The organism is Achromobacter spanius (assembly GCF_002812705.1).
In the GTDB taxonomy this organism is placed as follows: Bacteria; Pseudomonadota; Gammaproteobacteria; order Burkholderiales; family Burkholderiaceae_B; genus Achromobacter; species Achromobacter spanius.
In genome coordinates, this window is the sequence record NZ_CP025030.1 from 4,672,146 (window position 1) to 4,787,488 (window position 115,343).

Below are 115,343 nucleotides of genomic sequence, written 5' to 3' on the forward strand. Positions count from 1 at the left end.
GCCAACATCAATATCATCGACTACTTCACAGCGCACGAAGCGCATATGCTTGTCCATTAACATCTCTGTTGTAAGTAAGGCGGCTACATAATCCTGATAGACAAACCCGTATTTGGCCGCCACTCCTCCCGCATTGCTAGAGTCCATTCTTCTATTCCGAGCCACATTTATCGCAGTCTATTTCACTTGAAGCGAAGTGTCCATTCGTGAGAATTGTTTGAACATTTTTCCCAAGGTTTTCTGTGTATATATACAGTTATAGGAGGTTGCGCAGTCAGTTGGAAAGTGAGAACTTCAATAGACATGCTCAGCACTGGCAGCTGCGCGCGTTGTATGTCCATTGCTGTTCGGCTCTTGAACTTTCAGGGAGCTATAGGCCTGCACAAAAAAATCCGGGCCTGTCCGTATTTTTGTGGGCGAGGCGTTTTAAAAGTTGTTATCCCCGCACCGCAGTAAACCGTTCACCGAACAGGATAGCAAACTGGTTCATGGCGGCTTTCCAGTCGAAGGTCGCCCTGACGGACTTGGCCAGCACATTGCGTAGCGCCAGCCATAGGAGCTTGATGGCGGCCTCATCGTTGGGGAAGTGCCCCCGCGCCTTGATGATCTTGCGCAACTGCATGTTCAAACTTTCAATGGCGTTTGTGGTGTAAATCACGCGTCTGATGTCTGGCGGAAAGACGAAGAACGGCGTGACGTTCTCCCAGGCCCGCTGCCAGGCCTGGACGATCGTTGGGTACTTGATCCCCCAGGGTCCATCGGCGAACGTTTGCAGCGCCTGCTCGGCCGCTTGTTCGCTGGCGGCAGCGTAGATCGGACGCAGGGCAGCGGCCACTGCCTTGCGGTCTTTCCATCCCGCGTAATCCAGGCTGTTGCGGATCAGATGCACGATGCAGGTCTGTACCGTCGTGCGCGGGAAGGCTGCGCCAATAGCATCGGCCAGGCCCTTCAGGCCGTCGACGACCGCGATCAGGATGTCCTGGCAGCCACGGGTCTTCAGGTCATTGAAGACCTTGAGCCAGAACTTGGCCCCTTCGGTCTGCTCAACCCATAGGCCCAGCACGTCGCGCTGGCCGTCGGCCTGCACGCCCAGCGCCAGATACACCGCCTTGTTGCTGACCCCGCCGTCGTCACGGATCTTGACCCGCAACGCATCGAAGAACACCACCGGGTACATCGCCTCCAGTGGCCGGTTCTGCCAGGCGATGGTTTCGGTCATGACCTCGTCGGTGACCGAGCTGATGAAGTCAGGCGAGACCTCGGTGCCGTAGCTCTCGGCCAGGAACGCCTGGATCTCGCGCACGCTCATGCCCCGGGCGTACATGGCAATGATCCGGTCATCGAACCCGGTGAAGCGCCGCTCGTGCTTGGGGATCAGGATCGGCGCGAAGGAGCCGTCCCGGTCGCGCGGCAGTTCCACGCGCACCGGGCCATGCTCGGTCAGCACCGTCTTGCCACTGGCGCCGTTGCGCTCGTTGGCCTGGCCTTCGGGCTTGTCCTCGCCTGGCCGATATCCCAGATGCAAATTCATCTCTGCGGCCATCGTCCGCTCGATCACGGCCTTCTGGAACGACAGGAACAGGTCTTGAACCTCGCTGGGCGTCATCGGTCCCTTGACCAGATGATCCAGCAACTCGGCCGGCACTTCAGGCAGCGGCCCACGGGCCGCCGCCTGAGCAGCTGCTGTGCGTCTCTTCTTCATCGGCATATCCATGGTCTTTGGTCCTCATGATATGCCTCGCACACAAAATCACGGATAGGTCCAAAAATCCTGACAGTCCCAGCCGTGCTGTCAGGCGGAATTTCTTCATCTCCCCTCCACCCGCCCCCACCTCCCCGCAATCCCCCCCGCCGCCGCCTTCATCCTCTCCACCACCATCCCAAATCTCTCCACGCCCAACCTCTCCGCCATCGCCGTCACCGTAATCGCTCCCAAGGCCACCCCTCCCTCCGTCAACACCGGCACCGCCACCGCACTAGTCCCCGGCATCAGCCCGGCCGGCGCATGCGCAATCCCCTCCCTTCGCGCCACCTCAACCCGCGCAATCACATCCTCCACTCGCTCCCCCATCACCTCCAGCCTGGCCGCATTCCCTCGCACCAACTCCACACTCTCCTCCCTTCCCAAACTCGCCAACAACGCGACCCCCGACACGCCGACTCCCAGCGGCCGTCTAACCCCCACCTCAATCGACAGCACCTGTATCGGATGCCTGCCCGTCCGCCGTCCAATACATATCGAATCGTGCCCATGTCGAATACTCAAGAACACCGTATCCCCCACCTGATCCGCCAGCTCGCTCATATACGGGTCCGCCAGCGTCAACAGCGGAAACCGCCGCGTCCGAGCCAGTCCCAGCAAACTGATCTCCTGCCCGATCAAATACCTTCTCGTTTCTAAATCCTGTTCAACCGCGCCCTCTTGCACCAAGGTCTTCAGCAAGCGATGCACGGTCGGCCGGTTCAAACCAGACATCCGTTCCAAATCCACCAGCCTCACCCCCCGCTCTTGTCCGCACGCAATCAGCCGCAGCAGCGCTAAGGCCCTGCGTACCGTCTGCGCGCCGGATGCGCTTTTATCTTCTGATTCGCTCACGTGGCCGCCGGTTTGATAATGGATTTGGGCGTTTGCTGAATACCGCGCTTGGTGACGATGGGGCCTAGCGATGCGTAGTTGGGGCCGCCGATCCGGCAGATGGGGCGTAGTAATGCCGTATCGATCTTGCCGTCTTGCAGCAGGCCATCGCGTATATGGAACATCACGACTTCGCCCACGAAGAACTCGGCGCCGGTGTCGCCAAACGGGGTCACGCTATGAAAGCGGCATTCCAGGCTGATGGGCGCGGCGGCAAGTCTGGGGGTGTCGATAACGGCGCCGGGAAGCACGCTTAAGCCCAGCACGTCGACTTCGCTGACTTCGGGCGGGTGTTCTTGGGCGCTGTCGTGCAGGGGATCAAGCAGGGTTTCGTCGCCGACGTTGACGACGAAGTGGCGGTTGGCCAGGATGTTTTCGGCGGTGTCTTTGCGTTTGCCGGCTTTGCGGCCGATGTTCACGCCGATCATGGGGGGTTTGTTTGAGACGAAGGTGTAGCAGCTGAACGGCGCCAGGTTGACGCCGCCGTGGGCGTTGACGCTGCTGATCCAGGCGATGGGCCGTGGCACGACGATGCCGCTCATCAGGCGGTAGGTTTGTTCGGGGTTCAGGTCGCTGGCGGGAAAGTGCATGATGGGTGTGGCTCCGTAGTCCGGATATTGAACATTCAACAATGAATAAAACCGCGTGCGCAATAGGCGCCCAGGGTAATTCTCCGGTGAAACAAGGTCCCACCAGAAGTCGCCCGCAAAGCAACCTGCGAAAAGAGTCCAATATCCGGAACTTTTCTTGAAATTCGGATTGTTCAGCGGCGCGGGAATTTCTAGAGTGTCGTCAAACACAACAAACAAAACGTGATGACACGACCAGGAGACAAACCATGACTCGCAATACCCTTCGCGCCTGCGCCACGGTGGCGCTGACCGTACTGACTTCCATGGCGCATGCCGCGTGGCCCGAGAAACCCGTGAAGATCGTGGTGCCCTATCCGCCGGGCGGCAATGTGGATGTGGCGGCGCGGATGATTGCGCCCGGCTTGCAGGCGGCGTTTGGGCAGCCGTTTATTGTCGAGAACAAGCCGGGTGCGGGCGGCATGATTGCCGGCGAGCAGGTGGCGCGGTCCGAGCCCGATGGCTACACCTTGTTCATGGCGGCGAACGGGCCGCTGTTGTTCTCGCCGCTGATTTTCAAGCGGGATGCGTACAAGTGGGACCGGGACTTTGCGCCGATCAGTTCGGTGTCGTACACGCCGCTGGTGTTGCAGGTGAAGCCGAGCGTGCCGGCGAAGACGCTGGCGGAATTGCTGGCGTTGGCGAAGAAAGAGCCGGGCAAGCTGAACATGGCGTCTCCGGGTGCGGGGACCACGAATCATCTGGTCAGCGAGCTGTTGCAGTCGTTGACGGGCGCGCGCTGGACGACGGCGCAGTACAAGGGCAACGCGCCGGCCACGACCGATCTGTTGGGAGGGCAGGTGGACTTCAATTTCGATCAGATTTCGGTGGCGCTGCCGTATGTGAAGGAAGGCCGCTTGCGCGCGTTGGCGGTGACGACGGCTAAGCGCGTGCCGTCGATGCCGGACGTGCCGACGTTTGCGGAAGCGGGTGTGCAGGGCATGGAGGCGGCCACGTTTACCGGGCTGCTTGCGCCGAAGGGCACGCCGCCGGATGTGCTGAAACAGTTGAGCGAGGCGCTGACCAAGATTCTGGCGCAGCCGACGATTATCAAGCGATTTGATGACCTGGGTGCCGAGGCGCGTGGCAGTTCGCCCGAGGAATTTACGCGCTATCTGGCGGCGGAAGACGCGCGCTGGACGCCGATCATCAAGCGTGCGGGCATCACGGCGAACTAAGGCCGGAGCACAGCCGCCAGACCACAGCCTGACCTGACCCGCCAGCAGCCACGCCCTGACAACCGAACGCATCGCGGCCTTGCCTGGTCATGGCTGCGATGCCGCCCCAACCCCCTTCTTTCCACACGGAACCGCCATGAGCAGACGCAGCATTTACGCCGAAGGCTTCAGCCACAAGAACCCCATTCCGGCCGCGTGCCGGATTGGGCCGATGCTGTATTCGGGCAGCATCCAGGGCACCGACCCCGCCACGGGCGCGTATGGCGCGACGTTGGAACGCCAGTGCGAACTGATGTTCGACCACGTGCGGCGCATTGTGGAAGCGGGCGGCGGCACGCTGGATCACATCGCGAAGATGACGGTGTGGATGCGCGACCGCAGCCAGCGCGCGGCGCTGAATGCGGTGTGGTTGCAAGCGTTTCCGGATGCGGAGAACCGCCCGGCGCGGCACACGATGCAGGCCGATCTGGATGGCGACAAGCTGATCGAATGCGATTTTGTAGCCGTGATTGGGTGAGGGAGACAGATGATGACTCAAAGCCAAATGACTCAAAGCCAACCTTCGCAGAATCAGTCCGTGCAGAATCCAGCGGCGCAGACGCAAGCGCCGCAACATTCCCCTTCGCAGTACCAACCCTTCAATCCCCGCCCCACTGCGCCCGCTACCCGGCTGCCGGCTAAGGCCTGCGATAGCCAGTTTCACGTATTCGGCTCCGCAGACCGTTACCCCGTGCGCCCCGGCGCGGCGTACGAGATGCCCAGCGCCACCATCGAGACCGCGCTGGGCCTGCACCGCCTGCTGGGCATCGAGCGCGGCGTGATCGTGCAGGCTACGACCTATGGCGCGGACCATCAGGTGGTGCTGGACGGCCTGACCGCCGCCGGCCCGTCGTATCGCGGTTGCGCGAATGCGGTGGTGCTGGCCGAGCGTGACGACGCCTACATTCAGAAGCTGCACGATGCGGGCGTGCGCGGGGCGCGGTTCACGCGACAGGGATTGGGTATCAGCATGGCGCCGGCTGTGTTTGACCGCGCCATCGCTCGCATTCGTGAACTGGGTTGGTACGCCAAGTTTCAGCCAGAGCCCGACGGCATGATGGCGCAGGCGGCGCAGTTTGAACGGCTGGATATTCCGGTGCTGCTGGATCACATGGGGCGTGCCGATCCCACTACGGGCGCGGCAGATCCGACTCGGCAGTTGTTGGAGTCGTTGCTACGTCGCGGCAACTTCTGGGTGATGTTGTCGTTGACGGAAAAAATCTCACGCAGCGGCCCCCCTTGGGACGACGTGACGCCGCTTGCGCAAGCGCTGATCGCCGCTAACCCCGACCGCGTGGTGTGGGGCAGCGACTGGCCACACCCCGTCTCCACCAAACCCACGCCTGACGAGGGCCAGTTGGTGGACCAGTTGGCGCGCTATGCGGGCGACGCCGCGACGCTTAAGAAAATTCTGGTGGACAACCCCGCCCGCTTGTTTGGATTCGACGAATGAAACTGCTGACTTATAGGCATGAAGGCCGCACGCACTTTGGCGCGCTGCGTGGCCAGGACCAGATCGTGGCCTTGGATGGACATGGCCATGGTTATGACAGCCTGCGCGCTGCGCTGGAAGCCGATGCCCTGCCCGCGCTGGCCAAATTGGCCGACAAGCTTCCCGCCACGCACAAGCTAAATGAGGTGCGGCTGTTGCCGCCGATTCCTTCGCCAGAAAAAATCATCTGCGTGGGCGTGAACTACGGCAAGCGCAACGAGGAATATAAAGACGGCAGCGCGCCGCCCGCCTACCCCAGCGTGTTTCCGCGCTTTCCGGGTTCGTTCGTGGGTCATGGCGAACCCTTGCTGCGCCCCCCGGAATCCGAGCAACTGGATTACGAAGGCGAGATCGCCATCATCATCGGCAAGGCCGGCCGCCGCATCGCCACCGAGGACGCCTGGAGCCACGTCGCGGGCCTGACCTGCCTGAACGAAGGCACGGTGCGCGACTGGATCAAGCACGGCAAGTTCAACGTAACGCAGGGCAAGAACTTTGACGCCAGCGGGTCGATGGGGCCGTGGATGGTGACAGCCGATGAATTCGACCCCGCCGCGCCGTTGACGGTGACGACGCGCGTCAACGGCGAACTGCGGCAGCAAGACGCCACCGACAACCTGATGTTCCCGTTCGCGGAACTGATCCGCTACATCTCCATCTGGACCACGCTGCAACCCGGCGATGTGATCTCTACCGGCACGCCCATCGGCGCGGGCGTGCGCTTCACGCCGCCGCGCTTCTTGAAGCCGGGCGATGTGGTCGAGGTGGAAGTGGCCGGCATCGGCGTGTTGTCCAACCCCGTGGCCGACGAAGCCGCCGCGCATTGATCAGGAGCCTTCCATGCTTAACGACGAAGACCGCGCCCGCGCGGCCAGCCTGCTGCTTGAAGCCGAGCGCAGCGGCGTGCCCACCACGCAGCTGGACCAGGCGTTTCCCGGCATCGAGATTGCGGATGCGTACGCCATCCAGCAACGCAATATCGACCAGAAGATTGCCGACGGCGCCAAGCTGCGCGGCCACAAGATCGGCCTGACGTCCAAGGCCATGCAAAGCACCGTGGGTATCGATGAGCCGGACTACGGCCATTTGCTGGACACGATGTTCTATCAGGATGGGCAGACCATTCCCACCGACAAGCTGATCGTGCCGCGCGTGGAGGTGGAGCTGGCTTTCGTGCTGGGCAAGCCGCTGCAAGGCCCCGACGTGAGCCTGTTCGATGTGTTGGATGCCACGGATTACGTGGTGCCGGCGCTGGAACTGATTGACGGTCGCAGCAAGTACCCACGGCGCATCGTGGACAACATTGCCGACAACGCTGCGTGCGCCGGCATCGTGCTGGGCGGTCGCCCGGTGCGGCCGATGGATATTGATCTACGCTGGGTCGGCGCCCTGCTTCTTAAAAATGGTGTGATCGAAGAATCGGGCGTGTCGGCGGCGGTGCTGGGGCATCCGGCGTTGGGTATTGCGTGGCTGGCGAACAAGCTTGCCCAGCACGGCGCCGGGCTGGAAGCCGGGCACATCGTGCTGGCGGGATCTTTCACGCGCACCGTTGCGGTGAAGCGCGGCGATACGCTGCATGCCGATTACGGCAAGCTGGGCAGCATCTCGGTGCATTTCTCATAAGGCGGCGCGCATGGAACTCCCCATCAATACGTTTAAACGCGCGCTGCGCGAACAGCGCCATCAAACTGGGCTGTGGGTTACGCTTGGGGCTGCGAACAGCACGGAAATGGTGGCGGCCAGCGGCTTTGATTGGCTGCTGCTGGATACCGAGCACACGCCCGTGGTGCTGCCGACGGTAATGGCGCAGTTGCAGGCGGCAGGCGCGTACAGCAGCCATCCGGTGGTGCGGCCATCGTGGAATGACAAGGTGCAGATCAAGCAGTATCTGGATATTGGCGCGCAGACGTTGCTGCTGCCTTATGTGCAGAACGCGGATGAGGCGCAAAGCGCGGTGGCAGGCATGCGTTATGCGCCGCGTGGGACAAGGGGCGTCAGCGGAACGATGCGCGCAACGCGGTATGGACGCGTGGCGGACTATATGCGTCGGTGCGAAGAGGAACTGTGTTTGCTGGTGCAGGCAGAGACTGGCGAGGCGCTGGAGAATCTGGACGCCATGATTGCGGTGGATGGGGTCGATGGCGTGTTTATTGGGCCTGCGGATCTGGCTGCCAGTTTGGGGTATCCGGGCGAGCCTCAGCATCCGAAGGTGGTGGCCGAGGTGGAAAGCGCCATCAAGCGCATCCGCGCGGCGGGCAAGGCACCGGGGGTATTGACGGGGGATGAGACGTTGGCGCGGCGGTATATCGAGGCCGGGAGCTTGTTTACGGCGGTGGGCGTGGACGCGGCGATCTTGGTGCGGCATTGCGATCAGTTGGCGGCGCGGTTCGCACAGGTTTGACGGCTTTCGCTAGACGCTAGACGCGTGGCCGTCGCGGCTTATGCCACGGAAATAACGCCACGTTTGTTACTCCCGGACCTCGGCATGTGGTGCAACACTATCCGTAAGCACCCTTACACGGCGGGCTGTCATGCATCCCGCCGTTCATCCTGGCCAAGAAGGAATCACCACCGGAGGTAACACCGCCATGACCGCTGCCACTGAACCCACGGGCCGAATGCAGACGCCCCCCGTTGTCACCGCCGACGAATGGGAAGCCGCCCGCCAGCAGCTCCTGCTGAAAGAAAAAGCCCAAACCCGCGCCCGCGACGCCCTGGCCGCCGAGCGCCGACGCATGCCCTGGACGCCTGTCGACAAGGCATACACGTTCGACGGCCCGAACGGCAAGCTGACGCTGCGCGACCTGTTCGACAAGCGCCGCCAGCTCATCATCTATCGCGCCTTCTTCGAACCCGGCGTGTACGGCTGGCCCGAACACGCGTGCCGAGGCTGTTCCATGGTGGCCGATCAGGTCGCGCACCTGGCCCACTTGAATGCCCGCGACACCACGCTGGTCTTTGTTTCGCGCGCCCCGCAAGCCGACATCGCCCGCCTGAAGGCCAGCATGGGCTGGACGATGCCGTGGTTCACGATCACTGACAGCTTCGACGCGGATTTTAGTGTCGACGAATGGCATGGAACGAACGTGTTCTTTCGCGATGGCGACCGCATCTTCCGCACGTACTTTTTGAATAATCGTGGCGACGAGCAGATGGGCAGCACGTGGAACTACCTGGACATCACGCCGTTGGGCCGGCAGGAAGCGTGGGAGGATTCGCCTGAAGGGTATCCGCAGACGCCAGCGTACACCTGGTGGAACTGGCACGACAGTTATGTGCCAGGTGCGCCGCCAGATCAGGAGTGGGTCGAGGTGTCCGAGGCGGCAGACAAGGCGCTCATGGAGCAATGCTGCAACAAGGGTAAGCCAGCGCCGTAGCCGTACCGCGTTACTTGGGAAGGGCGTTCAGCGTCAAGCAGGGGACGCCCTTCACTTTTTATGCAGTCGGACAGCAACATTCCGATCGGCTTGTGCTAAAAAATGCAGTCTGGTTCCGAACCAGAATGTCGATGACGACAGTATCGAAACGATGTGGCGCGGTTAGGCTGACTCACGTAGGGATCTGGAGAAAATGAGCACCATGAACACCCTCGTGCCCGCCCGCAGCGCGTTGCTGGTCATGCATTATCAGACCGACATCATCAACCTGTTCCCCTCGGTCGCGCCCACCTTGCTAGCGAACACGCGCACGCTTTGCGACGCGGCACGGCGCCAAGGGATCAGGGTTTACTTCGCGCAGATTCGGTTCAGCCTCGGCTATCCCGAGGTCAGTCCGTTAAACAAAAACGGGCAAGGCATCAAACAACTTGGTCTGTTCACCGACGATCAGATTTCGCCGGAATTGGACCGGCAGCCTGATGAGCCGATCATCATCGCCCATCGCGCCAGCGTGTTTTTTGGTACCGACCTTGAATTGCGGCTTTCGGCCCAAGGCATCGATACGCTGCTGATGGTGGGCATTGCGTCCACCGGCGTCATGCTGTCGTCGATCGCGCATGCAAGCGATGCGGACTATCGATTATTTACCGTCAAAGACTGCTGCTACGACCCGGATGTGATCGTGCACGAGCACCTGTTTTCGACGGCGTTCGCGTCGCGCACCACCGTGCTGTCGCTTGCCGACGCGCTGGCATTGCTGGCGTAGCCGTAGCGCGCGGCGTCACTCGGGAAGGGCGTTCAGCGTGAACCGAGGGCGCCCTTTGCCCACTTGCACAACCGCTAACGTTATTTGTACGCTGCGCTTGAGCCAGTCTCTGAGAATCACGTCGGGATCTGCAATTGAAGCGCCTATCCTGCCTTTGATCAGCCCATCCTCGGTCTGAAATTCGAACGTTCTCGAGTTGGGAAGAATGCCCACAAACTCACCCGCAAAGGATTCGGACGCCTCCTGTATGTTCTCTTCGCCCAGCCGACTGGCGGAGTGTGTCAACTGGTCGAAGCCCTCATACCTGAATATCCTGCCTTTAAATTCCAGCCCACACCACGCGTGGTACTGAAACAAGACCGAGAGAAACTCAGAGATTTTCTTTACTGCACGAGGATGAATCGCATCAACAAACTCCGCCACATCATCATCACTGCCGGTCGCCGAGGCCTCTAGCAACGACTGCATCTTCTGCAGTGCATCCTCTGTTTTCTCGTGCTCGGGAAACAGACCCCCGGCAGGAAGTTCGAATTCGAATCCGAACGAACCTACCGCGGTGCCAGTGATCAAAAGTTGATTTTTATCGCGGTCAGGAATGGGCCCCATCAATTGAAGATTTTCGTTGAGCCCGGCCACCACAGCTGCAAAGGCATCGGCAAACGCGGTGGTTGCCTTTCCCCCAAAGTCCGCCGCAATTCCATGGCTCCCGATCGTGGGGCGTCCTCGAAAAGTAAGCTTCACGCGTGAAGGTTGTGGGGAGGCTAGCTCGCTCTTGAGCGCAGCACGAACCGTCTTCAAACGATTTTGAATCGAGATACGTTGGATTGCCGCTGACGCAGGAATATCCTCCAACATTCGTTCCAACTCTCGGATTTCGGAGGTGAGGAATTCATCACGATTAGTCATGGCTCGACTCCAAGCTCGCTCTTGGCTTGAGCTAGCACCTGAACAGCAACGACATCTTCGGACGGGTCCAATTCCACTTGAACAAAGCCCTTCCACATGCCGTCTCTTCTATGGGACCACATGCTGTACCAATAGGATACTGATTGAACCGATTCGGCTTGCAGCGGGCGGCCCAGAACTTCCCAATAGGCATCCACGTGATAGGTGTCTTTCACATACGCTTGATCGAAAAGACGTGGATTCCTAGCCACTAGTGCCTCTTGGTCCAGCCCATTCGGAAGATCCAAAAACGTCACAACATCAACGTCACGCGGGTCTCTTGCTTCAACAACCTCGACGTGTTCAGAAAAGCTGCCGTTCAGCCATTGAAATCCCGTGTCGATTCCAATTCTGTGAATCTCGGCGCGGAACTTCAGAAGCCCATCAAGAATGTTCAATCGAGCGCACGATATCCCCATCGCGTCGATCAGCGAATGAAGGGACGATTTATATGGCGAACGATCAGGATCGTGCCCATGAGCACCCGGGCGCACCGGCGGAAGAACGCCTTGAAGGTTCCATGCAGGAATCATAGATTTTGCCTCTGGGCCACATCAAAAGGTCAAATTGCTGTTCGATACGACCATCCATCATAGACCGTCGACACCCAAAATCACCCGCAATAACCGCCCATAAACACCGTGAAAGAGTCCTACTTTTAGCCTCACGCCCGACTTCGCCGACATCGCAACTGCCGTCTCGTCACCTCCCCGTTCAGCACATTACACGTACAAACTTCTTGCCAGTTATCTCGGCAATTGAACGCCAAGATGACCGCAGCGCTTCTCCCCATCGACCATCACAAATGCCGATGGCTACACACCATCGCCTGGCCGGTCAATTCGCCAATCAGCCTGGCGATGCCGCGCGCGCTTTCTTCATCCAGCCATTCCATGCGCACCATCCGAAATCCCATTGCCAGGCTATAGCGCCAGTCCAGTTCCAGGATGCGGTAGGCACAACCATTTGCCTCGCTATGCCATTGCGCAGCCGGGTCCTCATAGGCCGCGCCGATGAAATCCACGTGCGAATCAAACGGCGGTAGCGATTCCAAGGGCTCGTCGGAACCGGGCAGGCACGGTATGGACAGGTTTTCACCAACCGCGACGCTAGGGTTCGGGCCGTTGAACGCCAGCAGCATCAACGGAAAATTCCTGGGGTCCGCGTCATAGGCCTCCCGGGTCTCGGCGCTTAGGTAGGGGCGCGCGGCGGGGCCAAGGCAGTATTGCGGGCTATGCCAGTCGCTGCTTTCGTTATCGTTGTAAAGCGGGTCAGGGGTGATGCCATGCTGCGCCAGCAGGCGCAGCGTTTCTTCGATGGTTGCGTCGTGCCGAATCGGCAGGTCGGCGGGCAGATGGCCGGCCTGCACATAGCGCGCCAGCAAGTCGCCCGGTGTCCCCACGGGTTCCGGGTTTTGATAAGAGCCGTCGTTCAGGCCGGCCACGCCAAACCCCAGGTTGAAGATGGCGCGATACGGAACTTGCCGGCCGCGCGGCTCAAGCAGGTACCCGCCTTTCAGCAGTTGCGCTTCCAGGGTCTTCCAATCGGGCGGCGGCAGGTGAAAATCGCGTGGGCAAATGAATTGGTGGTGTTCAGACATGGGGGATGCGCTTAGCGAATTCCAGGGTTAACGGTTTGCAATTCGTGGGCAAACCGCGAAAGTCTAAATGAAAAATTCCAGGTGAACGAGAGCGTCCTGTCCGCCTAAACTTGCCGACATGAGTAAATCGTCATCCCCCTCGTCCGACCTCTTCGCCGCGCCTCGCAAGCGCTCCCCTGCCCGCGTGAATTCGCTGTCATGGATTTTGGAGCCGATGGAACGTGACGACGCCTACCAACGCCGCAAGATGTTCGGCTGCGATGCGGCGTATCTGGATGGCTTGCTGTACCTGGTTGTGGCCGACCGGGAAGCGCCCTGGGACGGGGTCATGGTGTGCACATCGCGCGAGCAGCATGCGGCGCTGATGGCGGACGTGCCGGGTCTGTTGGTGCATCCGGAGTTGGGTAAATGGCTGTACCTGCCGCAAACCGATGAAGCGTTTGAGTCCGGCGCCGCTACGTTGGTAAGACTGGCATTGGATCGGGACCCGCGCATGGGGGTGGCGCCCAAGCCGAAAGCATCGCGGCGCAAGTCGTGGCGTGCAGTTGATTGAGGCTGTGAGCGGGTTCTCTAATCGGGACTCTCTAATCGGGGTTTTCAGGCGGACCTAGGGGGTTTCAGGCGTTGACCGCTGCGCCGCAATGCCGGCAAACCCGCGCGTCGCGCAGAATACGCCCGGCGCAGTGCGAGCATTCGATATGGGTCGGCAATACCGGTTCACGTGCATGGGCTGACCGGTCGGCAATGGCATATAGAAACGCGCCGGCCAAGGGCGGGCTGATCAGGCAGGCCAGTATCGTCCAGCCGATGCGCTTGCGGCCCCGGCCGGCGGCCAAGCCGCCCACCACCAGGGCCAGGACGATCCAAAGAAGAATAAGCAGAAACATATCGCGATGGTAAACCGCGACTGCCTGCCGCGACGCGCTATTCGGGGTTTCAATCTCAATGATCCGGCTTGATCTCGCGCCCAGTTTTTTCCCAAAACCCCTTCAAAACGCCGCACCAACGCCATCAACAAGAGTAATCTGCAAATTCGCCTGCAACCAAAAAGGAAGCGCATATGAATAAGATCTCTTCTACATGGCGTAGGACCACGGTGGCGGTGACGCTGGGCGTGGCGAGTGTGATGTTCGCGGGTTGCACAACAACCACCCCCGCCGACAAGGCCACGTCGGCCGAGAAGCGGCAAGAGCTGAACGCCGCCGCCAACGCCACGCTGACCAAGCTGTACGAGGGCTCGCCGCAATCCAGGCAGTTGGTGGAACGCGCGCGCGGCGTACTGGTATTTCCAGACGTGCTTAGCGCCAGCTTCATCGTCGGCGCGCAACACGGCACCGGCGTGCTGCGGGTGAAAGGGCAAGACACGGGCTACTACAGCATCAGTGGCGGGTCGATCGGCTTTCAAGCCGGCGCCCAATCCAAGGCCATGGTGCTGTTGTTCATGACGGATGACGCCCTTGCCAAGTTCCGCGCCAGCAGCGGTTGGACCATCGGCGCCGACGCCTCCGTGGCCGTGGCCAATGTGGGCGCCAATGGCACCATTGATTCCAACACCGCCCAGCAGCCTATCGTGGGCTTCGTGCTGAACAACGGCGGCTTGATGGCCGGCGTGTCGGTGGACGGCAACAAGATCTCGCCGACAACGCTGTAACTCTCTGCCCCTCGGGGCCGGCCGCTGCTTCGCAGCACTGGCCGGTCCCCACATCCTGACTGCGGTGCGGCGCTGCCGCCCGCGGTCAGGACAACATAGGCGCCATATCAGGGTCGCCTTTTTTCATGGCGTGGCGATACGCATCGCGCGTGCCGATGCGCTGTAGATACCCCAGGATGTTCGGATACGGCGACAAGTCGTAGGGATAGAACAGGCGCATCGTCGTCAACGAGAACACAGCGATGATGTCGGCGGCGGTCAAGACATTGCCGGCCAGGTAATCGGTCTTGCCCAACTGTTTGTCGACCAACGCCAAGGCCTGCTGGCGCCGCGCGTCGGCGAACTGCACGGCGGGCTTGTCGGCGGGAACCTCGGCGCGGGCCAGCACCATGCAGCGCATCAGGCTGGGTTGCAGCGAGCCGTTGGCGAAGTGGAACCAATACAGGTAGTTGGCATAGTCCGGGCTGGTGGGCGGCACCGTCAGGCGGCCGTCGCCGTGGCGGGTCAACAGGTATTCCACGATGGCGGTGGATTCGGCCAGCACCACGTCGCCGTCGGTGATGATGGGCGCGGTGCCCAGCGGGTGCAGCGCCTTGTATTCAGGCGGGGCCAGCCGCGTGACGGGGTCGCGGTCATAAACCTTCAGGTTGTACGGGATGGCGAGTTCCTCGCACAGCCACACGATGCGTTCGGATTGCGATTTTCCCAGATGATGCACGGTCAGCATGAGCTTCCTTTATAGGTGCGCAGGCGTGGGTACGCCTGCGCGTCGACCCTGCCACTCTACGCCGCTTTGCCGCGTCGAACAGCCCAGCGTATTCAGTCAGACACCGCCCTTTACGGATAGATACATAACGCCGGTAATCAGCAATTACCAAATGCAATCCGCGTGCTAATTTAAGCGCCCGTGGCCGCCCATGCCCGTGGCGGACGTTCTTAGCCAACCATTCATGACCATGCAAAACACGCCTGATCGCGACTTGAACACCGCACTGCACAGTACCCAAAGCACACGCACGCGGCTTTCCCGGATTCTTCCCCTGGCGTTCGGGCTGGCGTTGGCCGCGGCTTCGCCAATGCAGGCGGCGCACGCTGAAACCATCCGCGCCCACGGGCCCGCGCAGCAAGCGGCTCCGCAAGCCGCCCCGCAGCAAGCAACCCCGCAAGCGGGCTCGACGGGCCTGGCGCCGGTCACCAAGACCGAAATCAAAAGCCAGACCGCCTACGAACGCCTGTTGAACAACAGCGGCGTCAGCGTGCAGTGGCTGTGGTCGGCCGAACGTGGCCACCTGAATGCGAAGGACGTGAACGACGTCGTACGCATCGATGGCACGCAGGCCAATTTTGAAGGCACGCTGAAAATCAACGGTGAAATCGTGTCGATCGACAAAGACCGCTTCACCTTTCGCGGCACGATCCTGATTCTTGACGCCCCCGACAAAGGCCGCCGCTGCGAACGCACGGGCGACTACGAATTTCGGGCCACCGGCAAGCGCAAGTACTGGCGCCTGCAGCAAATGGAAAGCTGCGACCGCCTGACGGATTACGTGGACATTTTTTATTGATTGGGGATGCGGCTTATCCCTTCAGGGCCCTGCATTGCGGGGCTTTAAGCCAGCACCTCGATTCCATGCTTCTTCACGACCTGCAATAGCCTTGCGGCAGCTCCGCTCGGCTTCTTAGCCCCGGTTTCCCATTTTTGTACCGTCGATGGGCTCGTATTCAAGTACTTCGCAAACAAGCTCTGGCTAACGTTTGCGTCCTTACGAATCTTCGCGATCATGGCTTTTGTAAAGTCTGGCACGGGGGGTATGCATAAATCGTCGTACTCGCGCATCGTTTTCTGATCGATACCGCCGACTTCGTACAGCTTTTCAGCAAGGTCGTGAATTGCTGCAAGGGCATTCGAATCGTCGACCGCCGGTACGCGCCTTCGCTCCTTGGCCTTCCGTTTCCGCTCTTTTTCCTCAGAGGCAGACACATGCGTCAAAGCGCCACGCGCAGGACGGGTAGCAGCGTCTTTAGTCATTTTCTGACATCTCCACTAAAGTGCCATTGGCAATCAAGGCCTCGAATGCCTGCTGGGGCATGCGTTTGAAATCGGCCGCAAGCTTCTTGAACCCCTTGAGTACTTTTTCGCTAATGTTCTTGTCATCTTGCTTGTTATACAAGTACACGAAGATCAACCAAACGCCCCTGCTCTTCAACAGTATGGCTCTGTAGTTGCCGTTGCCGAGCCTTGCCTTTCGAACACCGCCTCCCAGATTCGTATTTCCGACGCCCCTGAACAACTCGGCGGCCACGCGGCGCAGTTCATCGTCGGTTATGCCCGCCCGCCTTGACTCTGTAGAAAAGCTTGCCGTCTTAAAAATTCGAGCGCGTTTAGGCATCGCACCCACTGCGCCTGATGTAGTCACGACCAAGTTCGCCTCTGGCAACACAAACGCTTATAACATAGCACCCAGTGCTATATATAAAACACATGATGGATCGGAATCGGACGAAGTCCCGACCAAACACCCACCTGAAGGCGAACCACGTCACAATCCTGAACAGATCTCGTCACTACGTCCCTCACACCACTCGTAGCTTCCACCCTTGGCCTGTCGTACTGACTCACCGACTGGCCGCCGCGCAGGCACCGCAACCCCACAAGGAGACCCCCACATGATCAACGACCTAGACAAAAAACACCTGGCCCGCTGCATTGAGCTGGCCAAGCGCGCGTTGGAGCTGGGCGATCAGCCCTTTGGTTCCGTGCTGGTGTCCGCCAACGGCGAGGTGCTGTTTGAAGACCATAACCACGTCTCGGGCGGCGATCACACCCAGCATCCGGAATTTGAAATTGCCCGTTGGGCGGCCAACCACGTGCCGGCAGCGGAGCGCGCGTCTTGCACCGTCTATACCTCGGGTGAGCACTGCGCGATGTGTTCGGCGGCGCATGGCTGGGTGGGTCTAGGGCGCATTGTGTATGCGGCGTCTTCGAAGCAGTATGCGCAGTGGATGAAGGAATGGGGCGTGGCGCCGTCGCGCGTAAAAACGTTGGCGATTCAAGACGTTATTGAGGGGGTGACGGTTGATGGCCCCGTGCCGGAGTTCGCGGAGCAGATCAAGCTGGTGCATCAAGAAAACGTGCGGCGCCGGGCGTAGACGCTGCCGTGGTGTTTCTTCCGGCACAGCATCCCCATCCGAACCCCGACAGGACCTCCCGGCATGCCCTCGAACAGCGTTAAATGGATTGTCAGCATCGTCTTCGGACTGATCATCGGCAGAGTCAGCTACGGCGTGCTGCTGCCGGTTTTCATGGCCTTGAGCCCGGGCGAGCAAAGCACCGCCTTGGCCGATTCCAACACGATGATCGTGGTCGGTCTGGTCGTCTGGCTTGTCGTCACCGTCATCGCCAGCGTCATGCTGGCGCGCATTCCCAACCTGCGCCGCTTGATCGGCTGGGGTTGCATCGTGCTGGGCGTGGCCCTGGTGCTGACCATTCCCGCCACCTTGCTGACCATGGACGCCGGTACGCAGAACGCCTCCGCCGCGGATACGCGCGATGCCAACACCGCCCTCTTCTTCTGGGCGCTTATTTTTGGCCTGCCCTATGTCGGCGGCGGGCTGGCGCTGACAATTCTGGGCACGGTGCTGGTGCGCAAGAATCCGGCCACCAAAGACCCGGTCCTTAACTAATCCCCGAATCTGCCGTTGTTAGAACATTGCGGCCCCCGCATGCGCCATGCGCAGCCGGCATGGGTTCGCCTTTCCTTGAACCCACCTGCGTAGCGCATGACTGCATCCCCCAACCCCATCGACACCCATCTCGCGCGTCGCGCGGAAATTCGGCAACTGCTGCAAAGCGGCCAGTTTGATGAACTGGACGCCATCCTGGAACCCGCCGCCTTGCGGTGGCTGGACAGCAAGGGAGAGTCCTTCGGGTACCGGTGGTTGTTGGACGAAATCCGCGATCCGCAACTGTCTGCCGCCGACAACCTTGCCCGCCTGCGCGCGTGGCGCGACGCGCGGCCTGCGTCGTATCACGCGCATCTTGCCTACGGCAACCAGTGGGAGACCATAGCCGGCAACATCCGCAGCAGCACCACCGCCGACTACGTGGACGATGAGCAATGGGTAGGCGCGATGATGGCTCGCGACCATGCCGTGGCCGCGTTCCTGCAAGCCATGGCCTTGCACGAGCGGCCGGCGGTGGCCGTGCAGCGGACCATGCGGGTCTGCGCGTACCTGGGCGAACCTGAATGGCTGGCGGGCTTGGCCACCGCCGCACCGACCACGCCTCAGACCTCGCTTCAACTTGCCCCCCCGGCGTCGCACGACGCGCTACAGGCGCACTGGCCCGCCGAGGTTTGGGAGCAAGGCCTGAGCCTGCTGGCCGAACACAGCGGCATGGGCCTGGCCGAGCTTCCGGCTTCTTTACCTGCCGGCCTGCCCGCGCGCCAGCCTGGCGACGACGAAGATCCCAAAACCTATTGGCTGCGCACGGCGCTTGCCCTGCGCCCGAATGATGTGGGCGCGCTGAGCGCGTACCTGTACTTCCTGTATCCGCGTTGGGGCGGCAGCCACGCCGCGATGGACGCGTTTATCAACGGCCCCGTGTGCGCCGGCCTGACCGAGGCCGAGCGCGATGAACTGCGGTTCCATAAGGAATTCGATTACCTCGGCTACACCGCCTTTCATCCGGAGCCGGACGACGAGGAGCAGATCGAGGTCTTCCTCAAGGCGTTCGAGCAATGGCTGACCTTGCAACTTCCCGCCGAGCAACGCGCCGTGGCCCTGTGCCACTACGCCAACTTCGAAACCATGCGCGCGCGCCGAGTCGACGACGACGGTGAGGTGCATTGGGATACCGCGCTGCTGCAACACGCCTACGATCTGCTGACGCAAGCCTGCGCGACGGCTCCCGCCGATGTCGACCTGACGGACGAGGCCTACCCCGGCACGCTGTTCACCTTGCAGGCCTGCCTGTGGTTCAAGGGCATGCCCGACACGCAGGGCCTGTTCCGCCAGATCCTGCTGCGTGGCGCGCACTGGGGAGATGATGTGGAAGCCGTGCTGCTGGCGGCAGTGGGCAGCCAGTTCGGCCTGTTTGGCTTGCAGGTCGGCGAGCTTGATACCCAGGCGCTGCTGGAACGCGGCTTTGCGTTGGACCGCGAAGCCCGCGAGTTCAACCTGCCGCAGTTGGGCCGCAACCTGTGGGGCGACGTATCGCCCGACGCCGCGTTGTTCCTGTGGCAGGAAGGCGCCGCGCGTGGGCGCTCGGATGCGCTGATGTCGCTAAGCGAACTGTATGCGGGCAAGATCGACGCCCAATACGACGGTATCGACAAGACCGCCGCGCGCGATTGGCTGACGCGCGCCGCCGAAGCCGGCCATCTGGTGGCCCGCAACAATCTGGCGTATGCCGCCATCGACGAAGGCCGCGACATTTCAACGGGCGAATACCAGACGTACCGGCTCTGGCTGGAAAACAACTGGCATGTAGCCGATCGCGGTTCTCGCATGGAAGCGATGGCCGCGCGCAATCTGAGCTGGCTGATGCTGATGCACAGCGGTTCGGACGAAGACCAGCGCACCGCACTGGACCGCGTGCTGCCCTGGCTGTGGGACCTAAGCAATGAGGGCGACCGCGAAACCGCCGCCCGCAGCTACGCCATCGCGTTCATGGAAGGACGCGGCTGCGAGCCCAATGCGTATCTGGCCAAGGTGTGGATTGCGCGCGCCTGCGCGCTGTCGCCCGACGATGAATACTTGCAGCGCTTAAGCGGCGAAATCAATGACGACAGTGGCTGGTTTGGTGGCTGGCGCTTGCGGCGGCGCATGGAACAGGCCCGCGCGCGTGTGGATGCGCGGGGCCGCGAGCTGACGTTTGGCCGGGGCGAAGCGGACGCCTGACAAGATCGCGCCGCCACCCTGAACGCCTGAGCTTCAGGGAGCGGCGCCATTGTTACAGGGCCGGCCCTGCCCGGCGATGGCGTCACTTGCAGTTTGAAACGTTTCATCACCGGGCTGCCCGTCCCCGTCAGGCGACACAAGTACAATTCCGGCCACTTCCCGCTATCCGTACGCAACCCGTCCGCCTTCCCCATGTCCAGCCTCATCGTCCACGGTGGCACGCCCCTGCGCGGCCGCATCATTCCTTCGGCCAACAAGAATGCCGTGCTGCCCATTCTGTGCGCCACGCTCTTGACCGATCAGCCCTTGACGCTGCATGGCGTGCCGGACATTACCGATGTGCGCAAGATTCTCGACATCTTCCGCACGCTGGGCAGCGAGGTGAAGCTGGATGAGTCCACGCGCACGCTGAACCTGCATCACCGCAACACCACGTTCGACGCCACGCAGCACCGGCTGCCGGAAGAGATGCGCTCGTCGATCATGCTGGTGCCGCCGCTGTTGGCCCGCTTTGGGATCGCGCGGCTTGAGGACAACGTCAAGGGTTGCACACTGGGCGTGCGCGAGATTGATCCGCACGTGGACATCTTCCGCTCGTTCGGCGGTGAAGTGGAACGCGCCAGCGGATCTTTGCTGGTGCGCAGCAGCGGCACGTTGAAAGCCACGCATCACTGGCTGGATTACGCCTCGGTCACCACCACTGAAAACTTCGTGCTGTGCGCGGCGGCGGCTGTGGGGGAATCGTCATTGACCAATGCGGCGTCCGAGCCGCACGTGCAGGAATTCTGCCGCTTCATGGCGATGATGGGCGCCGATATTGATGGCATCGGCACGTCGCGCCTGACCGTGCGCGGCGGTGCGCGGCTGGGCGGCGGCGAATTCACCTTTGAAGAAGACTTCCACGAGATCACGACGTTCCTCGCGCTGGGCGCGATCACGGGTGGCGATGTCGTGGTGCGCAACCGCACGCCGGGCAATTTCCCGCTGATCGACCGCACGTTCGCCAAGTTCGGCGTGCAAATCGAACACAAGGATGGCTGGTCGCGGGCGCTGCGTTCAGGTCCGCTGAAGGTGCAGACGCCCTTCACCAGCAATGTGCTGACCAAGGTGGAAGCCGCGCCCTGGCCGTACTTTCCGGTGGACCTGCTGCCGATCTTCATTGCGCTGGGCGTGTGCGCCGAGGGCAATGCGATGTTCTGGAACAAGGTCTATGACGGCGCGCTGGGCTGGACGGGCGAGCTGACGAAGTTCGGCGCGCACGTGTTCTCGTCGGACCCGCACCGCGTGGTGACGTTCGGCGGCATGCCGCTGACGCCGGCCGTGGTGGAAAGCCCCTACATCATCCGCGTGGCGATCGCGCTGTTCATGGTGGCCAGCAGCATCAAGGGCCGCTCGGAAATCCGCAACGCGACGCCGATCCGCCGCGCGCATCCGCAGTTTGTGGAAAACCTGCGCAGCCTGGGCGTGCAGGTCGAATGGACTAGCGAGGAGTAAGGGCCGCCGCGCGGTTCAGGAATTCCAGCACCGCCAGATACGACCCCTCGTTGCCCGCCGCATTCGCGGCCGGCGTGCCGCCCGCGTCCAGCAGCAAGCCCGACATCGCATGCGGCTTGCTGATCAGCGTGGCGGGCAGATAGGGGTAATGCACGTGGTGCCCCGCCCCCATGCACACGTGATGAAACGTGGGCAGGCCGTGCGCCTGGCGCTGGCGCATCACCATTTCGGAATACGCGGTGCTGGGCCAGAAGCCGTCGTCGGACGCGCTGATCAGCATGATCGGGCCAGGATAGTTTTCCACCGGAATGCGCGCGCGCTCAACGGCCGCGGCATCGCGCGTGGCACTCAGGAAAGCGTGGGTTTGCCGATACGGCGGTTCAGACGCATAGGCCGCTTCCCAGTCGGCGCTGGCGTTGTCTTGCCACAGATGCGGCAAGGGTTCGCCATTCTTGGTCCATACCTGGGCGTCGCGGCCGGTGCCGGGTGACCCCGCGCTGACCACGCCATGCATGACGGGCGACGGCACGTAGGCGGCCACCGCGCTGACCAGTTCGGGATACTGCGAGGCCACCAGCAAGGAGGTCTCGCCGCCCCGGCTGATGCCCGACAAGGCCACGAAGCCATCGCGTGGCGCCAGCTCGGCGTGCGCCCAACGCAGCGCGTGTTCGAAGTATTCCAGCCGCATGTCGTTCAGGTACTTGGGCCGGCCGTCGTAGTTGAAGATGGCCAAGGCCAGGCACTGGAAGCCGCGCGCGGCGAACAGCGCTGCGCGTGGCGCGTTGACGCCACCCGAAGAGCCGTTCATATAGATCACCAAGGGATGCGGGCCGGGTCCAGCGGGCGTATAGAGCTCGCCCGACACGGTCATGCCGCCGACCTGCTCGCGCACCGCGCGGTGCGTGACGCCCTCTTCCAAAAATTCCTGCACCAGCTGCGCCGACGCGCTGTGCACGCCGTCCGTGGCCTCGATTTGAATTACCAAGGGCTCGGTGCGATCGGGCGGAAACACCACGCGGCTCATGTCTTCGCACACCATGGACCAAACGATGCCCATGGCCGCGGGTTCGGCGTAGCTGCCTGAAACGGGGCCGTCGCGGCCCAGGTCCAGGCTGCCGTCGTGGCCGGCCACGAATACGGCTTGCGAGCGCCACGGCGCGCCGCACATCTGCATGCTGGCGGTGACAGTGATGAAGGCGTACGCCGGAAAGCCGTCGATGCGAATGTCGCGGGCGACATCGATCAGGGCGAATTCCGGGGTGACGCTAATGCGGGGTTGGTCGGTCACGGGGTGTCCTCAGGCTTTCAGGTCGGTCTTGGGCACGCCGTTGGCCTTGATGACCTGGGCCCACATGGCGGATTCGTCGGCGATGACTTTGTCCAGGTCGGCCGATGAGGTGAATTCCACGGCCACGCCCTGCTCGGCGAATTGCTGAATCAGGCTGGGGTCGCGCGTGCCTTCGCGCACGGCGTTCTCCAGCACCGACACCACGTTCGCCGGCATGGCGGCCGGGCCGGAAATCATCATGCGCGTGTACAGCTCAAAGTCATCGACACCGGCCTCTTTCATGGTGGGCACGTCCGGCAGGCTGGTCAGGCGCTTGTCGGCGGTAACGGCCAGCGCCAGCAGCTTGCCCGACTTGATGTTGGGCAAGGCCGACGTGGGAAAGTCGAAGCTGCTTTGCACGGTGCCAGCCATCAGGTCCAGCAGCGCGGGGCCGCTGCCCTTGTAGGGCACGTCCTGGAATTGCGTGCCGGTCTTGGACTGGAAATGCAGCAGCGCCAGGTGGTTGATGACGCCGCGCCCTGCATGGGCGCAGGTGATGTCGCCGGGCTTTTTCTTGGCCAGCGCAATGAATTCCTGCACGTTCTTCACGCCCAGGTCGGGGTGCACGATCAGCAGCATGGGCGACTTGCCCATGGAACCCAGTTGCTTGAAATCAGACGGTTGGTAAGGCAGGTTGTTGTACAGCAAGGGATTCAAAATCATGCCGTTGGTGCCGGCAAAGCCCAGCGTATAGCCGTCCGGTTCGGCCCGCGCCACGGCCACGGTGGCGATGATGGCCTGCCCGCCCGGCCGGTTTTCCACCACGACGTTGTGCTTGAGCGTCTTGCCCATGCGTTCGGCCAGGGCGCGGGCGGCGATGTCGGTCAAGCCGCCCGGGGCAAAGCCCACCAGCAGGCGCACCGGCCGCGTTGGAAACGTGTTCTGCGCCCAGGCGGTGCGCGAGGTCAGCGCGGTCAGCGCAGTCACCGCACTAAGGGAAGTCAGGGACGCGGGCAGCGCGGCGAGCGCGCCCAGGGCATGGCGGCGGGACAATCTCATGGGGTTCTCCGGCAAGGCGCACAGGCCGCGCGCCGAACGGCGGCGGTCACCGTGCCGGTATTCTGTATTCGATCGCTTGTCGCCACCATTTAGGGAAATCCCCAAAGCACGCAAAAAAAAATGCCGGCATCGCTGCCGGCATTGCTTTCCTGCGTTTCCTGCGGTCCCTACAGGGCGTACTACTTGAAATCCGCCCCCGGGTCGTCACCGCCATAAGTGCTGGTGCCGTAGGACGTATCCACCTCGATCTTCACCTTGGTGGCGTCGACCTGGGCTTCGTCGCTCTTGTAGTGCATGACCAGGCCGGGGAACGCCAGCACCGCCGCCACCATGGCCAACTGGATGACGATGAACGGGATGGAGCCGCGGTAGATCTGGCCCGTGGTGACGGGTTCGATCATCTTGCCCGTGACCTTGTCCTTGTACCTGTCCTTGGGCGCGACCGATCTTAAGTAGAACAGCGCAAAGCCGAATGGCGGATGCATGAACGAGGTTTGCATGTTCACCGCCAGCAGCACGCCGAACCAGATCAGGTCGATGCCCAGCTTGTCGGCCACCGGGCCCAGCAGCGGCACGATGATGAACGCCAGTTCAAAGAAGTCCAGGAAGAAGGCCAGCACGAAGGTCAGCACGCTGACGGCGATCAGGAAGCCCATTTCGCCGCCGGGCAGGCTGACCAGCAGGTGTTCCACCCACAGGTCGCCGTTGACGCCACGGAAGGTCAGGCCGAACACCGTCGAGCCCACCAGGATGAACACCACGAAGGTGGACAGCTTGGTGGTGGTGTCCATGGCCTGCTTCATCAGCTTCAACGTCAGCCGGCCCCGGATCATGGCCATGAGGATGGCGCCCACGGCACCCATGGCGCCGCCTTCGGTGGGCGTAGCCACGCCGATGAAGATCGTGCCCAGCACCAGGAAGATCAGGAACAGCGGCGGGATCATCACGAAGGTGACGCGCTCGGCCAGGGCCGACAGCATGCCCATCTTGAAGATCTTGTTGGTGCCGGCAATGATGAAGGCGGTGAGGCCCCAGATCAGCAGCGACAGCACGATCTGCTCGTCCACCGGCGCCGTATCGGCTTCGATGTACTGGCCGACGAAGTACGCGGACAGCGCCGAGATCACCATCAGCACCAGCAGCGAACGCCCGCCGCGCGTGCCGTTGGCTTCGCGGAACGAACGCGCCTCTTCGGGCAGCGCGGGCGCCGAATCAGGCTTCAGGTACGACTTGATGATGACGAACGCCACATACGTGCCCGCCAGCAGGAAGCCGGGCACGATGGCGCCACGGTACATGTCGCCGATGGAACGGCCCAACTGGTCGGCCAGGATGATCAGCACGAGCGACGGCGGGATGATCTGCGACAGCGTGCCGGACGCGGCGATGATGCCGCTGGCCAGCCTGCGGTCGTAGCCGTAGCGCAGCATGATGGGCAAGGAAATCAGGCCCATCGAGATCACCGATGCCGACACCACGCCGGTGGTGGCCGCCAGCATGGCGCCCACGAACACCACGGCAATCGCCAGGCCGCCGCGCACGGTGCCGAACAATTGGCCGATGGTTTCCAGCAGGTCTTCGGCCATGCCGGACCTTTCCAGCACCAGCCCCATGAGGGTAAAGAATGGCACGGCTAGCAAGGTGTCGTTGGCGATGATGCCGAAGATGCGTTGCGGCAGCGCCTGGAACAGCGCCGCGTTCAAGAGGCCCAGTTCAATGCCGACCAGCGCGAAGAGGATGCCGTTGGCCGCCAGGGCGAAGGCCACGGGAAAGCCCATCAACAGGAACACCACCAGCGTGGCGAACATGATGGGGGCCATGTTTGCAGTCAAGAATTCCATGGTCAGCGTCCGTCCTGTCCGTTCTGGTCGCGAGCGCCGTTTGGCTTGCTCCCGCCTTGCGCCGCCAGGGCGCGTTCTTCGCGCAGGCGCGCCTCTTCGGCGATTTCCAGCGCCAGGGCTTCTTCAGCGGAAATTTCGGAGGGTCGCGCGCCGGGATCGGGGCACTTGCCCATCAGGAAACCCACGCACTTGATCAGGTGCGACAGGCCGGCCAGCACCAGCAAGGCGAAGCCGACCGGGATCAGCAGCTTCACGGGCCAGCGCACCAGGCCGCCGGTATTGGAGGACTGCTCGTTGGTCAGGTACGAATCCATGAACACCGGCCACGACAGGTAGGTGATGAGCAGGCAAGCGGGCATCAGGAAGAAGATGACGCCGAAGATGTCGATGTAGATCTGCTTGCGGCGCGACAGGCGCGACGACAGCACGTCCACGCGCACGTGTTCGTTGCGCAGCAGCGTGTAGCCGGCGGCCAAAAGGAAGATGGCGCCGAACAGGTACCACTGCAATTCCAGCCAGCCGTTGGAGCTGACCTGGAAGACCTTGCGCACAATGGCGTTGCCGGCGCTGACCACGACGACGACCAGCGTCAGCCACGTCACGCACCGGCCGACCACCGTGTTGATCGCATCGATCAAACGGGATAGGGCTAATAGGGCATTCATGTTGGATATCCGGACTGGCGCGGGGCTTGGCGCGCAGTCAATGTGCAACGAGAAGAGAGGAGAAAACCAGCAGGCGCGCGCGGATGCGGCACATCCACGCGCGCCGGCACAATCGGGGCGGCTTACTTGCCGCGGTTGATCGTGCCCATGTAGCTGTCATAGCTGCCTTCAGCCACGCGGAACCAGGGCAGTTCGTTGTCGCGGAAGTTCTTCATGCTTTCGTAGACCTTCTTGAACACCGGGTTCTTGGCGCCCATTTCGTCGTACAGCTTGACCGATTCCGCGAAGCACGCGTCCATGACGGGCTTGGGGAACGATTGCAGCTTGGCGCCCTGGGCGATCAGGCGGCGCAGCGCGGCGGGGTTCTCGGCGTCGTACTTGGCGATCATGTCGTTGGTCGCCGCGGCCGATGCCTGCGCCAGGATGGCCTGGTAGTGCTTGGGCAGCTTGTTGTAGGCGTCCTGGTTGACGTAGAGCGACACTTGCAGCGTGCCTTCCCACCAGCCCGGGTAGTAGTAGTGCGGGGCCACCTTGTTGAAGCCCAGCTTTTCATCATCGTAGGGGCCGATCCATTCGGCCGCGTCGATGGTGCCCTTTTCCAGCGCCGGGTAGATGTCGCCACCGGCAATCTGCTGCGGCACCACGCCCAGGCGCGACAACACGGCGCCCGCGAAGGCGCTGACGCGGAACTTCAGGCCCTTCAGGTCGTCCACCGTCTTGATTTCCTTGCGGAACCAGCCGCCCATCTGCGTGCCGGTATAGCCGCAGGGGAAGTTGACGATGTTGTAGGTCTTGAAGACGTCGCGCAGCAGCGACAGGCCGTCGCCGTGGCGCATCCAGGAATTCATCTGGCGGGTGTTCAGGCCGAACGGCACGGCGGCGTCAAAGCTCAGGACCGGGTCCTTGCCGTAGTAGTAGTACGACGCGCTGTGGCCGCATTCGATCGTGCCGTTTTGCACGCCATCCAGCACTTGCAGCGCCGGGACGATTTCGCCGGCCGGGAACACGCGGATGGAGAACTTGCCGCCGGTGGCTTCGGACACGTACTTGGCGACGCTTTCGCCGCCGGAATAGATGGCGTCGGCGCTACGGGGGAAGCTGGACGCCAGGCGCCAGTTCAGGGTGGGGGCCTCCTGGGCGATGACGGGCGCCGCCAGGGTGGCGCCGCCTGCTGCGGCCCCCAAGGTGGCTTTCTTCAAAAAGGAACGGCGTTGCATGCAAGTCTCCCAACTTGGATAAAGTTTTTTTTCCGGGTCCCGGGGCGAATTGGTGGAGCCCCCAGGCGCGATCCTGTGGGTAACAAATGGTCGCGCTCATGAATTTGGCTGCGATCTTATCGGCAAATGCCGCCCGGGGCGTAGCGGGAAAACCCTTGCCGTAAGCTTCGTGAAATCTTTCGTCTTCGTATAGCTGGTATGACCAGCGGCGGGCTTGATGGCGCGCACGGTCTTTCTGCACTGGTATGCGGGCCGGATCAGACGCGATACCGGCGCGCAGCGCTGAAATAAGCCGCCGCCGCTATATAACCAAAAAATATTTAGCGTGTTGCGCCGGCAGCATCTGGATACGTGCGCGGTTCGGGCCCCTGCTCGGGCCATTGCTGCGGCACGGGGCGCAATTCCGCGGTGTCATAGCCCAGTTCGCGCACCTTCTCCACCAGGCGAGCGTAGTCGGCCGGGGGCAAGCTGGGCGTGCGCGCCATGATCCAGACGTAGTCGCGCTTGCTGCGGCCGATGATGGTCTGTTGATAGTCGTCGTCCAGGTACGCAATGACGTATTCCGCCTGGATGGGCCAGATGAACTGCATGCCCCAGATGGCGTTGCCCGTGTCCGGCTCCACCGTGCCCACTGGCCGCATGGTTTTCACCTTGGCGTCGAAGCCGCCGTGGCGGTAGCGGAAGGTGGTCTGGATGCGGCCATCGGGCAGCAAGGCGTAGGACTCCACGGCGTTGTACGACTGGCGTTCGGGCCAGGTGGGAATGCCGGCGATCACATACCAATCGCCCATGAAGCGCTTGATGTCGACGTTGCTGACGGGAGGCATCGGCGGCGGGCTGCTGCACCCGGCCAGCGCGGCAAGCGCGGCCAACACGGTCAGCCCGGCAAAGCGTTTGGATTTCGGCATGGCGCCCTCCTCTCGGTCTGGTTGCATGGTTGGGTCCGGCCTTGGTCAGACCCTATTCCGGCCGCACGAAGCGGTAATGCGCCACCATCCACGCCTGCCCGTCCTGGTAGCCGAACAGTTCGGCGCAGGCCATCCAGAACATGCGCCAGCGCTGGAACCACAGGCCAGCAAGCGGCGCGCCATAGGCGTGTTCCAGCACCTGCATGATGTCTGCCCGCTTTTCGTCCTGGTTGGCCAGCCAGTGGTTGGCGGTGCGCTCGTAATGGCGGCCGTCGACCAGCCAGCGCGCCTGGATGCGCAAGTCCTGCTGGAACCACAGCAAGGTGTCCACCGACGGCATGATGCCGCCCGTGAAGAAATGCCGGCCCAGCCAATTGTCGGCGCCCTCGGTTTCAAAGGGGTACATCAGGCTGCGGTGCGCGAACAGGTGCACGAACAGCTTGCAGCCCGGGCGCAGCCACGAGCCGATACGCGCCAGCAGATCTTGGTAATTGCGCATGTGCTCGAACATTTCCACCGACACGCAGCGGTCGAACGCGGACGGCGGCAGTTCCAGCGTGTTGACGTCGCAAGTGATGACCTCGACGTTCAGCAGCCCCCGCGCGCGGCATTGCGCCTGGATGTGCTGCCGCTGCGAGGCGGAATTCGAGACCGCCGTAATGCGCGCCGAGGGATAGCGTTCGGCCATCCACAGCGTCAGGGATCCCCAGCCGCAGCCCAGTTCCAGAATGCGCTGGCCGTCCATCAGTTCGGCGCGCAGGCCGGTCAGTTCCAGCATGGCGGCTTCGGCCTGGTCCAGCGTTTCGCGGCCCGTGGGGTAGTAGCAGCCGGAATACTTCAACTGCCGGCCCAGGCACAGCTTGAAGAAGTCGGCCGGCAGCTCGTAGTGCTGGGTGTTGGCGGCGTCGGTGTGGATGGCGACGGGGCTGGTACGCAGCTCATCGATCAACTGCTGGTAGCGCCGCGCCTGGCCCGCGGGGCCGTCCGCCTGCTCCTCCCGTAGGCGCTGGGCGCACAAACGGCGGATGCCGTGGCGCATCAACGCGTCGGGCACCAGGCCGCGTTCGGCCAAGCCCAAGAGTCCAGGCGCCGGCCGGTCGGAAGCCAGGCGGGTATCACTGAGTGTTGCGGTCGTCATCATTCGCCCTTTGCATTGGCATGCGTTGAGCCCGCCGATTCCCGCTTGGGAAACCAGGGGAACAGCATCGGCGTGGTGCGCTGGTACTGGCGATAGTCGTCACCCCGGGTACGCAGCGCCTGCGCTTCGGTGTAGGGGATGCCGCTGATCCAGCGCAGGAAAATGAACATGGCAATGGGGCCCAGCCATGCCAGCCAGGCCAGACCGGCGCCCACGGCCAGCGCCACATAGCTGAACCAGTGCAGCCATTCAAAAAAGTAATTGGGATGCCGGGAATAACGCCACAGGCCCTGGCGGCAGGTGCGGCCACGGTTGGCCGGGTTGTCGCGGAAAGCGTCCAACTGCCGGTCGGCAATCGTTTCACCCGCCACGGCCACGAGCCACACCAGCAGGCCCAGCCATACCCACGGCGTCATGCGCGGCACGGGGTTGGAAGCGACCGCGATGAAGGGCAGCGACATGAAGACGACCAGCCCGGCTTGCGCCAGGAAGAACAGCGCAAACTTCCCCTGGTGCCCGTTCCAGTGCGCGCGCAAGGCGCGGTAGCGGCCGTCTTCCTCGCCATGGCGCACGCGCCGCCAGATATGCCACGCCAGCCGCCCGGCCCACACGCCGCCCAGCACGGCCAGCAACACGCGCGGGATGGCGGCGCCGGGGCCGGTCAGCGCCAGCAGCACGGCGGCCAGCGCCATGCCAGACGCCCACATCGCGTCCACAATGCCCGCGTTGTGATGGCGCCGCTGCCAGCGCCAGCCCACGGTCATCAGCACCACGGCCACCGCCGCCACCATCAGCGCCTGCATGCCGGGCGTCATGACGTAGCCCAGCGCGCCGTCGCGGGCATGGCGGCCGGCCGCGCCAGCAGCAGATGCGACACGCCGATGGCGCGTTCCCGAAAGCCGCCTTCGCAATACGCCAGATAGAACTCCCACAGGCGAATGAAGCGTTCGTCAAAACCCTGCGCGCGGACGGCGTCCAGGCGGGCCAAGAAGCGATGTCGCCATGCTTCCAAGGTGCGCGCATAAGACAGGCCGAAGTCTTCCAGGTGCACCAGGCTTAAATCGCTGGCGCGCGTCTTGGCTTGCAGCATGGCCTGGATGGACGGCATGAAGCTGCCGGGGAAGATATGCCGCTTGATGAAGTCCACCGCCTTCAGCGCCTGCGCGTAGCGATGGTCTTCAATGGTGATGGCCTGAATCAGCGCCATGCCGTCCGGCTTGAGCAGTTCGCCCACCTTGGCGAAGTACGCCGGCAGGTAGGCGGCGCCGATGGCCTCGATCATTTCAATGGACACCAGCTTGTCGAACTGGCCGTTCAGGTCGCGATAGTCTTGCAGCAGCGCGTCCACGCGGTATTGCAGGCCGGCGCGGCGGATGCGTTCGGTGGCCAGCGCGTGCTGTTCGCGCGAGATCGTGGTGGTGGTGACGTGGCAGCCATAGTGGCGCGCCGCGTGCAGCGCAAAGCCGCCCCAGCCGGTGCCGATCTCGACCACGCGCTGGCCGGGTCGCAGATCAAGCTTGCGGCAGATCACGTCCAGCTTGCGGGTTGAGGCCTGCTCCAGCGTGTCGTCCTCGCCCGCCCAGATGGCCGACGAATACATCATGTCGTCGGACAGGAACAGGCGGAAGAATTCATTGCCCAGGTCGTAGTGCGCGGCGATATTGCGCCGGCTGCCCGCGCGCGTGTTGCGGCGGCAGGCATGCAGCGCCCGCATCGCCATGCCGCCCAGCCGCGCCATGCCGCGTTCCATGCCGTCGAGCAGGTCGCGGTTGCGCACCAGCAGGCGGATCAGGCCGACAAGATCATTGCAGTGCCAGTGGCCGTCGCCATAGGATTCACCGCCGCCCACGCTGCCATGGCTGGCGATGGCGCGGTAGAACGCCGGGTCTTGCACCCGCAGCCGCAGGGGTCGGACGGCTGTTGCGCCCTGCTCGCCCGGTTCGACGTCGCCCAATTCGACGTTGCCCACTTCGACGCTGCCCATTGCGTCGTCGATCAGCAGCCGCCCGCCTTGCAATTGCCCCAGTTGGTCCAGCAGGCGCCGACGCAGCAGGCGTTCGGTCAGCGACAGGGCCTGCGCGGCCTCGGGCACGCAGGCATCGTTGAGCGCCAGGCGTTCGGAGTCGGAGGGGGATCTCATCAGTCTTCTCCCGGTTAGGCGAATTAAGCGCGCGGGATCCTATGGGCGTGGGAATTCCCGCTTGCGCGTGTGGATGACCTATATACGTAGACCCCGGCGAGTTGGATTCACCAGGGAAAACCCGTAGGTTCTTGCCGTGCCCGCGTGATCGATTCGCGTGCCCTACTTGCATGTCGTGCTCGCACGCCCTGCCTGCCCTACCTGCGTGCCCTACTCGCATGCGCGAATCGGATGCGCGACGCGATTGCGCTACTTCAACGCGCTACTTGTCCGATCGACGCTGCGCATCCGACGGATCCAAGACAAAACCCGCCAGATCGTCCAGCACCGGCGCACGCCATCGCAGCGGACGCGCCAGCGCCCCAGCCGGCAGCGCGTGCCCCAGGCCGTCGTAACGCACCAGCGTCACGGGCACGCGAGCGGCCTGCAAGGCGGCGGCCAGCCCTTCGGTATTGCGATGGGGGTCGACGGTGGTGTCGGCCATGCCCGCCATTAGCAAGGCGGGCGGCGCGTTGGGCGTGACGTGGGCAATGGGCTGGGAGTCGGGCGGCGTGCCCGGGAAATGGAACACGGGCTTCAGGCTGCTGGCCACGATGGGCAGGAAGTCGTAGGGGCCGGCCATGCCGATCCAGCCGCGCAGCATCGACGGCGACGCGCCATGGCGTTCCAGCCAGCGCGGGTCCAGCGCAACCATGGCGGCGTTGTAGCCACCCGCGCTATGACCGGCCACGAACACCCGGCCGGGGTCGCCGCCGTATTCGGCCACGTGTTGCAGCGTCCAGGCGACGGCGCGGGCGCAATCGTCCAGGAAGTCCGGGTAGGCCACGTCGGGGTATAGCCGGTAGTCAGCGATTACGGCCAGGATGCCGCGAGACGCCAGCGCGTCGCCCACAAACTTGTAGTCGGCGCGCGAGCCATTGCGCCAACTGCCGCCGTAGAAGAACACGACCACGGGCGGCTGCTGCACACCGGGTGGCGCGTAGATGTCCAGGCGCTGGCGAGGGTCGGCGCCATAGGCCACGTCCGCCACTACGCGGTTGGCGTTGTCGGGCACCGCACCGTTAAGCACGGCCAGCGGCGAACAGGCCGTCAGGGTCAGCAGCAGCAATGCCGCCAGCACGGCCACCGTGGCCGCGCTACGCATGGCGCGCCTGGGCAGAGAGGGAAACGAAGGGGAAAACGCAGAGTAAAAAACCGGGCACCGCCGTCTCCTGTCGCATCAAGGGTGGTTAACCCTCTATACGAAGCAGACGGCGAAATGGATGCCCTTGGATGGATGCCCCTGGATGGATGCCCTGGATGGACACCCTGAAGCGGACGCCCTGACGTGGACGCCCCTGGATCGGAACCCCTAAGCCTTGGTCATCAGCTTCTTCCAGCCTTCCAGGCCCAGCTTCTTCATCGTGTCGATGTTCTTTTCATAGATTTCCGAGGCGTCTGGAAACGACTCCACCGCGCGGTCGATGCTGTCTTCCCGCAGCAAATGCAAGATGGGGTACGGTGCGCGGTTCGTGTAGTTCTCGATATCGTCGGCCTGCGTGTCGGCAAACTGGAACTGCGGGTGGAACGTGGCCACCTGCAATTCGCCCACCAGCCGCATGCGCTTGAGCAGGCGGTCGGACAGTTCTTCGAAATCGTTGAAATCCAGGAAATCGTCCAGCGCGTCGGGAATGATCAACAAGGTGGTGTCGATCTTCTCGGGGTCGGCCTCGGCCAGCAGGGCAAGCTCGTCCTGCAAGTCGGTCAACACCCCTTCGGCGTCGGTGGCGTCGCTGACGGCAAAGCGGATCTGGTCCTTGACCTGAACCGCTTTGGCGAACGGGCAAAGATTCAGGCCGATCACGGCCTGAGTCAGCCAGTGGCGGGTTTCAGCCACCACATTGGCATAAGCATCGGAAGTCGAAATCATGCCGGCATGGCCGCCATGGTTTGCGCAACGGCCGCCGTCAGCTTTTTGCCGTAGGGCACGTGCAGGAATTCATTGGGGCCGTGCGCGTTGGACTTCGGGCCCAACACGCCGCACACCATGAATTGCGCCTTCGGGAAGCCCTTTTGCAGGATGCTCATCAGCGGAATCGTGCCGCCCTGGCCGATGTAGCCGCAAGGCTGGCCGTAGTACTGCTGCGACGCCGCGTCCAGCGCCTGGGTCAGCCACGGCACGGATGCCGGCGCGTTCCAGCCGGTGGCGGCGCCTTCGTTGGCCTTGAAGATGACCTTGGCGTTATAGGGCGCGTCGGCCTCCAGCAGTTCCTTGATTTCCTGCGAGGCGGCCACGGCGTCAATCAGCGGCGGCAGGCGCAGCGACAGCTTGAATGCCGTACGCGGGCGCAGCACGTTGCCGGCGCTGGACAACGGCGGCAGGCCTTCGGCGCCGGTCACCGACAAGGTCGGGCGCCACGTGCGGTTCAGCAGCGCCTCTTCGGGTTCGGTCGTCATCGGCAGCACGAAGCCGCCTTCGGCGCCGCAGCTCCAGGGGAAACGGCGCCACACTTCGTCGCCCAGAATGCGCGCGGTGGCGGTCACTTGTTCGACGCGGTCGGCGGGAATTTCGCAATGCAGGCTTTGCGGCAGCAAACGGCCGGTGGCGCTGTCTTCCAGGCGGTCCAGCAGATGGCGCAGGATGCGGAACGACGACGGCACCACGCCGCTGGAATCGCCCGAATGCACGCCTTCGTCCAGCACCTGCACTTCCAGCGTGCCAGCCACCATGCCGCGCAGCGAGGTCGTCATCCAAAGCTGGTCGTAGTTGCCGGCGCCCGAATCCAGGCACACCACCAGGGCGACGTTGCCCAGGCGGTCGCGCAGCGCGTCCACGTACGGCAGCAGGTCGTAGCTGCCCGATTCTTCACAGGTTTCCACGATGCCCACGCAACGCGGACGCGGGACGCCCTGCTTGTCCAGCGCCATGATGGCGGTCAGCGAGGCGTACACGGCATAGCCGTCGTCCGCGCCGCCACGGCCGTAGAGCTTGCCGTCTTCGTACTTCGGGGTCCAGGGGCCAAGACCTGCGCGCCAGCCCGAGAATTCCGGCTGCTTGTCCAGGTGGCCGTACAGCAGCACGGTGTCGCCGTTATCGCTGCGGGTGGCGGGCGCGTCAAAGAAGATGACGGGCGTGCGGCCCGGCAGACGCACCACTTCCAGCTTCAGGCCCGAGACCTTCTGCGCTTCGACCCAGGCGGCGGCATCGCGCACCACACGCTCGATGAACGCGTTCTTTTCCCAGTCGGCGTCAAACGCGGGGCTCTTGGCGGGGATGGCGATGTAGTCGGTCAGCGCGGGGATGATTTCGTTGTCCCACTTGTCATCCACAAAGGCCTGGAGGGCGTCGGGATCAAGGGTGGGCGGCAGTGCGTCGTCGGGGATACGGGCGTTCATGGCGCGGAATCCTGTAGGGGTGCGTGGGGGGTGCGGGATTTGGGTAATTCGGTATTTTATGCCTGCCGTCGACAGAGCGGGGCGAGTGGGATGCGCACGCGGGCAGCGCGCGATGCAGACCTAGGCCCAAACCCAGCCCGGACGGGTCAACGCGCCGCGTACGCCTCGATGCGCGCCCACACGTCTCGCGCCAGCGACTTGGCGTTGTCCACCGATTGATAGATGCGGATTTCCATGTGGATGTCGTTGCGGGCGCTGTCGGCGCGCACCAGCGTGCCGGCGCGCAAGTCGGCTTCTATCAGCGTGTGCGGCAACCATGCCAGGCCGAAGCCTTGGCGCGCCATCGCGTGCAGCGCGTCGGCCAGGTCCGACTCGTACATCGTCTGCAACTGCCCGATCAGGCACAGGCCGCGCAGCTTATCGTCCAGGATGCGGCCCAGCGACATGCTGTCGGCATACGCCAGGAACGGCACGGCGGGGTCGGAGGCCAGCTTGGGCACCGCGTAGCGGGGATGGCGGCCGCCCGGCGACACCGGCGCGCTGACGGCAACCAGTTTGTCGGCCCCCACCCGGCGCCAGCGGTAGCCGGGGTTGTCGATCTTGGCGTACAGCGGTTCGTGCGCGTGGCACAGCAAAAAATCCACCTCGCCCTCGGCCAGCATGTCCACGCCGAAATTCAAGGTGGTGGTGATCACCTTGAGCTGGAACGCGGGCATGCCCTGCTGCACGCGCGCCATGACGCCGGGCAGCACCGAATGCGCCAGGGTCTTGCCCGACGCGATGGTGATTTTCCGGTTGCGTTCCTGTTCGGGCTTTTGCAGCGCCTGGCGGGTGTCGCGCAGGATGTCCAGCACATCGATGGCGGCGGCCAGCATGTTGCGCCCCGCCGCGTTCAAGCTGGACACCTGATGCCCGCGCTCGACCAAGGGCACCCCGGCCCACTCCTCCAGCGCCTTGATGCGGCGTCCGAAAGCCGGATGGGTCACATTGCGCGCCTCGGCCGCCTGAAACATGTTGCGCGACTTGGACAGCGCAACGAAGTCCTCCAGCCATTTGGTGTCCATGGGGTCTCTTTCAGGGTCAAGGCGCGCCCGGATGGGCGGTTATGGGTCTGTGCCGATTCGGCACAGGGGCCGCTCATTTTGCACAAGGCTGATACATCTGGCAACTAACATTCCGGCATCGTTTTCTGGAAGGCGCCGATGTCCGACACCCCCGTCCTGCTCAAATCCATCCGCAGCCATTTCGTGGGCGGCGCCGAGGCCGTGGCGGGCGGCGTGCCGATGCAGCAAAAGCCAGTGGTGGGCAACGCCCCCCGCCTGATCGACATGAATGGCGGCTACAGCGTCGGCCAGCTGTATGTGCAGGAATACCGGCTGGCCCAGCCGCGCCACCCCTACCCCGTGCTGTTGTGGCATGGCGGCGGGATGACGGGCGCGCAATGGGAAAGCACGCCGGACGGCCGCCAAGGCTGGCTGTGGCGTCTGCTGCAAGCGGGCTACGACGTGTTCGTGTCCGATGCGCCCGAACGTGGGCGGGCGTCGTGGGCGATGTACCCGCAGGTGTATGACAGCGCCCCCATCTTCCGGTCCAAGGAAGAAGCCTGGCGCTTGTTCCGTATCGGCCCGGCCACGGGCTATGCCCCTGCCGGCCAGCCACGCCACGCCTATCCCGCGCAACAGTTCCCCGTCGACGCCTTCGACAGCTTCGCCAAGCAGTTCGTGCCGCGCTGGCTGACGCATGGCGAGATGGCGCTGGATGCCTACCGGCAACTGCTGGACCTGGCCGGCCCTTGCATCGTCATCGGCCACAGCCAGGGCGGCGGCTACGCCACGCTGCTGGCGCAGGAATACGCCAGCACGGTGCGCGCCGTGGTGGCGCTGGAACCCACCGGCACACCGGCCACGGCCCACGACGCCCTGCCCCCGCAGTTGCTGGTCTGGGGCGACCACTTTGGCGCGGACGACACCTGGCAGCGCTACCGCGCGCAGACGGACGCCTATTGGAACGCCCTGCGCGCGGCCGGACAGCACGCCGACGTGCTGGACCTGCCCGCCACCGGCATCGCCGGCAATTCCCATTTCTGCATGCTGGATCGCAATAGCGACCAGATCGCCGAATTGATCGTCGATTGGCTCAATCGCAGCCTCGACTAACCTTCGCCTGGAGACACAGATGACATTCAAGAAAACCACCATCGCCCTGGCGCTGCTGACCGGCGCCACGCTGGCCGCCGGCGCCGCGTCGGCGCAACAAGCCGCCTACCCCAACAAGCCCGTGCGCCTGATCGTGCCGTTTGCCCCGGGCGGCACCGCCGACATCATCGGCCGCGTGTTCGCGGCGCAATTGGGCACCGAGCTGGGCGCCACCGTGGTCGTTGAAAACAAGGCCGGCGCCGGCGGCTCGATCGGCACCCGCTACGTGGCGGATGCCGCGCCCGACGGCTACATCCTGCTGCTGGCCTCGTCCAGCACCCACGGCACCAATCCCGCGGTGTACAAGACGCTGACGTATGACGCCGTGCAGGACTTCACGCCGATCACGCAGTTGGTGACGGTGCCGGGCGTGCTGAGCGTCACCAAGGACTTCCCCGCCACCGATTTGAATGCGCTGATCGCAACGTCGAAGGCCAACCCCGACAAATACACCTACGCTTCGTCCGGCGCGGGCGGCCTGGGCAACCTGGCGATGGAATTGATGAAGTCGATGACGGGCGCCAAGCTGATGCACATTGCGTACCGTGGCGCGGGCCCCGCGTTCACCGATGTGATCAGCGGCCAGGTGTCGATGATCTGGGAACCCGTGCCCGCTTCGCTGCCGTATATCAAGAGTGGCCAGATCCGCCCCATCGCCATCGCGGCGGATGTGCGTTCGCCCGAATTGCCCGATACGCCCACATTCAAGGAAGCCGGCCTGCCGCGCTACGAAGCCAACGCCTGGAACGGCCTGCTGGCGCCCAAGGGCCTGCCGGACGACGTGAAGAAGGCGCTGCACGACGCCTCGGTCAAGGCCCTGAACGCACCCGAAGTCAAAGCCAAGTTGGCCAACCTGGGCGGCACGGTCGTGGCAGGCTCACCTGAAGCCTTCCAGGAAGTCATCGCCAGCGACGTGAAAAAATGGAAGCACGTCGCGGCGGACGCAAACATCCGCCTTGAGTAGGAGGGGTGAAGCGCGGGAAAGACGGCTGAAGAACCCAAACGTGGAACGCGCGCAACCCATCAAGCAGCGTTGATTGATCCATCATCCGGGCCATGTCATCACAGCCCGATGATGGGTTTCGCGCGATCGGCGTTTTCTTTCTTTTTGACGTCCGCGCGCGCTGCACCCATCCTACGAGTCATCCAGCGCGTCAGGATCGTAGGATGGGTGCAGCGCGCGAAAGCCAACAAAAGAACCCCATCGCAGATCGCGCAAACCCATCAAGCGCCCGTATCCGAGGCGCTTCATGAAGGGACCCGATCACCCCCCAATCATCACCGGATCCACACCCCGCCCCAACGCCGGCGCATCCGCATCAATCACCTGCCCGCCGGCCTGCAACTTGAACACCGCCACCGCCTCGCGCAAACTCTGCGCCTGCGCCTCCAATGACGCAGCCGACGCCGCGGCCTGCTCGACCAGCGCCGCGTTTTGCTGCGTCACGCTGTCCATCTGCGACACCGCCTGATTCACCTGCTGAATGCCCTGCGACTGCTCTTCCGACGCGCTGGAAATCTCGTTGATGATGTCCGTCACGCGGCGCACCGACGTCACGATTTCCTGCATCGTGGCACCCGCGGCTTCCACCTGATCCGACCCGATCGACACCTTCTGCACCGACTCGTCGATCAGCCCCTTGATCTCTTTGGCCGCCTGCCCGCTGCGTTGCGCCAGGGCGCGCACTTCGCTGGCCACCACGGCAAAGCCCTTGCCTTGCTCGCCGGCCCGCGCCGCTTCCACTGCCGCATTCAGCGCCAGGATGTTCGTCTGGAATGCAATCCCGTCGATCACGCCCACAATATCCGCGATGCGCTTGGAGCTATCCGCGATGCCGCGCATGGTGCCCACCACGTCGCCCACGGCCTTGCCGCCGCGCGTGGCCACTTCGGACGCCGCCGTCGCCAACTGCGAGGCACTGCGCGAGCTATCGGCGTTGTTCTTCACCGTGGACGACAGCTCGTCCATGCTGGCGGCGGTTTCTTCCAACGATGCCGCCTGCTGCTCGGTGCGCGATGACAGGTCGATGTTGCCCGCCGCGATTTCGCGCGAACCGGTGTGGATCTCTTCCACGCCCACACGCACGGCGGACACGGTGCGGCTCAAGCTGTCCTGCATGCGCTTGACGGCGGCGTACAGCACGCCAATCTCGTTGTTGCCACGTTGCTCGATGCGATTGCTCAAGTCGCCGCCGGCGATGCGGTCGAACAAGCGGCCCGCCTCGTGCAGCGGGCGGAACACGGACCGCGCAAAGATCGCGTACAGGCTCACCACCAACACCGCCACCACCACCAGCAGACAAATCAGCACGACGATCGCGCCGTTGATGCGCGTGGATGCATCGCGCGCCACGCGCTGGCCGACGTCATCGGCATAGTCCACGTAGCTCTTGATGGCCTGCGTGAACGCAGTGCCCAACGGCGTGACTTTCTCAAGGTTCAGCCGGCTGGCGTCTTGCGGCTTGCCCGCGCGAATCGCCGCCACCATCGGCGCGATCGCATCGCGCTGATAGACGTCGTAGGCAGCCAACGCGGCGTCGAACAGCGGCTTACCCTGTGCCGACGTCTCGGGCTGCTTGCGCGCCATCTCTATCAAATCAGACGCCCTTTTCGTATAGCCATCCAGACGCTGCATGCTGGTCAGGCTGTCGATGGACTTCCCTTCCAGCAGCGCGCTTTGCGCGGCCAACAACACCAGGCGGGCGCGCAGCAGTTCGGCGCCTGCGCCATCCACCGCGTTGGCGCGAACCAGGTTGGTGTCCAGCAGCACTTCGATGGACGTGCGGTTGGACGTCAGTTGCTGATGCACGGCTACGCCTGTCAGCAGGAAAAGCGCGAAGAAGACGCCCAGGGCGGTTGTCAGGATTGCGCGGATACTTAAATTCTTGAACATGAAAAGGCCACTCCGGGGGTTGCAGGACGCTCCCCCGGTTAACGGCATCTTGCAACGAAAAGTTAAATATCTCAGAGCGTTACAAAAGTTTGACAAGGCGCTTCAGGGCGCGAGGCTAATCGCCCCGCAAGGCCCGCCGTTGCTGGATGTGCGTGATCCGCAGCCCCCACTCCGCCCCACCCCTGCTTGCGGCCTTGAAAAGTATGAACTACGGTCGGTCGGCAATTCAGATGCGAGCAGCCGGGGACCTTTCAGTCAGATCGACTGAGCAATTACGGGGAGGCATCAAGATGAAGTTGCAGCAAGTGTTCGACTTTCTTGCCGTCACGCAACATGGCAGCGTGCACGCGGCAGCCCGGGCAACCGGGCAAACCCAACCAGCCTTAACCAAGTCCTTGCGGCGGCTTGAACGCACGCTGGGACTGCCGTTGTTCGACCGGCACGCCAAAGGCATGCGGCCCAACGACTACGGCAAACGCTTTCTACCCCACGCCCAACACCTGGTTCACGAAACCAAGCGCGCCCGCGACACCATGTCGCAAATGCGCGGTGAACGGCTGGGCACCGTGCAGTACGGCATCTCGGCGGCGGCATCCGTATTGCTGTCCACATCCGCCATCCACCGCTTCCGGCAGCACTACCCCGAGGTAGAACTCAGTTGCCGCAGCGGCCTCTATCACACCCTGACGCCGCTGCTGCGCGAAGGCCAACTGGATTTCGCCATTTGTTCGCTGAACGCGGACGACACCGATCCGCAGCTCAAGGCGCGCGTGCTGCTGACCAGCCCGTTGGTGATGGCCGCGCGTCGCGACCACCCCTTGGGGCAGGCGCGCAGCTTGCATGAACTACGCGAGGCGGTATTCGCGGTGGCGGGGCCGCCCGGCCAACCGGGCGCATCGGTCTACCCCGTGTTCAGCCAAGCGGGCCTGGGCACCCCACGGGTGGACATGCAGACGGATGGCTTGATCGACACGGCCGCGCTGGTGGCAAACAGCGACCGCATGGCCTTGTTGCCCACCGCGTTGATCACCACCGGCCTGTTGCGCGAGCAACTGGACATCGTGCCCATTGCCGAGCCTCTGCCCAGTTATGTGATTGGCCTGATTCAACGCACCGCGCAGCCTTTGACGCCGGCGGCGGAAGAACTGTCGACCCAGTTTGAACGCGAAGCCGCCGACCTGCGCACGGCTTCGCCTTGAGGGGCTAACTTACCGCCCGCGTGTCTGGATGAATTACTTCAACCAGGCGCGCGCGTTGCGGAAGATGCGCATCCAGGGGCTGTACGCGCCGCCCGTGTCCGCGTTGCCCCATTTTTCGGGCGCCCAAGACATCATGACGTTGCGGGTCACGCGCTCGGGGTGCGGCATCAAGACCGTGAAGCGGCCATCGGCCGTGGTGACGGAAGTCAGGCCGCCGGGGCTGCCGTTCGGGTTGAACGGATAGGCTTCGGTGGGTAGTCCACGGTTGTCGATGTAGCGCGCGGCGGCCAGCACGCGGCTGGCGTCGCCTTGCTGCGAGAAGTCGGCATAGCCTTCGCCGTGGGCCACGGCCACCGGAATACGGGCGCCTTCCATGCCGGCAAAGAAGATGGACGGCGACTTGGCCACTTCCACCATCGACAGGCGCGCTTCGTACTTTTCCGATTGGTTGCGCGTGAAGCGCGGCCAGTGCTCGGCGCCCGGAATCATCGGGGCCAAGGCCGCCATCATCTGGCAACCGTTGCACACGCCCAGCGCGAACGTATCCGGACGCGCGAAGTACGCGGCGAACTGATCCGACAACTGGCTGTTGAAGCGGATGGTGCGCGCCCAGCCTTCACCGGCGCCCAGCACGTCGCCGTAGCTGAAACCGCCCACGGCCACCAGACCTTGCATCTGCGCCAGGTCCACGCGGCCGGCCAACAGGTCGGTCATGTGCACGTCGATGGCTTCGAAGCCCGAGGTATCGAAGGCCCAGGCCATTTCCACCTGGCTGTTGCAACCCTGCTCGCGCAGGATGGCCACGCGCGGACGCTTGCCGGTATTGATGAAGGGCGCGGCAATGTCTTCTTGCGGGTCGAAGGACACGTTCGGGCTCATGCCGGGGTCGGTCGTATCGTTCCAGACGTCAAGTTCGGCTTGCGCGCACGCCGGGTTGTCGCGGCGGGCCATGATGCGGTAGGACACTTCGCTCCAGGCGCGGCCCAGTTCAGCGCGCGGCTGGCCCCAGACCTTCTTGCCATCGCGATAGAACTCGACTTCGTCGGCGCCGTTCAGGCCGCCAATGACGTGCGAGTGGGCCGACAGGCCGGCGCCACGCAGCACTTGCATGACGGCGTCGCGTTGCGAGGCCGGCACCTGGATGACGGCACCCGCTTCTTCCGAGAACAGCGCCTTCAGCGTCAGCTCTTCGCGTTGCACCTTCACTTGATCCGGGCGGATCTTGTAGTCGCCCCAATCCGCCGATTGCGGATCGAAGGTCAGCATGTCCAGGTTCACGGACACGCCGGTGCGGCCGGCGAAGGCCATTTCGGTCAGCGTGGCGAACAGGCCGCCGTCGGAACGATCGTGGTAGGCCAGGATGGTGCCGGCTTCGGCCAGCGTGCGGATCGTGATGAAGAACGCGCGCAGGTCTTGCGGCGCGTCGATGTCCGGCACGGTTTCGCCGATCTGGTTGTACGTCTGCGCCAGGATCGAGCCACCCATGCGGTGACGGCCACGGCCCAGGTCAATCAAAATCAGTACGCTGTCGCCCGCGTCGGTGCGCAGTTGCGGGGTCAGGCTGGCGCGCACGTCGGCCACTGGGGCAAACGCCGTCACCACCAGCGACACCGGCGCCACCACCTGACGCTGCTCACCGTCCTGTTCCCAGGACGTCTTCATGGACAGGGAATCCTTGCCCACCGGAATGGACAGGCCGGTGGCCTGGCACAGTTCGCTGACGGCGGACACGGTGTCATACAGCGCGGCGTCCTGGCCGTCGACGCCGCAAGCGGCCATCCAGTTGGCGGACAGCTTGATGTCTTCCAGGCGCGCCACGTCGGCGGCGGCCAGGTTGGTCAGGGCTTCGGCCACGGCCATGCGGCCGGACGCCGGGGCGTCGAGCATGGCGATGGGGGTGCGTTCGCCCATCGACATGGCTTCGCCACGGAAGCCTTCGTAGTCGGCCAGCGTCACGGCGCAGTCAGCCACCGGCACTTGCCACGGGCCGACCATCTGGTCGCGGCTGGACAGCCCGCCCACGGTGCGGTCGCCGATGGTGATCAGGAAGGACTTGTTGGCGACGGTGGGGTGACGCAGCACGCGGTAAGCGGCTGCGGTCAGGTCGATGCCGGCCAGATCCAGCGGCGCGGACACGCCAGGCAGGCGGCGCACGTCGCGCGTCATGCGTGGCGGCTTGCCCAGGATGACGTCGATCGGCACGTCCACGGGACGCACTTCGGCGTCGCCTTGCGGGCGAATCGTGTCCAGGCCGGGCAGGCCCTCGCCGTCCACCACGCGCAGTTGGCGTTCTTCAGTGGCCACGCCCACCACCGCGTAGGGGCAGCGTTCGCGGCGGGCGATGGCGTCAAAGCGTTCCAGGTCTTTCGGCAGAATCGACAGAACATAGCGTTCCTGCGATTCATTGCTCCAGATTTCGGCGGGCGACAGGCCCGACTCTTCCAGCGGCACGCGCTTCAAGTCAAAGATGGCGCCACGGCCGGCGTCGTTGACCAATTCCGGGAAGGCATTGGACAAGCCGCCCGCGCCCACGTCGTGGATGGCGATGATGGGGTTGTTCTCGGCCTGCTGCCAGCAGCGGTCGATGACTTCTTGCGCGCGGCGTTCGATTTCCGGGTTGCCGCGCTGGACGGAATCAAAGTCCAGTTCGGCCGAGTTGCTGCCCATGCTGATGCTGGAGGCGGCGCCGCCGCCCATGCCGATACGGAAGCCCGGGCCGCCCAGTTGGATCAACAGCGCGCCGGGGGGAATCACGTCTTTGTGGGTCAGGCCCGCGTCGATGCTGCCCAGGCCGCCCGCGATCATGATGGGCTTGTGATAGCCCCAGCGCGTGCCGCCGGCGGTCTGCTCGAACGAACGGAAGTAGCCCAAGAGGTTGGGCCGGCCGAATTCGTTGTTGAACGCGGCGCCGCCGATGGGGCCGTCGATCATGATGGACAAGGGCGAGGCGATGCGCTCGGGCAGGCCGTGGTGGTCGGCTTCCCAGGGTTGCAGCGCGTCGTCAAAACGCAGGTGCGACACGGTGAAGCCGGTCAGGCCGGCCTTGGGCTTGGAGCCACGGCCGGTGGCGCCTTCGTCGCGGATTTCGCCGCCCGCGCCAGTGGACGCGCCCGGGAACGGGGCGATGGCGGTCGGGTGGTTGTGGGTTTCCACCTTCATCAAGGTGTGCACGGTGGTGTCACGGCGGATGTACTTGGCGCCGTCAGCGCCCTCGCCCGTGACGCCCGGCACGCCGGCCTGGAAGCGCTGCGCGGGGCCGCCGGCCATGATGGCGGCGTTGTCCGAATACGCCACGACCGTGCCTTCCGGCTGCGCCTTGTGCGTGGCGCGGATCATGCCGAACAGCGTGTTGGGCTGCGACTGGCCGTCGATGACCCATTCGGCGTTGAAGATCTTGTGGCGGCAATGTTCGCTATTGGCCTGCGCGAACATCATCAGTTCCACGTCGGTGGGGTCGCGCCCCAGGTCGGTGAAGGACTTGGCCAGGTATTCGATTTCGTCTTCCGACAGGGCCAGGCCCAGCGACACGTTGGCCTCGGCCAATGCCTTGACGCCATCAGCCTGCACGCCGACGGTGCGCATGGGCTTGCCGGCCAGCGTCTGGAACAGCGCCTGGCCGTCGAAGCTGGCGTCAACCACGGTTTCGGTCATGCGGTCGTGCAGGCAGTCGGCCGCGCGCGCCAGCATGGCGTCGTCAAACGACTTGGTGCCGAGCAGGCCGCGTTCGGGGGTGATCACATAGCGCACGCCGCGCTCAATGCGGTGCACCGATGACAAGCCACAGTTGTGGGCGATGTCGGTGGCCTTGCTGGCCCAGGGGGAAATGGTGCCCAGGCGCGGAATGACCAGCAGCGACAGGCTTTTGGCGGGCGCCTCAGCCGTGCTGGGCGTGCCGTAATCCAGCAATTGGGTCAGGTGTTGCTGCTGTTCGGCCGTCAGGGCGGCGTCGGTGCTGACGAAGTGCTCGTAGCGAGCGGAGATGTCGGCCACCGGCAGGCCGGCTTCCTTTAGTTGCGCCAACAGGCGATCGCGACGAAAGGAGGACAGGACGGAGGAACCAGGCAGATGCTGAACTAGGGACACGATGCGGGCGCCGTATAAGGATGGGAGCAAAACGGGATTTTACCTGTTTAGGGGGTTTTCCCGGAGCCGTTATTCAAGAAGCTTGCAAAGCCCTTGTTTTCCCTAGTGTTACAAAAGAATTCTGACGACGATTAACCAGGATGGTGCATAGCAATATCGGCTTGAAGCCACGGTGTCATCGCGAAATATCCAGCGTCTTAACGCCGCGCCACAGAATCGTCTGACGCAATGCAGCATGTTGTTGTCGCCCCGCACCACGGGAAAACACGAACACCCTCGCCCCAAGGGCGACGGTAGGATGCAGCGACCCAATTCATAAAGCGGGCCCCCGCGCCCAAGCCGTCGCCGCACCCATGTCCCGCCCTGAAGCCTCCATCGAGCCCGTCGAACCGATCCTCCCCGTTGAACCCGATCCCGCCGTAAAGGTGCCGCTGGCCATTGAAAAATGGTTGGCCGTGATTCTGCTGGCGACGCTGGCGCTGATCACCTTCGCCAACGTGCTGGTGCGCTATTTCACGGACCAGTCGTTCGCCTGGACCGAAGAAATTTCGGTGTTCCTGCTGATCGTGCTGACTATGGCGGGCGGCAGCGTGGCCTTTGTGCGCAACCACCATATCCGTATTGAAATCCTGGCGGATTCCGGTTCACCGCGCCGCCAGCGCATCATGGCCTTGATTGCCAACGGCTGCGTGCTGGCGTTCTTCGTGCTGCTGACCGTGCTGTCGGTGAAGCTGGTGTCCGACGAATTCATGTACGAAGAAACGTCCCCCGCTATCGGCGTGCCGACCTGGTGGTATTCGATCTGGCTGCCGGTGATGGCGGCAGCAATCTCGCTGCGCACCCTGGGCATCATCCGCCGCATTCTGCAGACCGCGGGCAAGCCATGATCGTCTCGCTGCTGTTCATTGTCTTCATCGTCCTGATGCTGATCGGGGTGCCGGTGGGCGTGGCGCTGGGCATCGGCGGCACCATTGCCATCGTGCTGTCCAACCTGGATACGCCCTGGTATGGCTTGTTGGCCGTGCCGCAGAACTTCTACGCGGGGCTGGCCAAGTACCCGCTGCTGGCCATCCCCATGTTCGTGCTGGTCGGCTCCATCTTCGACCGGTCCGGCGTGGCCAAGCGGCTGGTGGATTTTGCGATTGCCATCGTGGGCCGCGGCCCGGGCATGCTGCCGCTGGTGTCGATTGCGGTGGCCATGTTCCTGGGTGGCATTTCGGGGTCAGGCCCGGCCTGCGCAGCGGCGGTGGGCGCGGTGATGATCACCGCCATGTCGCGCGCGGGCTACCCGGGGTCGTTCTCGGCGTCGGTCGTGGCGGCAGGCGCCGCCACGGACATCCTGATTCCCCCGTCGGTGGCGTTCATTATCTATTCGGTGCTGGTGCCCGGCGCGTCCGTGCCCGCGCTGTTTGCGGCCGGCATGATTCCCGGCCTGCTGGCGGGCTTTGCGCTGATCATTCCCGCCGTATGGCTATCGCGCAAATACAAGATGGGCGCGCTGGAATCCCACTTGCCGCGCCCGCCCTTCTGGGCAAGCCTGCGCGATGCTTCATGGGGCTTGGCCGCGCCGGTGCTGATTCTGGGCGGCATGCGCCTGGGCTGGTTCACGCCTACCGAGGCGGCGGTGGTGGCGGTGTTCTACGGCTTGTTCGTGGGCGGTTTCATTCACCGCACCATCAAGCTGCGCGACCTTTTCACCATCTTGCGCGAAGCCGCCGAGCTGTCCGCCGTGATCATGCTGGTGGTGACGCTGGCCGGCATCTTTGCGTGGGCGCTGTCGACGCTGAGCGTGATTGACCCGATCACCAACGCCATCGTCAATTCCGGCTTGGGCGAATGGGGCGTGCTGTCGCTGTTGATCTTGCTGCTGATGACGGTGGGCATGTTCCTGGACGGCATTTCGATTTTCCTGATTTTCGTGCCGCTGCTGATGCCGATTGCCAATGCCTATGGCTGGGATCCGGTGTGGTTCGGCGTGGTGCTGACCTTGAAGGTGGCGCTGGGCCAATTCACGCCGCCGCTGGCCGTGAACCTGATGGTGTCGTGCCGCATTGCCCGGGTGCCCATGGAGTCCACGGTGCGGTGGGTGGTGTGGCTGCTGGCTTCCATGTTCCTGGTGCTGGTGGCGGTGCTGGTGTTTCCGCAACTGGCGCTGTGGCTGCCGCATAAGTTGGGTTATTGATTTGGATTATTGAAGCGAAAGCAGGTCCGTAGCGATCTTGATTACAACAACAGACACACTCGCAAAGAGAGGAGACACCGTATGAACTTCCGCAACCTGATTGGCGCCGCGCTGTGCGCCGCCGCCGTGGTCGGCATGACGCCGGCGCACGCGCAGAACTACAAGTCCGAATACAAGCTGTCCATCGTGGTGGGCACGACGTTCCCGTGGGGCCAGGGCGCCGAGATCTGGTCCAAGCTGGTGCGCGAGCGCACCGACGGCCGCATCAACATCAAGGTGTACCCGGGCACGTCGCTGGTGCAAGGCGACCAGACGCGCGAATTCACCGCCATCCGCCAAGGCGTGATCGACATGGCGGTGGGGTCCACCATCAACTGGTCGCCGCAGGTCAAGCAGTTGAACCTGTTTTCGCTGCCCTTCCTGATGCCCGACTACGCTGCCATCGACGCGCTGGTGCAAGGCGACGTGGGCCGCGAGATGTTCAAGCTGATCGAAAAAGCCGGCGTGGTGCCGCTGGCCTGGGGAGAAAACGGCTATCGCCAGCTGAGCAATTCCAAGCGCGAAGTGAAGACGCCCGCCGACATGAAGGGCATGAAGCTGCGCGTGGTGGGTTCGCCGCTGTACATCGACACGTTCACGGCCCTGGGCGCCAACCCCACGCAGATGAGCTGGGCCGATGCGCAGCCGGCGCTGGCCAGCGGCGCGGTGGATGGGCAGGAAAATCCGCTGTCGATCTATACGGGTTCCAAGCTTTATACGGTGGGCCAGAAGTATTTGACGCTGTGGAACTACGTGGCCGACCCGCTGATCTTCGTGGTGAACCGCGAGGTGTGGAATTCCTGGTCGGAAAAGGACCGCGACATCGTGCGCCAGGCCGCGCTGGATGCCGGCAAGCAACAGATCGTGATTGCACGCAAGGGCGTCACGCCAAGCGACCCGTCGCTGCTGAAGGAAATCGAAGGCCACGGCGTAACGGTGACGTCCTTGTCGAAGGCCGAACACGACGCCTTCGCGAAGATCACGCAGCCGGTTTACGACAAGTGGAAGAAGCAGATCGGCGAAGACCTGGTCAACATGGCCGAAAAGTCCATCGCTGCGCGCAAGCAGTGAACAGGGTTGACGGCAACGTACTGATTTAGCAGCAAGCCCCAGGGGAACGACGGCGCAAGCCGCCAAATCGAGGCAGGGACGTTAGATCCCTCCCAACCAAACAGGCGCCAGCCAAAAGCTGGCGCCTGTTTCCTTTTGGGTGTTCGCCTTTAGGGCGGGAACGCCGGCGTCGGACGCGTTGTGGCGAAATTGTAGGATGGGTGAAGCGCGGGACGCTTACCAAAAGAAATTGAATGGGGATCGCGCGTAACCCATCTGACGGAGGCTGCGTTGTGGCTGAACCCGTTAAGAACTCCACCGCTGCTTGATGGGTTACGCGCGTTGTAGGGCGTTGTTCTTGTTTAAGGATTCTCGCGCTTCACCCATCCTACGGGTATGCCTCGGGCATCCTACGGGTATGCCTCGGGCATCTTACGGGTATGCCTCGGGCATCCTACGGGTATCGCACTTCCATGATGTCCAACTCTTCTATTCCGCCGGGGGTGCGTAGCACTACCGTGTCGCCTTCCCTGGCTTTGATCAGCGCGCGGGCGACGGGGGAAATCCAGCTGATTTTGCCGGCCAGGGGCTCGGCTTCGTCGACGCCGACGATGGTGACGGTGTGCTCTTCGCCGGCCTTGTCGCTGTACAACACCGTGGCGCCGAAGAATACCTGGTCGCGGTTGGGCTGCAAGGCGGGGTCGACGACTTCGGCGATGTCCAGGCGCTTGGTCAAAAAGCGCATGCGGCGGTCGATTTCGCGCAGGCGTTTCTTGCCGTACAGGTAATCGCCGTTCTCGGAACGGTCGCCGTTGGAGGCTGCCCACGACACCACTTGCACCACCGACGGGCGCTCTACGTTCATCAGGTGCGTCAGTTCGGCGCGCAGGCGTTCGTAGCCTTCGGGGGTCATGTAGTTCTTGGTGCCCACGGGCAAGGCTTGGGCTTGCGGCAGGTCGTCCTCGTTGTCGGACTCTTTAACAAAGGCTTTGTTCATAGCGGCTGCGCCGCAGTGGCGCGATCCCAATATCAATGGCTTGCAGGATGGGCGGCGTTGGTGACCGCCCGCGTCAGAACCAGTCGTGCCAGACCGGCTTCAGGTCGGACGGCAGCGACGGCAGGCGGCCCAGGTCGATCCGGCTTTCCTTGGGGCTGTGGAAGTCAGACCCGCGCGAGGCCAGGAAGCCGTAGCGGCGCGCCACCTCGGCATATTGGCGGGCTTCTTCCACGGTGTGGCTGCCAGTGGTGACTTCGATGCCCTCGCCGCCCAACTGCAAAAATTCGTCGAACAGCGCGGCGAATTGCAGCGGCGTGTACTTATAGCGGCCCGGGTGCGCGATGACGGCGCGACCGCCCGCGCCACGGATCCAGCCCACGGCTTCGGCCAGCGTGGCCCATTGCATGGGCACATGGCCGGGGCGGTCGTCGCCCAGATGCTTGGTGAATACGGCTTGCACGTCGGGGCAATAACCCGCCTCGACCAGATAACGCGCAAAGTGGGTGCGGCTGATCAATTCAGGGTTGCCGGCGAACGGCAGCGCGCCTTCGTAGGCGCCGGGCATGCCCATTTCAGCCAGGCGGTCGCCGATGCGCTTGGCGCGTTCGGCGCGGCCCGAGCGGGTCTTGCGCAAGCCTGCGATCAGGTCAGCGTTTTGCGGATCGAATTGCAGGCCCACGATGTGTACCGTCAGGCCTGCCCAAGTGACTGAAATTTCCACGCCGGTGGAAAACCGCATGCCCAGGTCTTGCGCCGCGCTGGCGGCTTCGGCCAGGCCGCCCACTTCGTCGTGATCCGTCAATGCCCAGACGTCGACGCCGTTGGCGTGCGCGCGCTGCGCCACGTCGCGAGGCGCCAGCGCGCCGTCGGACACAGTGGAATGGCAGTGCAGATCGATGTTCAGGGTGGGCGATTTCATCGGGCTATTGTAGAGAAGCCCCGGCACCCTGAATAGCGCCGGGGCGTCCCCCTAATCGCAGCGCGGACGCTCAGCCCAGCAAAAACGCCGGCACGGGGTCCAACGGGCTGTCAGCGATCAAGGTCGGCGCGTGCCCTACCTCGGCACTTGCTCAGCCCACCAGAAACGCCGCCACCGAGCCCAACTGGCTGTCGACGACCACGGTCGGCGCATGCCCCGGCACCTGCTCAGGCCAGCAGAAACGCCGCCACCGGCTCCACCTGGCTGTCGGCGATCAAGGTTGGCGCGTGCCCCACCCCCGGCATTTCCAGCGCTTGGGCGCGGGGGTTGCGTTTCAGCATCTCGTCCACCGTGGCGGGCGTCAGCAGGTCGGACTTTTCACCGCGCACGATCAGGATGGGGCACGGCACGGCGTCATAGGACCGCCACAGAATCTGTTCACCCGCCGCCAGCTCTTCCGGCGTTTGCGCGGCCAGCGCCTGGGCCAGCGCCAGGTCGTAGTGCTTGACCCATTTGCCGCCGAATTCCGGGTACAGGTACTGGGCCAGATCCGTCCATTGCGCGTCGGTATGCGGCCCGAAAGTCTCGGAATTCGCGCGCATGGTGGCCACCGCTTCCTCGAACGAGGCAAACTCACCCGGCTGGCCCACGTACTGGCCGATGCGCGACAAGGCGCCGGTTTCCAGGCGCGGCCCCACGTCGTTCAACACCAGCTTGTTCAACTGGATGCCGTGGCCGGGAGGCAGCATGCCCGCATGTGGGCGCATGGCCTGCATAGCGGTGGCGAACACCGCCGCGCCCGACAGCGCCATCGCGATCAAGCCGCCCATCGACGTGCCCACCCAGGCCAGCGTGGCGGGCCGCAAGCGCGCAATCAGCGTCACCATGTCGGACACGTACTGCGGCACTGTGTAGAACGCAGGGTTGACCAGCCAGTCAGAGCGGCCACGGCCCACCACGTCGGGGCAAACCACGCGATAGCGGCCGGCCAGGCGGCGCGCCAGCACGTCGAAATCTCGCCCGCTGCGGGTTAGACCGTGTACGCACAACAGCACCTGCTCGTTGGCGGGATCGCCCCATTCCCAGTAAGCCATCCGGTGCAAGCCGGCCGGGCTGGCGCAGGTGACGAATTCCAAGCGGGGTTGCAGGCTGGCGTCCAATCTAAACACTCCACGTATCGGCGGGCGCCGCAACGGCGGCCCACCAGGGCGCACTAGTGTAATCGCGTCAGCCGGACAATCGCATGACGGCGGCGGCGCGGCCGGGTGCAATTCAGACGCCGCGCCCCGTGCTGGACACTGCGCTCGCGCCTCGCTACGATCACCCCATTCTCATCGGCGCCCCCTGGTTGCGGCGGTACGGAATTGCCGTTGCCTATCAGGCCGATCCAATCATTAAATTGGAATCGGCCGCCGGTTAGGGGGAGAGTTATGAGCTTCAGGCATTGCCAGATCAGTCATCCCAAAATTGATATGGAGTCCGTATGCAGCAAAGCAGTCCTGTCTCTCCGCTGACCGCTGACCACTCATCCCCTGACGTCAGCCCCCCTCCCCCCGAACCGCCGAAAGTGCTCCAGGACGTGCTGTCCCGGGCCGACGTGCAGATCAACGGCACGCGCCCCTGGGACATTCAGGTGCATGACAGCCACATGTACGAACGCGTCTTTGCCAGTTGGTCGCTGGGGCTGGGCGAGTCCTATATGGACGGGGAATGGGACTGCGAGCAACTGGACGAGCTCTTCACCCGCCTGCTGCGCGCCGACATGGGCTCGGCCGCGCTGGGCGTGGCGCGCATCAAGCTGATTGCCGAGCACCTGCGCCACAAGCTGTTCAACCTGCAATCCAAGCACCGCGCCTTTGAAGTGGGCGAACAGCATTACGACGCCGGCAATGACGTGTTCGAAGCCATGCTGGACAGCCGCATGATCTATTCCTGCGCCTACTGGGAAAACGCCCAGACGCTGGAAGACGCCCAACTGGCCAAGCTGGACATGATCTGCCGCAAGCTGCAACTCAAGCCCGGCGAGACGCTGCTGGACATCGGCTGCGGCTGGGGCGGGCTGGCCAAGTTCGCCGCCGAGAACTACGGCGTGACGGTCACGGGCGTGACGGTGTCCAAGGAACAGTTGGCGCTGGCGCAGGAGCGGGTCAAGGGCCTGCCGGTGCAACTGCTGCTGCAAGACTACCGCGACCTGCAAGGCAGCTTCGACAAGGTCGTGTCGGTGGGCATGTTTGAACACGTGGGGCCCAAGAACTACGACACTTACTTCAGCAATGTGCAGCGTCTGATGGCGCCGGAAGGCGTGTTCCTCTTGCACACGATCGGCATCGCGGCCACCAGCCAAAGCACGGACCCGTGGATTGACCGCTATGTGTTCCCCAACGGCAAGCTGCCGTCCGCGCGTGAAATCGCATCCGCCGTCGAACACCGCTTCATCATCGAAGACTGGCACAACTTCGGCACCGACTACGACCGCACGCTGATGGCCTGGTGGGACCGCTTCGAGCGCGCCTGGCCGGCCTTGCAGTCACGCTACGGCACGCGCTTTTACCGCATGTGGAAATACTATCTGATGTGTTGCGCGGGTTTTTTCCGGTCACGCGAAGGCCAGCTCTGGCAAGTGATCCTGACGCACCCGCAACGCCCCGAGGTGTACCGCTCGCTGCGCTGAACGCGCGGCTTCAACTGCATTCCCATCACGGGGCGCGTCCAAGAGACACCAAGGACGCGCCCGACGCGGGCTTTCCTACGCGTCTGCCCGCGATTCTGCCCGCGCGTCTTCCAGGATCATGTCCGCGGCGCGCTCCGCGATCATGATGGTGGGCGAATTGGTGTTGCCTGATGTGATCAGCGGCATCACCGAGGCGTCTGCAATGCGCAGCCCCTCCAGCCCGAAGACACGCAGACGGGCGTCCACCACCGCGCCGCTGTCCGCGTTCTTGCCCATGGCGCAGGTGCCCACCGGATGGAAGATGGTCGTGCCGATCTTGCCGGCCGCCTCGCGCAATTGCTCGTCCGTCTGGTAGTCCGGACCGGGCAACCATTCCTCAGGCTGATAGCACTGCAAGGCGGGCGCGGCGGCAATGCGCCGCACCAGCCGGATGGAATCCGCCGCCACCTGGATGTCGGCTTCCGTGCTCAGGTAATTGGCCGCGATGACGGGCGCCGCGCCATCGGGCGTGCCCGCCGCCCCTTGGGCATGCACGCTGCCGCGCGAGGTTGGCCGCAGGTTGCACACGCTGGCCGTGAAGGCGTCGAAGGCATGCAGCGGTTCGCCAAACGCCCCCAGCGACAAGGGCTGCACATGGAATTCCACATTGGCGCGCGCCTGGCCGGGGTCGGACTTGGCAAACGCGCCCAACTGCGACGGCGCCATGCTCATCGGCCCGCGTCGGCGCAACAGGTATTCCAGGCCGATCCCCGCCTTGCCCAGCCACGACCCGGCGATTCGGTTCAGCGTCTTCACGCCATTCACCTTCAGAATCACCCGCAGTTGCAGATGGTCTTGCAGGTTCTCGCCCACGCCCGGCAAGGCGTGGCGCAAGCCGATGCCGCTTTCGCGCAGGCGCGCGGGTTCGCCGATGCCGGACAGTTCAAGCAGATGCGGGGTGTTGACGGCGCCCGCCGCCATGACGACTTCGCGGCGAGCGCGCACGGTAATCGTCCGCGGCGTGCCACGCTCCTTGCCCTTGCCTTCAAGCCGCACTAGCACGCCCACGCAACGCTTGCCCTCGAACAACAGTTGTTCGGCTTGCGCGCCGGTCATCACGTGCAGATTGGGCCGCTTCATCACCGGCCGCAAGAATGCCTTGGCCGTGTTCCAGCGCCAACCGCTACGCTGGTTCACTTCAAAATAGCCGCTGCCGAAGTTGTCGCCACGGTTGAAATCCTGAACCCGGGGGATGCCTTCCTGTTCGGCCGCGGCGGCAAAGGCTTCCAGGATGTCCCAGCGCAGCCGTTGCGCCTCGACCCGCCATTCCCCGCCCGCGCCATGGAATTCGTCGGCGCCACGGTGATAGTCTTCGCTGCGCTTGAAGACCGGCAGCACCTGGTCCCAGCTCCAGCCCGGGTCGCCGGACAGCGCGGCCCAGTCCTCGTAGTCTTCACGCTGGCCGCGCATGTAGATCATGCCGTTGATGGACGAGCATCCGCCTAGCACCCGGCCGCGCGGATAAATCAAGGAACGCCCGCCCAGCCCGGCTTCCTTGACCGTGCGGTACATCCAGTCGGTGCGGGGGTTGCCGATGCAATACAGGTAGCCCACGGGGATGTGGATCCAGTGGTAGTTGTCACGCCCCCCGGCTTCCAGCAACAGCACTTTCGTGTTGGGGTCCTGGCTTAAGCGGTTGGCCAGCACGCAGCCGGCCGAGCCCGCGCCCACGATGACGAAATCGTATGTCTCCATCAACCGTATGTCTCCATAAGCACTTGTTATCTGCTTTTATTTGTTTGCGGGGCATGACTTGCCGTGCATTGCTTGCCGTTCGTCGCTTGCCGTGCATCGCTTGCCGTCACCCGCGTCTGCGTGACTCTGGCGCAGCCGCCCCCACCTGTCCAATGAAAAGTTGAAATTCGGCTTATAAGCATCTTTAATAATGCTCACCCCCTTTCCGCAACGGACAGCGCCATGGACTTGAAGCACATCCGCACCTTTGCCGCCGTGGCGCGGGAAGGCAACCTGACGCGCGCGGCGGAACACCTGCATGTGACCCAGCCCGCGCTAAGCCTGCAACTGAAGAACTTCCAGGAATCGCTGGACCTGACGCTCTTCGCGCGCACCGCGCAGGGGCTGGCGCCCAACGCGGATGGCCGGGCGCTGCTGCCGTCCGCGCTGCGCATCCTGGACGCCATGGAAGATTTCCAACGCGCCATCGGCGCCCTGCGCGACACGGTACAAGGCGAACTGCGCATCGGCACCATCCTGGACCCGGAGTTCCTGCGTCTGGGCGCCACGCTGCAATACCTGGTGGAACACTATCCGAAGATCCGGCCCACGCTGCGCCATGGCATGTCAGGGTCCGTCGGCCGGCAGGTGCGGGCGGGCGATTTGGACGTGGGTTTCTATTTGGGGCCGGCAGGCGCAACGGGCGGCGCGCCCTTGCTGGACGTCTTGCCGCTGGCGTCGTTTACCTATTACGTGGTGGCGCCCAAGGGTTGGGGCGCGCAGGTGGCCGGCCGAGGCTGGCAGGAGATTGCCGCCCTGCCCTGGATCTGGACCCCGCCGGATTCCGTGCACCACCGCTTGCTGGCGGCCAAGTTCGACGCGCTGGGCATCGCGCCCAACGCGGTAGCCGAAGTGGATCAGGAAGCGTCCATGCTGGACTTGGTGCGCTCGGGCGTGGGGCTGTCCCTGGTGCGCGATTCGATTGCGCTGCGCGAATCCCAGGCGAATGGCTTGTTGTTGTTACCCGGGCTGGCGATCCCCGCCGAGCTGTCTTTCATTACCCAGGCCGCCCGCCAAGGCGACCCCTTGGTGGCGGCCGCCTTTGCCGCCGTCAGGGCAGCGTTTGGCTAAGGGCGTTGGCTTGGGCGCGTTCGGCTAAACGCATGCAGCCAAGCGAGCCCAAGCAACTGGGTTCAAGCAAGCGGGCTTAAGCAGACTTCTACTGCGCCTTGATCCCCGCGCGCTTGGCAATCTCCGCGAAGCGCGGCGTTTCTTCCTCGATGACCCGGGCCACGCTTGCGGCATCCATCGGCGTAGGGTCGAATCCGCTGGCGCGCAATTGCCTTTGCGTGTCGGGATCCTGCAACGCCTTGGTCAAAGCCGCGTTCAGCGTGGCGACCACGTCGGCCGGCACCCGCTTGGGTGCAAACACCGCGATCCAGGTGTCCATGCTGACGTTGGGATAACCGGCTTCGGCCACCGTCGGCACGTCAGGCAGGAAGGCCGAGCGCTGCGGCGTGGTCACGGCAATGGCCTTGATCTTGCCCGACTTGATCTGCGGCATCGCCGACACCACCGTGTCGAACAAAATGGGAATTTGCCCACCGATCAGGTCAGTCATGGCGGGGCCGCTGCCCTTGTACGGAATGTGCGTCATGTGCGTGCCGGCCGCGGCCTGGAACATTTCGCCCGCAAAGTGCGACACCGTGCCGATGCCGAACGAGCCATAGGAAAACTTGTCGCCTTCCTTGCGCGCGGCGGCCACCAGCCCCTTCACGTCTGAATACGGGGTTTGCTCGTTGGCCACGATGATCAGCGCCGCGCGGCCCACCATGCCAACGGGTTGAAAGTCTTGCGTCGGGCTATAGGGCAGCTTGGCGTACACGGCCGGGTTCACCGTGAAGGTGGTGCCCGAACTGAGCAGCAGCGTGTAGCCGTCGGGCGCCGCCTTGGCCACGGTCTGCGCGCCCAGAATGGTGCCCGCGCCGGCCTTGTTCTCGACAATGATCGATTGCTTGAGCTCTTCACCCAGCCGCTTGGCGATGATGCGGCCCAGCACATCGCCCGCGCCGCCTGGCGGATAGGGAACAACCAATTGGATAGGCCGTTGCGGGTATTCGGCGGCCTGCGCCGCCCCCGCGCCAGCCGCCAGGGTGATGGCGGCGCACGCCGCGACGAACTTCCTGCGTTGCATGAACATGCTTGTCCCCTTGTTGTTCGATGAGTCTTAGGCAGAAATCACTACATTCGGGTACCCGTCAGGGCCTATCAGTCAGCACGAATCACTCAACGCAGCCTAAGCGGCGTCATCAGGGATGGCGCCACGCCCTGGTCGATCAGTTCCACCGGCAAGGCTTGGCCGGTGACCAGCGACGCCGCCAATGCAGACACCCCTGCCGCCGACTGAATGCCATATCCGCCCTGCGCCGCCAGCCAGAAAAAGCCGCGCTGGGCATCGTCAAAACCCACCACCATGTCGCCGTCCGGCACGAACGAGCGCAGCCCGGCCCACACTTGCGAGGGCCGTCGGATGGTCAGCGTGGTGGCCGTTTCGATGTGATAGATGCCGGTCGCCACGTCCAGTTCTTCGGCCACCACATCGTGCGCGGCCACCGGGTCCGCGTTGGCGGGCGAACCCAGCAACTGGCCCGCATCGGGCTTGAAATAGAAAGACTCGTCAATGCCGACCACGGCCGGCCAGGCGCTGCAATCCACGCCTTCCGGCGCGGGGAACGTGAAGGCGCTGCGTCGGCAGGGTTGCAAGCCCACGGGCGCCACGCCGCAACGCTGGGCCACATCGTCGGCCCAGGCGCCCGCCGCGTTGACGACGATGCGCGCTTGCAGGTGCGTGCCGTCCTTCAGTCGCAACGTCCAGGTTTCGCCAGAGTTATCGCCTGATATTTCGCCCGACGGTCCACCTTCGGACCGCTGGCCCGACTCCAGTTCGGCGTTGCACCGCAGCACCACACCCTGCCGCCGCGCACCCGCCAGAAAGCCCTGATGCAGCGCATGCACGTCCAGGTCGCGAGCATCGGGTTCAAACATGGCGCCGCCCGCCACCGCCTCGGGCCGAATGCATGGCACGCGGGACAAGGCCTGTGCCGCGTCCAGCAACTGCACGTTGCCGGCCAACGCCTGCGCACCTTCGTAGGTTTCCATGAGCGTGTCGCGCTGGTCCGCGCTGGCGATGTACAGGCAGCCGCGCTCGTGCAGCAGCGGATGCTCGGTGAAGCCTTCGGGCGGCTGCTCATAAAAGGCACGGCTGGCGCGCGTCAGCGCCTGGATCTGGGGCGTACCATAGGTTTCCATGAACATCGCGGCAGAGCGGCCGGTGGAGTGATAACCCGGTTGCGCTTCGCGTTCCAGCAGCAGGACGCGCATCGGCGGCGACTCTGCCGTCAAGCGATAAGCCAAAGACGTACCGGCAATACCGGCCCCGATGATGACAACGTCAAACTGCTGCTCACTCATGGTGTTTCCATAATTCTCGTATTTGAGAATTCTCGGATATGACAAAATATCCGTCAACGAAAAAAGGCAGGCTGGCTTGGTGCCAGCCCGTGCCGCTAAGGGAAAGCACCAACATGCCGATCATCCGTCCGCCCTCGCCCGCCACCAACATCCTGGCTGACCGCAGCAGCCTGGGCATACGGCTGCGCGCGCTGCGCCGGGCGCGCTCCATGACCCTGAAGGAACTGTCGGCCCTGACCGGCGTGGCGCTGTCCACCTTGTCAAAGATGGAACTGGGGCAGGTGTCCATCAGCTATGCCAAATTCGCCGCCGTGGCGCGCGCGCTGGACGTCGACATCGCTGCCTTGTTCGGCCCGGTCACGGCCCCGGGAAAAGAGGCCAGCGACGGCCCCGCCCCCTCTGCCCTGCGCTGTACGCTGGCCGAATCGCCGGGCTACCTGACCGGCACCTACGACTACAAGCTGTTGGCCGGCCAGTATCCGCAGCGCAGCATGACGCCCATGTATGGCCGCATCCTGGCCCGCGAGGAGTCGGAGTTCGAGGACTACATGCGCCACGCCGGCCAGGAATTCCTGGTGGTGCTGGAAGGCGAACTGGAAATCCGCTTTGAAAACGGGGAATCGCTGGTGCTGACCAAGCACGAAACGGCTTACTTCGACAGCGGCGTGGGGCATATCTATTTGTCGCGCAGCCCCAAGCCGGCCGAAGTCATGGTGGTGATGACGGGCGGGCAGTAACAAACAGGCCAAACAGGTCGCCATAAGGGGCAGCCAGCCACGGGCACGCGGCTTGCTGGCTACGGGCCATCACCGTATCCAGTCAGCTTGCCATGACCGCACCCAAGCCCGATGTGCGTAAAGGCCAGTACACCGGCCCGCTTGCGCGCGACACCTTCAGGCAGCGCTTCATGCGCCGCTTTTACGACCCAGCTTTCCAGACGGAACAGGACGCGCTGAACCGCCTGGAAGCCATCGCCTGGGACGCTTATCAGGACGGTCGCAAGGCGCCCATCACCGTGAAGGCCGGCGCGGCCTACGCCGACCCGGATTACGACCTGTCGGTGGAATGGAAGGAAGCGCACGACCGCCTGGCGCAAACCGCCAAGACGCAACGCGACCCCGCCACCCGCTCGCGCGTGCTGGTGGTGGTGGGCGCGGCGCGCAACGACGGCACCTGTCCGGGCGAGGTCTCCAAAACCTGGCGCCTGGCCCAGATCGTCAGCGCAGAACTCGCCAGCGCCGACGTGCAAGCCGACATGCTGGACCTGAGCCGGCTGACATCCGAATACCAGCAACTGATCCATCCCTGTAAAGGCTGCGTCTCCACCGCCATGCCGCTGTGCCATTGGCCATGCAGTTGCTATCCCAACCACTCCCTGGGTCAGGACAACGACGCCATGAACGACATCTACGAACAGTGGGTGGCGGCGCACGGGGTGATCTTGCTGGCGCCGACCTATTGGTACCAATCGCCCAGCCCGTTGAAGCTGATGATCGACCGCCTGGTATGCGCCGATGGCGGCAACCCCGACCCCACCACCACGTCCGGCAAGGACGCGGCCAAGGCCAAGCGTATTGAACTGGACGGCTGGCCCTACCCCAAGCATCTGGCGGGGCGGGCTTACGGCCTCGTCGTGCATGGCGACGTGGCCGGCATTGAAGGCCAGCGGCGCGCCTTGAGCGACTGGCTGGACTGGATGGGCCTGATCGACGCCGGCGCGATGTCGCGGCTGGACCGCTACATCGGCTATTACCAGCCCTACGCAACCAGCCACGCCGACCTGGACCAGGATCAGGCCGTGCAGGAAGAAGTGCGCAACGTGGCGCGCGCGATGGCGCAATGCCTGCCACGCCTGCGCGCGGGAGAACTGGCGCCCCCTGATAAAGGGCTGCGCGAGCCTCGGCCCAAGTAAGCGTCACGTTGCTTATGCGGCGACAGGGATCGAACAGCAATGAGGATTGGCAAGTGATGCTCATGCAAGAAAAACCACAACCGACGACGACGGCCCCACAGCGGCAAGAAAAGCCCGACGAGACGGCGAAAGAGGCCGCCAAGGACCCATCGCGGCCCCCCAAAAAATCGAACGTCGTCACCAGGTTCTTTGACCATTTCGCGGCGCATGTCACGCATTGGGCGGGGTCGCCCATCGCGTTTGGCACGGCCTTGTGCGCCGTGCTGCTGTGGGCCGTTACCGGCCCCGTCTTCGGCTATTCCGAAACCTGGCAACTGGTGGTCAACACCGGCACCACCATCGTCACGTTCCTGATGGTGTTCCTGATCCAGCAAAACCAGAACAAGGACAGCCGCGCGCTGCACCTGAAGCTGGACGAGCTGCTGCTGGCCATGAAAGGCGCCGACGAACAATTGGTGGATGCCGAACAACTGGACGAAGACAAGCTGCTGGCCCTGGCCGCCGCCTGCACGGCGCGCGCCCGGGCCCAGGCGCGCGGCGGCCGTCGCAAGGGTCGCAATGGCCACGGAAAACCCGGCGGCAATGCCGGCAGCAAGGCTCACAACAACCTCGGCAGCAAATCCCACCGCCCCAAATCCGTCAGGAGCGCCAAGACCACGGTACGCGCCAGCCTGCGCGTGCGGCGCGGCGCGTTGCGTGTGGGCAAGGCCGCGCGCCACTGACGCGGCCCGCCCCGCCATGTTGCGCTGCGCCAAACCAGTGCGGCACGCACAACGGCTTGCACCGCTTTGAAGCATCCAACGATGGCGGTCGCTTCCTGCCCCACCCCGATCCGCCCCACCCCAATCGGCTTGCTCCCCGCCCGCATTCCGCGATTTCTCCTATGACGCCCCGCGTCCAAGCCTCGGCACACCGCCCCCCGGCCCTCTCTCCGACCCAACCTGGCATGGTCTTTGCTTAAGTTGTTCATGCAGGCCGCAAGGCCCGCGGCACAATTCAAGCAGTACCGGCAAAGGCGCCCCGACCGAAAGGTCCAGGGCGCTTTTTGTCTTTTGAAACCCAAACCACAAGCCCGGGGATATTCATGAAAGCAGCGGCCACTCCCGATTCCTTGCAGACCTTGGTGGTGATCGGCAACGGCATGGTGGGCCACCATTGCGTCGAACAACTGATCGCCCAAGGCGCGCTTCAGCGCTATCACATTCACGTCTATGGCGAGGAAACGCGCCGCGCCTACGACCGCGTCCACCTGTCCGAATACCTGAATGGCCGCGACGCCGAATCCATGTCGATGAGCGATGCCGCCTTCTACGAACGCGACGGGCTCACGCTGCATCTGGGCGAGCCGGTGCTGGACATCGACCGCCACGCGCGTGAGGTCATTACCGCCAACGGCCGCGTCGGTTACGACAAGCTGGTGCTGGCAACCGGCTCTTACCCCTTCGTGCCGCCCATCGCCGGCGCCGAGGGCGCGTCGCGCCTGGTGTATCGCAGCATCGACGACCTTGACCTGATCCGCGAGGCCGCCCAAGGCGCGCGCCGGGGCGTGGTGGTGGGCGGCGGCCTGTTGGGGCTGGAAGCCGCCAATGCCTTGAAGTCGCTGAACCTGGAAGCGCATGTGGTGGAATTCGCACCGCGCCTGATGCCGGTGCAGTTAGACGAGGAAGGCGGCGCCGCCTTGAAGGCGCGCATCGAGGCGCTGGGCGTGGGCGTGCATCTGTCGCGCGCCACGCAGGACATCAAGCCCGGCACGCAATATCGCTACCGCATGCGCTTTGCCGAAGGCGCGCCGCTGGAAACCGACCTGATTGTGTTTTCCGCCGGCATCCGCCCGCAAGTGGCGTTGGCGCGCAAAGCGGGCCTGACGCTGGCCGAACGCGGTGGCGTGGCCATTGACGACCATTGCCGTACCAGCGACGACAACATCTATGCCATCGGCGAATGCGCCGCCTGGAACGGCAGCGTGTTCGGCCTGGTGGCCCCCGGCTACCAGATGGCGCGCATCGCCGCGGCCGACCTGTGCGGCGCATCGGAACACACGTTCACCGGCGCCGACATGTCCACCAAGCTCAAGCTGCTGGGCGTGGACGTGGGCTCGATTGGCGACGCGCATGGCAAGACGCCGGGCGCGCGCAGCTACCGCTTTATCGATGAAGCCGGCGCCAGTTATCGTCGCCTGGTGGTATCGGCCGACGGCAAGCGCGTGCTGGGCGCGGTGCTGGTGGGCGACAACCGCTACTACGACACGCTGCTGCAATACGCGCAGAACGGCATTGCGCCGCCCTTGGATCCGGCCAGCCTGATCCTGCCCGCCAGCAGCGCCGCGCCCGCCTTGGGCGTGGATGCGCTGCCCGCCACCGCCACCATCTGCTCCTGTCACAACGTGAGCAAGGGCGTGGTCAGCGCCGCCATCGACGGCGGCTGCACGGACCTGGCCGGCGTCAAAAGCTGCACCAAGGCGGCCTCGGGCTGCGGCGGCTGCGCGGCGCTGCTCAAGCAGGTGGTGGAACACGAACTGTCCAGCCGGGGCGTGGCCGTGGACAAAAGCCTGTGCGAACACTTCGCCTATACGCGCCAGGAGCTCTACGCCATCGTGCGCGTGGGCGGCATTGAAACGTTCGAAGAACTCCTGGCCAGCCATGGCAAGGGCCACGTCGGCTGCGACATCTGCAAGCCCGCCGTCGGTTCCATCCTGGCCTCGTGCTGGAACCGCCCCATCCAGGAACCGCGCCTGGTGCCGCTGCAAGACACCAACGACACCTTCATGGCGAACATGCAGAAGAACGGCACCTATTCGGTGGTGCCGCGCATTCCGGCCGGCGAGATCACGCCCGACGGCCTGATCGCCATCGGCGCCGTCGCCAAGAAATACAAGCTGTACACGAAGATCACGGGCGGTCAGCGCATTGACCTGTTCGGCGCGCAACTGCACGAACTGCCCGACATCTGGAGCGAGCTGATCGCCGCCGGTTTTGAAACCGGCCACGCCTACGGCAAGTCGACCCGCACCGTGAAGTCCTGCGTGGGCAGCACCTGGTGCCGCTATGGCGTGCAAGACAGCGTGCGCATGGCGCTGGACATCGAACACCGCTACAAGGGCCTGCGCTCGCCGCACAAGCTGAAGTTCGCGGTGTCGGGCTGCACCCGCGAATGCGCCGAGGCGCAAAGCAAGGACATCGGCGTCATCGCCACCGAGAACGGCTGGAACCTGTACGTGTGCGGCAACGGCGGCATGCGTCCGCGCCACGCCGAACTGTTCGCCACCGACCTGGACGACGCCACGCTGATCCGCATCATCGACCGCGTGCTGATGTTCTACATCCGCACCGCCGACAAGCTGCAACGCACGTCGGTGTGGCGCGAGTCGCTGGAAGGCGGGCTGGACTATCTGAAAGACGTCGTGCTGAACGACAGCCTGGGCCTGGCCGCCGAGCTGGAAGCGCAGATGCAACTGGTGGTGGACCGCTACGAATGCGAGTGGGCCAACACCGTCAGCAGCCCGGAAAAGCTCAAGCGCTTTCGCACCTTCGTCAACGAGCGTGGCGGCGACCCGGACATTCAATTCGTGGAGGAACGCGGCCAGCCTCGACCCGCGCGGGCAGCCGAGCTTGATCGCAAGCCCGCGCGCATCATCCCCATTGCCGAGGAGATCGTCTGATGAATGCTTCAGCCCCCGACGCCGCTTCCGTTGTCGCTACCCCCACGCTGGCCTGGCGCGCCGTCTGCACCCGCGATGACCTGGTGGCCGATTCCGGCGTGGTCGTCTTGCTGGACGGCCAGCAGATTGCCTTGTTCTACGTGCCCGCAGCCGACGGCAACCCGCTCTACGCCATTGACAACCGCGACCCGAAATCCGGCGCCAACGTCATCGGACGCGGCCTGGTCGGCCACCTGGGCGGCAGCCTGGTGGTGGCCTCGCCGCTCTACAAGCAGCACTTCCGGTTGGCGGACGGCAGTTGCGTGCAGTACCCCGAACAGTCATTGCGCACCTGGCAGGCCCGGTTCAACGGCGACACCGTTGAAATCGCCTGAGCGCACGCGTTTCCCTTTTCACAATCATCAACACGATAGGTAAATCATGTCCTACCTGGTCCCTTCCGAATTCGTCACCAAGATGGTGGACGCCGGCGAATCCAAAATCTACATGGCCACGCGCGACGTGCTGATCCGCGCCTTCATGGCGGGCGCCATCCTGGCCATTGCCGCCGTATTCGCGGTGACCGTCACCGTGCAGACGGGCTCGCCCATCCTGGGCGCCGCGCTGTTTCCGGTGGGTTTCTGCATCCTGTACCTGATGGGTTTCGACCTGTTGACCGGCGTGTTCGTGCTGACGCCGCTGGCGCTGTTCGACAAGCGGCCCGGCGTGACCGTTCCGGCCATCCTGAAGCACTGGGGCTATGTCTTCGTGGGCAATTTCCTGGGTGCGCTGACGGTGGCGGTGCTGATGTCGATTGTGTTCACCTACGGCTTTTCCGTGCCGCCCAACAAGGTCGGCGAAGTCATTTCGCACATCGGTGAAAACCGCACGCTGGGCTACAAGGAATACGGCGCGGGCGGCATGCTGACGATCTTCATCCGGGGCGTGCTGTGCAACTGGATGGTGTCGCTGGGCGTGGTTGGCGCCATGATCTCCACGTCGGTCAGCGGCAAGGTGATTGCCATGTGGATGCCCGTGATGCTGTTCTTCGCGATGGGCTTCGAGCATTCCATCGTCAACATGTTCCTGTTCCCGTCGGCGATGATCATGGGCGGCAATTTCTCCATCATGGACTACATGATCTGGAACGAGATTCCCGTCGTGCTGGGCAACCTGATCGGCGGCCTCTCGCTGACCGGGCTGACCTTGTACACGACGCACATGAAGACGGCCCCCAAGCGCCGCTTCAACTGATCACGCGCCAGGACGTCAGCCGTGATGGACCGTCGCGAGCCCGAGCCCGGGTTTAAGCCCGGTTTTAAGCCCAGCGCCGCCTCTTTGCAGGTGGCGGTGGGCCAACACACCGAACCCGGCAGGAAACCCGTCAACCAAGACTTCCACGGCCTGTGCGTTCCGGGCGAACCCCTGCTGGGCGCCAAGGGCGTGGCGGTGGCGCTGGCCGACGGCATCAGCAGCAGCCAGGTCAGCCACATTGCCAGCGAGACCGCCGTGGCGAGCTTCCTGGAAGACTATTACTGCACGCCCGAAACCTGGTCGGTGAAAAAGTCCGCGCACAAGGTGCTAAGCGCGGCCAATAGCTGGCTGCACGCGCAGACGCGCCAGCGCCATCACCCCGACCAGCCGCGCGACGCCGACCGGGGCTACGTCTGCACCCTGACCGTGATGGTGCTGAAGGCCACCACCGCGCACATCCTGCATATAGGCGACGCGCGTATCTACCGGCTGCGCGCGGGCGCGATGGAGCAATTGACTGACGACCATCGCGTCTGGATATCGCAAGACAAAAGCTATCTGGGGCGCGCGCTGGGCCTGACGCCCCACCTTGAAATCGACTATCACACGCAACCGCTGGAAGCGGGCGACGTCTTTCTGCTGGCCACCGACGGCGTGTATGAACACATCAACGCAGACGACGTGGCAAACGCCATCGCCGCGCATCCCGATACGCTGGATGCGGCCGCGCACAGCCTGGCCCGCCTGGCGTTTGATCGCGGCAGCGACGACAACCTGACCGTGCAGATCGTCCGCGTGGATGCGCTGCCCACGCGCCGCGCCGATGAAATCGCGCGCTACAGCCTGAACCTGCCCTGCCCGCCGTTGCTAACCGCCGGCATGGAATTCGAAGGCTTCCGCATTCAGGACGAATTGCAGGCCAGCCACCGCAGCCACGTCTACCTGGCAGAGGACATCGACAGCGGCGATAAGGTGGTCATCAAGATTCCCTCGCTGGACCTGCGCCACGACCCCGCCTACCTGGAACGGCTGCTGACCGAGGAATGGATCGCCCGCCGCATCGACAGCCGCCACGTCGTGCGCGCCTGGCCGATGCCGCGCACGCGCCGTTATCTCTACACGGTCAGCGAATACCTGCCCGGGCGCACGCTGACGCGCTGGATGGCCGAGCATCCGCGCCCCACGCTGGACCAGGCGGTGAAGCTGATCGAGCAGATTGCGCGCGGCCTGCAAGCGTTTCACCGGCTGGAGATCGTGCATCAGGACCTGCGGCCCGACAACATCTTGATCGGCGACGACGGCGTTGCGCGCATCATCGACCTGGGCTCCACGCAAGCTGCCGGCTTGTGGGACGGCGCCACCCAAGACGACGACGCGCCGTCCATGCTGGGCACCGCGCAATACGCCGCGCCCGAGTACTTCCTGGGCGAAGCCGGCACCTCGCGGTCGGACCTGTATTCGCTGGCCGCGATGCTGTACCAGATGCTGTCCGGCCGCCTGCCCTACGGCGCGGACGTGGCGCGCGCCCGCAGCCGCGCCGCGCAGATGCGGCTGACCTATGTGTCGGTGCTAGACCGCGACCGCGAATTGCCGGCGTGGATCGACGGCGTGCTTAGCCGCGCCCTGCATCCCGACCCCGCCCAGCGCACGCCCGAGCTATCCGAATTCACGCATGCGCTGCGCCATCCGCCCGAGGCCGCGCGCCGGGGCGAACGCCTGCCGCTGCTGGAACGCAACCCCTTGGCATTCTGGAAAGGCCTGTGCCTGGTCCTGTTTGCCATCGTCATCTTTCTTTTGCTTGATCGCTGAATTCTGGAGCACACCATGTTCGGAAGCACCGCCCTGTCCCCCTCCGTCTGGCTGATTGGCGCCGGCCCCGGCGACCCCGAATTGCTCACCCTGAAAGCCGTGCGCGTGCTGGGCCAGGCCGACGTCGTGCTGGTCGACGACCTGGTCAACCCCCAAGTGCTGGACTACTGCCCGCAGGCGCGGCTGGTGTATGTGGGCAAGCGTGGCGGCTGCCGCTCGACCCCGCAAGAGTTCATTCAGCGCTTGATGCTGCGCTACGCCCGCCAGGGCCTGCGCGTGGCGCGCTTGAAGGGCGGCGACCCCTGCATTTTTGGACGCGGCGGCGAAGAAGCCCAATGGTTGAGCGACCACGGCGTGGGCTGTGAAATCATCAACGGCATCACGGCGGGCCTGGCCGCCGCCACCGCTTGCGGCATCCCCCTGACCCAACGCGGCATGGCCCAGGGCGTTACACTGATCACCGCCCATTCCCAGGACGGCGCCACGCCGGATTGGACGGGGCTGGCAAAGAGCGGCACGACGCTGGTGGTCTATATGGGGGTAGCCAAATTGCACGACATGAGCAGCCAGTTGCTGGCGGCCGGCATGGCCCCCGACATGCCCGTGGCGATGATCGAACGCGCCTCGCTGGCGGACCAGCGCGAATGCCGCTCAACGCTTGCCGCCATGGCCCAGGACGCTGCTGCGTTCCAATTGCGCAGCCCCGCCGTGCTGGTCATCGGCCCGGTGGCGGCGTGCCAGGTGCTGGAAGTGGCCGGCGCGGTTGGTGTGGCCTACCCCGCCGAGGCCGCCGACCTTGCCACCCCCGCGCTCCCCTTCGTCCAGCCCCGCTTTCCCCTGCCGTCCGACGAACCGCTACTGCGCCGCAGCGCCTGATCACAACCCCGCAATATGGTCGAACGCCACATCCCGCCGCCCCTGCGCTTTCTGCTTGCCGCGCGGCGCAGTGAACTCCACGGTCTGGAAAGCCTGGCCGTCACCTGCGAGCTGACCGTGCACATCAGCGCGCTGGTGCATGCCTTGCAGAAGGAACGTGGGTATTCGAACCTGACGCTGTGCAACGCGCCCGACAGCCAGCAAGAAACCCTGGCGGGGCTGGTTCAAGACGCGGCCCGCGTTGAAACCGACGTGCGCGGTTTTCTGGACGCCATCGCCGCCAAGACCCCGCACGGCAGCGACAAGGCGCGCCTGCTCAACTGCATTGCCTTCGCCCTATTCCGTCTGGACGAATTGCCCGGCCTGCGCCGCCAGGTGCGCGACCACGCCGTGCCCGCCGACGACGCCGACGCGCGCTTCACGCAGATCATCAGCAGCCTGCTGGCCGTGGTGTTCGAAGCCGCTGATTCCGCGCTGGACCCCGGCGTCACCCGCATCCTGGTCGCCCTGCTGAACTTCATGCAGGGCAAGGAGCTCAGCGGCCAGGAACGCGCGGCGGGCGTCATCGGTTTTACGGCCGGGTTCTTCACCGACGCGCAGAAGGCGCGCATGTTGGGCCTGGCCGCCCACCAGGCCCGCAGCTTCGACATCTATGTGCAATACGCGCAAGACGCCGCGCTGCAATGTTGGGAACGCATCCAGCAGCAACAAGGCCAGCCGGTGGAGCGCATGCGCGACATGGCGCAACGCACCTCTGCCGAGCAGCGCGTGGACGGCGCCTTGGCCGAGCTGTGGTTCGACCTGTACACCGCGCGCATCGACGCCATGCGCGAAGTGGAAAGCCTGTTGGCGCAGGCGCTGGCGCAACAATGCGAACGCCGCATTGCCGAAACCCGCCAGGAACTCGACGACCGCCAACTGCTGTTGGCGCGCTATGCCGACCACGCCAGCGGCCGTGCGCCCAGCATGGTGTTCAGCGTGCAAAGCCGCATCGTGGACACGCCGCCCACGGACGGCGTGGGCAGCGTGCTGGAACGCTCGGTGCTGGAAATGATGCGCGAACAGACGCTGCGCATGCAGCGCACCGACGACGCCTTGAACACGGTGCGCGGCGCGCTGGAAGAAAGAAAGCGCATCGACCGCGCCAAGCGGCTGCTGATCAGCCAGTACGGCCTGACCGAACAGGCCGCCCATGAACGCCTGCAACGCGCCGCCATGGACGGCGGCTTGTCGCTGGCGGACGTGGCGAGACAGGTGATCGGGCAATTGGGTGGCAACTGAAAGCGGGGGCGACGGAATTCCGGGCTGAAGGGCTCCTCGCCACGGAATCCAGCGCTACGGTATCCAGCACTACGGTATCCAGCACTACCGAATCCAGCACTACCGAAACACCCGCTGCGTCCAACTGACCAGCACCCCCATCAAGGCCAGCACGGCCAGCGCCCGGAAGTGATCCAGGTTGGCCAGCAGTACTGACTGCTGATCCAGGATCTGCGCGATCCGCGCCAGCGCCATGCGCTGCGCCTGCGCGGGGTCGGCCACCGCCGCATACACATTGCTGAGCTGCGCCTTGGCCGCTTCAAAATTGGCATTGCCCTCGGCAATGCTCTCCTTCAACACGTTGTAGTGCTTGGTGGTCAGCCACTGCTGGCTGACCGTGGCTGCCATGATGCCCAGCGCCTGCCCCACCTGCGCCAGCATGTTCTTGACCTGCTGCGCGTGCGCGAACACCGCCGCGTCATGGGTCAGCCCCGAAAAAGTATTCATGGCCGTGGCCGGCATGATGATCATGATGAACACGCCATAGCAGGCCAGCGCGGGCAAGACGTCGGTCCAGGGGTCGGCCGTGGGCGTCAGCCCGGACATCAGCACGCCGAACGCCGTCAGCGCCACAAAGCCCGCCACGAAGAACTTGCGCGGCGACGGCCAGCGCGCGATCAACTGCGCCATCACCACAAAAGTCAGCACCCCCGCCCCCAGGCCCATCGAGAAGAACATGCCCGTGTTGGACCACGACAAGCCCAGCGCGCGTTGCAGCATCTGGGGCACCAGATAGCCGTTGGCGCCCAGCATCAGATAACTGAACATGAAGAGCGCCAAGCCGCTTAGAAAGCGCACTTCTTTCATGCCGCCCAGCTTGAGCAAGGGCGCGCCGGTGCGCGTTTCGGATCGCACGAAATAGGCCAGCGCGGCGGCCCCCGCCACGGCGAACAGCACCAGTTGATGGCGGTCACTGAAGAAGTCGTAATAGGACCGCTGCAAGGCATGCAGCAGCAGGAAACTGCCTATGCCCAACGCGGTAATCGGCGCCAACCGCGCCTGGCCCGCCACGGTGGCCTGCCCTTGCCTGCCCGGCATGGAGAGCGCCACCGGCACCATGGCCAGCACCGACAGCCCCGCCACCAGCCAGAACATCAGCGGCCAGCCGTCGTGATCAACCGCCGCCGAGGCCAGCAAGGGTCCCAGCGCCGTGCCGGTGCACAGCCCCGTGGCCAAGGCCTTGATGCCGTGAAAGCGCGCCGGACCGGGCGGAATCAGGTTCACCGTCAGCCGCGACGACGTCAGCATCGCCGCGCAGCCAATCGCCATCAACACCCGGCCCGCCAGGAAACCGCCCTGGCCCACCGACAGCGCACACACCACCGCCCCAGCCGCCGCCGCGCCGAGGGAAGCCAGCAGATAGTGGCGCTGGCCCAGGTGGTGGACCAGCCAACCTTGCAAGGCAATCATCACCACCGCCACGCAGGCGTAGATGACGGCGATCGCCGTGTATTCCTCGGGACTGGCGCCGATCTCGCCCATGATGGGCGTGGCGCCGAAGGTGACCATGCCGTTCTGCAGGAAGTCGATGAATGTGAGCGCGCCGATGGTCGCCAGCAATGTCGGGGGTGGTGCTGCGGAAGGCGCAGCGGGGGTAGCAGCAGCAGCTTGCATGGCTGTGATCCATATTTATGCCTAGGCTGTATATGCCTAGGCAGGTAAATGCTTAAAAAAATCGAGGTCGAAAAAACGGCCCCTATGCTCAGTCCGTTCTCAATCGGTCTTCTGTCCGTTTTGCGCATTGGCCAGCAAGCGCGACAACAGCAAGTGCAAGGTCTGCGCATCGGCCTCCGAAAACCCCGTCAGCAGGCGCCGCATCACCACGTCCGTCGCCGCGAAGGCTTGCGGCAAGGCGGCTTGGCCCAATTCGGTAAGTTCGATCAGATGGCTACGGCGGTCGGCTTCGTTTTCCACGCGGCGGATAAAACCCTTTGCCACGATGCGGTCCAGCAGCCGGGTCATCGCGCCCGAGTCATAGGCCAGCACCCGGCAGAAGTCGCTGGGCGTGCGGCCCCAGCCCCGGGCCAGGCAGTTCAGCACCACGTACTGCGGCGTGGTCAGCTCGAACGGCGCCAGTTCGCGCTCCAGCGCATCGTGAATGCCGTTGCGTACGGACGTGACCATGAAACCGAGTTCACCGGTGTAGAACCTGTCCAGCACGGAAGGGGTGGTAGAAGCCATGGGGTCTCGTTACGGGGTGGCGCGAGGATGGCGATGGCATCGGGCAACAAGCCCTGTGGATCGCGTTTGGGTGATTTTATCTGCCTAGGCAGTTAAATGGCAAGCGATGCATGTCGGGACAGATCCAGAGCCCCCCATCAAGGCAACCGCCACGACAGGCAACAATACCCCCATCAAGGCAAATTCTCCCGGAAGATCACCTGGCTACGCGCCAGTTCCACCCCGTTCATCGCGCTGCGCTTGTCGCGCAGGTTGCTGAAAATGCGCACGCAGCTCATCAGCGCTTCCATCGGGCTTTGCGTGATGACGGCGTCCATGGTGCCGTCGATCAGCAGCGAGCGCGTGTCCGGCGTCAACCCGTGGCCGATGAACACCACCCGGTGCTGCAAGCCGGCCTCTTTCAAGGCCCGCGCCACGCCGTCGGACGCGCCGCCGATGTTGTAGATGCCCGCCAGGTTGGGATATTGCTCAAGCAGTTGCCGCGTCTGCTCGTAGTTGCGCTGCGCGTCGTCATAGCCTTCGCGCAAGTCCACCACCTGCATCGCATGAAACTGCTCGGCATACAACTGCAGGAAACCACTTTCGCGTTCCTCGTGCGCGCGGTAATGGCGCGAGCCCGCAATCAAGGCCACATGGGCGGCGCGCGGGCCGATGAAGCGTGCGATCAGGTAACCCGCCGTGCGGCCGGCGGCGCGGTTGTCCAGCCCCACATAGGCCGTGCGCGCGCTGTTGGCCAGGTCTGAAATCAAGGTCACGGTGGGCACGCCCTGCTGCGCCAGCGTGTTGACCGCTTCGCGCACCACGGGGTGTTCCAGCGCCATGAACGCAATCCCGTCGGCGCGCTTGCCGTGCTTGGCCAAGGCCTGGGCCAGCGCGTCGGGGTTGAAGCTTTCCACGTATTCAATCTGGCACTTGGCGTTCAGCGGCGCGAAGTGTTCGTGCGCGTAGCTGACGGTATCGCCCAGCATGCGCAGGTAGCGGTTGCTGCCGCGCGGCAGCAGGAACACCAGCCGCATCGGCTCGGCGGGCACGGCGGCGGCCAGTTCCTGTTCGGGTAGATAGTCCAGTTCAATGGCGGCCTTGAAGACCTTCTGCGCGGTGTTGGCGCGCACGCCGGGGCGGCGGTTCAACACGCGGTCGGCCGTGGCGGTTGACACGCCGGCGCGCGCCGCCACATCGGCCAATCGGGCAAGCTTACGGTCGGGTGAAGTTCTATTCACATCAAAAACCATCATGAAAGAAGTTTGACGATGATAGCGGCAATTCACTATTGTCCAGTCTGCCGCATGGGTTTGGCGCTGTTGTGGCACATCAAAAAACATCATAAGACCAATTTTGGAGACAACCATGAAGCTGCTCACACGCCGTAGTGCCTTGCGTCGCCTTTGCGCGGTGCCCGCCGTTGCCCTGGCCGGCGGATTCCCGCTGATTGCCCGCGCGGCCGACTACACGCTCAAGTACGGCAACAACCTGCCGGTGACGCATCCGCTGAACATCCGCGCGCAAGAAGCCGCCGAACGCATCCTTAAGGAAAGCAACGGCCGCGTCGACATCAAGATTTTCCCGAACAACCAACTGGGCGGCGACACCGACATGCTGGCGCAAGTGCGCTCGGGCGGTATCGACTTCTTCACGCCGTCGGCGCTGGTTATCGCCACGCTGGTGCCGGTGGCCGCCATCAACGCCGTGGGCTTCGCCTTCAAGGACTACAGCCAGGTCTGGGGCGCCATGGACGGTGCACTGGGCGCACACGTGCGCGCCGCCATCGCGCAGCGCAAGCTCTACGCCTTTGAAAAAATGTGGGACAACGGCTTTCGCCAGACCACCAGCAGCAAGGCTCCCGTGACGACGGCCGCCGACATGGACGGCTTGAAGATCCGCGTGCCGGTCAGCTCGCTGCCCATCTCCATGTTCAAGGGACTCGGCGCCGCGCCCGCCAGCTTGCAGTTCAGCGAGGTGTATTCGTCGTTGCAGACCAAGGTGGTGGACGCGCAGGAAAACCCGCTGCCCATCATTCAAGTCGCCAAGCTGTACGAAGTGCAGAAGTATTGCTCGCTGACCAACCACATCTGGGACGGCTACTGGTTCATCGCCAACGGCCGCATGTGGGAAGGCCTGCCGCAAAACCTGAAGACCATCGTGGCGCGCGGCATCAACGAAGCCGGCCTGGCCCAGCGCGAAGACATCAAGAAGTTGAATGCGTCGGTGCAGTCGGACCTGGAAGCCAAGGGCCTGCAATTCAACCAGCCGGCGCCTGACACCTTCCGCCAGGCGCTGCGCACGGCGGGCTTCTACAAGGAATGGCAGGGCCGCTTCGGCAACGAAGCCTGGTCGCTGCTGGAACAAAGCGTCGGCAAGCTGGCCTGAGGTCGCGTCATGTCTTCCCTGTCCGCTCCCCACGCCGCCGCCCCGGTGCTGCCGGCCAACCCCTTGCGGCGCGCCGCCAACGCGCTGGACAGCGTGCTGGGCGGCGTGGTCGAACACGTTGCGGCCGCGATCGTGCTGGTCGAAATCTGCGTGCTGTTCGCGGGGGTGGTCGCGCGTTACGTCTTCCATAGCCCGCTGGTCTGGTCCGACGAACTGGCCTCCATCCTGTTCCTGTGGCTGTCGATGCTGGGCGCCGTAGTCGCCTTGCGGCGTGGCGAGCACATGCGGATGACGGCCCTGGTCAACAACGTGAGCCCCGCGCGGCGCGCGCAGTTGGAAACCGCCGCGCTGGCCGCGTCGCTGGCGTTTTTGGTGCTGATCCTGGCGCCCGCCATTGAATACGCGCACGAAGAACACTTCATCACCACGCCCGCGCTGGAGCTCAGCAATGCGTGGCGCGCCGCCGCCATTCCCGTGGGCATGGCGCTGATGGCCGTGGTGGCCTTGCTGCGCCTGTTGCGCACCACGCCGGTACGCCAGGTGTTGGTGGCCTTGGTGGGCGTGGCGGCGGTGGTCGCCCTGTTCTGGTTGGCCCAACCGCTATTCCAGGGCCTGGGCAAGCTGAACCTGGTGATCTTCTTCGTGGGCATCGTGGCAGCCACCGTGTTTTCAGGGGTGCCGATTGCGTTTTCCTTCGCGCTGGCCACCTTCTCGTATCTGGCGCTGACCACCAACACACCCATGGAAGTGATGGTGGGGCGGCTGGACGAAGGCATGTCGCACCTGATGCTGCTGGCCGTGCCGCTGTTCATCTTCCTGGGTTCCCTGATTGAGATGACCGGCATGGCGCGCGCCATGATCCAGTTCCTGGCCAGCCTCTTGGGCCACGTGCGCGGCGGCTTGTCGTACGTGCTGATCGGCGCCATGTATCTGGTGTCGGGCATCTCGGGCTCGAAGATCGCCGACATGGCGGCCATCGCGCCCGTGCTGTTCCCGGAAATGCGCAAGCGCGGCGCCAAGCCCGGCGACCTGGTGGCGCTGCTGTCGGCCACCGGCGCGCAGACGGAAACCATTCCGCCGTCCATCGTGCTGATCACCATCGGTTCGGTCACGGGCGTGTCGATCGCCGCGCTGTTCACGGGCGGCCTGCTGCCCGCCGTGGTGCTGGGCCTGGCCCTGTGCTCGGTGGTGTGGTGGCGCTATCGCAAGGAAGACCTGAGCCTGGTGCAACGCTTCAGCCTCAAAGAGATCGGCCGCTTCTTCGTGATTGCGCTGCCCGCCGTGGCCCTGCCCTTTGTGATCCGCGCCGCGGTGGTCGAAGGCGTGGCGACCGCTACCGAGGTCTCTACCATCGGCATCGTGTATTCGGCGGTGATCGGCATCCTGATCTACCGGCGCTTTGACTGGGCGCGCCTGCGCCCCATGCTGATCGAGACCGCATCGCTGTCCGGCGCCATCATGCTGATCGTGGGCTGCGCCACGGCCATGGCCTGGGCGCTGACGCAGTCCGGCTTCTCGGGCGACCTGGCGCAGTTGATGGCCGACATGCCCGGCGGCAGCTACGGTTTCCTGGCGGTGTCCATCGTGGCCTTCATCATCCTGGGCAGCGTGCTGGAAGGCATACCCGCCATCGTGCTGTTCGGACCGCTGCTGTTCCCGATCGCGGTGCAGGCCGGCGTGCATGAAGTGCATTACGCCATGGTCGTCATCTTCGCCATGGGCATCGGCCTGTTCGCGCCGCCCTTCGGCGTGGGCTACTACGGCGCCTGCGCCATCAGCCGTGTCGATCCCAACGAGGGCATCGGCCCCATCTGGGGTTACGTCGCGGCGCTGCTGATCGGGCTGATCGTCGTGGCCGCCTTCCCCTGGTTCTCCATCGGCTTCCTGTGACCTGGCGCGGCCCGCGCGTGAATCCGCGCCGGGCCGCCTCCCCTTCCGTCTCCCTCTTTATAAAGATCCATCATGAGTCGTTTCCTGGGCGAAATCCGCCAACTCGGTTATGTGGTGCACGACATCGAAGCCGCCATGGAGTACTGGAGCACCACGCTGGGCGTGGGCCCCTGGTACTACAACCCGCGCGTGCCGATCGTCAATTACCAGTACGACGGTGAAAGCCACGAGCCGCACAACTCGGTTGCGCTGGCCAATTCCGGCTTCGTGCAGGTAGAACTGATCCAGACGCGCAACGATGTGCCGTCCATGTACCGCGACTTCCTGCAAGCCGGCCGCACCGGCCTGCAACACGTGGCCTACTGGACCGAAAGCTACGACGCCGACCTGGAACGCCTGCTGGCCCAAGGCTTCAAGCCCAAGATGAGCGGCGAAGTCGGCGATAAAGGCCGCTTCATTTATTTCGACACCGAATACCACCCGGGCACCGTCATCGAACTGTCGGAAGTGGCTGGCCCCAAGGGTCGCCTGTTCGACCTGATCCGAGAAAGCGCCAACGGCTGGGACGGCAAGGACGCGGTACGCCCGTTTCCGGACTTGTCCCGTCTTTGAAGCCTGCTGACGTCGGTTGAGGCTTGCGGAAGCCTGGTGATGCCTGCGGGTGCCAGTTGATGCCTCTGTCGCTTGCTTATCCCTGCTGACGCCTGCTGTCCCTTGCTGACCCAACGTTGCCGCCCGCCGCCCCCTTTGAATTCCCAAGCTTATGAATTCCCAGTCCTTTAGCGCGACCTATCTGATCGAAACCCCGATGGACCCCGCGCGGGTCGCCGAAGTGATGGCGGGCGAGCAGTCCTGCGGCACCTTCACCCGCGTGCAAGGCGAAACCGATGAACTGCGGGCCCGCGCGCGCGCCCGCATCGAAGCCATCGACCTGCTCGACACCACCGACACGCCCAGCCTGCCCAACGCCTGGATGGCACGCCAACCAGGCGGCATGCCGGGCAAGTACCAGCGTGCCCGCGTGCGCATCGCCTTTCCCGTGGCCAACGTCGGCGCCAACCTGCCCACGCTGGCAGCCACCGTCGGCGGCAACCTGTACGACCTGGGCGAAGTCACCGGCCTGCGCCTGGAAAGCATGGAGCTGCCCGCCAACTACCGCGCGCAGTTCGACATGCCGCAAGTGGGCATCGCCGGTACGCGGCAACTGACGGGCGTGGCAAAGGGCCCGCTGGTGGGCACCATCATCAAGCCCAACGTGGGCCTGTCGCCCGAGCAGACCGCGCATCTGGTCGCCCAACTGTGCGCGGCGGGCGTGGACTTCATCAAGGACGACGAAGTCTGCGCCAACCCGGCGCACGCGCCCCTGGCGCAACGCGTCGCCGCCGTCATGGCGGTGGTGCGCGCCCACCGCGAACGCACCGGCCGCCAGGTGATGGTGGCCTTCAACATCAGCGATGAAACCGACGCCATGCGCCGCCACGCCGACCTGATCGAACGCGAAGGCGGCACCTGCGTCATGGCCAGCCTGAACTGGTGCGGTTTCTCGGCCATCCAAACTTTGCGCCGCAGCACGCCCCTGGCCTTGCACGGACACCGCAACGGCTTCGGCGCCTTGTCGCGCGCGCCGTTGTTGGGGATTGGCTTTCAGGCGTATCAAACCCTGTGGCGGCTGGCCGGCGTGGACCATATGCATGTGCATGGTCTGCAAGGCAAGTTCGCGCAGGAAGACAGCGAAGTCGTGGAATCCGCCCGCGACTGCCTGGCGTCGCTCACGCCCGGCATCGACGACCCGGTCATGCCCGCGTTCTCGTCCGGCCAATGGGCCGGCACCGTGCCCGCCACGTGGGCGGCGGTGCGTACTGACGATCTGATGTTCATGTCCGGTGGCGGAATTTTGGCGCATCCGGATGGGCCGGCTGCTGGAGTACAGAGCATTCGGCAGGCGTGGCAGGCGGTGCGGGATGGGCAGGCGTTGGAGGACTTTGCGCGCAATGCGCCGGAGTTGCAGCGGGCGTTGGAGTTTTTTGGCGGGCGGGCATGACTGCGGGGGTCGGGAGCGCTGGCGGTGGGATTGGCAGCGGCAAAGATATGGACGGCTCGGGCAGTGCCAATGATGCGAGCAGCGTAGACGCCGCAGGCAGCGCGGCTGAAGCGGGCAACGCGGGGCACGCAAGCAGCGCAGACTCCGCAGGCAAGATAGCCGCACCCCGCGTTTGCTGGTACGGCGACGATTTCACCGGCGCCACCGACACCCTGGCCGAAGTCGCGCGCGCCGGCTTGCGCGGCTTGCTGTTCCTGGGCGTACCCACGCCCGAACAACTGCGCCGCGCCGGCCCGCTGGACGCCATCGGCATCGCGGGCGCCGCGCGCGCCATGTCCCCCGCCGATATGGAAACGGAACTACGCGCCGTCGGCCGCTTCATGGCCGGCACCGGCGCGCGCGTGCTGCACTACAAATGCTGCTCCACCTTCGACAGCGCACCGCACGTCGGCAGCATCGGCGTCGCCATCCGCGAACTGCGCCGCCACATGCCCAACCGGCTGGTGCCGATCGTAGGCGGGCAACCCAGCATCGGACGCTATTGCAGCTTTGCGCAATTGTTCGCCCGCGCGGGGGCCGCGCCGGAGGTTTATCGCATTGACCGGCATCCCGTGATGAGCCAGCACCCGGTCACACCGATGCATGAGGCCGACTTGCGGCTGCATCTGGTGGCACAGGGACTGAATGAGATTCGGTCGGTGCCGCATATTGCGTATCCGCGTCTGAGGAGTGCCGACGATGCCGCTGAAGTGGATAGCTGGATCGACGGCTTGATCAGCAACGATGACGGCCCCGTCCTGTTCGACCTGACGGACGATGACCAACTGGCCGTGATCGGCAGATTGATCTGGCGTGCGGCGGAGAGTGCGCCGTTGTTGGCGGTTGGCCCAAGCAGCGTGCAACAGGCGCTGGCGCGTGCGGAGGTGTTCGAGCGCGATAGTGAGGTGGCGGGGCGTGATGGCAAGGATGCTAGGCATGATGGCAAGCGTGCTGGGCGCGATACTGCTGCTTCCGTAAGCAGTAGCGCGGCTCCCCTGCCCCCCGCCACCGGCCCAGTGCTGGTCATGGCCGGCAGCCTGTCGCCCGTCACGGCGAGGCAGATTGTCGCGAGCACGCGCTACACACATCAGCCGCTGCAAGTACAAGCGCTATTGGAATCACCCGCCTACGTGGCCGAGCAAGTCCGGCTGGCAGCCCTCGCCTTGGCGCAAGGCCACAACGTGCTGGTCCATACCGACCGCCCCGAACAAGCCGTCACTTCCGACCAGGCCGCCTCCACCGCCCGCGCCACCGCGCAACTTGCCGCCGCCATCATCACCGCCAGCGCGGAGGCGGGAACCCGCCTTGCACGAGTCGGCATCGCGGGCGGCGACACCTCAAGCCAAACCACGCTGGCGCTGGGTCTGTGGGGGTTGCAGTTTCGATGTGTGTTGGCGCCCGGCGTGACTGTCAGCGTTGCTCGCAGTGATAATCCCGTGGTTGATGGTGTGGAGCTGATGCTTAAGGGCGGGCAGATGGGCGGGGATGATTTGTTTAATCGGTTGGTGGCGGGCGCGGGGTAAAGATTGGCGGGGGCTGGGAGGATTACCGTATGAGGGTTAAACGTCGTCAGACACGTTAAATACCAGATTGATACCCGGCCCGCTTGCAGGCGCACGTCGTCCTTGACGGTGACCTGCGCCTCGTCAAGGTCAGGTCGCAGCCTGCCGGCAGCACGACGTAGGCGAGCAACCACTTGTACTGGCCTGTCGTTGTCGCCGAAGCCTTCCAGGAAACGCTGGCCGGTAGTGGTCAGGACATCACTATCGCGGATTGCCTAAAACGCAAAGACAGGTGTTCGGTAAACGTGCGTTGACGGACGGCTTGAATCCAAGAAAATATTTTCGTCCAAATGGCGCTTGACGAGCTGTCTCCTTGCATGCACCTCCGCGGGTCTGTCGCGCACATCAAAGATAGATTCTGTTAACTGCACATACACGGCATCCGGGGTCAACTGCTCCACGTGATATGCGGGTGACGACAGCAATTTATCCAAACCAAAAAGATCAACGTACGCCTTGCCAAAAATCTGCGCCCAGAATAAATCTGGCATTCCCCTGCTGATTCGCTGAGTGGAAATGCAGTTCTCTTTCTGAACAAGCAGATTTCTCGATGCGCCATTGCCGCAGTCAAACCCAGCCACATCGCACCATGCGAAATCTATCCCATCGCTTGCGGCGCCATAGCAAAGAAAGCTAACTAGCCACCCCATTTGCTCATCATCCTTGACGGAGATTCGCAACCGATGTGCGGCATGTTCCGCGCCGGCAGGCGTCTGAATTCTCCTGCTAATCGACCCTTCTGCACGCGGATGTGCGTTGCGTCGCCACCGCAGCACCGCCTCTCCCCGTTGGGCCAATGACCGAAGCTCCATTAGTGAATACCTGCTTCTCTCGTCCGAGCTTGTGGTCCATAGTTGCGGTTGATAGCCTGGCAGGTAAAAAATCAAATCCTGGATAAGTCTATAAAACGAATCAGCATCCGAGAAATCAGGGACCAAGAGCATTCCCGCGTCGATCTGCAGGTATCGCTTTGCCATAGCAGCCGATAAATCGCCGTTTAAAAACTATTACGATTGCGAAGATCGCAATCCTAATCAGGGAACTTAAATTGCGGGACTCTGTAGAGATGGTCCTTTGTGTTGCGCGGGTCAAAGATAATATTGTCGTCCAAGTGTTGTTTCACCCGCTGCCGCACCGCATCGACTTTCTCGTAACAATCATACATATCAAAAAGGGATTCTGATAACTGCAGATATACCGTCTCCGGACCAACTTGTTCCACCTTGTACGCAGGCGCAGACAACAGCCTTTTCAAGCCAAAGAGCTTTACGTAGGCTGGTCCAAATATCTGCGACCAAAGGATGTCCGGCAACGCTCTGACGAGATTGTGCGTGAAGATCATCATATTTCCAGCCGTAGGAGCGATTCCATTGGCGAAGCCAACCGGTCTGTATTCGGCCGTCATGCTGTCAAAAAATGCATACTCAACACCAAAATCCTCGACTAAATGATGAAGGTAGCCCAACAAGTCAGAAACCTGCCTATCATCGCTTACAGAGAATTCCAATCGATGTCGCGCAAACTGTGGACCTTGCATCGGGCGGGTTCTCCTTTTGAACACTCCCCATCCCTTAGGGGTCTTCCTCCGTTTCCAACTGATATCAGAAGAGTTCGACTCTTGCAAAAGGTCGCGAAGATCATCCATAGTTAACTTGAGATTAATGGGCTCAATTAATCCCCAATGAGTAGGAGCGAACTGCGGAAGTTGTATCAAAAAATCCTCGACCAGAGACGAAAGGTCGCTAGCCGTGGGAAAGGAAGGTGTCAACAGCACAGTGCTGTCAACCTCTACGTAGCGCTTTTTCACAAACCTCACCTCTTCTACTAACGAACCCAAGGATTCAATGTTTGATTCTTTACATCAAAGATCTTAATGCTACCGCCAGAACCAATCACTAAATCCTCCAGATTTTTCGAGATTTTTGTACCTGGAGCAACGACAAGATCAATCCCTTCAAACTGCTTGAATGCACCATTCCCCGATCCCCACCCTTTGGCCACGGCCCCGCCGTCTTCAACCAACGCGGCGTATGCGCGGAACTGCGCACTATTGCTCAGCCGCGCAACGTCTTTAATCTCAAGGATTCTAGCCGCTTTATCTTCGGCATCCGGAATCACGGTAACAAGCTTGCCATTAACGTTCGCCGTAAAAGAAGTTGTATTTTTTGGCACTGACAGGTAATCGAGCACCGCCCCTTCAAACGTCTTCCCCTTCGCTTGATTAGCAGCGATCTGCTTGGCAGCGGCAACGGCAGGGACATCCTTCAAGATCCGGGCAAGATCGCCAATCTGATCTACCGCCTTACCCACCTTCGCACCTGGAATAATTCCCAACGCAGCGAAAAAGTAGTTGGCCTCCTCATGGCTAACGGCCGTCTCGCCCGTGGCCAGTTCATAGGCAGAAGCCACCATTCCCGGGAACGTCAGCAGGCCAGTGACGGCCTCCGCGAACATGGCCGCGTGGACGTCAGACATCCTGCCCAGTTGCTCTGATAGCGCAGACCCCTTCTGTATGTTGTAGATGGTCACGAGCGCGTCAATCTTGCTGGACGAGGCGTCAAGCGTCCGGAGTCCTTGCTCGTACGCTTCCGGACTCAGGTTTCCTGCAAGCAGTTGCTGCTCTAGGGCGGCGCGTTCCTTCGCGGTCGCCTCCGCAACCGCGGCACGATTGCGATAGAAGCTATTGTTTTCAGTTTCAATGCGCGCGGCGGCACTTGCCGTCGCCGCCTCCCCGCCCAGGCCACCCACAATGCTCGCTATGAGTCCGTTCAGCAGATTGGTCTTTGCTTCGATGTCTTCGTTACTCCCCCCCATTGACGTGGCAAGGAGGTATCCCAAAACGCTGCTCAGACCAGCGCCAGCCGCAGCGCTGGAGCACGCCGAGCCTTGCGCGGCAGCCGAACCGCATGCCAGCAATCCATGCAGCGCGGCACGGACACTTTCCGACTGGACGCCCTCCGGTAGAGAATCCGCCCAGTCCTTGACGAGCTGCGAGCCTTGAGTTTGCAGATAGCCCAATGCTGCGTTCATCGCAAAGTCACTAGTGCTACCTGTCACATTTCCTGAGGCGGCAGCGATCACCACCGTCATCGCATTGCGCGCGCTCCCTCCTGGCGCCCACGTTCGCGTTTCTGCAAACTCGGCGTTGAGTACCAGCAGGCGATTGGGGTCAGCTTGCTCTCCCTTCGCGAGTTCGGCCGCAAGTTGCGCCTTGATCCTGTCAGCCTCCTTCGCCCGATTCGTCAAAAACTGCCCCATCTGCCGACTGGCTTCTGACGCAATCTCAAACCCCGCCTCGATCTTCTCCTTATCAAAGATCGGCTTCAGCGCATTCAACGTATCGGACGTATCCCGGTTCAACGCCGCGATCGTCTCCGCCGCCGTCTTGCCGGTCAGGGCAATTTGCCCAGCGCCATCACGAATGACTACGCTGCCGCCGCTGATGGCGCTGTGTGTAGTCGAATTGGCATTCCCAGACGCCGCAACGACCACGGGCATACCGGCGGACATTCCATTGCTGTTCGTCGGTAAGCTCGTGCCAGGCACCTTATCCGCACCGCCCGCCGCTTGCCCTTTCGAGTTCGTACCGACATCACCCTGCTTAGCTTCCTCTCCCCCGCTGCCTCCCCAGCTATATCCACCGCTGAGCGCGACCTGATCAGCCTTGTAGCGCGCGGTATTCTGCAAGTCTTTGACGATAAGCGTGCCGGTGGACAGCTGATTCAGGCCGTCTGCCACAGCCTGCTCACTGCTCGATATGACGCCACCAATCAGCGTGGTGTTCTGGCCTACGTTCACCAGAAAACCGCCGTCACCCGCTTTCAGCCCCGCCTGCTGTGTAGCGGTCTGGAAATTGCTGTCCATCCTGCCTTGCGAGACATTTCCGGAGACGGAGCTTTTGCAGTAGCCGTAAATGCAAATGCTGGCTTGAATGCCGGCGCTCTGCTGCTTGGCATCGTAGGTGCTGGTGTCTTGCAGCGTCTCGATTCGAAGATTCTTGCCGACCGAGGCGATGATCTGATCTGCGCTGGCTGTCGCACCAATCAGCGAGGTGTCGCCGCCCGATTGCAATGCCAACACGTTGCCGGCAACCACATCGGTGTACGTCCAATTGGTGTCTTTGCCATCTGCGCGCCCTCTGCCACCACCTGCACCGATGTTCAGCATCACGCCTATGCCGTTTTCACTGCTCGCTGAGACCCCAATGCCGACGCTACCGTTGTAGCTCTTGTTTTTCGTGTGCTGCTCAAAGGTGTTTTGCGCAGCTTGCAGCAGAATGTCGCCATCTGCTTTGATGATGGCGTTGTTCCCCGCTGACAGGCGTGAACCTGTGACGGTGACGTCAGACGCGGAGCCAGCCCCCTTAGCGACGATGGTCAGGTCTTTGCCCGCCGCCACGGTAGAGCCCAAAACGGAAGACGACGCGCGATCAGTCGTGCTTTGGCTCTTGCTCACTCCAAAGTTGATACTGACACTCACGCCGCCAGCGCTCTTGGGATCGGCCGCGACAGCGTCATAGGCGTTGACCGCGGCAAGACCGGTAGTCGCCAAAGCCAGTCCTTGCATGACCTTGTTATCGGTCTTCCCTGCTGCATCCCCCATTTTTCCCGCGGTCTGCATCGCGTCGACCAAAGGCGTGTTGGCGTTAATGCTCAACCCCGTCTGCTTGATCTCATGAAATTCCTTCTCTTGCGTGGTGTCCAGCGCCGCGCCGATGTTGACTTCCTTGCCGATCAGCGTGATGTCGCCTTGCCGCGCAATGACGTTGCTGCCCGTGATATTGAGGGCGTTGCCGGCGTTGATCAGCACGTCGCCTTCGACGCTGCCGACGGTGCTGGCGCTGTGGAAGACCTTCTTGCTGTCGAGCGAATCCGTCTGCTTGCTGGTGCCATAGCTGAAACCACCCATGGCCCCAAAGCCCGACTTCTTGACCATCTTGTAGTCGTAGCTGTCCTCGGCGTTCTGGCCGGCCAGGATGTTGACGTCGCGGTCGGCCGACATCACCAGATCCTTCTGCGCGCCAACGTTCGAGCCCGCCACGGTCAAGTCGCGTCCAGCCATCAGCACGGCGGTGTCGCCGGTGAAGGTAGTGGACAGGGCCTGTTCCCAATCACTGGCCGTCTTGGTATGCGTGGTCTTCGACGACAGGAAGCCTTTGGTCTTGTAATGCGTTTCGTCGTAGGCCGAGCCGCTTTGCACCCCAGCGATCAAGTTGATGTCGCGGCCTGCGCCAACGGCCAATTGCTCACCGGCCGTGACGTCAGCCGCACGCGCGTTGACGTCCTGCCCCGCGATCAGCGTGACGTTGCCATCAGCGGCAATGCTCGAACCGATTTCCTTGCTGGTACTCAGGTCGTGCCGATTCTTCTTGTTGCGCACCAGCGATTCGCCGTGGCTCTCTTCCAGCGTGGCCAGATTGATATCCCGGCCCGCTTGCAGACGCACGTCGTCCTTGGCGGTGACCTGCGCCGCCGTCATGGTCAGGTCGCGACCCGCCTGCATGCTGAGATTGCCGGCGTCCACGCGCGACACGCCCGAGATGTACGAACCCCAGGTCGCGCCGTTGTTTTCCGACGCCGATGTGGATGTCAGCGCGATGTCGCGGCCCGCCGACAGCGCGACGTTGTCGCCCTTGATCAGCGACACAAGGTTGGTCAGGTCTTCGCGCGCGGCCAGGTTGACGACGGCGCCCTGGATCAGACCGCCGGCCTGGTTGACGATGTTGGCGGCCGTCATGACGGTGGCGTCGCGCGCGCCGATGGTGCCGCTGTTGTTGATGTCGCCGTCGGCCGCAAGCTTGACGTCGCGGCCGGCCATCAGGGTGCCGTCACCCTTCAGGTCGCCTTCGCGCACCAGCAGGTACACCTGCGGGACCAGCACGGTCTCGGTGGTGCCGTCGGGCAGTGTGACGGTCTGTTCGACCAGCCACACCAGGTCGGTGGTCAATTGGCGTTGCTGCGCTTCGGTCAGCGTCGCGCCAAGCTTGATGCCATTGTCCAAGGCGAATTGCGCGCCGTTGGCAAGCAGCTGCTTGTACTGACTGTCGTTGTCGCCAAAGCCTTCCAGGAAGCGCTGGCCGGTAGTGGCCAGGATCTGGTCGGCGACTAGCTTCTGTTCGTAGAAGCCGTCGCCCAGGCGGCGGGGCTGGCCGGACGGCGTCAGGAATTTTGCACCGGCGGGGATCAGGGCGTTCAGGCCGCCGGGGCGGCTGCCCAGGCCGGCATTGACGGAGCCGGACGCGCCGGCGTTGCCGACGGGTGCGCCGGGCTGTTGCAGCAGGTCGAACAGATAGTCGCTGGAAACTGTTGGGCGGTTTCCGACGAAGCGCGGGTCGGTGGCGACGACGTAGGGCGCGTCGGGTGTGCCGCCCACGGCGAAAAGTTGGCTGTCCGGGATGGTGGCGGGGTTGGATACGCTGCGCACGACGCTGCCGCCGGGCAGGCCGATGCTGGCGATCAGGACGGGGCCGGGCGCGGTGGCGCCGCTGGCGCCGGGGGCCGCGCCGCTCAGTGAGACAGCGACGTTGCCGCCGGAGGTGCCGACGGGCAGTTCGATGGGTTGGCCGGCCAGGGTCACCTGATAGGCTTCGGAGTATTCCTTGCGGTCACTGTCACGGGCCTGGGTGACCGTGGCCGTTCCAGTACGCGTGATGATGCGCTGCCCGCCAGCGCCAATGTTGTTGATGGCGGGACCAGAAACGGTCAGGGCGCCGCCTGCGGCGATCTGGCTCTTGTCATTGGTGACGGTGCCGCTTAGCGTCATGGCGCCACCCGACAGGATCTTGCCGGGGTCGGACGAGACGGTGCGGGTTTCGGTGACGGTTTCTTCGACCTGGTAGTAGGTGAAGGTGCCGACCAGGCGGTTGTTGAAGTCGGCGTTGAAGTCGCGGATTCGCCGGTCAAGCTCAATGTGCGGGGCTCGATACGCCGCGTAGGCATCTTCGTATGCCTTGCGGCGGGCCGCTTCAGCAGTGCATTCCGCCGTGCTGTAGCAATCCCGCTGCGGCGGCACCCAGACGGGCATGGACCCGGAAGGTGGCGTGACGCCGAAGACGGCCCACACACGCGCATCGGAGCTGTAGACGAACGACTCGGGAACGTCCCAGCAATCGCCCCTGTCCCCACCCGAACACGCTACGGACTCGGGGATGTACGTGATCGGGATCGGCGCGGTCTCGCCGGCGCGGCCCCTTTTGCTCTGCACGTAGTCAAACGGCGGCCCGTATCGCGATGCCGGATACTTGTCTGACGGCAGCAGGAAGCGGCGCTCGGGATCGTCATCCAGCCATTCGGGAGCCTTGCCGCACAATGCGGTGACCTGGTCGCAGAACCAGTTGGTCTCCATGTCGTACACGTCGGTCGTGCCCGCCGGTGTCACGTACAACTTGGGGACCGTCATCACAGGCACGACCTGGCTGACGTAGTTCGTGTTGACGTTCTGCAAGGACGCAGCCGAAATCGCCGCGTTTCCTGCCGCCTCGATCGTGGCCGATGCGTTCAGCAACGACGCGGCCTGGCCGATGGCTTTGCGGTTGGCGTCCAGCGCGCCGCCGATACGCAGGTCCGCGCCGGAATAGATCAGCGCGTGGTTGCGGTTAACCAGCGATCCCACGCCCAGGTCCAGATCACCGCGTGCCGCGATGACGGCGCCGCCGCCGGGGCCCGCGCCGTTGACGAGTTCTCCGGCACGGATCGCGATGGTGTTGCCGTAGATGCGGCCGAAGTTGTCCAGGCGGCCGGCGGTGATGTTGGTGGAGCCGCCATCGATCAGGCCGGAGTTGGTCAGGCCATTGGCGACGTTGATGGTGTTGGTGCGCCCGGCCAGCAGTTCGCCACTGGCCTGGTTGTTGAGCGAGGCGGCCGTGATGCTCAGGTCGCGGCCGGCGCTGACGGTGGCGCTGTTGTCCATGGCGCCGCCGACGGACATGCTCAGGTCGCGGCCGGCGGCAATGGTACCGGTCTGGTTGAGCGAGCCCGTGTAGGTAAAGGACAAATCTTGCGCGGATTGCAGGGTGCCCAGACCTTGCAGGTTCTGGATCATGACGGCAAGACGTTCGCCCGCCATGACCTTGCCCTGGTGGTTCTTCAGGACGGCGGCATCGACCGTGGCGTAGCGCTGCGCGGCAACCTCGCCGCCGGCGTTGTCCAGTTCCCCGGTGGTGACGGTGAGGTCCTGGCCCGCGCTGATGGAGCCGCCCTGGTTGTTCACGCGGTCGGCGACGATGGTCACCAGCTTGCCCAGCACGCCCTTGGGCGGCGCGGCGGCGGCGGTCAGCGTGGCGCTGTTGTCCAGGCTGGCGGCGTTCAGCGTCAGGGTGTCGTCGGCCTGAATCAGGCCGCCCCGGTTGTCGACGGCCCCGGGCGTGGCCACGGTAAGATTCCCGCCCGCCAGCGTGCCGCCGGCGTTGCCGACGCGCGCCGCTTCAAGTTGCACGTTGCCGGCGGCGGCGATCAGTCCTGCGGTGTTGTCCAATTCGCCGCCCAGCTTCAACGCGGCGTCGCCGGCGGACGTCAGCTTGCCGCCCTGGTTGCGCAGGTTGGCGGCGGTGATGTCAAGGCTGCCGCCATGCAGGACGGCATTGCGCGTGGCGAGGTCGCCTGGCGACGTCAGCGCCAGCTTGCCGATGGCGGAGAGGTTGCCACCAGAAAGATCCATGCCGCCCGCGGCAAGTGTCATGTCCTTGCCGGCCGCGCTGATGCCTGGATGGGTGATGAAGGCGGCGGTCAGGTTGACGCTGCCCGGCAGGCTAAGCGTGCCGTCCGCGCCTACGCCCGCGATGAAGCGGCCGGTGTTGCCCAGCGCGCCGATGGCGGTGGCGTTGATGTCGCCACCCGTCAGCACCGAGCCCGCGTTATCAAGCGTGGTGCCCGCCCGCAAGCTGGCTGCGCCCGCTGCCGACAGGATGCCGGCATTTTGCAGCGCGCCGCCTGCCTGAAGGTCGATGCCCGCACCGGCCTGGATGCGGCCGTCGGCGTTGGTCGTGAGCGTGCCGGTGGCGTTGACGGTCACGTTGCCCGCCTGCGTGGCGGCGATGCCGCCCAGCGTGGCGTCCGTGCCCGCGCGCAGCGTCATGTCTTGTCCGGCGGCGGCCGATCCCAAGGCGTTCAGCGCGCCGCCTGAAATGGCAGTCAGTGTTGCGCCCGCCTGCAGGTTCGACGCAGCGCCCATCACCAGGTTGCCGCGCTGCGTGTCCAGCGTCAGGTCGCCCTGCAATGCCGCGACGGTGCCGCCCACGGTCATGCCGTCGCCCGCGCTGAGCGTTTGCGTGATGCCCGCCAGCATGCTGCCCGCGGCAAGCAACGTGCCTTGCGCCGTCGCGGTGAGCGTGGCGGCGGCTTGCGCCAGGCCTGCCGCGCCCACGGTGACATTGCGGCCCGCCAGCGTCAGATTGGTGTCGCTGGCCGCCGTGCCGTCCACGCGCGCATCGCGCGCGGCGGCCAGCATCATGTCCTGTACCGAGGCCAGCGCGCCGGTGGCGACCAGGTCGCGCTGGGCTTGCGCCGTCAGCGTACCCGCGGCCTGCACCTGCCCGCCCTGCTTGACGATCACATCGCGTCCGCCCACCAGCAGGTTGCCGGCCATGGCGTCGCCCAGCGCGGCCGCCGTGCCGCCCAGGCGCGCATCGCCCGTGGCCATCAGCGTCAGGCCGCCGCCCGCGACGATGACGCCGTCGGATTCCAGGTCACCGCCCGATTGGGCGGTCAGGTTCTGCGCCGCCTGCATGCGGCCGTTTGCGCCGACACGCAACTGTCCACCGGCGCCAGCCGTCAACGTGCCCTTCAGCGCCGCCACCGTGCCGTCGATGCCAAGGTTGCGCGTGGCGGACAGGCTGGCGGGCGTACCCGCCGTCACCGTGCCGGTCACGAACAGGTCCCGCGCCGCTTGGGCTTGCAGCAAGCCGCCCGCGCCCGGCACGGCTTCGGCGGTGCCGGCCGTACCGGCGACGCGCAGGTCTTGGCCCGCATCGAGAATCAGCGTGTTGCTGCCTTGCGCCAGCCCGCCTTGGCCCACCGTCAGGTCCGCGCCGGCCTCTGCGCGCAGGGTGCCGTTGGCGACCGTCTTGCCGTTCAGTTCGGCGTTGGTACCGGCGGACAGAAGAATGTCTTTCTGACCGGAAATCGTGCCGCCCGCGATCAGCTTGCCGCTGGCCTGGGCGTCCAGTTGCTGGCCCGCCTGAAGGACGCTGGCGTTGCCCAACGCCATGTCGCCACCGCTTGCGACCTTGAGCGTGCCTGCGTCGGCAAGCAGCGTGCCGTCCACACGCAGATTGCCTGGCGTGCTGACTTGCGCGGACTGGCCGGCGATGAACAGGCCGGCCAGCGATGCGCTGGCCGCATCCGCCACAACGGAGCCATCGGCCTGCACGCGCGACGCGGCCGATGTCGTCATGGCCTGCCCCGCCTGTAGTCGCACGTTACCGGTGGCCAGCGCCTGCCCTTCCAGCGTGAGGTCGCGCGCGGCTTGCAGCGTCACGTCCTTGAGGGACGTGATCTTGCCGGCGCTTTGTAGGCTTTCTCCCGCGGCAAGACCCACGTTCTCAGCCGCGGCGATCTGGCCTTGCGCACCGACCGCGATATCGGCGTCGGCTACGGCATTGATGCCGCCCGAGGCCGCCGCTAGCGTGCCGTCGACGGAAAGCTTGCCCCCGGCCGACAGGTCCAGGTCGCCGTTGGCTCGCAAGGTGCCGGCCAGCGCCATGACGCCACCGGCCTTGCCCGTCGCGCCGCCTTCCGCTTCCCATTGCGCGGGCGCATCCATGCGCAAGTCGCGCGCTGCGTCGATGGCGACGCGGCCGGTGGACGCTCCCTTGCCCGACACCCGCGCGTCGCGCCCCGCCGTCAACGAGACGTCGCCGCGCGCAGCGACCATGCCGTCCAGGTTGAGGTCGGCGGCGGCGCGTAGGCTGGCCGCCCCTCCTGATTGCAGTTGCGCGCTTGCGCCCGTGGTCAGGTCGCCCCCGGCCTGCGCATTCAGCACACCCGCAGCGGTCACCTGACCGGGCAACACCATATCCCGGCCGGCCTTCAATGCGACCGCGCCGCGGGCGGTGACCAAGCCGCTGGAATTGACGCCCACCTGGGCCGCGCCCGTGGCGTTTGATGCGGTGCCGCCCGTGCCGGAAGTGCCGCCCCCCGCGCTAGATCCGCCAGGCGATGAGCCGCCATCGGCGCCAGCGCCTCCCGTACCGGTTCCACCGCCGACCGGTGGTGTCACGCCCGTCGTCGGCAAGGCGCCACCTATCCGCAGGTTGCGCGCGGACTCCAGACGCACGTCCTGGCCGCCCATCAGCAGCGAACCTCCCAGTGACAGATCCTGTCCCGCCGCGACACGTAGTGCGCCCTGAGTCTGCAACGCACCCTGCGCGGCAATGCCGACGTCGCCCGCGGCGCTCACATCGACCGAGCCGCCCGCGCCCACGGCGCCCTTTATCTCTGCATTGCGGCCGGCGGCAAGTACTACATTGCCCGCCGCCTGCGCCGCGCCATCGACGGCCAGATCACGCCCGCCCGCCAGCCGCAGATTGCGCGCTGCCTGCACGGCAGCACTGGGCGCGATGCGCACATCGCCCGCCGCGCTGACCTCCAGGTCGCCTGTCAGGGCTACCAGGTTTCCGCCCACGTTGACGCCAACGCCGGCCTCGGTGCCGATCAGCCGGATGCTGTTGGCATACATGCCGCCCAGCGCGGCGGTATCCAGCGCCACCGCGGGCGCCGGGCCTTCGCCCGCCCGGGCCGAGACCGCGCCCGTCGCGTAGTCCACGCGCGCCGCGCCCGCCGTCACGTTGAGCTGGTTGGCCCACACGCCCGCGTTGATCTCCAGCGTCCGGGCGATCAAGTCGACCTGGCTGACGCTGGTGCCGTTCAAGCCGTCGCCTTCAACGCGGATCTTGCCCGCCGCCACGTCCAGCGCGATGTTTCCATCGGGACCGACCTGGGGCCGTCCGGTGGTCAGGGTCGCCCGGTCCGCGTTCAAGAAACCGCAGCCGTTGCAGGTGATGCCCGCCGGGTTGGCGACGATGACATTGGCCCGATTGCCCGCGACTTCCAGCGTGCCCATCAGTCGCGAGGGGTTCGGCGCGGTGACCTGGTTCAGGATGGTGGTGGCGCGCTGGTTGCCCAGCATGACGTTGCCCGCCACCTGCCCGGCAAGCTGGGTCTGGCTGGCGCCGCCGCTGTTGTTCAGCACCACGCCCGACGGACCCACGTTGAACTGCGTGTAGCGGTTGTTGGAAACCCCACCGGCCGATGGCGGCGCAATGTTGACGACGGGCACGCCATTGTTGACGCCCACTGATGGCTTCTGGCCGGCCACGTTCTTGTCCACCGAGATCGGCAAGGTCTGCGCCAGCACCGGCGTCCATACCTGCGTGAAAACGATGGACCAGACGATCAACGAGCGAAGCTTGGACATCATGTGCACCTGGGAAACAACAACGGATTCAGAACTCGAACATCAACGCCATCGCGAAGACGGTGGATGCGGTTTTTAGCGATTCGGGTTTCTTTAGCGGCCAGCCGGCCGACAAGTCGTAGCTGGCATTGACCACACTCGCGACACCAGGCAAAGAGAGCCGGCCGCGCACACCCGCGACCGCGCCGACCAACGTGCGGCCGGACAGATACGCGGCGGATGGACCGCCGACACGCCCCACGTCCACGCCGGTGTACAACTGCTGCCCCGACAGGCCAGTCAGGCCTTCCAGGTTCAGCGACAGATCGTTGCGCAGCGTCCAGCCATCCTCGGCAGCCAAGGTCATCTGCCCATCAAAGCCGCGCACGGCATAACGGTTGCCGATGGTGAAGTAGTCGGCGGGCACGATGGCCGTCTTGGCGTGCTGGATCTGCCAATTGGCCTGATACGCAAAGGGCTGGTCGGCCACCTTGAAGGGCAAGTACAAGCCGGCGTTGGCGGTGTAGATGGTGCTGCGGCCGTTCCAGTCCGGGTCGCCATAGACGTAGCCGGGCTGGTCGGAGAACTGCGGCAAGGTGCCGCGCACGCCGCCGCCGATATCCAGCACGGCCTGGCCCACATAGTGGCGGTGCCCGTAGTTGATCTCGTAGCCGGTGACGTCGCGGCGCTGCACGTCGATGGGCACGTCGTTCAGCGTGCTGTCGGTGCGTTTGCGCAGCAGCATGACTGACAGGTTGCCCTTGTAGGCCGTGCCGCGGTACGGCACCATCGACACGCCCGCCTGCAACTGCTTGGTGGTGCCGCCGTAGATGATGGGCTCTTCGAAGCCGGCCACGGTCTGGCGATAGGTGGACTTGCTGGCGCCGGCAAAGACGCTCCAGTAGCCAAACGGCACGCTGTAGTTCACGGACGCGGCGCGCGTGTTGGAGTTTGCATCGCGCCAACGCGCGTTGCTGTTCCATGAGACCGATAGCTGGTCGTACAGGAACAAGGGGGAATCCAGCGTCAGCCCGGCGTTGACCTGGTACTTGCCCACGGAATCCATGCCGCCGTTGTCGCCGCCCACGTAGCCGTGCCAGCGCTTGCCCGTGCCGGGCTTGATCAGGATGTCGGAGTCGCCCAGCTCGGGGCCGGGCGCGATGTCGATGGCCGCGTCCGCCTGACTGCCCAGGCGCCGGATGTTCTCAAGCGCCTGGTCCAGGTCGCGCTGGTTCAGTTCGCCGCCCGGCCCCGTGGGCAAGGCGGTACGCCACCAGCCGATAGCGCCCTTGCCCTTGACGGCCGAGATGCGGCCGGGCAGATAGCGCAACGTCAGGGTGCCCGCCGCCAGCGATTGCTCGGGCACGACGACACGCGCGGTGACCTGGCCGTTGTCGATCAGCAGGTTGATCAGGTATTCCTGCAGGGCGCGCAAGCCCTTGCCGCCCACGCATTGGCCGACAACGACCGCGGCGGCGCGGGCAAGCGATTGGGGCGGTTTCGCGCCATCCCAAATGACTTCACGCAGCAGAAAGCAAGGCGTCTCAGCAGGAAGGACCAGACCGCGCGCGGCGTCCGGCGCTGGCGCCGACAGCACATCGGGCCGTTCGGCCGCGCGGGCGCGCTGGGCGTCAACTTCTTGCTCCTGACGGCGTTGGATTTCCGTGCCGCGCAACACGGCATCAGGCACCGATTGCGCCAACGCCGCCGCGCTGCTCGCTACCCCGCAAATCATCACCGTCCACCGCAACTGCCGGAATCCGCTCATACGACTGGACGCAAACGGACAACCGCCACTGCGCCGCCTCCTGTAGATGTAATTGGCGGGAATTTTGCTACGCGAAACTATATATTGCAATATATATCCATTACATTTTTATTTGAATATTGGGACTTACCGCTTTTTGATGACCAAATCAGCCAACTTGATCGCTTTTGTCCACATTTCGCGAGGCGGATTAGCAGCTTCGTAATAAATCGCGATTTTCCGTTGGCTTCCGTCATCGCCCATGCCAATACCTCGCGCCCTCAACCCGCTGCGACCACACCCGTAGCCCGCGCGCGCTGGATTCCGCCATCACCGCGCCATCCCGGTCGCTACGCCAGAACGCCGCGCCCGCGCGTAGCCAGCGTCGTTCCACCGCCGGAGCGGGATGACGAAAGCGGTTCAAATGGCCGGCCTGGGCTATCGCATGAGTGGCCTGTACCGCACGCACCCAATCCCGTCCGGATGACGACGCCGACCCATGATGCGGAGCCAGCACCACGTCAGCCCGCTCCACCCCGCGCGCCACCAGTGCGCGTTCCTGCGCCACGCCGATATCGCCCGTCAGCAGCAGCGCATGGCTGGCGCCCTGCACGCGCAGCACGCAACTGTCGGCGTTCTTGTCTGCCGGCGCGCCGCTGCCGCCGTTGGCGGGATGCAGAAATGTGAACCGCACGCCGTCCACCTCCCACGCGTCATCGCGGCGGCAGCGCAACATGCGATCGGGCAGCGTGGGAAGTGCGCCGGGCGCGGCTTGGCCCGGTGCCCGCAACGGCACCTTCCCACTCACCGGCCCAGCCACCGGCCACACACTGGCATCGCGTCGCACGAAAGCCGCCACATCAAACGACGCATAACTCAACCGCACCGGCACCGCCGCCAGCACCGCGCGCGCACCGCCCACATGGTCCTGGTCGGCGTGCGACAGCACCAGCACATCCAGCGCGGTAATGCCGCGCGCCTGCATGAACGGCGCCAGCACCCGCTCGCCCGCATCGCTGCCGCCGTAATGACGCGGCCCCGCATCGAACAGCAATGTCTGCGTCGCCGTCTCGACCAGGATGGCGCTGCCCTGCCCCACGTCCAGCGCGCTCATGCGCCAATGGCCTGGCTCGGGCTTGTCCGGCCGCCAGCACAGCAACGGCAGCATGCACACCCAACCCAATTGCCGCGCCGGCCATCCGCGTGCCTGCAGGGCCCAGACCATGCCCGCCACGGCCAACAACAGCCACGGCCAGGGCGCGGCCGCCACCGCAAAGCTGGCCCAGTCCGCATTGCCTACCCACACCACCGGAACCATCGTGGCATCAAAAGCGGCCAGCCCCACCTGCGCCGCCCAAGCCGCCGCCGCTTGCCCGCCAGGCAATACCGACAGCGCCGCGCACAACAAGGCCAAGGGCGTCACGATGAACGTCACCGACGGAATCGCCACCGCATTGGCCAGCGGCGAGCCCACCGACACCTGGTACACCAGAAACGCCAGCAAGGGCGTCAGCCCCAAGGTCACCAGCAACTGCAAGCGCGTCGCCTGCGCAAGCCGGCTTGCCCAACGCTGGCGCCACCCGGCCTCGGCATCAAACGGCAGGTCGGCAATGCGCAGCAGTATTGCCACCGCCCCGAACGACAACCAGAACCCCGCCGACAGCGGCGCCCACGGATCCAGCGCCACCACGCCCGCCCCCGCGCACGCCAACACCCTGCCCGCGGTCAACGGCAGCCGCGACATCGCCGCCGCCAGCACCACCGACAACATGAAGAACGTGCGCCGCGCCGGCACGCCCCAGCCCGCCAACAGGCAGTACAGCAAGGCCACCACGGCCGCCGCCGCCCCACCCGCTACGCGCGACGGCGTGAACTCCGCCAAGCCCACGCCCCGCCATCGCGCGCGCCGCCAGGCCGCCGCCACCAGCACGCCCGCAATGCCCGCGATGGACGTCACGTGCATGCCGCTGATCGACACCAGATGCGTAATGCCGCTGCGGTTGAAGATGCGCCAATCATCGCGTGCTGGTGAATGACATTAAAGTCCTGTTCTATGCCAATAAGTTCTGTTCTGGCAACTTTGTGACAATAAGTCCTAGTCCACAGCGGATTTTGGGATGAGATAGCGTGACATTAAAGGTTCTGGTCCGCCTTGCTACGCAGCCTGTTTTCGCCGAACTTGCTGTCAGGAATAGAACGCCCTCCTGGCTGAGGATCTGCACCTCCCTCAGCCCTAACAACGAAGAAATTTGGAGATTTGCTCATTCTTTGAGCAAATCTGCGCAGTTATGACAATAAGTTCTGTTCCAGCTTCTGGCATGACATTAGAGTTCTGTTCCCGCAATGTGGTACGCAGCTCAACCAACAGGTAGCTTGTTTCCAAGAATACCCCTGGGGCTTGCGGTATCCCGTGTCACCCTGTCAAACGGCCTAGGTCGCAAAATTACGCTGAGCTAGCACACGCTCAATTTCCTTTTTCACCAGCGCAGGCAGCGAAAAATTACGCCATAGTTCTTCGTTATCGATTAGCCACTGAAGGACCTCGGACTCAGACAGGGTATCAGCTGTTATCAGCTCTGACACAGCGATGGTCGAGGTCCTAGATAGCCCAATTCCGATCAGGGAAATCTGCGTCTGCTGGCTTACGCCCAGCTCCAAAAATACGTTAAATTGTGGAAGTTGCTCAATCAAATCCTCTCGACCTATCTCGAGGAGGTGCTGCTTCAACACATCGCAATAACAGCTCAACCCTCGCGGTGCCTCAAAGCGTGCAATCTGCTCAACCTCATTCATTACACTCCTAATCTCAGTGGCATCCGATGGTAGATTGCCTTTGCTCTTGAGATAGTTGATTCTTTCTTCAATAAGCCGAGCCAACGGAAAACCTCGCATCCACCGCGTGACTAACAACGCCAGCATAAACGCCCGACCGCCTTCGGGGCCAAGGTTTGGGCACGCGCGCCGGCACAGCCTTCCGAAGATGGCTGCGTAGACTTTAGCAGCATCGTTGCTCGAAGGATCTGCGGGGAGCAGTTCCTCGACGTCCCCCTGGCGCTCGCGGAAATACTGAAGAAGTTCATCAAGCGCGAAAGGGCTAATACCAGGGTTACGCGAGATGATCTCAGGCCAGATGGCGAGTCCATGAACTGCTTGCTTCACCGTTTCTGCCAGCTGGTCTAAGGTATCCGGCGGATATCTATCAGACCATGGAGCATTGCGAAGCCCCTCATAGCGAACGTGAGCCCCAGCCAAATAAGAGAAAACATACTCTAATTCCGGATGCCGTTTTGCCTTGTCGAGCGGTGCACGTTCTCTTATGAACTCAATGAGTTCTGCCGGGTCGGACAGAACAACGTCGGTTGTCCGTTGAATAGGCTGTCTCGTTCGTTTACGAGGAGGACCATCTTCGCCCCATAGGTCCTTTCGATCAGGATCGATACAGAAAATATTCCCTTGAAATTCTTTCCCCCACCTTCCTGCCCGGCCCGCAAGGTTCCAAAAGTCTTCGGATGACAACGGGTGCCCGCGCCCTTTGGTTGGTCCCCGCATGAATACATTTCGGCACGCCATGTTGACCCCCTCGATGAGGGTCGAGGTACACACCAAGTACTTGATGGTGCCAACACTAAAGAGACGCTCAATTTCCTCCCGGATCAACAAAGGCATATTGCCATAGTGGAACGCTACGCCTCGCCGAAGACAAGTAACTAAGGAAAATTTTTTGTGAACGCCGTGTTGCGCCAATTCAATTAAGGCCTGGAGATCCTTTTTTGAATCCCCTTCAACATCGGTGCCAATCAAGTCGTAAAGCTGTCCAGCAGCCTTCTCTGCATCGGCGGCACCATTCACATAAACGACGTTTCCTTGCGAATCGCCTCCAACCGCATGAGCCAAAAAGGACAAGCGTTTGCTCTCTGCGCTAGGTCTGGAGCTAAGCTCAATCTCCCCCAATAGAACACTGCGGTCTGCCATGCAAAGCGAGACATCCCAGACCTTCGGCTTGTAGAGGCGCTGCGTCACCCAAAAAAGATTCTGAATAACTGTGGCATATTCACTCGTAACCGACTTCTTTGACGTACCTTCACGCGCGTCGGCCATCAATAATTCTGGGTTGCTCGTCATTGGACTGGCGAACAACACCCGTATTGCAGGACTTGTAGAACTTAGCCGCTCAATAACGTCTTGTAGCAGCACCCCCCGCTGACGGTCACCCACCTTGTGAGCTTCGTCCACGATGAGGGCTTGAACTGTTAGTTCTGGCTGTATCGAAAGAAGAATATGAAGACGCTCTTGCGTAAAGACAAACACACGCCTTTTAATAAAATCAGCCCTATCATCAGCTTTAAACAGGGGTAGTGCTGATACCGACACCTCACCTAAGCCTTCGCTAGCCAGCAAATTCCGAAGGTCTCGTTCCACCTGACTAATGAGTGCCCTGGTCGGGACGAGGTAAACGACGGTACCTACAGAAAAAGAACGCATCAAATCACAAATCCACCTAGCTAAAATGAAAGACTTACCGGCAGATGTGGGGGCTGAAACTGATACCCAATCATGAGACTGGACCTCTTCCCAGAGTCTTTTCTGGAAAGCATTCACCCGCAATGATTTTTCGTTCTGGACGGTAATCGACTGTTCGTAGGTACGGCGGAAGTAATCAAGACGGGCGACGCCCGGCAAACGTGACTGAAACAGAGGGCGAAGCAAGTTACGCTGAACCGCCAACTCAATGGCTGGATGATTCGCAAGGGTATCAAGTATCAACGCAGCAGAATCTCGCTGAACCTCGGTCGGGTTCTCATTGCAGAGACACGCTTGCGCTATTAAAAGCGCAGCGATCTGAGATGCCCCTTTTTCGGACTGTGCAAGGAAGCTTGCAGCAAGCAGGAGATACCCCCAGTCATGTGTGATATCCCGGTGTTCTTCGCATCGGGTAAATCGCAAACCTAGCTCATCACAAGCAGAATCAATCACAACATTATCAGATTGCCGGAGGAACCCGGGAACTTCAAGCAACCAACTTCCAAGATCACGCAGTGCCACTCGGAGTCCTCCTCTGCTTTGGTGTCCGTGGTGGATTAACCGGCATCTCTGGGGTCAGCACCTCTCTGCGACCTTTCTTTGGCCTGGCCTCTTTCTTAGAAGGCGTTGAACTCTTGGCGCCGTTCAATTCGCCTTGGGGCTGCAATCCGAGTTGCTTGCGGAGCAGCTGCCTGAAGTCTTCAGCTGAAGGAAATGGTACGAACAAGAAGTGCATTGAAAAAGCCCCTAGACTCTCTTCATCAATTCGCTTCTTTACATGCTCCTTCCAAGTTGGAAGCGTTGCGGCAATTTGCTTTGCGAGCTCACTGGCTACTGCCGTAGACGGGCCTTGTGGATAAACATCACAGTCAAAACCAACGAGGCATAGCCCTCTGAATTCGAGCGAATTGAAGCTTTCCGAGTCGGGATCAAGAAACTTCTTAAGAGCGTCCTCCAGTTGTGAATCATCGAGATCGGCATGCCTCTGGAGTAGATGGAGATCCCGTTGACTAGCGGAATGCTCAGTAAGCATTGGAGCAACTGAAGCCAGGCACTCACGGACCGCACTGGTGATGTCTCCGTATATTTTCGATTCCCCCCAGTAAAGCAGTAGTTTCCCGGTAGCCGAATCGACACCCGCATGCAATCCATCAGCGCCGTGAAAGTGCATCCTGGCATTCGTCTTGAGGCTCATCTTGCAAATGAGCTGGGGCAGTCGAAGAATTTTTTCAGCAAGAATAAAAAGAAGCAGTTCTCCTCCTTCTCCACTCTGTGCAAGATCGGTGAACAGCTCTTTGGCCTCATTCGTCAGGCGAACAAGCTTCTGAGTAGACTTGGTTCGAACAAACTCCTCGCTAGCTTCGCGGATTTGAGATCTAGGGATGGCGTAATCAAGAACATGTTCCGCAATACCCGCAACCAAATCAGCAATTCGAGGTCGCCCATTGCCGTCGAGTTTAAGACAGTGGCAGTGGGCTGTTACCATTGTCCCCTCGACAATTGCATGACTTTCCACGTCGTGCAGAAGCGCAGAAAGTGTAGTCTTGTCCCCTCGAGCGAGGCGAGTCAGCGCCGCCTCGAGTAGCGAGAACGAAGACTCCCCGGCCGCACTTGATTCCGCATTAGCACACGCCGATACAGCTTCAAACTCTTTGTTATCCCCTTCCACTAATGGTCCCCCTAAAAGATGACTTGCCGCCCCCAAGACCGTTTGCGCCGCAATCGTGCACGCACCAAGGCCTGTCGCTCAACTTACCTCGATCTCAGAGCAAAGCGTCTTTAATCGCCTGCCAGTTCTTGTTCTCTACCCAGGCAAAACGGCAACGACCTCCACTGCGCCTTGCCCAAAGCTCCCCGATCCGCTTTTTCTCCTTGCTATCGGAGCCGTCCGCAATATGGTCGCCCTTGTACTCAACAGCGAGGAATACCCCAGACTTCATTTTCACAACGAAGTCTGGATAGAACTTGTCCGACGCGGTCTGCAACCAGAAAGAGGTTGGCTTCTTCTCGACGTTCCGTACCCACCATTCGACATCTGCAAGTTGGTTGGCGATGAACTCGGCACACTCAAACTCTTCGCCCTTGGCCTTTAGATTCCCGATGACCGGGAAGAAATGGCGCTTCAAGGGAATAAATCCGGCGTAAGGAATGTCGTAGGCGTACCGGCCCTGCTCGAACACCACTGCGTGCTCATCTCGGATCTCAAACCGGCTATCGTCTCCCAGCAAATCCTCAAAGACCCTCTGTTTCGCGAGCTTCAGCCCGGCGACCATTTTGCGCTCCAAGGCACCTCTGAGTCGGAATTTGCGGTACGCCAGTTCGTCCAATGTGAAGCTGCGCGACTCCATCAAGTAGGTCACCGCTGCATTCAGCCAGGCCGCTTTCTGAGGGCCATCTGCATAGGGGAAATAGATGTTCCGATCCAGCCAATGCACCAGATCGGTAGCTTCCCAGCCTTGTTCATGCCCGAACAGCGCGAACTGGCTATCCAGCCGGTCATAGACATCGCACTCAATCCTCTCAAGCTGGGAAATGCTCAAGGACGCGCGGCGCATCGCCTCTACGTCATGAGCAAACTCGGCTTCGGTCAGCTTGCAGTCGAACTCGTCAATCTCCCAGTCCGCGTCAAGAAGCGGCGTCTCATCGAAAACGTCAAAGAAACCTAGCTGGTTGAACGTCAAAAGAGGTACAGAGGCAGACTGGCCAAGTTCCGCTGGGGTCTTCTGGCGAGCAGGCGGCGCCGCTCTCACAGCCATCTGAGTATCCAATTGCTCCCGAACTGATTTGGCCACATCGGGCTGCTTGAAGGTTTCCGCAATTTGCTTGAGCTGGGCGGCCGTCACCGATCCTTTCACCGTCAAGGTGCCAGCTTCCGGGGATAGCTCCACCTTGTCTCGCACTGATTTCGGCAATGCCGCAATCGCGTCCTCGTCGGGCATCGCAACCGTATCGCCGACCTCCGGTAAGGGAATAGTGAGGTCGAGCTCGTTAGCGAACAGGCCTCCAAGCTCCCCATTATCCTCATCCTGGGTGCGAATCAGATCTTTGGTTTCGAGCCGCTCGAACCCGCTCTGCACGAGACCATCCTTGAGGTTCTGAACGGTGGCAGCAAGTTCGTTCGAAACTACGTAGGCATAGCTTCGATTCAGGGCCTCTTGCTGCTTCCTGGACACGTGCGGCATCCGCAGTACGCGTCCCAGCACTTGCTCGACCGCAGTGGCCGATGTCGTATTTCGGAACGAGAACAGGACGTAGGCGTAGGGGCAGTCCCACCCTTCACGCAGCTTATCTACCGTGATTATGAACTGCGGATAATCCGGGTCGCCAAGCTTTTTGCCGCTCAGTTCATCCAAAGCGCCGGTCGCAATGGCAATCGAGTCAGCCGGAATGTTGAAATCGTCTATGAGGTGCTGACGCACCCGATCCGGCGTGAAGGTTTCGCGATCTTGAACTTTGCGCTCAGCCTGGATCAACATCACTACTGGGCTGATGACTTCGCCAGTGAGCTGTTGTTCCTCCGCTGCCGCCTTCTCAAGCTGTCGCAAGCGAGCGATCGCCTCAGTCAAGGAGACACGCCATTCCGGATGGATTGCCAGCTCCAACGGCAGCTTCAGCATGTTCTCGGCTTGAAGGGTTGCGGCGGAAACGCTGCGCAACACGTTGGATGGCTGGCTTGCGCGGTCTGGGGTTGCGGTGAGCTCAAGGATGCACGAGGGATTCAACCGAATCAGGGTATCGACCGCAAGCGGTGTTCCCTGGTTATGGGCCTCGTCCACGATGATGTAAGGACGCCGTAGTCGAATCACATCAAGGAGTGAGCAGTCCCCTTTTTGCGCACTGGAGGCACCCTCAAAATGAGGCATCAACGCTCCGTTCTGCCGGTACACTCGAAGCCCATCAGCCGTGTCGCGCTTAAAGCTCTGCATCGTCGCAACGATGATGGTGTTGCCGGTATTGAGTGTGGCTGGCTGGGCGTACAGCGCCTCGTCAATGTCAAGGACGTGAACTGAGCCAAAAAGCTCCCGCATGTCCGCATGCAGCAGCTCCCCCTTGGTTTTTAGGGCATACAGCGTTTGCTCACGAATTGGGTCTGATGGCACCAGCCAAAGTATCACCGAGTGATCGGTGGCCAAAAACGATTCGTTGACGCGTTTGATCGACTGGCCCGCAATGCGAGTCTTACCCCCGCCTGTGGGCACGCGCAAACATACGTAAGGCACGTCATCCACCCCGGGAAGTGGATGGTATTGCAACGTATGGCCGAAGAAAGCAGCAGTACTCTCAGCGAATGCAGACGCAGGACTCTTGAGCTCCCGAGTGCGAGCCAAAAAACCTGATAAGGCATCTAGGAGCTTCTCTTGATAATCCTTGAGGTTATTATTTAGAACCATGTTTTAACCGCCAATTCATAGGGGAGCTGGTGGAAGGTTATGCCAAGTTTTGCCAGCTTTGATTTGTCGAAGCGAGTACGGGCTCCATAGACAACTTTTGGCCCATCAAACCCAGAAAGCACCTCATTTAGATAAGCCAATGACCGGCCATTAAGGACATTGCCTCCGTCCTCCGAGCTATCCTTCAGGATACCGTTATAGAGCAAGAAGATAGCCCGCCCCTTGTGCGTGCCAAGGTAGGGGGTGCGATGTTGTGCAATGATCAGCGCAGATTCCGCAAGTCCAACTCCGGTCTCCATAAACCATACAAATTCCGCTAGCTGGTCGTAGGATACGGTTGAGCGTATTTTTCCATCAGCTTGGAATAAGGGCTCCTCCGATAGGCGGAAATACTGAAAGCCTCCACCCAGGCCAGGAACCGGCGTCTTCTTCTTTCCAACCAGAGGGGTATACCCCTCAATTGCCTTTTTGATCCGCGTCCTTGTTTTGGTTTCTGCCGTGTTACTGTCGATCTCAACCAAAATGAAATTTAGTGGCTTTTTCAAATGTTGGTTCTTGCGGAGCACCGCGTGCGCCGTCGTTCCAGAACCGCCAAAGCTATCCAAGACGATGTCGCCAGGCTCGGTAACCATCCCAACCAAATCAGCAATTACCTCTGAGTCCTTTGGAAATGGAAAAGCCCCTGCGCCTAATAAGGACTCCACTTCCAGAGTCGCAGCCCTTCCATCCTTATAGAAAACGCTCATCATTGGCTCCTCGTCGATCTCGAAGAGGTAGCTCTTTCGATTAGGAATAGTCGTATGGTCCTTACCGAAATGAATTCGTGGGGGATCGTCGGCTAGAGCCGCCTTTGTGGTGTCTTCCTCCCAGCGCCACCCAGTTGAAGGCATTGCGCACGGCTGCTGGGTAGTCGGATGCAGTATGGGGTATCTAGGTCTATTTTCCCGACCGTCATCTGGCCCAGCGAAATCAGCCGCGAAGTAGAGGCCGCGCTTGTCGGACCAGTTGTAGTGTTTATGCGCCTTCCTAGGATCCGTTTTTGGCATCGCGCGATACCAAGCCATCATCTCCTTACGGATAATGGTGTGGTCATCGCCATGCTTCTTTCGCAGGTCATCATAAAACTCTAAAACCTCTTCAACACCAGGCTTCTTACGCCTCCATTTGACTTTGCGAGCTTTCAGTAAAGACTTGTTTCGAGCGAAAGCCACAATGTATTCATGGGTCACAGATACAAGCTTTGAGTCGCCCTTCTTACCTTTTTCCCAAACGATGGTAGCGACCTCGTTGCCTGTCCCAAATATCTCACGCATGAGAGCTTGCAGGTTTCCAAGCTCGTTATCATCAATAGAAACGAAAATTGCGCCGTCTTCCCGCAGAAACTGCTTAAGAAGCACCAGGCGGGGATACATCATGCACAACCACCGATCATGACGATCTAAGGTTTCCCCTTCTTTGCCTACAACCTCTCCAAGCCATTTCCTTATCTCAGGGCTGTTCACATTGTCGTTGTAGACCCAACCCTCATTCCCCGTGTTGTAGGGCGGGTCAATGTAGATGCATTTGACCTGCCCTGCATACCGAGGCAGCAGCGCTTTCAATGCATGGAGATTGTCTCCTTGGACAATTAAATTTCCGCTTTCCGCATCACCACACGACAGGTCAGGTACTGATTCCAACAAACGGAATGGCACCTCCTTGTGATGAGTTTCAACAGCCTCTTTCCCAATCCAGTTCAATGTTGGCATTCAATATCTCAACTTTTGTCTTTCTGATTATGTTCCCTCGGGTCTTCCGTCACCGTGAGCCCATGCGTCTCCGCGTAGGCAAGGACCAAGACCTCGATCATCGATGCGATTGACCGGTGCTCCCTGTCCGCCGCGGCACGCAAGAGACGCTTGATGTCGCTCGACGTCCTAATCGACAAGGTTTCATCCTTTAACCGTTTCATCAGTGAGTCCTCAATTCCATGTACTGCAAATGTAGTACATTTCCTACAGGAAGGCCACATACTTTCCATGTAAACAAGGATTCTGCGGCCCCGGGCACGAATCTTCAGGCCTCTGACGCAGAAATGCCGCCTTAGAAGGCGGCATCTTGTTTTTTTAACAATGCAACTTGACGGTCAGTCGCCACCTTGCCACTTAGGCTTTTGCGGACGTGGACCAAAAGCCTGTTGCATGACTACTGCTTCGCCAGTAGCGGTTGGCAACATGACGGACTTGTGAACAGGGGCCACGTTTGCAAACTGTTCAATCAAAGCTTCCTGGCCGGGTTGTTGTGCGATTACTGCCTCATAGGCAAATCGACAAGTCTGGGCGTTTACGTAATGCACCCAGCCCTGGTCGGGGGCCTCTCCATACAGCAACCCTTGGGCATCGAAGCTTTTCTTGTGCTCTGGGCTGCCGATCAGCACGAGGGTCGGACTGACAGGAAACTGAAGGATGAATGGTCCGCCGGGCTTGATCGTGTATGGCGCCTGGCGCTCAAAAGCCATGGAACCGTCATACCAAACCACCGGATTATCGCTGGTAAGAAAAGGGAGTCCCGTCGCATTGTGAATCGCAACAAGCCCGATACGATCAAAATGAGTCTCCATGCCTTTCATCATCCACGCCATAGCATGAATGCTTTGATGGGGATCGATGGATATCGTAACCCTATCCAAGAGATCTGGGTACTCGGCTGGAGGAGGCGGTAGTTTGCCAGCTCTCGCCAGATGATTCATCGTCCCCCTTACCGTAGCCGCATAGATGGCCTCTGCAAGATCTCGCGCGGCGGGAACTCGAACCCGCTGCAACGCTATGAACTGAAAGATCAGCTCCAGGTGATCGTTCACACTATCGCGCGGATGAAGTTTTTCCACGACTTCCGGCCACCCACTCTCTAGTGTCGAAAACAGGTCTTCCAATGCGTTGTTGTCGACGCCTCCGCCTGGCTTAGGCTGGCTGTAGTAATACCGCCTAAATTGCGTAGCGTCTGGGGCAACACTCAAAGGATCGGCAACCTTGTCTTTTCGATAAACAAGAATCCGCCCAGAGACATCCTTGAAGGAGTTGAGGTATGCCTTGGGAACGAAGTGATGTCGCTTTTTCTGGTTCATGGTCGATCATCTTAGCAAGGCATCGCAGCTGCATTGAACTCTGACTTACGGTTTCATGATTGTGCCCAGCCACTGGAAGGACGACCGATGGGCCACCTCACGCAAGCTGACCCTGCCACACCTTGACTGCCGCCACCCAGATATTGGGAAGATCTGCTAACGAGCACACAGCATTACGTTGGCCAGGAAAGTCTTCGGCAAGAGCCTGGAGCCGTGAAGGCCGTCCGTCATGAGGACGCTGGTAGTAGCTTCCATCGCAAATCGCAAGGAAGAGCGTATTTGGATCACGGCAAGCCTGGGCTTCGCGCAAAAAGCGCTTCACATCAGAAAATTGATTGTCCTGCGCCCCGCCTTCGTCCCGGGTGTACTTATGGGTCGCAAATGCTCGCAGCACCTTTCCGTTTTGGGAGTAAGACCACGCAAAGTCGATCGACTTGCCGTGATCATTGGTGGCAGCGTGAAGCGTGCTTCCCTCGACAACCAGCCCCCTGACGACATACTTGGCGTTCGCACCGCCGGAAGGTGGCGTGTCAAAGTCTTCGACGTACGGCACCTTATTCTTGATGTGCGTAGCAGCAATTTTCTGATGAATCGATTGCTTTGCCGGGTCTTTGACAAAGTGCAGCGCAAAGGTGTCGTCGGTTAGCACCTTAAACCGAACAAACTCGGGCTCCAAGCCATACCGCACAGCCCAATTCTGGATTTTGTGCATAACATCTGGCGCGTTTAAATTGGCGCGCAACTTTTCAGCATTCTCCAGGCGTGCCTGCTTTTCTGCCAACTCGTAGTCAGGAGGAGTGATCACATTGTCCCCACATTTCGTGCTGCAAGGTTAAGAATTTCGCGCGCCTGGGAAAAGTCTAGGCGGCGACGATAGCGACCGTCCTTACGTAGCCCTTTAAAGGCCGTCATGAAGGTATCTTTGGTTTTTTCGCGTCGCGTGGTCAAAAGGCAATTAGCCTCTGCAATAATCTTGACCACTTGGCTGGGTGGAATGTCTCCACCAATTCGGGTAATGCTTCGGCTACTTTCCTTGACGTTCGAGGGTGGGATCTCGGCCCCCAGAACAAATCGGATCGATGGACCGCTTTGGCTATCGACTGCATGTAGCCCGATCAGACCATGTGGGTCATTGAACCGCCATGGAATTCCAAGACCGACGAAGGTCTCAATGTGCTTTTTTAGATCGCTGTAGGTGCCCAGCAGCCGATTTTCCGCAAATATCTGGAAGTCAGCTGGATCGCTTTTTTCTTCAGAAGGGACAAATAGAGCAAGGCAGACCGGTACCTCGGTATCCTCAAACATCTTGCAAGTCAGAGAGATGACGGCATGAAGTCGGCTGTGAAAAAGACCTTGCGTCAAAAACGACTCAGGAATAATTGCAGCGACATAGGGCGTATGTTGGAGCATGGTGTCAAGAGACACCTTGTACAGATCGTCGTACTTATCTCCGGAAAACGGAAGACCTCGCCTCGTCGCTGAGTTCTTTGCGAGGTATGGGGGATTGGTTATCGCCACTTGGTAGCCAAGGGGATAGTTTTGCAGTGAGTCACGCTGCTGAACCAATACGCCGGACGCATTCAACTCCTCGCCAGCTGGCTGGATGTCGAAGCAGGACCATTGATTGTTGTAGCCGAGATCCTGGATCATGCAAACGATATTGTTCGCGCCTGCAAATGGCTCAAGCAGGACCATCTCTTCCAAACACGGAATGGCTTTCAGCCACTTATGGAAGGGATCAACATTGAATGGGTTGGTCGTCGTAAAGAACTGACCGTGAAGTCGTTTTTGAGCGACTTCTGCTTGGGGGATTGAGGACACCGATCTGCTCCGTGAAGAGCAGCGTCACGATCGAATGTGTCCTCAAAAATGAATCAATATGCCTACGACGCTGCGAGCCAAAAGAAAGGCAGCGAGAGTGCCGCCGCCATTCTTGTATAGGTTTGCGAAGCATCAGATGACGTGTCCGAATATCGGATTGTTGATGGGTCGAGGATTTTGCGGTCGGCTTGTACCCGGCATTCTCCAGGTGCTGTCTCGGCGAAAAGCGCTCGTGTCTTGTAGTGGCACCCAGGCGGCCAGCGGCCGCAGCCCTATCCTGAAGTTGGCTCCTGCGCCCCGTCAGGACCGGTCGATGCCACGCCCGCACCCACCTCGGCCCTGGGTGCAGAAATCGAGCATCCGTGCCCAATGAGCGCCTCAACCCCAGATCGGGTTGCAATGCCTCGGGTTGCTGGATGCCTCAACGCTGGCGAATTTTCTCAAGCTTGAGGGGCTCCATCGACTGAGGGGCTATACAGGCTACAGAGGTCTACCATGTCTATGGCTGTGTATATACACATCAAATCTCCTAGCAATTTAATGGCTTTTTTGGATGTCTATCAGCCCGGCGTGCTGTGGAGTACAAGTTTTGGTGCTGCGGAGTACAAGTCGCAGTGCTGCGGAGTACAAGTTTTGGTACTGTGGCGTACAAGTCGTTTGGGCAGCGTTTCCCTCTGAGCCTCCCTCTGAAATCGATGTTCGGAACTATCCTGAGTTGACTGACTCGGTCTCATGGACGCCCTGATGTGTATATACACATCAATTCCCGTTGTCCTACCGAATCCTTATGAGCAGCACCGAGCCAAACAAGAAGAGCGCATCTCGCCACTCCCCCACCACAGTCCAATTCGTTGCCCGGGTTCCTCGGGATCTGCATAGCAGCTTTCATGGCACGTGCCATCAGCTTGGCTTTAACGCGTCGGAGGTTCTGCGCTCCCTAATGGAGAGCTTTGTGCGTATGAACCAGGCTGAGGGAAAGAATGGCTGAACTGACGAACCTCTCCCGCGCCGATAAGCTTCGAGCCCTTGCTGAAGCCACAGCACGCGCCGCCCTAAAGGCGACCCCTGGTGCGCGCGAAGAATTGCTCGAAGCCTCGAACACGCTATCGTCCCTTGCTCACACCAGTGAGCTGAAGATCAAGAAGCAAGAAGAGCCCGTCAAGATACTGCCGTCGAACGCTACACGGGACGAACTCACTTCAGCGCGATGCCGGCAGGCGACCCGACGCGGCGCAGAAACCTACCTGCCAACGCTCTCCGATGTAGCGCAAGTGCTGCCAAATGCTTTATTGCGCTGCGCCCTGTTCTCCAGCAGTCGCAAAGTGCCAACGCTGAACGACCAGGTGCTATCCGGCGATACATCTCTGCTGGTCGTCAACAAGACAATCGCGTCATTCAACAACGTCACCGTGACACTGAATGGGTATGAGCTTTGCCAGTTCGACCGTATCGTCTATGCGACCTGCCTGGACTACTACCGCGAGCGTCCGCTTTCTCCTGAGACCGAGAACAAGCATGTCGGGACTACCTTCTACGAGTTTGCTAAGCGGATGGGCCGCTCGTACAGCGTGAGGCTGCACGGCTCAATCCTTGCAAGCCTGCTACGACTGAGCTTTGCCCAGCTACGAATTCGGCGAGATCGTCTCAATCTCGAGGTGCCAAAATTCCTCTCGGTTTCATTCGAAGACAGTGAGCAAGGTGATGGGGCGTCGGCAATCGCATCTGCTCCCCTGGGTAGCGATCGGCTCTGGTTGCGGGTCAGTGAATCTGTTGCCGAGCTTTTCGGGCCGGGAGCTTGGACGGCGCTGGAACGAAAGGCGATGGATTACAGCGGGCTCCAAGGATGGCTAGCGAGTTTCTATGCAACCCACCAAGGCCCGCTCTGGCTCAGCGTGAAAAAGCTCCACGAAATGTCCGGCTATGAATCCCGATTCAGCAACTTCCGAAAGGGACTGTTCGAAGCGCTCGATAAATTAAAAGCCGACGACACACCGCCCTCATGCCGGATTGCGGAGTATCACTTCTCGAATGACGGGGAGAAGATCCAAGTTCATCGGGTAAGCTGGAAACGGGATTGAGGATCTGGGTTGAGCTGATCGTATTTACCGACAGCCTGAGAACGCTGATGGCTGAGAAATCAGGGTGCGGTCAGACTCAACCGTTGCAAGGAAGCCTCAGCAAGTGGACAGATCGATTTTCATTGCAACACTAAGCCATTGATCCATAGAGACTTTCTTGCTCCTCAAGGCAAAGATGGGTACGCTTTTTCCATTGATGTTTGGAGATGAGCTATGTGGTCAGGTTTGGGCATTAGGTTGATGGGGCCGCGGATGAGGCCAAGCGAGCAATGGCTCTGACACGCGACTTCAAAGACACGGTACGGACGCGCTTCCAGACCGACCCGGAATTTCGTGAGGCTCTGCTCAAGGAAGGCCTCGGGGCGATGCGACCCGGTGCTGACGCCGACCCATTGCTAATGGAGCTGATCTGGATGTTCGGGCCATCCGGCATCGAAGAACTGCGCGACACCGAACCCAGATGTGCTGAGCCAGAATGAAGAAACGACTTAAAGATGTGATCGGGAGCTTGTACAAACCATCTACCGGTTCCAGACAAGCGTTTGCCCTCCCTAGAGCAGATGCCGAACAGCTGCCACGCCTGCCATCAGTGGCGGTTATTTCGATCACTGCGCCAGAGCGTCCTCCAGCAGCTGTCGGCGGATTTGAGTATCTTTTGCGGCTGAGCTTTGCGGACGTTGACTTCCTGAATCCCGGCTGTCGGCCAGAGCGAAAGAGAAAATCCATGCCGCTTTCACCCAGGCCCATGCCCAGCAGATTCGGGGCTTCATTGAACGGCTCCCACCATCGATCTCATCGGTCGTGGTGCATTGCGAGGGAGGCTTTTCCCGATCCTGCGCGGTGGTGCTCGGGCTGCATAAGCTGTATGGCTGCGAGGTTGATATGTCGGAGCTGGAGCAAGCCAATCCCTCGACTGTGCAGGTACTGAGGAGGCAGCCTGCTGCTAAGAGGCGATGAGGCCCATGTATAGCCGGAGACGGCGTCGCACCGTGAGAAGCAAAAAGCCCGAAGATGCGAATCCAGGTGGAGGTCTCTGTGCGTCGCCACCGAAGGGCGCCAGCCCGAAGGCAGGGCTATTGCTTCTTCAGACCTGGGTGCCTAAGTTTAGCGCGAGCCCTTGATTTCTCAGGGGGCTACGTCCACCTGCGTTGGCTGGCTCGTCAAAGCAGCGTCATTGCCCAGCTGGCCGTAGTTGTCCCACCCCCAGCACTTGACCCCGCCTGTGCTGGTCACCGCGCAGGTGTGGTTGCCTCCGGCAGACACGCTTGCTACCCCTGAGGTCAAGCCGAGCACATCCACCGGCGTGGGCTGATCCGTCAGCGCTGCATCATTGCCCAGCTGCCCGCTGATGTCACGCCCCCAGCACTTGAGGCCCCCTGCCGTGGTCACCGCGCAGGTGTGGCTGCCTCCAGCTGAGACACTCACCACACCTGATATAAGCCCCAGCACGTCCACCGGCGTGGGCTGGTTCGTCAACGCAGCGTCATCGCCCAACTGACCAAAGCTATCTTCACCCCAGCACTTGAGACCACCACCTGTAGTCACCGCACAGGTGTACTGTCCCCTCGCAGCCACACTCGCCACGCCCGATGTCAGACCGAACACGTCCACCGGAATTGGCTGACTGGTCAACGCAGCATCATTGCCTAGTTGGCCTTGGGCGTCATACCCCCAGCACTTCAACCCACCTGTAGTGGTCACCGCGCAGGTGTGATTGCTCCCTGCTGCGACGCTCGCCACACCCGAGGTCAGGCCGACTACGTCTACAGGGGTTGGCTGGTTATTGAAAGCTGTAGGATCCCATTTCAACTTAGATTCGCAACTTTCAAAATCAATGCCTTAAAAACCTGAAATCGGACGCTTTTGGTCGTTTTGTCCCAATTTTTTAGATTTTCCTACTGTGACAAAACGACTCCGCATCTTTCCTGAAGGTCGTGGCTCAGGCTAACTCGATCACATACGCCGCTGCCTCAGCAACGGACTGAGCAGTTTGCAAGCCAACATTGTACTTCTCGGCTTCGCGAGTAAGATCACCGATGTTGGTAACAAAGCGATCCCGAACACGATCACTCAGCGTCACACTGTCAAGTGGTGGCATCCCCACCACCATCGCCGCGGAAAGATTCGAATTCCTGTCGCGAGCGAGCGACAACTTCCACATCTTGACTCGTGCATCTTCCATACCCTGGCTTTGTGAGTTTTCCTTCAAAAGGCCAAACTGCGCGACCAGTCGTGGCGTGAGAATCGGAAACTTCACCGGCGCACTGCCATCCACAAGAACGAGCTCCCGGTTGAAGCACACCTGGAGATCTGGACGCTGCACCTGAATGGCCTCTTTGATCTTGGTGGTCCACTGTTGATTAACCTCGCGCTCGGGAGTAGGTGAGTCATCGGCAGACGCCCCAGGCTCCTCTGCGATCACACTGAGGCTGAAATGCATAAGCACGATCTGTCTTAGCAGATCATGCTCATCGTCTGCCCGCGTCACACGAGCCTCGGTGAAGCTGAACGAAGCGAGAGGCACAGACTCACGAGCCGCCGCAAAACCGAATTGCTTCGCCACCCCCTCAACAGCTTTAAGCGTAGTGAGAATCATCTGGAATGCGCCCTCGCCTGCTGATCCGTACATGCAGCGCAGTACTTCCTCACGAATCAGCGGTCGGGCCAACACTGTTCCATCGTACTGGACGAGAGCTCCTACATTCAATCGCTCACCAGATCCCCCCACTGGTTCCCAAGCCAAGACGGAATAGCATGCGACGCAACAACCGTGTTCATGGATGGGCTCCTTGAAGCAGTGGAGACATAGCATTGGCCGCATGGCTCGGTAAAGAAGTGATGAGCTGCTTTGCAAGCGACTCACACGCGCCATGGTGCTGCCCGATGGTATGTGGTGTCGCCTGGAATTCGCTGCGAATCATGTCCCACACGGTTTGGTCAGCATACTGCTACAGCCACCAGGCATGCGCGGGTGATTGCTCTACAAAAAAAGTTAAGCCGAACCCAAAAATTTTAATGTTGTCAGGGTATCCCGCTTATCTCATCATCGTCCTCACTTATCTGGAGGCTCGATCGTGAAGATAACACCCAATAGCACAGGGTTTGGCGCGGAGGTCACGGACTGCCCGGCCGGCTTGAAAATGACGGACGATGAGCTGAATGAGCTCGTGCGTGCCTGGACGGATCATTCGATTTTATGTTTCCGAGGCGTGGACATGACGCCCGCCGAACATATCGCATTCAGCCGGCGTCTTGGCGAGCTGCATATCATGACGCCCCTGAAATTTAATCTGGATGGTTATCCGGAGGTGTTCGTCGTCTCGAACGCCAGCAAAGCCGATCCATCCAAGCCGGTTGCGGGCAATGCGGAAGGCGACGCCGGCCTGCGCCGCGCCGGCGAAGGCTTTCACACGGACGGCGAAGACAAAGCCATCCCCAATACCGGCTCTTTTCTCTACGCACGGCAGGTTCCGCCCGAGCGCGGCGACACGCTGTTCGTCGATATGTATGCCGCGTACGAAGCACTGCCCCAGCGTATCAAGACACTCATCGCCGGACGGCGCGCGCGTTATAGCCGCATCGATTTACACGCTACCCACTATCCCTTGATGGCGCCGCTCACTGACGAAGAGAAACTCGCCCGTCCGGATGTCTACCATCCGTTGGCGCGCAAGCACCCGGTCAGCGGCCGCACCTCGCTCTACATCGGCCGCTGGGCCTGCGATGTCGAAGGGTTACCTGAGGACGAAGGGCAGGCATTGGTCAAATTCCTCCAGGACTTCGCCAGACAACCTCAGTTCATTTACACGCATAAATGGAACATCGGCGACGCCGTGCTTTGGGATAATCGCTGCACCCAACACTGCGCGACCGGCTTCGACGACACGAAGTACGTCAGGACCATGCACAGAACCACGCTGGAGGGCGAACTGCCCATCATGGCACGGTCGAGCGCAGGCATATCGTCGGCGATGCTAAATGAATATTCGATTTCTTGAAACGGCACTTTGGCTGGCGAAGCTAAAGAGCATCAAAGCGACTGCGGAAAAGCTCTGCTTGACCCAGGCCGCTGTCTCCAGCCGAATCGCCAACCTCGAGCAGGATCTTGGCGCTTGCCTTTTCACTCGCGGAGGCGACGGCTTCGAACCGACCTCCGCAGGGATCACGTTCCTGGAACATGCCCAGCGCATTGTCAGCGCTCACCAATCGCTGCGCGCTTCCATGCTGGACTCGAGCAAACTGTCCGGCTCGTTGCGTATCGGCATGACGAGCACCTTGATCCCGACCATTCTTCCCGGTCTCGTCGACACGTTGCGTAGAGACTACCCCGGCATCTCGATCAGTCTCAAAACCGAATTGACCGAAAAATTGCTGAAGGAACTGGAGATCGGGCGCGTCGATCTCGTGCTGGGCGCGGACAATGAAGCCGTGCATGAGCGTTTCGAATTGGTACCGCTGTGTTCCTTCGCGATGATCTTCGTAGCCAGTCCGAAGCTCGGCATCGACTTAATCGACGCCATGCCAGAGGACCTCGCCAGATATCCCATCATCGGATATCCGCCCGGCACCCGATCCCAGGCTCGGCTCGACAGATACTTTGAAGGCTGCGGCATCCGGCCTCAGATCATTCATGTCTCTCAAGCCGTTCCGACCAATCTGCAGCTTGCCACCTCGGGAATCGGTGTGGCAGCGGTCCCGGAAGCCATCGTCCTGCGAGAGCTTGCGACGGGCGACCTTGTCCCGATCAAACTAAAACACCCCTTCGTTTCGGTGAACTACCAGGCCGTCTTCCTGCGCGATCAAGGCCAAGGCCTAGCCAGAGCAGTCGCCGCCCTGGCGCGCGACGTCGCGGCAACTTTTTGCGAATCCGTCGACAAGCGGATCGCGTGGCAATAAAGAGAACCTCTAATGAAAATATCCGTAATCCAGATGAACTCCGTTTCCGACAAGGCGGCCAACCTTGCCCTGGCGGAGCGGCTGACGCGTGCCGCCGTCATGCAAGACGCGCCGGACATGGTCGTCTTTCCCGAACACTTTGACTGGGCAGGCGGCAGCGTAGCCGACAAGGTCGCGGCTGGCGAAGCGCACGCCGATGGTCCCGCCTACCGGCTGTGCGCACGCATGGCCACCGAATACGGCATCTACGTGCATTCGGGCAGCTTCTATGAAAAAGTTCCCGGAGAAGACCGCGTGTACAACACAACCGTGGTCTTCGACCCGCACGGCAAAGAAATCGCGCGCTATCGCAAGATTCACATGTTCGACATCTTCACACCCGACGGCCTTCGGTATGGAGAATCTGACGCCGTCGCGGCAGGCTCGGAAGTCAGCACGGTAGACGTAGGTGACTTCCGCCTGGGCCTTGCGATTTGCTATGACCTGCGGTTTCCGGAGCTGTTCCAACGCTTAGCCGGCATGGGCGCCAATGTCATTGTTTTGCCTGCGGCATTCACATTGCAAACCGGCAAAGATCACTGGGAAGTGCTATGCCGCGCTCGCGCCATCGAGACGCAGTCCTATGTCGTGGCCTGCGGCTCGCACGGCCCGTTCACCCAGAATGGCGAGACGCGATACACCTACGGCCACTCGATGATCGTCGATCCCTGGGGCCACGTGATTGCCAAATGCTCCGACGGCGACGGCTTCGTCACCGCGCGCCTGGATACAGGGCTGAT

Annotated in this window: 91 protein-coding genes (2 of these 91 cut by a window edge); 42 read left to right on the forward strand and 49 right to left on the reverse strand. The window is 62.5% G+C overall.

Annotated elements, in window-relative coordinates; all coding sequences use genetic code 11:
* From CVS48_RS21080 to CVS48_RS21095, 4 genes are all read right to left on the reverse strand, one after another.
* A protein-coding gene (locus CVS48_RS21080; protein WP_100856144.1) for a dsDNA nuclease domain-containing protein crosses the window boundary here: on the reverse strand, positions 1–147 show its beginning. Its footprint begins 1,461 nt before the window's first position; only the first 147 of its 1,608 coding nucleotides appear in the window; its start codon is at positions 145–147; its stop codon lies off the left edge, out of view.
* A gap of 289 nt (positions 148–436) precedes the next feature.
* Positions 437–1,708, reverse strand: coding sequence for an IS256 family transposase (locus tag CVS48_RS21085; protein ID WP_100853290.1), 1,272 nt, complete (start codon positions 1,706–1,708; stop codon positions 437–439).
* A 99-nt stretch (positions 1,709–1,807) separates the two neighbouring features.
* Positions 1,808–2,596 (reverse strand): IclR family transcriptional regulator, encoded by a 789-nt coding sequence (locus CVS48_RS21090; RefSeq protein ID WP_100856145.1) that lies wholly within the window; start codon positions 2,594–2,596, stop codon positions 1,808–1,810.
* Positions 2,593–3,225, reverse strand: coding sequence for a flavin reductase family protein (locus CVS48_RS21095; RefSeq protein WP_100856146.1), 633 nt, complete (start codon positions 3,223–3,225; stop codon positions 2,593–2,595). Before CVS48_RS21095 ends, CVS48_RS21090 begins: the two co-directional genes overlap by 4 nt.
* Positions 3,226–3,473: 248 nt before the next feature.
* Between CVS48_RS21095 and CVS48_RS21100 the strand changes: the two genes are divergently transcribed.
* The 8 genes from CVS48_RS21100 to CVS48_RS21135 all read left to right on the forward strand — a co-directional run bounded on the left by CVS48_RS21100 (position 3,474) and on the right by CVS48_RS21135 (position 10,116).
* Complete coding sequence (locus tag CVS48_RS21100; RefSeq protein ID WP_100856147.1) at positions 3,474–4,442, forward strand: Bug family tripartite tricarboxylate transporter substrate binding protein; 969 nt, start codon at positions 3,474–3,476, stop codon at positions 4,440–4,442.
* 136 nt (positions 4,443–4,578) lie between these two features.
* Positions 4,579–4,959: a RidA family protein gene (locus CVS48_RS21105; RefSeq protein WP_100856148.1), complete on the forward strand. Its 381-nt coding sequence runs from the start codon at positions 4,579–4,581 to the stop codon at positions 4,957–4,959.
* Between the two features lie 27 nt (positions 4,960–4,986).
* Positions 4,987–5,934 carry an amidohydrolase family protein gene (locus tag CVS48_RS21110; RefSeq protein ID WP_419191472.1) on the forward strand — a complete coding sequence of 316 codons (948 nt, stop codon included), beginning with the start codon at positions 4,987–4,989 and terminating at the stop codon, positions 5,932–5,934.
* On the forward strand, positions 5,931–6,800 hold the full coding sequence (locus tag CVS48_RS21115) for a fumarylacetoacetate hydrolase family protein (RefSeq protein WP_100856149.1): 870 nt from the start codon (positions 5,931–5,933) through the stop codon (positions 6,798–6,800). Before CVS48_RS21110 ends, CVS48_RS21115 begins: the two co-directional genes overlap by 4 nt.
* 13 nt (positions 6,801–6,813) lie before the next feature.
* Complete coding sequence (gene hpaH, locus CVS48_RS21120) at positions 6,814–7,596, forward strand: 2-oxo-hept-4-ene-1,7-dioate hydratase (RefSeq protein WP_100856150.1); 783 nt, start codon at positions 6,814–6,816, stop codon at positions 7,594–7,596.
* A 10-nt stretch (positions 7,597–7,606) separates the two neighbouring features.
* Positions 7,607–8,374, forward strand: a complete 768-nt coding sequence (locus CVS48_RS21125) for an HpcH/HpaI aldolase family protein (protein WP_100856151.1) — start codon at positions 7,607–7,609, stop codon at positions 8,372–8,374.
* 187 nt (positions 8,375–8,561) lie between these two features.
* On the forward strand, positions 8,562–9,350 hold the full coding sequence (locus tag CVS48_RS21130; RefSeq protein ID WP_100856152.1) for a DUF899 domain-containing protein: 789 nt from the start codon (positions 8,562–8,564) through the stop codon (positions 9,348–9,350).
* A gap of 193 nt (positions 9,351–9,543) precedes the next feature.
* Positions 9,544–10,116 carry a cysteine hydrolase family protein gene (locus CVS48_RS21135; RefSeq protein WP_100856153.1) on the forward strand — a complete coding sequence of 191 codons (573 nt, stop codon included), beginning with the start codon at positions 9,544–9,546 and terminating at the stop codon, positions 10,114–10,116.
* Between the two features lie 15 nt (positions 10,117–10,131).
* Here CVS48_RS21135 and CVS48_RS21140 read toward each other — a convergent pair whose 3' ends face one another.
* The 3 genes from CVS48_RS21140 to CVS48_RS21150 all read right to left on the reverse strand — a co-directional run bounded on the left by CVS48_RS21140 (position 10,132) and on the right by CVS48_RS21150 (position 12,661).
* Positions 10,132–11,022: a hypothetical protein gene (locus CVS48_RS21140; RefSeq protein ID WP_100856154.1), complete on the reverse strand. Its 891-nt coding sequence runs from the start codon at positions 11,020–11,022 to the stop codon at positions 10,132–10,134.
* Positions 11,019–11,594 (reverse strand): DUF6932 family protein, encoded by a 576-nt coding sequence (locus tag CVS48_RS21145; protein ID WP_050449537.1) that lies wholly within the window; start codon positions 11,592–11,594, stop codon positions 11,019–11,021. Before CVS48_RS21145 ends, CVS48_RS21140 begins: the two co-directional genes overlap by 4 nt.
* A 266-nt stretch (positions 11,595–11,860) precedes the next feature.
* Positions 11,861–12,661, reverse strand: a complete 801-nt coding sequence (locus CVS48_RS21150; RefSeq protein ID WP_100856155.1) for a hypothetical protein — start codon at positions 12,659–12,661, stop codon at positions 11,861–11,863.
* Positions 12,662–12,875: 214 nt separating this feature from the next.
* Between CVS48_RS21150 and CVS48_RS21155 the strand changes: the two genes are divergently transcribed.
* Entirely contained in the window at positions 12,876–13,214 is a 339-nt protein-coding gene (locus CVS48_RS21155; protein ID WP_100856156.1) for a hypothetical protein, read from the forward strand.
* Between the two features lie 64 nt (positions 13,215–13,278).
* On the opposite strand, the gene CVS48_RS21160 is transcribed toward CVS48_RS21155, so the two are convergent.
* A complete protein-coding gene (locus tag CVS48_RS21160; RefSeq protein ID WP_100856157.1) occupies positions 13,279–13,548 on the reverse strand; it encodes a hypothetical protein in 270 nt (89 codons plus the stop codon).
* Between the two features lie 173 nt (positions 13,549–13,721).
* Between CVS48_RS21160 and CVS48_RS21165 the strand changes: the two genes are divergently transcribed.
* A complete protein-coding gene (locus tag CVS48_RS21165; protein WP_100856158.1) occupies positions 13,722–14,312 on the forward strand; it encodes a BPSL1445 family SYLF domain-containing lipoprotein in 591 nt (196 codons plus the stop codon).
* A gap of 85 nt (positions 14,313–14,397) precedes the next feature.
* On the opposite strand, the gene CVS48_RS21170 is transcribed toward CVS48_RS21165, so the two are convergent.
* On the reverse strand, positions 14,398–15,039 hold the full coding sequence (locus tag CVS48_RS21170) for a glutathione S-transferase family protein (protein ID WP_100856159.1): 642 nt from the start codon (positions 15,037–15,039) through the stop codon (positions 14,398–14,400).
* Positions 15,040–15,262: 223 nt separating this feature from the next.
* Between CVS48_RS21170 and CVS48_RS21175 the strand changes: the two genes are divergently transcribed.
* Positions 15,263–15,877 carry a hypothetical protein gene (locus CVS48_RS21175; RefSeq protein WP_167401033.1) on the forward strand — a complete coding sequence of 205 codons (615 nt, stop codon included), beginning with the start codon at positions 15,263–15,265 and terminating at the stop codon, positions 15,875–15,877.
* Positions 15,878–15,921: 44 nt separating this feature from the next.
* On the opposite strand, the gene CVS48_RS21180 is transcribed toward CVS48_RS21175, so the two are convergent.
* Positions 15,922–16,203, reverse strand: coding sequence for a helix-turn-helix domain-containing protein (locus tag CVS48_RS21180; protein WP_242001446.1), 282 nt, complete (start codon positions 16,201–16,203; stop codon positions 15,922–15,924).
* Between the two features lie 130 nt (positions 16,204–16,333).
* Positions 16,334–16,729, reverse strand: coding sequence for a type II toxin-antitoxin system RelE/ParE family toxin (locus CVS48_RS21185; RefSeq protein WP_126376313.1), 396 nt, complete (start codon positions 16,727–16,729; stop codon positions 16,334–16,336).
* Between the two features lie 250 nt (positions 16,730–16,979).
* On the opposite strand from CVS48_RS21185, the gene CVS48_RS21190 reads away from it, so the two are divergent.
* The 4 genes from CVS48_RS21190 (at position 16,980) to CVS48_RS21205 (ending at position 21,707) form a co-directional block, all read left to right on the forward strand.
* Positions 16,980–17,462, forward strand: a complete 483-nt coding sequence (locus tag CVS48_RS21190) for a nucleoside deaminase (RefSeq protein ID WP_100856162.1) — start codon at positions 16,980–16,982, stop codon at positions 17,460–17,462.
* A 63-nt stretch (positions 17,463–17,525) separates the two neighbouring features.
* Positions 17,526–17,996, forward strand: coding sequence for a hypothetical protein (locus tag CVS48_RS21195; RefSeq protein ID WP_100856163.1), 471 nt, complete (start codon positions 17,526–17,528; stop codon positions 17,994–17,996).
* Between the two features lie 96 nt (positions 17,997–18,092).
* Positions 18,093–20,213, forward strand: a complete 2,121-nt coding sequence (locus CVS48_RS21200) for a DUF4034 domain-containing protein (protein ID WP_100856164.1) — start codon at positions 18,093–18,095, stop codon at positions 20,211–20,213.
* 192 nt (positions 20,214–20,405) lie between these two features.
* Positions 20,406–21,707 (forward strand): UDP-N-acetylglucosamine 1-carboxyvinyltransferase, encoded by a 1,302-nt coding sequence (locus CVS48_RS21205; protein ID WP_100857787.1) that lies wholly within the window; start codon positions 20,406–20,408, stop codon positions 21,705–21,707.
* Here CVS48_RS21205 and CVS48_RS21210 read toward each other — a convergent pair.
* From CVS48_RS21210 to CVS48_RS21270, 13 genes are all read right to left on the reverse strand, one after another.
* Entirely contained in the window at positions 21,694–22,995 is a 1,302-nt protein-coding gene (locus CVS48_RS21210; RefSeq protein WP_100856165.1) for an acyl-CoA thioesterase/bile acid-CoA:amino acid N-acyltransferase family protein, read from the reverse strand. The two genes, CVS48_RS21205 and CVS48_RS21210, sit on opposite strands and share 14 nt — an antisense overlap.
* Before the next feature lie 9 nt (positions 22,996–23,004).
* Complete coding sequence (locus CVS48_RS21215) at positions 23,005–24,033, reverse strand: Bug family tripartite tricarboxylate transporter substrate binding protein (RefSeq protein WP_100856166.1); 1,029 nt, start codon at positions 24,031–24,033, stop codon at positions 23,005–23,007.
* 179 nt (positions 24,034–24,212) lie between these two features.
* Positions 24,213–25,874 carry a TRAP transporter large permease gene (locus CVS48_RS21220; protein WP_100856167.1) on the reverse strand — a complete coding sequence of 554 codons (1,662 nt, stop codon included), beginning with the start codon at positions 25,872–25,874 and terminating at the stop codon, positions 24,213–24,215.
* A gap of 2 nt (positions 25,875–25,876) precedes the next feature.
* Positions 25,877–26,539: a TRAP transporter small permease subunit gene (locus CVS48_RS21225; protein ID WP_100856168.1), complete on the reverse strand. Its 663-nt coding sequence runs from the start codon at positions 26,537–26,539 to the stop codon at positions 25,877–25,879.
* A 122-nt stretch (positions 26,540–26,661) separates the two neighbouring features.
* Positions 26,662–27,756 carry a TRAP transporter substrate-binding protein gene (locus CVS48_RS21230; RefSeq protein ID WP_100856169.1) on the reverse strand — a complete coding sequence of 365 codons (1,095 nt, stop codon included), beginning with the start codon at positions 27,754–27,756 and terminating at the stop codon, positions 26,662–26,664.
* A gap of 320 nt (positions 27,757–28,076) precedes the next feature.
* The gene (locus tag CVS48_RS21235) at positions 28,077–28,664 is read right to left on the reverse strand and encodes a lipocalin family protein (RefSeq protein WP_100856170.1); all 588 of its coding nucleotides are present in this window, start codon (positions 28,662–28,664) and stop codon (positions 28,077–28,079) included.
* A gap of 52 nt (positions 28,665–28,716) precedes the next feature.
* Positions 28,717–29,802 (reverse strand): SAM-dependent methyltransferase, encoded by a 1,086-nt coding sequence (locus CVS48_RS21240; RefSeq protein ID WP_100857788.1) that lies wholly within the window; start codon positions 29,800–29,802, stop codon positions 28,717–28,719.
* Positions 29,802–30,617: a DUF1295 domain-containing protein gene (locus tag CVS48_RS21245; RefSeq protein ID WP_100856171.1), complete on the reverse strand. Its 816-nt coding sequence runs from the start codon at positions 30,615–30,617 to the stop codon at positions 29,802–29,804. Before CVS48_RS21245 ends, CVS48_RS21240 begins: the two co-directional genes overlap by 1 nt.
* Positions 30,614–31,942 carry an SAM-dependent methyltransferase gene (locus CVS48_RS21250; RefSeq protein WP_100856172.1) on the reverse strand — a complete coding sequence of 443 codons (1,329 nt, stop codon included), beginning with the start codon at positions 31,940–31,942 and terminating at the stop codon, positions 30,614–30,616. Before CVS48_RS21250 ends, CVS48_RS21245 begins: the two co-directional genes overlap by 4 nt.
* A gap of 262 nt (positions 31,943–32,204) precedes the next feature.
* Entirely contained in the window at positions 32,205–33,086 is an 882-nt protein-coding gene (locus CVS48_RS21255) for an alpha/beta hydrolase (RefSeq protein ID WP_100856173.1), read from the reverse strand.
* A gap of 207 nt (positions 33,087–33,293) precedes the next feature.
* Positions 33,294–33,851: a DUF1415 domain-containing protein gene (locus tag CVS48_RS21260; protein ID WP_100856174.1), complete on the reverse strand. Its 558-nt coding sequence runs from the start codon at positions 33,849–33,851 to the stop codon at positions 33,294–33,296.
* On the reverse strand, positions 33,848–35,317 hold the full coding sequence (locus CVS48_RS21265) for a M20 family metallopeptidase (protein ID WP_100856175.1): 1,470 nt from the start codon (positions 35,315–35,317) through the stop codon (positions 33,848–33,850). Before CVS48_RS21265 ends, CVS48_RS21260 begins: the two co-directional genes overlap by 4 nt.
* Positions 35,318–35,463: 146 nt before the next feature.
* Positions 35,464–36,381, reverse strand: a complete 918-nt coding sequence (locus CVS48_RS21270) for a LysR family transcriptional regulator (protein ID WP_100856176.1) — start codon at positions 36,379–36,381, stop codon at positions 35,464–35,466.
* Positions 36,382–36,519: 138 nt separating this feature from the next.
* Here CVS48_RS21270 and CVS48_RS21275 point away from each other — a divergent pair, with 138 nt between their 5' ends.
* Together CVS48_RS21275 and CVS48_RS21280 are read left to right on the forward strand one after the other, a co-directional pair.
* Positions 36,520–37,473, forward strand: coding sequence for an alpha/beta hydrolase (locus tag CVS48_RS21275; protein ID WP_100856177.1), 954 nt, complete (start codon positions 36,520–36,522; stop codon positions 37,471–37,473).
* Between the two features lie 19 nt (positions 37,474–37,492).
* Positions 37,493–38,476: a Bug family tripartite tricarboxylate transporter substrate binding protein gene (locus CVS48_RS21280; RefSeq protein ID WP_100856178.1), complete on the forward strand. Its 984-nt coding sequence runs from the start codon at positions 37,493–37,495 to the stop codon at positions 38,474–38,476.
* 300 nt (positions 38,477–38,776) lie between these two features.
* Here CVS48_RS21280 and CVS48_RS21285 read toward each other — a convergent pair whose 3' ends face one another.
* Positions 38,777–40,405 carry a methyl-accepting chemotaxis protein gene (locus CVS48_RS21285; RefSeq protein WP_100856179.1) on the reverse strand — a complete coding sequence of 543 codons (1,629 nt, stop codon included), beginning with the start codon at positions 40,403–40,405 and terminating at the stop codon, positions 38,777–38,779.
* Positions 40,406–40,695: 290 nt separating this feature from the next.
* On the opposite strand from CVS48_RS21285, the gene CVS48_RS21290 reads away from it, so the two are divergent.
* Positions 40,696–41,604, forward strand: coding sequence for a LysR substrate-binding domain-containing protein (locus tag CVS48_RS21290; RefSeq protein WP_167401034.1), 909 nt, complete (start codon positions 40,696–40,698; stop codon positions 41,602–41,604).
* Positions 41,605–41,637: 33 nt separating this feature from the next.
* On the opposite strand, the gene purL is transcribed toward CVS48_RS21290, so the two are convergent.
* Positions 41,638–45,687, reverse strand: a complete 4,050-nt coding sequence (gene purL, locus CVS48_RS21295) for a phosphoribosylformylglycinamidine synthase (protein WP_100856181.1) — start codon at positions 45,685–45,687, stop codon at positions 41,638–41,640.
* Between the two features lie 353 nt (positions 45,688–46,040).
* On the opposite strand from purL, the gene CVS48_RS21300 reads away from it, so the two are divergent.
* The 3 genes from CVS48_RS21300 (at position 46,041) to CVS48_RS21310 (ending at position 48,979) form a co-directional block, all read left to right on the forward strand.
* On the forward strand, positions 46,041–46,574 hold the full coding sequence (locus CVS48_RS21300) for a TRAP transporter small permease (protein WP_100856182.1): 534 nt from the start codon (positions 46,041–46,043) through the stop codon (positions 46,572–46,574).
* A complete protein-coding gene (locus CVS48_RS21305; RefSeq protein WP_100856183.1) occupies positions 46,571–47,869 on the forward strand; it encodes a TRAP transporter large permease in 1,299 nt (432 codons plus the stop codon). The genes CVS48_RS21300 and CVS48_RS21305 overlap by 4 nt, the downstream gene beginning before the upstream one ends.
* 81 nt (positions 47,870–47,950) lie before the next feature.
* Positions 47,951–48,979 (forward strand): DctP family TRAP transporter solute-binding subunit, encoded by a 1,029-nt coding sequence (locus CVS48_RS21310; RefSeq protein WP_100856184.1) that lies wholly within the window; start codon positions 47,951–47,953, stop codon positions 48,977–48,979.
* Positions 48,980–49,412: 433 nt separating this feature from the next.
* Here the strand turns inward: CVS48_RS21310 and greB are convergent, their stop codons facing one another.
* From greB to CVS48_RS21325, 3 genes are all read right to left on the reverse strand, one after another.
* Positions 49,413–49,955: a transcription elongation factor GreB gene (gene greB, locus CVS48_RS21315; protein WP_100856185.1), complete on the reverse strand. Its 543-nt coding sequence runs from the start codon at positions 49,953–49,955 to the stop codon at positions 49,413–49,415.
* A gap of 73 nt (positions 49,956–50,028) precedes the next feature.
* A complete protein-coding gene (locus tag CVS48_RS21320; RefSeq protein WP_100856186.1) occupies positions 50,029–50,874 on the reverse strand; it encodes a 3',5'-nucleoside bisphosphate phosphatase in 846 nt (281 codons plus the stop codon).
* 227 nt (positions 50,875–51,101) lie between these two features.
* Positions 51,102–52,034: an alpha/beta fold hydrolase gene (locus tag CVS48_RS21325; RefSeq protein ID WP_419191432.1), complete on the reverse strand. Its 933-nt coding sequence runs from the start codon at positions 52,032–52,034 to the stop codon at positions 51,102–51,104.
* Positions 52,035–52,357: 323 nt separating this feature from the next.
* Here CVS48_RS21325 and cfa point away from each other — a divergent pair, with 323 nt between their 5' ends.
* The gene (cfa, locus tag CVS48_RS21330) at positions 52,358–53,545 is read left to right on the forward strand and encodes a cyclopropane fatty acyl phospholipid synthase (RefSeq protein WP_100856188.1); all 1,188 of its coding nucleotides are present in this window, start codon (positions 52,358–52,360) and stop codon (positions 53,543–53,545) included.
* A gap of 75 nt (positions 53,546–53,620) precedes the next feature.
* On the opposite strand, the gene CVS48_RS21335 is transcribed toward cfa, so the two are convergent.
* Positions 53,621–55,279 carry a GMC family oxidoreductase gene (locus CVS48_RS21335; RefSeq protein ID WP_100856189.1) on the reverse strand — a complete coding sequence of 553 codons (1,659 nt, stop codon included), beginning with the start codon at positions 55,277–55,279 and terminating at the stop codon, positions 53,621–53,623.
* Positions 55,280–55,501: 222 nt separating this feature from the next.
* Here CVS48_RS21335 and CVS48_RS21340 point away from each other — a divergent pair, with 222 nt between their 5' ends.
* The gene (locus CVS48_RS21340) at positions 55,502–56,389 is read left to right on the forward strand and encodes a LysR family transcriptional regulator (RefSeq protein WP_100856190.1); all 888 of its coding nucleotides are present in this window, start codon (positions 55,502–55,504) and stop codon (positions 56,387–56,389) included.
* An 88-nt stretch (positions 56,390–56,477) separates the two neighbouring features.
* Here CVS48_RS21340 and CVS48_RS21345 read toward each other — a convergent pair whose 3' ends face one another.
* The gene (locus CVS48_RS21345) at positions 56,478–57,458 is read right to left on the reverse strand and encodes a Bug family tripartite tricarboxylate transporter substrate binding protein (RefSeq protein WP_100856191.1); all 981 of its coding nucleotides are present in this window, start codon (positions 57,456–57,458) and stop codon (positions 56,478–56,480) included.
* A gap of 86 nt (positions 57,459–57,544) precedes the next feature.
* Positions 57,545–58,729, reverse strand: a complete 1,185-nt coding sequence (locus CVS48_RS21350) for an NAD(P)/FAD-dependent oxidoreductase (protein WP_100856192.1) — start codon at positions 58,727–58,729, stop codon at positions 57,545–57,547.
* Positions 58,730–58,842: 113 nt separating this feature from the next.
* Between CVS48_RS21350 and CVS48_RS21355 the strand changes: the two genes are divergently transcribed.
* The 9 genes from CVS48_RS21355 (at position 58,843) to CVS48_RS21395 (ending at position 69,498) form a co-directional block, all read left to right on the forward strand.
* Positions 58,843–59,466: a helix-turn-helix domain-containing protein gene (locus CVS48_RS21355; protein ID WP_100856193.1), complete on the forward strand. Its 624-nt coding sequence runs from the start codon at positions 58,843–58,845 to the stop codon at positions 59,464–59,466.
* Between the two features lie 92 nt (positions 59,467–59,558).
* The gene (locus tag CVS48_RS21360; protein ID WP_100856194.1) at positions 59,559–60,641 is read left to right on the forward strand and encodes a flavodoxin family protein; all 1,083 of its coding nucleotides are present in this window, start codon (positions 59,559–59,561) and stop codon (positions 60,639–60,641) included.
* A 62-nt stretch (positions 60,642–60,703) separates the two neighbouring features.
* Positions 60,704–61,363, forward strand: coding sequence for a low affinity iron permease family protein (locus tag CVS48_RS21365; protein ID WP_100857789.1), 660 nt, complete (start codon positions 60,704–60,706; stop codon positions 61,361–61,363).
* 362 nt (positions 61,364–61,725) lie between these two features.
* Positions 61,726–64,299, forward strand: a complete 2,574-nt coding sequence (nirB, locus tag CVS48_RS21370; protein WP_100856195.1) for a nitrite reductase large subunit NirB — start codon at positions 61,726–61,728, stop codon at positions 64,297–64,299.
* A complete protein-coding gene (gene nirD, locus CVS48_RS21375) occupies positions 64,299–64,673 on the forward strand; it encodes a nitrite reductase small subunit NirD (protein WP_100856196.1) in 375 nt (124 codons plus the stop codon). The genes nirB and nirD overlap by 1 nt, the downstream gene beginning before the upstream one ends.
* Before the next feature lie 46 nt (positions 64,674–64,719).
* The gene (locus CVS48_RS21380) at positions 64,720–65,532 is read left to right on the forward strand and encodes a formate/nitrite transporter family protein (protein ID WP_100856197.1); all 813 of its coding nucleotides are present in this window, start codon (positions 64,720–64,722) and stop codon (positions 65,530–65,532) included.
* Positions 65,533–65,556: 24 nt separating this feature from the next.
* Entirely contained in the window at positions 65,557–67,341 is a 1,785-nt protein-coding gene (locus CVS48_RS21385; RefSeq protein WP_100856198.1) for a bifunctional protein-serine/threonine kinase/phosphatase, read from the forward strand.
* A 15-nt stretch (positions 67,342–67,356) separates the two neighbouring features.
* Entirely contained in the window at positions 67,357–68,217 is an 861-nt protein-coding gene (gene cobA, locus CVS48_RS21390; RefSeq protein WP_242001203.1) for a uroporphyrinogen-III C-methyltransferase, read from the forward strand.
* A gap of 15 nt (positions 68,218–68,232) precedes the next feature.
* Positions 68,233–69,498 carry a nitrate- and nitrite sensing domain-containing protein gene (locus CVS48_RS21395; protein ID WP_100856199.1) on the forward strand — a complete coding sequence of 422 codons (1,266 nt, stop codon included), beginning with the start codon at positions 68,233–68,235 and terminating at the stop codon, positions 69,496–69,498.
* A 99-nt stretch (positions 69,499–69,597) separates the two neighbouring features.
* Here CVS48_RS21395 and CVS48_RS21400 read toward each other — a convergent pair whose 3' ends face one another.
* The 3 genes from CVS48_RS21400 to CVS48_RS21410 form a co-directional block, all read right to left on the reverse strand.
* Positions 69,598–71,151 (reverse strand): MFS transporter, encoded by a 1,554-nt coding sequence (locus tag CVS48_RS21400; RefSeq protein WP_100856200.1) that lies wholly within the window; start codon positions 71,149–71,151, stop codon positions 69,598–69,600.
* Between the two features lie 99 nt (positions 71,152–71,250).
* Positions 71,251–71,718 (reverse strand): MarR family winged helix-turn-helix transcriptional regulator, encoded by a 468-nt coding sequence (locus CVS48_RS21405; protein ID WP_100856201.1) that lies wholly within the window; start codon positions 71,716–71,718, stop codon positions 71,251–71,253.
* A gap of 173 nt (positions 71,719–71,891) precedes the next feature.
* Positions 71,892–72,953: a LacI family DNA-binding transcriptional regulator gene (locus CVS48_RS21410; protein ID WP_100856202.1), complete on the reverse strand. Its 1,062-nt coding sequence runs from the start codon at positions 72,951–72,953 to the stop codon at positions 71,892–71,894.
* Positions 72,954–73,065: 112 nt separating this feature from the next.
* Between CVS48_RS21410 and CVS48_RS21415 the strand changes: the two genes are divergently transcribed.
* From CVS48_RS21415 to CVS48_RS21435, 5 genes are all read left to right on the forward strand, one after another.
* Positions 73,066–74,085: a TRAP transporter substrate-binding protein gene (locus CVS48_RS21415; protein WP_100856203.1), complete on the forward strand. Its 1,020-nt coding sequence runs from the start codon at positions 73,066–73,068 to the stop codon at positions 74,083–74,085.
* Between the two features lie 9 nt (positions 74,086–74,094).
* Positions 74,095–75,975 (forward strand): TRAP transporter large permease, encoded by a 1,881-nt coding sequence (locus CVS48_RS21420; RefSeq protein WP_100856204.1) that lies wholly within the window; start codon positions 74,095–74,097, stop codon positions 75,973–75,975.
* Between the two features lie 72 nt (positions 75,976–76,047).
* Complete coding sequence (locus CVS48_RS21425; RefSeq protein WP_100856205.1) at positions 76,048–76,587, forward strand: VOC family protein; 540 nt, start codon at positions 76,048–76,050, stop codon at positions 76,585–76,587.
* Between the two features lie 151 nt (positions 76,588–76,738).
* Positions 76,739–78,016: a ribulose-bisphosphate carboxylase large subunit family protein gene (locus tag CVS48_RS21430; RefSeq protein ID WP_100856206.1), complete on the forward strand. Its 1,278-nt coding sequence runs from the start codon at positions 76,739–76,741 to the stop codon at positions 78,014–78,016.
* A gap of 47 nt (positions 78,017–78,063) precedes the next feature.
* A complete protein-coding gene (locus CVS48_RS21435; RefSeq protein WP_100856207.1) occupies positions 78,064–79,578 on the forward strand; it encodes a four-carbon acid sugar kinase family protein in 1,515 nt (504 codons plus the stop codon).
* Positions 79,579–79,832: 254 nt separating this feature from the next.
* On the opposite strand, the gene CVS48_RS29715 is transcribed toward CVS48_RS21435, so the two are convergent.
* From CVS48_RS29715 to CVS48_RS21500, 12 genes are all read right to left on the reverse strand, one after another.
* Positions 79,833–80,594, reverse strand: coding sequence for a hypothetical protein (locus CVS48_RS29715; protein ID WP_100856208.1), 762 nt, complete (start codon positions 80,592–80,594; stop codon positions 79,833–79,835).
* 53 nt (positions 80,595–80,647) lie between these two features.
* Positions 80,648–81,424 carry a hypothetical protein gene (locus tag CVS48_RS21445; RefSeq protein ID WP_126376311.1) on the reverse strand — a complete coding sequence of 259 codons (777 nt, stop codon included), beginning with the start codon at positions 81,422–81,424 and terminating at the stop codon, positions 80,648–80,650.
* 17 nt (positions 81,425–81,441) lie between these two features.
* The gene (locus tag CVS48_RS21450; RefSeq protein WP_167401035.1) at positions 81,442–92,028 is read right to left on the reverse strand and encodes a hemagglutinin repeat-containing protein; all 10,587 of its coding nucleotides are present in this window, start codon (positions 92,026–92,028) and stop codon (positions 81,442–81,444) included.
* Between the two features lie 28 nt (positions 92,029–92,056).
* The gene (locus CVS48_RS21455) at positions 92,057–93,742 is read right to left on the reverse strand and encodes a ShlB/FhaC/HecB family hemolysin secretion/activation protein (RefSeq protein ID WP_167401129.1); all 1,686 of its coding nucleotides are present in this window, start codon (positions 93,740–93,742) and stop codon (positions 92,057–92,059) included.
* Positions 93,743–94,007: 265 nt separating this feature from the next.
* Entirely contained in the window at positions 94,008–95,762 is a 1,755-nt protein-coding gene (locus CVS48_RS21460; protein WP_419191471.1) for a DNA internalization-related competence protein ComEC/Rec2, read from the reverse strand.
* 422 nt (positions 95,763–96,184) lie between these two features.
* Positions 96,185–98,797: a DEAD/DEAH box helicase gene (locus tag CVS48_RS21465; protein WP_100856212.1), complete on the reverse strand. Its 2,613-nt coding sequence runs from the start codon at positions 98,795–98,797 to the stop codon at positions 96,185–96,187.
* A complete protein-coding gene (locus tag CVS48_RS21470) occupies positions 98,784–99,944 on the reverse strand; it encodes a HamA C-terminal domain-containing protein (RefSeq protein WP_081451544.1) in 1,161 nt (386 codons plus the stop codon). The genes CVS48_RS21465 and CVS48_RS21470 overlap by 14 nt, the downstream gene beginning before the upstream one ends.
* A 94-nt stretch (positions 99,945–100,038) precedes the next feature.
* Positions 100,039–102,666, reverse strand: coding sequence for a DEAD/DEAH box helicase (locus tag CVS48_RS21475; protein WP_100856213.1), 2,628 nt, complete (start codon positions 102,664–102,666; stop codon positions 100,039–100,041).
* Positions 102,657–104,414: a site-specific DNA-methyltransferase gene (locus tag CVS48_RS21480; RefSeq protein WP_006220086.1), complete on the reverse strand. Its 1,758-nt coding sequence runs from the start codon at positions 104,412–104,414 to the stop codon at positions 102,657–102,659. The genes CVS48_RS21475 and CVS48_RS21480 overlap by 10 nt, the downstream gene beginning before the upstream one ends.
* A gap of 377 nt (positions 104,415–104,791) precedes the next feature.
* A complete protein-coding gene (locus tag CVS48_RS21490) occupies positions 104,792–105,769 on the reverse strand; it encodes a DUF4238 domain-containing protein (RefSeq protein WP_006220089.1) in 978 nt (325 codons plus the stop codon).
* 97 nt (positions 105,770–105,866) lie between these two features.
* A complete protein-coding gene (locus CVS48_RS21495; RefSeq protein WP_006220090.1) occupies positions 105,867–106,574 on the reverse strand; it encodes a hypothetical protein in 708 nt (235 codons plus the stop codon).
* A complete protein-coding gene (locus CVS48_RS21500; protein WP_126376308.1) occupies positions 106,571–107,590 on the reverse strand; it encodes a DNA methyltransferase family protein in 1,020 nt (339 codons plus the stop codon). The genes CVS48_RS21495 and CVS48_RS21500 overlap by 4 nt, the downstream gene beginning before the upstream one ends.
* Before the next feature lie 980 nt (positions 107,591–108,570).
* Between CVS48_RS21500 and trfA the strand changes: the two genes are divergently transcribed.
* On the forward strand, positions 108,571–109,668 hold the full coding sequence (gene trfA / locus CVS48_RS21505) for a plasmid replication initiator TrfA (RefSeq protein ID WP_100856215.1): 1,098 nt from the start codon (positions 108,571–108,573) through the stop codon (positions 109,666–109,668).
* Positions 109,669–109,937: 269 nt separating this feature from the next.
* Complete coding sequence (locus CVS48_RS21510; protein ID WP_006220093.1) at positions 109,938–110,147, forward strand: hypothetical protein; 210 nt, start codon at positions 109,938–109,940, stop codon at positions 110,145–110,147.
* Between the two features lie 646 nt (positions 110,148–110,793).
* Here CVS48_RS21510 and CVS48_RS21520 read toward each other — a convergent pair.
* Together CVS48_RS21520 and CVS48_RS21525 are read right to left on the reverse strand one after the other, a co-directional pair.
* A complete protein-coding gene (locus tag CVS48_RS21520; RefSeq protein WP_437340538.1) occupies positions 110,794–111,477 on the reverse strand; it encodes an RCC1 domain-containing protein in 684 nt (227 codons plus the stop codon).
* Positions 111,478–111,607: 130 nt separating this feature from the next.
* Positions 111,608–112,336 (reverse strand): hypothetical protein, encoded by a 729-nt coding sequence (locus tag CVS48_RS21525; RefSeq protein WP_126376305.1) that lies wholly within the window; start codon positions 112,334–112,336, stop codon positions 111,608–111,610.
* A gap of 406 nt (positions 112,337–112,742) precedes the next feature.
* Here CVS48_RS21525 and CVS48_RS21530 point away from each other — a divergent pair, with 406 nt between their 5' ends.
* The 3 genes in view from CVS48_RS21530 to CVS48_RS21540 are tightly spaced (at most 12 nt apart) and all read left to right on the forward strand, a layout consistent with a single transcriptional unit that may run on beyond the window.
* Positions 112,743–113,666, forward strand: a complete 924-nt coding sequence (locus tag CVS48_RS21530; RefSeq protein WP_006220097.1) for a TauD/TfdA dioxygenase family protein — start codon at positions 112,743–112,745, stop codon at positions 113,664–113,666.
* Entirely contained in the window at positions 113,647–114,564 is a 918-nt protein-coding gene (locus tag CVS48_RS21535) for a LysR family transcriptional regulator (protein WP_006220098.1), read from the forward strand. Before CVS48_RS21530 ends, CVS48_RS21535 begins: the two co-directional genes overlap by 20 nt.
* A 12-nt stretch (positions 114,565–114,576) precedes the next feature.
* Positions 114,577–115,343, forward strand: partial view of a carbon-nitrogen hydrolase family protein gene (locus CVS48_RS21540; RefSeq protein ID WP_006220099.1) — the 5' portion only. The gene runs 52 nt beyond the window's last position; 767 of the gene's 819 nt are visible here — the first part of the coding sequence; the start codon lies at positions 114,577–114,579; the stop codon falls past the right edge of the window.

What these genes read in the sequence shown, in the direction of transcription:
- CVS48_RS21085 (WP_100853290.1), bottom strand. Translation starts at nt 1,708, where the DNA reads ATGCCGATGAAGAAGAGACGCACAGCAGCTGCTCAGGCGGCGGCCCGT.
- CVS48_RS21095 (WP_100856146.1), bottom strand. Translation starts at nt 3,225, where the DNA reads ATGCACTTTCCCGCCAGCGACCTGAACCCCGAACAAACCTACCGCCTG.
- CVS48_RS21100 (WP_100856147.1), top strand. Translation starts at nt 3,474, where the DNA reads ATGACTCGCAATACCCTTCGCGCCTGCGCCACGGTGGCGCTGACCGTA.
- CVS48_RS21105 (WP_100856148.1), top strand. Translation starts at nt 4,579, where the DNA reads ATGAGCAGACGCAGCATTTACGCCGAAGGCTTCAGCCACAAGAACCCC.
- CVS48_RS21110 (WP_419191472.1), top strand. Translation starts at nt 4,987, where the DNA reads ATGACTCAAAGCCAACCTTCGCAGAATCAGTCCGTGCAGAATCCAGCG.
- CVS48_RS21115 (WP_100856149.1), top strand. Translation starts at nt 5,931, where the DNA reads ATGAAACTGCTGACTTATAGGCATGAAGGCCGCACGCACTTTGGCGCG.
- hpaH (WP_100856150.1), top strand. Translation starts at nt 6,814, where the DNA reads ATGCTTAACGACGAAGACCGCGCCCGCGCGGCCAGCCTGCTGCTTGAA.
- CVS48_RS21125 (WP_100856151.1), top strand. Translation starts at nt 7,607, where the DNA reads ATGGAACTCCCCATCAATACGTTTAAACGCGCGCTGCGCGAACAGCGC.
- CVS48_RS21130 (WP_100856152.1), top strand. Translation starts at nt 8,562, where the DNA reads ATGACCGCTGCCACTGAACCCACGGGCCGAATGCAGACGCCCCCCGTT.
- CVS48_RS21135 (WP_100856153.1), top strand. Translation starts at nt 9,544, where the DNA reads ATGAGCACCATGAACACCCTCGTGCCCGCCCGCAGCGCGTTGCTGGTC.
- CVS48_RS21140 (WP_100856154.1), bottom strand. Translation starts at nt 11,022, where the DNA reads ATGACTAATCGTGATGAATTCCTCACCTCCGAAATCCGAGAGTTGGAA.
- CVS48_RS21145 (WP_050449537.1), bottom strand. Translation starts at nt 11,594, where the DNA reads ATGATTCCTGCATGGAACCTTCAAGGCGTTCTTCCGCCGGTGCGCCCG.
- CVS48_RS21150 (WP_100856155.1), bottom strand. Translation starts at nt 12,661, where the DNA reads ATGTCTGAACACCACCAATTCATTTGCCCACGCGATTTTCACCTGCCG.
- CVS48_RS21155 (WP_100856156.1), top strand. Translation starts at nt 12,876, where the DNA reads ATGGAACGTGACGACGCCTACCAACGCCGCAAGATGTTCGGCTGCGAT.
- CVS48_RS21160 (WP_100856157.1), bottom strand. Translation starts at nt 13,548, where the DNA reads ATGTTTCTGCTTATTCTTCTTTGGATCGTCCTGGCCCTGGTGGTGGGC.
- CVS48_RS21165 (WP_100856158.1), top strand. Translation starts at nt 13,722, where the DNA reads ATGAATAAGATCTCTTCTACATGGCGTAGGACCACGGTGGCGGTGACG.
- CVS48_RS21170 (WP_100856159.1), bottom strand. Translation starts at nt 15,039, where the DNA reads ATGCTGACCGTGCATCATCTGGGAAAATCGCAATCCGAACGCATCGTG.
- CVS48_RS21175 (WP_167401033.1), top strand. Translation starts at nt 15,263, where the DNA reads ATGACCATGCAAAACACGCCTGATCGCGACTTGAACACCGCACTGCAC.
- CVS48_RS21190 (WP_100856162.1), top strand. Translation starts at nt 16,980, where the DNA reads ATGATCAACGACCTAGACAAAAAACACCTGGCCCGCTGCATTGAGCTG.
- CVS48_RS21195 (WP_100856163.1), top strand. Translation starts at nt 17,526, where the DNA reads ATGCCCTCGAACAGCGTTAAATGGATTGTCAGCATCGTCTTCGGACTG.
- CVS48_RS21200 (WP_100856164.1), top strand. Translation starts at nt 18,093, where the DNA reads ATGACTGCATCCCCCAACCCCATCGACACCCATCTCGCGCGTCGCGCG.
- CVS48_RS21205 (WP_100857787.1), top strand. Translation starts at nt 20,406, where the DNA reads ATGTCCAGCCTCATCGTCCACGGTGGCACGCCCCTGCGCGGCCGCATC.
- CVS48_RS21215 (WP_100856166.1), bottom strand. Translation starts at nt 24,033, where the DNA reads ATGAGATTGTCCCGCCGCCATGCCCTGGGCGCGCTCGCCGCGCTGCCC.
- CVS48_RS21220 (WP_100856167.1), bottom strand. Translation starts at nt 25,874, where the DNA reads ATGGAATTCTTGACTGCAAACATGGCCCCCATCATGTTCGCCACGCTG.
- CVS48_RS21225 (WP_100856168.1), bottom strand. Translation starts at nt 26,539, where the DNA reads ATGAATGCCCTATTAGCCCTATCCCGTTTGATCGATGCGATCAACACG.
- CVS48_RS21230 (WP_100856169.1), bottom strand. Translation starts at nt 27,756, where the DNA reads ATGCAACGCCGTTCCTTTTTGAAGAAAGCCACCTTGGGGGCCGCAGCA.
- CVS48_RS21235 (WP_100856170.1), bottom strand. Translation starts at nt 28,664, where the DNA reads ATGCCGAAATCCAAACGCTTTGCCGGGCTGACCGTGTTGGCCGCGCTT.
- CVS48_RS21240 (WP_100857788.1), bottom strand. Translation starts at nt 29,802, where the DNA reads ATGACGACCGCAACACTCAGTGATACCCGCCTGGCTTCCGACCGGCCG.
- CVS48_RS21245 (WP_100856171.1), bottom strand. Translation starts at nt 30,617, where the DNA reads ATGACGCCCGGCATGCAGGCGCTGATGGTGGCGGCGGTGGCCGTGGTG.
- CVS48_RS21250 (WP_100856172.1), bottom strand. Translation starts at nt 31,942, where the DNA reads ATGAGATCCCCCTCCGACTCCGAACGCCTGGCGCTCAACGATGCCTGC.
- CVS48_RS21255 (WP_100856173.1), bottom strand. Translation starts at nt 33,086, where the DNA reads ATGCGTAGCGCGGCCACGGTGGCCGTGCTGGCGGCATTGCTGCTGCTG.
- CVS48_RS21260 (WP_100856174.1), bottom strand. Translation starts at nt 33,851, where the DNA reads ATGATTTCGACTTCCGATGCTTATGCCAATGTGGTGGCTGAAACCCGC.
- CVS48_RS21265 (WP_100856175.1), bottom strand. Translation starts at nt 35,317, where the DNA reads ATGAACGCCCGTATCCCCGACGACGCACTGCCGCCCACCCTTGATCCC.
- CVS48_RS21270 (WP_100856176.1), bottom strand. Translation starts at nt 36,381, where the DNA reads ATGGACACCAAATGGCTGGAGGACTTCGTTGCGCTGTCCAAGTCGCGC.
- CVS48_RS21275 (WP_100856177.1), top strand. Translation starts at nt 36,520, where the DNA reads ATGTCCGACACCCCCGTCCTGCTCAAATCCATCCGCAGCCATTTCGTG.
- CVS48_RS21280 (WP_100856178.1), top strand. Translation starts at nt 37,493, where the DNA reads ATGACATTCAAGAAAACCACCATCGCCCTGGCGCTGCTGACCGGCGCC.
- CVS48_RS21285 (WP_100856179.1), bottom strand. Translation starts at nt 40,405, where the DNA reads ATGTTCAAGAATTTAAGTATCCGCGCAATCCTGACAACCGCCCTGGGC.
- CVS48_RS21290 (WP_167401034.1), top strand. Translation starts at nt 40,696, where the DNA reads ATGAAGTTGCAGCAAGTGTTCGACTTTCTTGCCGTCACGCAACATGGC.
- CVS48_RS21300 (WP_100856182.1), top strand. Translation starts at nt 46,041, where the DNA reads ATGTCCCGCCCTGAAGCCTCCATCGAGCCCGTCGAACCGATCCTCCCC.
- CVS48_RS21305 (WP_100856183.1), top strand. Translation starts at nt 46,571, where the DNA reads ATGATCGTCTCGCTGCTGTTCATTGTCTTCATCGTCCTGATGCTGATC.
- CVS48_RS21310 (WP_100856184.1), top strand. Translation starts at nt 47,951, where the DNA reads ATGAACTTCCGCAACCTGATTGGCGCCGCGCTGTGCGCCGCCGCCGTG.
- greB (WP_100856185.1), bottom strand. Translation starts at nt 49,955, where the DNA reads ATGAACAAAGCCTTTGTTAAAGAGTCCGACAACGAGGACGACCTGCCG.
- CVS48_RS21320 (WP_100856186.1), bottom strand. Translation starts at nt 50,874, where the DNA reads ATGAAATCGCCCACCCTGAACATCGATCTGCACTGCCATTCCACTGTG.
- cfa (WP_100856188.1), top strand. Translation starts at nt 52,358, where the DNA reads ATGCAGCAAAGCAGTCCTGTCTCTCCGCTGACCGCTGACCACTCATCC.
- CVS48_RS21335 (WP_100856189.1), bottom strand. Translation starts at nt 55,279, where the DNA reads ATGGAGACATACGATTTCGTCATCGTGGGCGCGGGCTCGGCCGGCTGC.
- CVS48_RS21340 (WP_100856190.1), top strand. Translation starts at nt 55,502, where the DNA reads ATGGACTTGAAGCACATCCGCACCTTTGCCGCCGTGGCGCGGGAAGGC.
- CVS48_RS21345 (WP_100856191.1), bottom strand. Translation starts at nt 57,458, where the DNA reads ATGTTCATGCAACGCAGGAAGTTCGTCGCGGCGTGCGCCGCCATCACC.
- CVS48_RS21350 (WP_100856192.1), bottom strand. Translation starts at nt 58,729, where the DNA reads ATGAGTGAGCAGCAGTTTGACGTTGTCATCATCGGGGCCGGTATTGCC.
- CVS48_RS21355 (WP_100856193.1), top strand. Translation starts at nt 58,843, where the DNA reads ATGCCGATCATCCGTCCGCCCTCGCCCGCCACCAACATCCTGGCTGAC.
- CVS48_RS21360 (WP_100856194.1), top strand. Translation starts at nt 59,559, where the DNA reads ATGACCGCACCCAAGCCCGATGTGCGTAAAGGCCAGTACACCGGCCCG.
- CVS48_RS21365 (WP_100857789.1), top strand. Translation starts at nt 60,704, where the DNA reads ATGCAAGAAAAACCACAACCGACGACGACGGCCCCACAGCGGCAAGAA.
- nirB (WP_100856195.1), top strand. Translation starts at nt 61,726, where the DNA reads ATGAAAGCAGCGGCCACTCCCGATTCCTTGCAGACCTTGGTGGTGATC.
- nirD (WP_100856196.1), top strand. Translation starts at nt 64,299, where the DNA reads ATGAATGCTTCAGCCCCCGACGCCGCTTCCGTTGTCGCTACCCCCACG.
- CVS48_RS21380 (WP_100856197.1), top strand. Translation starts at nt 64,720, where the DNA reads ATGTCCTACCTGGTCCCTTCCGAATTCGTCACCAAGATGGTGGACGCC.
- CVS48_RS21385 (WP_100856198.1), top strand. Translation starts at nt 65,557, where the DNA reads ATGGACCGTCGCGAGCCCGAGCCCGGGTTTAAGCCCGGTTTTAAGCCC.
- cobA (WP_242001203.1), top strand. Translation starts at nt 67,357, where the DNA reads ATGTTCGGAAGCACCGCCCTGTCCCCCTCCGTCTGGCTGATTGGCGCC.
- CVS48_RS21395 (WP_100856199.1), top strand. Translation starts at nt 68,233, where the DNA reads ATGGTCGAACGCCACATCCCGCCGCCCCTGCGCTTTCTGCTTGCCGCG.
- CVS48_RS21400 (WP_100856200.1), bottom strand. Translation starts at nt 71,151, where the DNA reads ATGCAAGCTGCTGCTGCTACCCCCGCTGCGCCTTCCGCAGCACCACCC.
- CVS48_RS21405 (WP_100856201.1), bottom strand. Translation starts at nt 71,718, where the DNA reads ATGGCTTCTACCACCCCTTCCGTGCTGGACAGGTTCTACACCGGTGAA.
- CVS48_RS21410 (WP_100856202.1), bottom strand. Translation starts at nt 72,953, where the DNA reads ATGATGGTTTTTGATGTGAATAGAACTTCACCCGACCGTAAGCTTGCC.
- CVS48_RS21415 (WP_100856203.1), top strand. Translation starts at nt 73,066, where the DNA reads ATGAAGCTGCTCACACGCCGTAGTGCCTTGCGTCGCCTTTGCGCGGTG.
- CVS48_RS21420 (WP_100856204.1), top strand. Translation starts at nt 74,095, where the DNA reads ATGTCTTCCCTGTCCGCTCCCCACGCCGCCGCCCCGGTGCTGCCGGCC.
- CVS48_RS21425 (WP_100856205.1), top strand. Translation starts at nt 76,048, where the DNA reads ATGAGTCGTTTCCTGGGCGAAATCCGCCAACTCGGTTATGTGGTGCAC.
- CVS48_RS21430 (WP_100856206.1), top strand. Translation starts at nt 76,739, where the DNA reads ATGAATTCCCAGTCCTTTAGCGCGACCTATCTGATCGAAACCCCGATG.
- CVS48_RS21435 (WP_100856207.1), top strand. Translation starts at nt 78,064, where the DNA reads ATGGACGGCTCGGGCAGTGCCAATGATGCGAGCAGCGTAGACGCCGCA.
- CVS48_RS29715 (WP_100856208.1), bottom strand. Translation starts at nt 80,594, where the DNA reads ATGGCAAAGCGATACCTGCAGATCGACGCGGGAATGCTCTTGGTCCCT.
- CVS48_RS21450 (WP_167401035.1), bottom strand. Translation starts at nt 92,028, where the DNA reads ATGTCCAAGCTTCGCTCGTTGATCGTCTGGTCCATCGTTTTCACGCAG.
- CVS48_RS21455 (WP_167401129.1), bottom strand. Translation starts at nt 93,742, where the DNA reads ATGATTTGCGGGGTAGCGAGCAGCGCGGCGGCGTTGGCGCAATCGGTG.
- CVS48_RS21475 (WP_100856213.1), bottom strand. Translation starts at nt 102,666, where the DNA reads ATGGTTCTAAATAATAACCTCAAGGATTATCAAGAGAAGCTCCTAGAT.
- CVS48_RS21480 (WP_006220086.1), bottom strand. Translation starts at nt 104,414, where the DNA reads ATGCCAACATTGAACTGGATTGGGAAAGAGGCTGTTGAAACTCATCAC.
- CVS48_RS21490 (WP_006220089.1), bottom strand. Translation starts at nt 105,769, where the DNA reads ATGAACCAGAAAAAGCGACATCACTTCGTTCCCAAGGCATACCTCAAC.
- trfA (WP_100856215.1), top strand. Translation starts at nt 108,571, where the DNA reads ATGGCTGAACTGACGAACCTCTCCCGCGCCGATAAGCTTCGAGCCCTT.
- CVS48_RS21510 (WP_006220093.1), top strand. Translation starts at nt 109,938, where the DNA reads ATGGCTCTGACACGCGACTTCAAAGACACGGTACGGACGCGCTTCCAG.
- CVS48_RS21535 (WP_006220098.1), top strand. Translation starts at nt 113,647, where the DNA reads ATGAATATTCGATTTCTTGAAACGGCACTTTGGCTGGCGAAGCTAAAG.